Consider the following 115,343-nt stretch of genomic DNA (forward strand, 5'->3'; position numbering starts at 1 on the left):
AATCACTCAACTCTTGATTAGTAAAGCGAGTATCACTTAGATCAAGTTCAGATAAGGACGAGATTCCGTGATTTCTCGAATCTCGCAAAGCATTTAAAAATAATTGAATATCCTGAGATGTTTTTAAGACAAGTTTTACCTGATGCTGTTTTATATTTTCCTTTCCAATATCTTTTAAAAATTTTTTTAACGAAGTAAGGGGCATATTGTCTCCAAATATAAACAAAAAATTCCTGTTTGGTAATATATTTAACTCAAAGATCATCGATTATACATTTCAACGCTTAAGAAAACCATAAGAATTGATTAAAAAACTTGCTAATCTCCTCTGGTCAGTGTTATGTTGAATGAAAGGGATTTGGAAGTGGAGGTTAAAATGGAATCAATGATTGATTTGGTTGGATATGTAGCTTCTTCTTTAGTCTTTGCAACATTTTATGTCAAAAAGATTCTGACATTAAGACTCATAGCAGTTTGTAGTAATGTTGCGTTCATTACATATGGTTTGGGTTATCATTTACATCCTATATTTATTTTGCATTCGGTTTTATTGCCTTTAAATTTATACAGAATATTTGAATTATTAAAAAATGATCCAGAGCTCACAATACTTGCAAGGATTAATTTGAAGGCAACCAGATAATCATTTTCATCATTTAATGATATGATAACTGTTTACTCAATAAGGGGTCTTCCGTGTGCAATTGGAACAGGATAATTGGCTTGGCATTAATGGGATTTTCTGCTTTTTTACAAGCAAAAACCTATATCCCTCAATGCCCTAAAGAAATTAATACGCTTGAACGTATACAGACATCTCCGGATGGATGGGAAACCCTGAGCGGGATTAAAAACAATTATCTGGGTAATGTTTCCTTTTATTCCGGCCACCCCAAAGGTCAAGCCAGCTTAAAACCAAACCGTATCAATAAGAAAAAAGCCGAATGGAAGTTTTCTCCTCATGATACCATTTACATTGTGTGTCATTACAATCAAACAGGAATTGAACTGACACAACAATTGCCTCAAAAAACAAAAGGATGTACTGTGATTTTTAATCCAAACGCAAAAGGCCCATATGGTTTTCTGCCTCAAAAAATAACCTGCAATCAATAATGGGGAGGTTTACTCTACCTCCTCCTTTGTTCGACAATATGTTTCATCAATCAATAACAAGGTCAATAAGGCTAAAATTAAAGACAGAGGCAACAATAAAAGAGAAAAATAGTACCCGTGTAAAGTAAATTGATGAATACCATCCACCATGGTCCCCTCCCATGTCCAATCCAGCAAAGCACCAACCAGTGGCTCAAACAAAGCCTCAAACACCGAATTAAACGTATTCATAATACCAAGTACTGTCGCTACAAGTACCAAAGGAAATAATTCCCTGATCATTGCAAAGCTGGTAAAAAATCCACTCGCTCCAAAACCAAAGAGAAATAAAAGAATAATTAAAGTAAGCAAATTTTGGTTTGAGCTATAAATAACTACCAATAAACACAATAGAGCAGAACACGTTCCTGTAAACAAAACAGGCTTTCTCCGCCTGATAAAATCAGAAAACCATCCCCAAAATGGCGCGCCTGCCGCAAAACCGACAAAAATAAATGAAATCGCAAGGGCTGCATCAGTACGAGATAAGAGATAGGCCTTTTCCAAAAAAGGAACTCCCCATAATCCACCAAAAACCGAAACAGGAGCAAATGCTAATCCACTATATAAAGACAAAGCCCAGGCCTGCTTATTAACGATAATACGTCTTAACAATTGAATAACAGGTTCCTTGCTATTTGGCATAGGCTGCGTTTGTGCAGGCTTATCTCTTAAAATGAGAAAATACACGACCCCCAGGATAATCCCCATCACGCTTACTAATTCAAGCGCCTTGCGCCAACCTTCATGTTGAACCAAAAATGCCAAAGGCATCTGCCCTCCCACAGCACCCAGCATAGCTGCTGTCATAAACATCCCTGATACTAGAGCAAATCGTTTTGGAGAAAACCAGACAGCGGCTAGCTTAAAACAAGACACGGCAGCAAAAGCAGCTCCCGCCCCCATCAATGCTCGACTTAAACAGGCCAACCATAAAGTATTGGTTTGAGAAAAAATATAAGTACTGATACTGCAGACAAAAATAGCAAGAGTTGTTAGCAATCTTGGGCTGTACCTGTCTAACATAACGCCCACAGGAATCTGCATAAATAAATAGGAATAAAAATAAAAAGCTGACAAATTCCCAAGGCCAGCAGCATTAACCTGAAATGCCTTCATCAAGTCAGCTGTCATGACACTGGGAGAAACCTGAATCAAATATTTATAAAAGAAAAAACATGCCGCGATGGTCCAGATAATCCAAAGATAAGTTTTAGCCAGCAATGGATGCTTGAATGACAATGTGTTCACAATAACTCCTAACTTATTTGCTTCAGGTTAGAGATAAAATTTCAAAAACCGCCAGGTCTTATCTGCTGCTGTTATCGCCCTGAGGCGGGGCAGATAAGTCAGGAGAGAAGCCGTCTCAGAGCAGAAGAAAGGGTAAAGCTGACCACCACCACGACGACAATTGAGATGAGAGAGTTTAAAACAACAGGCGACAATCCAACAGGCTGTCTGTTGCAGCTTTGGGAGCAAGACTTTCTGCTTATTAATTGTCGTCTTATATTCATAAAAAACTGGAAATTAAAAGAATGTTTAATGTTAACTTTTTAGGCAATGTGCTGTCAAGATCGCAAACAGACAATGGATACTTTTTTAAATTTTGTTATTACGGGTACATTTATTAATCTGTTTCACTTGCAAAAAAATCTGCATACAGAAATAATAAAATTCTTACCCCTATAAGCAAATTGATGACAAGTTACCTTAAAGGAATCCAGGGAATGGAGTTAACCACAACCGAGAACCAAGTATTTAAAAGTTCCAAAGTAAGTCTTGCTCTGGTTACTGTTCTGGTGGGAATCGGTTCAGGTTTTCTAGGCATGTGCCTGGCCATGTTATTGCATTATCTTCAACATATTGCCTATGGTTACAGCCCCCTTCACATCATCAGTAATGAAACTTTTCTGGAGGGAGTTAGAGCCTCTTCATCTGAGCGGAGAATAAGCATACTATTCCTTTGTGGCTTAATCGCAGGCATGGGATGGTGGGCACTTTATCGTTTTGGTAAACCATTAGTCAGTATTGCGGCGGCAATAAAATCGGGTAAACCCATGCCAGCTCTCAGTACATTCATTCATGCTTTTTTACAAATCATAACAATTGCATTGGGCTCACCTCTGGGACGAGAGGTGGCTCCTCGTGAGGTAAGCTCTGTCTTTGCTTACTGGCTATCTAGCAAAGCGGGATTAACTCCTGAGGAAAGCAAGATGATGTTGGCATGTGGAGCAGGCGCGGGGCTTGCTGCGGTTTATAATGTGCCTTTAGGCGGTGCCGTTTTTGTTTTGGAAGTGTTGTTATGCACTTCCAACTGGACTGTCTTGCTTCCTGCATTATCTTCTTCTGCTATAGCAGTTCTAGTGTCTTGGTGGGGTTTGGGAAATGAATCAATTTATCAACTCCCTGAATTTTCATTAAGTGCACCTATAATTCTTTGGTCTATTCTTGCCAGCCCGGTGTTAGGTTTTTTTGCTTTTTGGTTTATTCAAATTGCTACAATACAACGCAGCAAAGCAATGCATAACTGGCAAATGATATTGGCTTGTTTAATTAATTTTTTAATCATTGGCTTATTCGCAATTTATTTTCCTTCTTTACTAGGTAACGGCAAAAGTCCGGCAGAAATGGAGTTTGATCAATCAGTAGGAATTGGTTTAAGTATTGTATTATTTATGTTGAGGAATGTATTCGTATGGTCAAGCTTGCGTGTAGGAGCACAAGGTGGCTTACTAACCCCCTCACTGGCTAACGGCGCCTTATTAGGAGCTATTCTAGGTGGAATTTGGAATTTGTATTTACCACCCGCTCCCATCCATGCCTTCGCGCTTATTGGTGCCACGGCTTTTCTTGCTGCGGCACAAAAAATGCCTTTGACTGCCATTATCCTCATTTTCGAATTCACCCGGATTAATTTTATCTTTCTTATCCCTATCATGCTTGCTGTTTCCGGCTCTATGGGTATGTGCCAGTTAACCAAGAACTATTATATTAAATATAAAGTATGATCGTTTGTAATTAGCCAGAATTTGCCCAATATATAACCATATTGATCAATATAAATTCTTTGGATGCTATACTTATAATGTAGACCTGATGAAAAGGAAGTTCACTATGCCTAAGAAATTTACTCGAAAAATACCACTTATCTCCAGGGAAGAGTGTTTCGCTTTATTACCTGGGTACAGCATCAATGCAATGAATCTTCTGAAACGAGGAAATCACACACCCTATTATGAAGAAATTGAATACTTATCAAAAATTTTTGTTGCCCTGGTCACTCATTATGCAGAACCAATAGAATCAATCATCAATTGCATGGAAAAAGCAATGTATGGTGCTTATAAAGAGGAATTAGATAAAATTGAGCACGAAATTCAACGCCTGTTTAAGATAAGAAAAAATACTCCAATTCATTCTCTATTTGGCGAAAGAGAAATCGAAAAATTGACTATACAGATTTCAGAATTGGAAAAACGCAAATCAGTACCTGTAAAGGAAATTATCCAGGGAGTTATCTACGATACCTTAGATAAGGCAAGCCAAACTCTGGTGGACAGGATACCGGCAAACTATAAACTGCAAGAATATGAGAGCCGAGACAATCCTTTTCAATAAGATTCAGGTACATTGTTAAATGAAATACAACCAATCACTTATAACCTAATTTACTCCGATAGCACTTGGTCATTTTTTTATTACCCATTTTAAAATCGCTGTGTGGATTAATAATGAATCACACTTTGTCCCTGTTTTTATAAAAATCCAATGCAACAAAACTGTTTAGAAATAATGGAATGCCATATAGAATATAATCCGGGATTCGTTAATATAACGGATTGTAAATTTACCCATAAACCAGTTTTTACAGGTAACTAAATGACTCTTTGCCCCTGTGGTTCACAAAATAAATATGAGCAATGTTGCGGGATTTATCTGGAAAGCAAGAAAACTCCTGAAACACCAGAACAATTAATGCGTTCGAGATATACTGCGTATTCTCTTGCAAAAATCGATTATATTAAACAGACCATGCAAGGCAAACCACTAATTGCTTTCAACGAATCAGAAGCAAAGCAATGGGCTCAAAATGTTTCCTGGCTGGGTTTGAAAATCATTCAAAGCTACATGGAGAGGCCAGATAAAGGATTTGTTGAATTTATAGCAACCTTTCTTGATGGAAATCAATTGAAAAGTATTCATGAATTAAGTGAGTTTCAAAAGGATAATTCCGTTTGGTTTTATGTGGATGGGGAGGCTAAACAGTTACCAAACAAACAAGACAAGCAAAAGATAGGCCGCAATAGCCCATGTCCCTGTGGAAGCGGTAAAAAATTTAAAAACTGTCATGATAAATGAATTAAACTCAAGGTAGCAGATGAACGGTCACTTACTCCTCAATGTTTTCATTTTCCTTGCTGCTGCAAGCATCATGGTTCCACTGGCAAGCCGATTTAGACTTGGTTCTGTGATTGGTTATCTTACCGTTGGGATGCTCATTGGACCTTTTGGACTTAAGCTAATAGGCAATGCCGAACAAATTATGCATTTTGCAGAATTTGGAGTAGTCATGATGTTATTCTTGATTGGTTTGGAATTAGAACCAATCATGCTCTGGAAGCTGAGAAAATTAATAGTTGGCTTAGGGGGCTTGCAAGTGTTGTTAACAACAATCGCTCTGTCTTCGGCAGCTGTTATGATGGGATACAATTTGCGAGCCAGTGTCGCGGTCAGTATGGCACTTGCCCTATCTTCAACTGCTTTAGTCTTGCAAATGCTCCAGGAGAAAAATCTTTTGAAAACCGCGGAGGGTGAAACTTCTTTTGCTGTTCTCTTATTCCAGGATATTGCGGTCATTCCAATCTTGGTGATTTTGCCTTTATTAGGCAATCATCATGGAATTAATGTGGCTATTAACCCTCATACGGCTGCCTCTATTGCTCAATTACCCAAGTGGCTTCACGCTATTGTCGTTGCCGGCATTATCGGTAGCATTGTTTTGGCGGGACACTACTTATCCAGATACTTGTTCCTAATCATTGCAAAAACCAATATCCGTGAAGTATTTACAGCATTTTCCTTATCCCTGGTCGTTGGAATTACCTTGTTAATGGAAACAATTGGGGTGTCTCCGGCTTTGGGAGCTTTTATCGCAGGTATGGTTTTAGCTAACTCTCAATATAAACGGACTGTAGAAGCTGATATCCAACCTTTCAAAGGACTGCTTCTTGGATTATTTTTCATCTCAGTCGGAATGGGTATCAACTTCAATCTACTCTTCAGTCAAATGGCTGTAATCATCCCTATTGTACTCGGTTTGATTACCATTAAGGCATTGATTCTCTTTACGCTCGGCAAGATATTTCAACTCACTAAAATACAGGCGCTCGGATTCGCCCTTGGTTTATCACAGGGTGGAGAATTTGCCTTTGTTCTTTTTCAATACTCCAGCACATTAAAAGTAATCAGCCCGGAAATAAACAGTTTTTTTACTCTGGTAGTCGCCCTGTCCATGTTGGCCACACCCTTTTTAATGCTTTTGTACCATCGTTTTATGATACCGAAATTAATAAGCAAATTACCAGAACGTGAATACGACTCTATTCATGAAAAAAATAACATTATTATAGCTGGTTACGGTCGATTTGGTCAGATAATTGGTCGATTTCTTAGTGGTGAAAACATCAAGGTAACCGTTTTGGAAAAAAATCCGGAGCAAGTCGAATTATTAAGAAAATTTGGCTACACCGGATATTTTGGTGATGCGAATCGTCTGGACCTGCTAAAAAGCGCAGGAGCAGCGCATGCTCAATTGCTCATAGTCACAGTCGGGAATCCCGACACCAATTTGGAAATTGTGAAATTAGCTAAAGAAGAGTTTCCTCAATTGAAAATTTTTGCCCGAGCAAGAAATAGACGACACGCCTATGAGTTACATAAAGCAGGAGTTCATTATTTCAAAAGAGAGTTATTTGACTCTTCGTTAACCATGACCAAGGAAATTTTAAAATTTCTTGGTTATAAACCTGAAGAAATTGAGAAAAAAGCCAATGCTTTCCAAAAACACGATGAAGAAACATTAATTAAATCTTTTGATTTTTTTGAGGAAGAAGCCAATCTCATCAATTTCTCACGTCAGGCAAAAGGAGAATTAGAGCGTATTTTGCAAAATAATAATCCATAATCAAATCATAAAGGTCTATACTTCCATATAATCATCTTGAAATGGCTTTCATTATGATAAAACAATTACAACAGGCATTAAGTGATATTCTTTTAGGAAAAGAAGAAGTCATCAGATTGGGTATTACCTGTTTATTAGCCAATGGGCACCTGCTTCTTGAAGACAACCCAGGTATGGGGAAAACAACATTTAGTCATGCGCTGGCTCAACTGACTGGTATGCAATACAGGCGAATACAATTTACCAGCGACCTTTTGCCAAGTGATCTTTTGGGAGTATCTATTTATGATCATCAACGCAATGTCTTTCAATTTCATAAGGGTCCTATATTCTCTCAATTAATTCTCGCTGACGAAATAAACAGGGCCACACCTAAGACTCAAAGCGCCTTATTAGAGGCAATGGAAGAGAGGCAAGTTACTACTGATATAGGAACAGAAGCTCTCCCTCAACCATTTTTTGTTATTGCTACTCAAAATCCGTCTTGCCATACGGGAACTTATCCTTTGCCTGAATCGCAATTGGATCGATTTCTGATGCGCCTGGTCATTGGCTACCCACCGCCAGATGCGGAACGTATGCTTTTAAAATCATCAAACTTGAATGCTCAATTAAAGGAACTAATCCCTATCATTAATCCTCAGCAATTACAAATTTTACAAAGAGAGAGTCAAAAAGTTCTAGTCTCTGAATTGGTTCTTGATTATGTTCAATCTCTACTGGACGCCAGTAGAAACCAGGGATGGTTTAATCATGGATTAAGCCCAAGAGCAGGAATGGGATTAGTGCACGCCGCTCAAGCCTTTGCCAGAACTGATGATAGAGATTTTGTTCGACCTGATGATATTCAGGCAGTCATGCCAGCTGTTGTGAATCACCGCTTAATCATAAAAAAATCACAAACTCAACTCTCTGCTGCCGAATTATTAATGAGTGAAATTGAGGTTCCCGTGTGATAAGGCAAATCAAAACAAAAGTTATGGCTTATTGGGAAGAATGGATTGCCAAACGAATCTCTAAAACCAATCCCCAAATTCTTGGTTCACAAAATATTTATATTATACCCTCTGGATTTGGATGGGCCTATGGTGTGGTTGTACTGTCCCTGTTTTCTGGCGCAATCAACTACCAAGTTAGCACTGTTTTTTTAATGAGTTTCATTTTAGCAATTGTAGGTTTTATAAGTGCTTGGGAAGCTCATGCCAATCTTAAAGGATTATCTATTAAATTGGTATCGGTTGAGGATACCTATGAAGGAACGCCAGCCCAGGTTAGCTTATTGATTCAATCAAATAATAGAATGCATTTTGGACTAGATTTTCGCCTTAATAATCAATCAGTCACTCGATTAGAAAAAATTCCTCCGCAAGGTTTGCGATTTATTTTTCCTCTGGCAACAACTCGAAGAGGATGTTATACCCTACCCAAAATCACCATTTCCAGTTTTTTTCCTTTTGGCTTGTTTCAGGTATGGGGATACGCCAATTTTGATAGCAATTATTATGTCTATCCTCAACCTGTCAATCCTGGCTTTTGGCCCATACCCCTTTATCATCAGAATAAAAGGAAAACAGACTCTCATGGAGATAATGAATACTATGACTTAAAGCAGGTAGACAATCCCTGGATTCAACCTAATCTTATTGCATGGAAAATTGCAGCAAAAGGACAAGGTTGGTATTTGAAAACGATGGACCGCGCTGAAGAAATGTATTGGCTTTTTAGATTAAATGATTTACCTATTGAAACACTCGAAGAAAAATTAAAACACTTGAGCTATTGGTTGGTTACTGCCGAATCCCAAGGCCAGTTTTACAAGCTCGAGTTGGGAAACGATCCGGATCAATTTTCCCATGGGGAAGAACATCTTCGATATTGCTTACGTCAATTGGCGGTGTATTGATGGACTTTTTTTCCAAACAACATACTTTTCTGATAACAACCCGATACGCTCTTTTGGTCATGTTGATATGCTACTTTCCCCATTTTTTAACATGCCCTTTGTGGCTTACTGCCCTCATCTTGACAACGCTATGTTACAAGTTAATATCCGATTACTTTGCCTATCCACTTCTTGACGGCAAGATACGCTTTATTGTGGTTATCATCTGTCTTTTTCTATTAAAATTTCAATACGGCAGCATCATCTCCAGTGGTTTTTTTATCGGTTTTTTACTGGCATTTATTGGACTAAAAACTATTGAAATTCATAATGACAGAGATATAAGAATACTAATACTGTGCAATTTTTATCTTATCTTTGCCGCATTAATTGTGGTGCAGGAACTATGGATCATACCTTATTTATTAATAGCAATTCTGGCTAATTTCACTCTGATGTTAAAATTAACTGCTCCTCAAGCCTCACTAAGACAAATTAACGGCCATAGTATGAAACTATTACTTATTGCAACACCATTAACTGTCTTTCTTTTCTACTTTTTCCCCCGCATAGCCAATCCCCTTTGGCAAGTACCTTCCCTTGAGAAAAATCACACTGGATTTAGCGAATGGATGGAACCAGGGTCGGTTGCAAATCTTCTAAATGATGACAGGACTGCTTTACGAATTATATTTAAAAGAAAAGCCATTCTAAATGGCTATTGGCGAGGATTAACTTTAAGTAGATACAATGGGATAAGCTGGAATCCTGCCTGGCATGACTCATCAACCTTCTCTTCATTAAAGGAATTAACTACTTCTGATGACGGGGATTATGAGGTCATTATGGAGCCCCACCAAAAAAAGTGGTTGTTTTATCTTGGTTACCCCAATGCGGCTTACCCTCAACTCTTATTTTCTCCAAATTTTGGTTTGGTTAGTCATAATAAAGACATGATTGCCCAACGTTTTGCCTATGCTTTGCGAATTAGCTCTTCCCCTCACTCCTCATTGACGCAGAAAGATTGGAAACTCAATACTCAATTACCTAAATATTCAAATCCCAGAATTACGTTCTGGGCAAAAAAACAATTTGCCGAAGTAAATTATGACCCCCAAGCCTTTATTCAATTCATCCAGAATTACATAAAAAAGGAATCCTTCTGGTATACCCTAACTCCTCCAAAACTGGATAATGAAAATGACCAAATGGATTATTTCTGGTTTGATTCCAGAAAAGGATTTTGTGAACATTATGCAAGCGCAGTTACTGTTGTATTACGCGCTGTTGGTATCCCTGCCCGGGTTATTGTTGGCTATCAAGGAGGTGAATGGAATCCACTGGCAAAATATTTAACTATAAAACAATATGATGCACATGCCTGGGTAGAGTATTGGCAAAAAGATTTCGGCTGGAAGCAACTGGATCCCACTGCATTTATTTCCACCTCGCGTATCGATCCTTCTGTTCTTGCCATGCGAGCGGCACGCACCGATCAACAGTTAATAATTGATCCCTTAAACTTAAACTGGATTCAGAAAATCAAATTATATATGGAGTCAACCCGTTTTTTTATCGAGCGTTGGCTGTTATTTTACAATCAGGATGCTCAGTATAAATTATTAGAACAAATCGGATTAAAACATTGGAATGCCGCCATGCTATTGCAAATTGCCATATTGTCTCTGGTTTTATTTATCATTCTCTTGGGCGCCTGTTATCAATGGTGGCAAAAAAGGACATTAGATCCCTTATTGCGTGAATACCATCTTTTACAAAAAGAATTTTGCCGCTTCAATATTGCAACTCAACCACCCGCCACACTGAATAAACAGTGTAAAATTTTAATCAATAAAATTCCCAATCTGGAAGAAACCATCACTACCTTTCTTTCTCACTATGAAAAACTGCGTTTACGACACCGCATTACCAAAACTAAAGAAAATAAAAAACAAACGCTTTTGTTGTTTAAAAACCTGAGACGAATATTAAAACAAGTAAAAATCTAAATTTGACGGGATTTATCGGTTGCATTCTTGAGTCTCAAAGTGCTTAAATAGATAACATTTATCAAACTATGATTTTTAATAATGGTTCACTTTCAAAAAATGACTGTCCAAACCTTTTTAAAAGACTATTGGCAAAAAAAACCATTGATCATTCGTCAGGCTTTACCTGATTTTACTAATCCACTCACACCGGATGAATTGGCAGGACTTGCTCTTGAGGAAGAAATAGAAAGCCGCCTGGTCTATGAAACGCCCGATCAGTCCCCGCAGTGGAATTTAAAAAGAGGCCCGTTCAAGGAATCTGATTTGATAGGCTTGCCTAAAACTCACTGGACTCTATTAGTACAAGGAGTAGACCGTATTGTTCCAGATGTCTATGAGTTACTTGAGCATTTCAATTTTATCCCTCAATGGCGAGTTGATGACGTGATGATTAGCTATGCCACTCTACATGGAAGTGTGGGCCCACATTACGATAATTATGATGTTTTCTTGTATCAGGCTAAAGGTCGGCGACTATGGTCATTAACCTCAAAAAAATGCCACACCAACAATTTTATAAAAGGTCTTGAACTACGAATCATGAAAGAATTTGAGGTAGAAGAGCAATTTATCCTGGAAGAAGGCGACATGCTCTATTTACCCCCCCATATAGGACATTATGGCATCGCTCAATCTGAAGAATGTATGACTTACTCTTTTGGTTATAGAAGTTACCAGGGACAAGAGTTATGGGATAGTCTGGGTGATTATTTGTCTGAACATGGCTCGTTCAAATCCCTGTATCAGGATCCGGATTGGTCCACTCTTAAAAACACATCGGAAATAACGCCCAAAGCATGGGACAATGCAAGACAATTGCTAAGACAAGTCCTGGAAAATGATCAGCTCATGCAATCCTGGTTCGGTTGTTTTGCTACAAGCCTTGATCAATCAGCAGAACAATATTTACCCCCTCCTTTAGAAGAAGATGAATTACTCGGTTTGGACGAATTTATTAAAGAATTGGCTAATTATCAGGAAATAGTTAGAGATGCCTCATGTCGTTTTGCTTATATCATGTCTGACCAAGAATCCCAGTGCCATTTTTATGTCAATGGGAAAGAATGGGACAGCCGTGGGGTTTCAACAAACTTACTCAGTTTTGTTGCCAATAATCGATTCCTGTCTCTAAAAGAGTTAAAACCTTATTTAAACCATAAGGCTAATCAACTCTTCCTCTATGAATTATGGAAATTACAATGGTTACAAATTTCTCATGATCAATGATTTGGTTTATAAATATCTTGAATAAAATTCACTCTCAATAGGTGGACAAAATAAAATTTTCTAATTAGTTTATTAGATCATTATTATATGGATATGTAGGATAAAAAATGGCGCGCTTTTCCAGAATAAGTTTAAGTACTGTATTGTTATCTCTAATTTGTTTCAATATTTTTGCCTCTGACACTATTATGATTACAGTTAATACCAAAGAAAAAAATGCCATTGCTATAGGTTACTCAGTCAATGGAAACCAATATGGAGGTTTGGGCAGTTCCTATTCTGGACATGGACCTAAAAATAAGGAGTATCAATTTGGATATAAGAAAGATTCCATTTTTGGAAAAGATATCTCTTGTGGTTCTATGACCTTAAATCAAGACAGTAAGGTGACTTTGGTAAATAATAATAACCAATGCATCAGCGTTTTAGGTTAATTGGCTATTGCATGGAATGTAGATATTAATTTTGAAAAGACGGTAGTGCCTATCCAACAATATTCCACTCAAAATAATTGAATTCAACTCGTAGAAACTCAAATCTGTAATTAACAGTTTATCCCGGTTAAAGCAGTACAAACCTCTCTCCTAAACCAGACATTTAGCAACCAAAAATACCAAAAAACACAATCAATACAATCAATTGGATAATTTTAAATTCATATAGTATATTTAATATACATGGACCAAACAAGGATAGGCAATGAAAAAAATAATATTGGCCGTAGTTGTTATTTCTGCTGCTGTATTATTGAGTGGCTGTGGAAGTGGATGCTGCGGTGCCAGCAATTCATGTTGCAGCTATAATACTGGATGTTGTGGTGTACAAAATTATTCCGGTATTTGGTATTGATTTACAATTATAAAAGCCAATAGTCTGAAATATGAAAAAAAACAGCTTGCTTGCCATCTCGGAAGAAGGGTTTCACCATATTGCTTATACTGAATGGGGTATCTTTGAACCAGAGTTACCTACAGTTATTTGTGTGCATGGGTATACTCGCAATTCCAGGGATTTCGATGAATTAGCCAATTATCTTAGCTCCAAGGGACGTCATGTATTCTGCCCGGATATTGCGGGTCGAGGTGATAGTTCCTGGTTTAAAAATCCCCGCTATTATAATTTTACCCAGTATGTAAAAGATATGACAGTCCTTATGGCAAGAACAAATGCTCATCAAATCGATTGGATTGGGACATCAATGGGCGGCATCATTGGCATGATTTTAGCCGCAATGCCCAATTCCCCAATTAATAAACTTGTTCTCAATGATATAGGGCCTCAAATACCTATTCATGGGTTGAGAAGAATTGCTAAATATGCAGGTAAAGCCCCTGATTTTAAAAGCCTGGAGGAAGCCAAGCAACATTTCAAAGCCAGCTATGCTGATTTTGGAATTACAAATGAGAAGCAGTGGGACATTTTCACTAAAAACAGTGTAGAACAACGAGGCCCTAATCTTTATGTCACCAAAATGGATCCGGCAATAAAAAAATCAAAATCAATTTTACAAATCATTTCAGAATTTTTTCGTCATCCCCATAAAGCACTGGAAGGAATTTTTTATGACATTAATCTGTGGTCAATTTGGAAGCAGATTAAGTGTCCAGTTATAGTTATTCATGGTGTGAATTCTGATATCTTGACTTCGGAGATAATCACACAAATGAAAAAAACTCATGCTTTAACTGAAGTTTATGAAGTAGAAAATGCAGGACACGCACCAGCTCTATTGGATCTGACTGTTCACCAAAGAATTGAAGATTGGCTTGCCACTCATCAATAAATCACAAAAGAAATGCCGCATCTTTATTATCAGGACTTGTATATTGCGCCTAGCCATTGATTTAAATTAATTCTATGACTAAACAAGGTAATCAAAGCGCCTGCCAAAACCAAGACGATACCCAACGCATGCCAAGGCTTGAGTTCCTCACCGAGCAGCACTACGCCAAAGATCACCACAAAAACAGGTTCTAAAACGGATAAGATAGATGCCTTTTCCGAACTGATGTACTTCAAGCTGTGCAGCATTAACAAAATCGGTATAACCGTTGCAACAAGGCCTATGCCAAATAAATTCAGCCAAACAGGGAATGATGTAGGGACTTTAAAGGTATGGTCGAGGCAAGCTACAATCAAACTGGTTGTCATACAGCCTAAACATACCATCAGGGTTGAGACATTTGGAGAAATTTCATTGTTTTTACTTGAAACTATATAACACGCATAAAAAAAAGCTGAAGCTAAGCCCAGAAATATACCCCATAAATCAAATGCGATTTCATTTACATCAATTAACAACGCCATTCCTATCAGGATAACAGATATGGCCAAATAGTATATCTTTGGTATTGTTTGGCTATAGAAAAAATAATTGAACACCATAATAATCACTGGATAAGTAAAAAATATCACCATCGATAATCCAGAGCCTATATAGAGGGAAGCATAAAAGTACAGTAATGTCGATAAACCATAATAGAGGACACCACTTAAAAAAGCGGTAAACATGGATTTATAGGTATCATTGATATTTTTTAATTGAGGAATCAAAACAATCAAAATAAAAATACTGGAAATAAGAAATCGCCAAAACAACATATTGCTTGCTGATAAATCACCATGGATAGCACTAATCCCAAAATAACCAATAAATCCGTAAAGAAATCCGGATAAAATAGCATAAAAAGATCCACGTTGTTCTTGGGAGTTCATGATTGAGTTACTCGAAATAAGAGGAATGATCTAGCAAATAAAAAGTATTATTTTACTACTTTTATTCTATTTTGAAAATTAATAATTCAAATTTAAATCAAATTGTTAATTGTTAACCCGTTAATCAAAGGCTATTCATCACTCGACAAACCGATATCTCACAATGTTTTGTCCAGTTTATTTAAACACACTCTATTGACAACAAAATATACACAATGTACCATTCGAAAACTTCAATTTTGGCTCTATATCAACTAATGTTTCGAGTTTTAATTTTTCTTTCTTGCCTAGTAATTTTGACGCCAAACACTATTGCTGACACTAACCCCTGTGAAAAACACTCTTGTATAGCTGTCATTGATGCCGGAAGTACTGGTTCCAGGCTACATATCTACTCCTATGATACGGATGACACCAATACTCCAATTCATATTGAGGAAATTTGGAATAAAAAAATCAAACCTGGATTCGCAAGCATACAGCCTAATTCCGTAACAATTGATGCCTACCTGACAATGCTATTGGCTGATGCACCAATTCATAATATACCTGTTTACTTTTACGCAACAGCAGGTATGCGACTACTACCCCAATCACAACAAAAAAAATACTATGATGAATTGGAGTACTGGTTTAGACAACAATCGCAATGGCAGTTGGCCGAGGCAAAAACTATCACTGGGAACGACGAAGCATTGTTTGACTGGCTTGCTGTAAATTATAAACTTGATACATTAAAATCAGTCCAAAATAAATCAGTTGGCGTCATGGATATGGGCGGCGCTTCCGTTCAAATTGTCTTTCCAATGCCTAAAAATGCGGAGATTAGCAAACATAACCAGGTAGAGCTCAATATCTATGGACAGAATATCAATCTGTATGTTCACAGTTTCCTGGGGTTAGGCCAAACAGAAATGTCACATCAATTCCTTAACTCCCCCTCTTGCTTTGCAAACGACTATCCTTTGCCGGACGGGGAGTCAGGACAGGGCAATGCTCCATCGTGCAAGGAAGAAGTAACCTCATTAATGAATAGTGTCCATAAGGTAAATCAACAAATACAACCTTTGCTTGCTTTAAATCCCGTGAATGAATGGTACAGTATTGGTGGTATTTCCAATCTTGCCAGCAGCCAATTATTTCATTTTGAAAACAGCGAACTCACTAATCAAAGTTTGCTGCAACAAGGGGACAACCAAATTTGCCATCAGCAATGGGATATACTTAATGGCCAGTATCCTGACGATGAGTACCTCTACCAATATTGTCTTTTATCCTCTTATTACTACGCATTAATGGTGGATGGTTATGGCATTAACCCCAATCAAACCATCCATTATATTCCGCCAGAACAAAATCTCGATTGGACAATTGGAGTCGTGCTTCACCGCGCTTGAAGCATTACAATTCATCAATTGAAAAATCATCAATTCTCAGGGGAGAAGGTTGACGGTAAAAAGCACATAAAGCATTACGAAAATGCAGTGCACGCTGTGGTAACCCCTGGGTACAATAATGAAACACCTGATTATAGATTGACTGTTTAAAGGCCTCAGTGTCTACTTCAGTCCCATTTAAATTATCAATACTTACCCTAAATTTATGTCCCGCGGCCATAGAAAGAATCCACTCTAAAGCCTGTGGCTTCACTTCCACCCTCTGAAACAGAGTTTGTTGTTCCTCATTGCGTCCATCAGGAGCATACCAATAGCCAAAATCGACCAGCTTTCTTCTTTCTTCTCCAGCAATAAGCCAATGAGCGCATTCATGCAAAGCACTGCTAAAAAATCCATGTGCGAAAAATAGCGCATGATAAGGCCTCTTATCATCTGCAGGAAGATAAATAGGCTCATCTCTCCCTCTAACCAGACGGGTATTGTAGTCCTTCTCAAAGCAAGAATTAAAAATACTAATTAGATCTTCTACGTGATGCACGAATCGTTACCTAGCAAAGCCTTTGATGCTTACCTATCTGATACTGATTATACTCTTTTTTCAAAGCAGATTTTAATTCTATTTCATTTTCCATACCTATTTTGGCTGCCAAAGTTAAAGAATGCTTGATATGCACAGCCTTTGCCTTGGGTATCTGAAGAGAAATGACTTCGTCATGCGAGGCAGAATTCATGCTTGCTAATAAGGCTTCTTTTTTAGATAACCCTCCAAAACGTTTCTCGGGTTTATCTTTAAGAGGAAGAAACTCTTTTTGTTTCAGAAGACAACGAGTTACCTGATAATAGGTATTAATTTGCTTATAAGTTAAATCGATCGCAGTTTCGTTCTTATAGATGTCCATTTCAGGATTTCTGGGTGTAGATGGATGATGAAGTTTGGCCAGTTTTAGCTCATTCTCATCCGGTACCTTTTCTTTACCTTTTAAAATGAAATCAAACATCCCTGCCCAAGTGTTTTTGTCTTCTTCATTATTACTTAAGCCAAAAGACAAATAAAAAATTCCACTGGATATTGCAAAAACAGCAAGAGTACCTATTGAAACAATAGCGGGAATAATTCCTGCGGTACTTAACCCTATAAGAGTACCAATAGTCAGTAAAGGAATAATACCGAATACGATTAACGGCCATTTCTCTGCAATATAGTGTATTACTGGTCTGATTAAGTAGGTATAAGGAGCCAGGCCAAAATAATAAAGAACTCCTCTCCCTAAAGAGTAAAGCCAGAAATTCCTTGCTTTCCTTTTGGCATTTTGTTGCTCAGCAGAAACATAAGTAAATTCTGTTTCAGCAAATCCGGCATAATTCAGAAAATGATCACAAAAAAGATTGGGGCCTTGTTTATCTTTTGGAGGCTTGACATGTAAAATGTTCCACTCTTTTTTCCAAACCCCAAAAAAAGACACCGGATCGTTACCTTGCTGTTGGACAACAACCAAAGGTTTCTTTTTGATTTTATACCATTTATCGTACTTCACTTTATTATCAGTATCATGAAGTCCTGCGGGGTTTAAGGCATCCACTCTGGAAAGGTATTTTCCCATATCAATAGCCAAAAGCAGACTTAAAGAGCCTCCAAGACTTATACCACATACATGAATTTTACTGTTTTGTTTTAAAATCCAGTCCTTAATTCTATCCCTTCCATTTTTATATAAAGAATAGCCAACCGTTTCAAATCCTTTCAAATCAGTATTTAATTGGGAAATAAAGCCTTGACCTGCAGGATAAGTGGTTCCCATAAAAATTAAATGAGACTGGGCATTTGGATTATCTATTGGCTCAAGTCCATAAGCAAAAACCCTATCATCATCTCGCAAAATCAGATCATTTTTTCCACGATGATTTGTAAGTTCTATGGGCTTGATGTAATAGTCAACCATAACCCATTGATCATTGATTCTCTGGGGAACTTTAATCGACTCGTAAGGATTTAAATCAAATAAAGGCAAATAACCAAGACAGTTACTAAGGTAAAGTTGTATTTGTTCATTTTGTTGCGAATTAAATTGCCTGCCACTTAATTGGGTAAATAGTGCATCAAAACCTTTCTGAAAGGCTAATCGAAACTCTTTCAGCAACAGAGGATCTCTTTGAAGGTAAATAGCCTTAAAGGTTTCCCAGGAAAATAATTCTGTCCATGAGGTATTCCAACCCATCATTAACAATCGCAAAGTATTACGAATAAGAACAGCCCTTTGCTCTTCAGGAGGTATGTTTTTTCTAGATTCGAACTCAGCATTCTCAATAAAATTTAAATTCAAACCGCCTTTAAAACTTGTACACTCCCTAACCATAAAAAACCTCTGAATAGCTTGTTTCTAACCATGAGTTCAAGATAATTACAATCACTGGCTCGCAGACTGCTAAGCGAGTCATTTAAAAACCAAGTAACTATATATTACTATCAATTAAAAGTTGAAATTTTAGCACAATAACAAAGATTATTGCTAATAACTTAAACCTAAAGGGTTTATTTTGCCCAAAAGGATGGGCTATCTAACAAGAAAGTTAAACCCCCATACTTCAAGGCATTGGATATAATGAATCTTACTCCCAGTACTATATAGAAGAAGCAAATTGGGTTGTAATGAATTAATAACGCAACTCGCGCTATAGTTTTTCTTGCTGCAGTGACTTGGCAACTGAAGAGCGAGCCAGCATAAGATCCATAAATTTTGTCAAATGCTCAAACTGAGACAAATCCAATTTGAAATATTTTGCCCAGCTTACCATAACAAACAGGTAGGCATCAGGTAAACTAAATTCATTTCCCATCAAGTAAGATCCTTTTTCCAAACGGGTATTGGTATAAGCAAAACGGGTCATGACCAAAGGTGTCAAAATTTTGGATTTTATTTCCTCTGAAACAGTAGGATTAAAAAACATACCAAGCGACTTATGAAGCTCTGTAGAAATATAATTTAACCATTCCAGAGTATGATATCTTTTACTCTCTCCAACAGCAGCCAACAATTTTTGTCCCGGAGTAGTATCTGCTAGATACTGTAGAATAACCTGATTTTCAGTCAGGATATCGCCGTTATCAAGAACAAGGGTTGGGACCGCTCCTTTAGGATTAATTTTAAAGAAATCATCGCCACCTGCTGTTTTTTTGACTTTTAAATCGACCTCTTCATCCTGGAAGTTTAACCCTAAATCATTGAGTATAATACGAACTACTAATGAACAAGCACCTCTGCAATAATATAATTTCATGTTCACTCCTTTGATGATGTTTAAATAATAATAGCTAAGTTAGCATAAAATGCAGCAAAAAACTTGAAATGTAAAAAACCATACAGTGAAAAGGATGAGCTTGCATATGGTTTATTTAATCAGACCACGTTTAATCAGGCTCTATAAGAAGCAAAGATTCGATATGCTCTAACCCTGATATTATCATAACAATATTTAATATGGGCACTTGGCGCATTTGAGATCTTTCTCAATTTCATTGATTAATTTCATAGTAGCTGATTCCCTGACAATGAAAGAATCCCAAAAATAAGTTCTTCTTAATGTTTGCAAATCAACTCGATTTTTTTCCTTCCATTGCTGTATACCAAACAGCAATTCATCAATAGATTGGTTTTTCTGTGAACCAATGATTTGCAAATATAAATTTTTTAAGCTATTAAATTTTCGTTTTGTCATTGGTGAATTAGGCTCGAGCACAGGCAACTGCTCTATTCTATGATAGAGTTTCTTGGCTATTAAGCGTTTTTCTTTATTAAATCCTGGATGGATAGAAGGTGGAGGTGGGGGTAAAACATAAAAGGGAATATTTTGACTCGGTTTGCCATAGTCCAATTGAGTTTTATACGGCAGATTTATAAAGAAACAAGAGGATATCGATGAGGGGACAGATGTTTTTGTAACCGCCTCAATTAATTTTATTGCTGAATGTCGACAAGTATTCCCTGTATTGATTTCATGAATTTCCTCATTAAGCTCCTTCCAATGGGAACCAGTTGCGAAAACACGAGAACTGGTTTGCGAAAAATAGACTGCATTTCCATTTTGAACAAGCGGTTTAAAACACTCAAATTGATTGCTCTCAGTTTGAATAGACTCAAGATAATGAACAAATTCACAATACTGCTCATAACTAATATCATAGGCTTGATAAGAAATAGGTGCAGATCCTTTTCGTTTTCTTGTAATTCCTTCATCCTCTATCTTTGCTTTGCTACTCGCAAAAATTGCCCCACTTAAAGCACTATAAATGCTAAGACACCTTTTAATACCCTTGGTTTGATTAGGCAGATCAAAGATTTTCCCTACTCTGCACAGTAGATGAGATACCTGAAAGTCATCATACACACCTAGCATAATAAATGAGTGCTGATTGATTTTACCTATCGAAATAAAAAAGTGATCTGTTTCTTTATTAATACAGATTGCCATGTGATTCAGTCCTTAACAACCAATAATGATAAATAATAAATTAGCTTGCACATTGTAGGTGTGGATGGTTTTTAACGATAACTTTATGTATATTCAAACAAAGCTCATGGATATGGTTGCCGATTTTTGATTTCTCATTGCCTGAGCCACCTTTCCCATTCAAAGCCACAACAACCGTTACATTATTACAAGGATTCCACAAATACATCACCCTGTAACCTAAAGTACTGCCCTGGTAAGTCCAAAAGCGCTGCCTGGAATTTTTATCATAATAAAAACCAACTCCCAATCCAAAACCGTAGGGCTCATCTTCTGTGACTGAAGGGATAGGTAACCCTGTTTTTATTGAAACCACTGACTCCAATTCGGATAAAGCCTCGTCTCTAAAAGCAGGTTCTATCAGTAACCCATGGTATAGCAGCTGCACCCAACGACCGACGTCTTCAGTATTTGCGATAACAGCACCTGCTGTGCCAGCCCAGGATAAATCATTGCTTATAGTATCAATTAGTTTTTTGTTGTTCTCATCATAAAAGTAACCATGGACTCGTCTATCCCGGATTGATTTTTCGACTTCTGGGCCATGTGGCCCTGCAGGATAAAATGAATTGTTTAATCCATTGTTTGTATTAATAATCCTTTGTTTTAACTGATTTTCAAAAGTATCTTGAGTCACTTTTTCAATAACCATTCCAGCAAGAATATAGTTAGAATTGGAATACTCATACCTGTTTGCTCTGTCGGTTTCTATTGGCTTTTCTGGATGAGCATAACCTAACAACTCCTCATCGCCCCAGATTGCCGCAAAATTATCCTCCATCTTTTTTGCAAATTCAGGATCTTCGGAATAATTGGGGATGCCACTGGTCATATTCAATAATTGTCTTAATTTTACATCTTTCCACTCTTTGTATTGAGGCAGCCATTTACCCAAAGGATCATCTAGTGACAATTTGCCCTCAGTCTGCAATTGAAGCAAAATCAATGAAGTGAATGATTTGGTAATGCTTCCAATATCAAACAAATTCAATGGGGTAATTTCCTGGGACAGTGGAGGATATCCCATAGTTCCTTTGACAAAAGTCGCAACATCTAATGCATCCTTATTTTTCTCTTGAGGAATAAATACTGAGACAGCAATGGCTGTAAATTTTTCTTTGTTATGATAAACCTTGAAGTACTTGCTCATTTCCTTTTGAATTTTAGGATGAGATACAACAGGAGATTCAGCTGCACTGATATTATAAGATAAAGAAGTCAGGCAGAAGGCAAGCAGAAAACCAACTAAGTTATTTATTTTCATGGCGAAAAATACATCAAGTTAAGTAGAAAATTGGCCATTTTAACCTGATAGACTCAAATAGATCCATAAAATAAAAAAAACAAGAGATGTTCTGTTGAATATACGGACACGCCTATTCGCATTCTCTTCGGCCAGGAGCAATGAAATCCAGCGAAATTGTAGTTTTCATTGCCCACTTGAAATATGAATACTTCTCCAAATCCAGATTTTTTTGCATTCAGCTTAAAATCAATAAATATTTAGATTCTAAACAACACTGGCTCTGGCTCGTATTTTCTCCAAAGCGTCTTCAAGACGTTTGATTGATTTGTTTTTACCTAACAAAGCCAATGTCATGTCAATGGAAGGAGATGTTCCGGATCCGGTCACGGCGACACGCAACGGTTGAGCGATTTTACCTAAATTCAAATCAAATTGCAGGCTCACATCATTAATGCATTCTTGAATTTTATCATTTTTCCATTCGTCAAGCGCTTTTAGGCGCTCATGCAATACCATTAAAGGCTCCAGAACAACTGGCCGCAAGTGTTTTTTAACAGCATCTTCATTATATTCAATGATATCTGTATAAAAATACTGACTAATTTGACACATTTCTGCTAATGACTTACATCTCTCTGCCTGAACTGCGACCAAATCCTTCAAATCGGGACCTTGATTCAAATCAATTCCTGCCTGCTCAAAATGCCATTGCAACGCATTAGCAACTGATTCTGGAGAGTCACTTTTTTGATAATGCTGATTCAACCAATACAACTTATCATAATTGAAACTTGAGACACCTCGGCTGACATTTTTCAAGTCAAAGCTGGTTATCATTTCTTGTACACTAAAAATTTCCTGATCGCCATGAGACCATCCTAAACGAACTAAATAATTCAATAAAGCATGAGGCAATACACCCAGCTCCTTGAACTGCAAGACACTTACTGCACCATGTCGTTTTGACAGCCGTTTGCCATCTTCACCCAAAATCATGGGTAAATGGGCAAAAACAGGTACCGGTGCATCCAATGCCTTGAATAAATTAATTTGTCTCGGAGTATTATTGATATGATCATCCCCGCGAATAACATGAGTTATTTTCATATCCCAATCATCGATAACTACAGCAAAATTATAGGTGGGATGCCCATCAGAACGAACCAAAATCAAATCATCCAGTTCGCTATTATCCACATGAATGTCACCATAAACCTCATCGTGGAAAGACACTATACCCGCATCAGGATTTCTAAAGCGAATAACATAAGGAATTCCACTATCAGGAAGACTTTGGTTTCTGCAATGTCCGTCATAGCGTGGCTTTTCCTTGGCGGCTAATTGAGCCTCTCTTAAAGCTTCCAGTCTTTCCTTACTGCATTGACAGCGATAAGCCTTTCCTTCTTCCAAAAGTTGCTGCGCTACTTGTTGATAACGAGCATATCGCTCAGTCTGATAATAAGGACCTTCATCGAAGTTAAGCCCTAACCAGGCCATTCCGTCTAAAATAGCCTGTACAGATTCTTGAGTTGAACGCTCTCTGTCCGTATCTTCTATACGCAGTATAAATTGCCCATTGTGATGTTTTGCATATAGCCATGAAAATAATGCAGTCCTTACCCCACCAACGTGTAAAAAACCAGTAGGGCTTGGGGCAAATCGGGTTCTAACAGTCATAATATCTTCCATTGTAAGGAATAAAATAATCAAGTTATAATAGCCGAGTTTACCATGAACGCAAAGATTCAACTGCTGAATTAAGACTAAAAGGAGCTATGTTGAAAAGTATTGGTATTAAATATCAGCTAAGAATCACTACTCTTATTCCTGCCTTTTTAGTCGCCTTGCTTTTTGCTTTTTTTTATAACGGCCTATTTGGTAAAGATCTAAAGCAGCATATGTCCAGACTGGGTGAAGCCTATATTAGGCAATTACTTCCAGCAGCCCAGTATGCCATGCTTCGCAATGATTACCGTACATTGCAGGGTTTAATCAATGCCTCAACCATTAACCCTGAGGTAAAAGCTTTGGCATTTTATAATGCTGATGGTCGATTAATCGCTTATCGTGGTGGCAAGCACTCTATTCATAAACCATTCAATCCACCTGACTATACAGGTGACTACATTGAAAGTAAGCAAATTAATCCATTCACCATTAATTTTATAGCGCCGATTACTATCCCAAAGTTCAATTTGTACTCCAGCACAGAATTCAAAGAGCTTTCTACGCCTAAAATATTCCAGGCTGACGATATATTAGGCTGGTTATCCATTGACATTGATACACAATCACTACTTATAAAACGCTATCAAATGCTCATCGTTACCATTTTTATTACCCTATTCGGTTTACTGATGGGTTTAACAATTCATTACTTCTTGTCTAAACGAATTTACATGCCTATTGCTCGATTGCGTCGAAGTATGAAGCAAATTTTAAGCAATGAATTTGAAACTGAAATTCGTGTTTCAAGTCCAGGAGAATTAGGAATAATTGAAAAAGGTTGCGCTCATTTACAACGACAATATTTAAATACAGTTCGTGATTTGAATCACCACATTGAAATCGCCACAGCAGATCTGCAACAAAGTCTCGAACTTCTGGAAGAAAAAAACATTGAGCTATCGCTGGAAAAGAAAAAAACTGAAGAAAAAAGTCGACAAAAATCAGAATTTATTGCCAACATGAGTCATGAAATTCGTACCCCAATGAATGGCGTGATTGGTTTTACAAATGTTTTATTGGAAAGCAAGCTGGACCCTTTACAACTGGACTACGTTAAAACGATCAAATCATCAGCGCAGGATTTGTTAAGTATCATCAATGATATTCTGGATTTTTCTAAAATTGATGCGGGCAAATTAAATCTTGATTGCATCCCGCTAGACATAAGAGGTTGCATTGATGAGGTTTTATCCCTGGCAAGCCCCAATGCGCACAAAAAAGGAATCGATTTAATCCCGATTACAGACATCAATGTGCCCAAAATGGTATTGGGTGACCCTTTAAGAATCAAACAAATCATCAGTAATCTGGTGACCAATGCAGTAAAATTTACAGATCATGGATACGTTCTTATACGCACTAAAATCGAGCAAGAAACAGATAAAGATTATACCTTGCTATTTGCCATTACGGATACGGGAATAGGTATTTCACCAGAGGATCAAACGAAACTGTTTACTGCCTTCAATCAGGCAGACACCAGCATCACACGCCGTTACGGTGGCTCAGGATTAGGCTTGGTTATATGTAAAAAACTATGTGAAGAAATGCATGGGCGTATTAGTCTAACCAGTGAAATCAACAAAGGTTCTACTTTTAGCGCACGCATTAAAGTTGAAAAACTTGTTGCTTATGAGATTGAAAAAAATCAAACTCATCGTTTCGCCCATTTAAAAATCATTTGCTTTGATGACAATCCCCTCCATTTGGAAGCAATAGGTAATGGCTTGGGATTTTGGGGTATAGAGGCTATACGCGTTGACTCATTTAATAAACTTTCCCGAACATTGACAAAACATAAAGATTGCAAAATTGCCTTTATTAACGTCAATCAAGGATGTGAGCGACAAGCTGCTGAACTCATTGCCAAACACAAGCAAATTCCTTTCGTGTTAATTTCCAAATGGCCTATTAATGATTTTGCGGCGCTTGGTGCTCGGGGTTTTCTTTACAAACCTATCAGCATCCAAAAGCTTCAGGATCTGATTGAATCGATAGCCAATGAAAACCAAACTGAGAAAAATACGAACCAGGAACTGGATACTTTACGCGAACAGCTTCGTTTTCTTCATCCAGAGATACTGATTGCAGAAGACAACCCTGTCAATAAAATGCTATTAACATCCCTATTAAACAATAATGCCAATATAACCACGGTTGACGATGGCGAAATGGCCGTTACTGCTTGTGAGGATAAAAAATTTGACATGATTTTACTGGATCTGCATATGCCAAAACTTAATGGTTTGGAAGCAGCCAAAATGATACGTCAAAAATCCCTAATGAATAAACACTCTCCTATCGTTCTCATTACCGCCAGTAGCAGTGATCTGAGCTCCATCGATATGAAAAAATATGGAGTTGATTTTTGTTTTCAAAAACCTATAGATGAAAAGCAATTGTTAATCCAAATTCTTCGCATCGTTGATAAAACCAAACATGCTGCCATTGATTGGCAATTATGCGTTCAGAAAGTTTCAGGTAATCAAGCGCTTGCTGAAGAGTTCCTCGCCAAATTTATAGAAGAATTATATAAGAATCGTGAAGAGTTTATTGGGTTAATGCATCAAAAAAACGTAAAGGGCCTGGCTGATTTGGCTCATAAATTACATGGCGCCTGTTGTTTTTGTGGCGTGCCTATTTTACAAAAGAGAGTAGCTCAATTAGAGAGGCTTGCAAGACGAACCGCTAATGCTGATAATTTAACCGAAGCCTTTACCGATTTAATACAAAGTATTGATGCAGTGATTAGTGAATATGAAAATCAGTACTCACAATAATATTTAATGAAATAAGGCCATAAAAACTCTCTTGTATGAAAACCAAAGTAAAAGTCTGTATCAACCTAATAAAATCATTCTAGTTATGGAGACAAAATGTCAGTTAAAAATGCAATCTACGCCCAGTCTGGTGGTGTGACCGCTGTAATTAATGCATCCGCTTGTGGTGTCATCCAAACCGCCAAACTATTTCCAGAGCAAATTGGTAAAGTTTATGCTGCAAAAAATGGCATTATCGGTGCCTTAAACGAGGAATTAATCGATACTTCATTGGAAAGTGAAGAAGACATTGCCAAATTGATGCAAACTCCTTCCGGAGCTTTTGGCTCCTGCCGCTACAAATTAAAAGACAATGGTGAAGAGTATCAACGCTTAATCGCTGTCTTCAAGGCCCACAACATAGGCTATTTCTTTTACAATGGCGGCGGGGACTCACAAGATACTGCCCATAAAGTATCCCAGTTAGGTAAAACCATGGGCTATCCTATTACCTGCATAGGTATCCCTAAAACAGTAGATAACGATCTGCCTTTTACAGACAATTGCCCGGGGTTTGGATCAGTCGCGAAATACATTGCCATTTCAACGAAGGAAGCTGGTTTTGATGTCGCGTCCATGGCGGCTTCATCGACGAAAGTGTTTATTCTTGAGGTGATGGGAAGGCATGCAGGCTGGATAGCTGCGGCTAGTGGGCTGGCCGAGCAAAATCCAGGCGAACCGCCACACATTATTCTATTACCTGAGGTTCCTTTTGAGCCAACTCGTTTTCTAAAAAAAGTGAAGGACTGTGTCAATTCATATGGTTATTGTGTGATTGTTGTTTCAGAAGGTATCCGCAATAAGGAAGGAAAATTTCTCAGTGAAGCAGGATTACGTGATGCATTCGGACATGCTCAATTAGGTGGTGTTGCACCTGTCATCGCTCAATTAATTAAATCTGAACTGGGTTTTAAATATCATTGGGCAGTTGCAGATTATCTTCAACGGGCAGCCAGGCACATAGCCTCGCAAACTGATTTGGATCAAGCTTACGCTTTAGGTAAAGCTGCTGTGGAATATGCCGTTAAAGGATATAACGCGATTATGCCTGTTGTCATTCGTGAGCAGGACGAACCCTATCAATGGTCTATAGGCCAAGTCCCTCTGGCTGAGGTAGCTAACCAGGAAAAGGCTATGCCGCCAGAGTATATAGCTGAAGATGGCATGGGAATTACGGACGCATGCAAACGTTACTTGTCCCCTTTGATTCAAGGTGAAGCTTATCCAAATTACAAAAATGGATTGCCAGATTATGTCCGACTAAAAAACCAGTTAGTGGCTAAAAAAATCAACCAAGATTAAGGGCGGCAGTAGGCTGGACGATATTTACTAATCAGGGTACCACCAGTGCAATCCCAAGTGAGTATTCTGTTAGTGGCATCTATTGTGGGAACCATTGTAATGGTACCATTACCTGCGTTTGCAGTGTAGGTAATGGTAATAATGCCTTGATTACCAATGGCTATAGAGGCTACATTAATTGTTGGGGCAGGACTGGTATAGCCCGTATCTGCCTGATTTGCTGGCAAAGTGTTATCAATTAAACTCGTTTCAACAACAGCTAATTTAGCGGCCGAAGCCATTTCCAATCCTTCGACCACCCGTGCTCTGATGGTATAGTCCTGATAGGCTGGAATTGCGATGGCAACCAGAATCCCAAGGATAGCGGCAACGATCATCAGCTCGATTAAAGTAAATCCTTTCATTCTCATAACGTCACCTGGCATTGCATCTAACTGATATCACGCAAATTCAATGCCAACTCTATGATTTAAAAATCCTTCTGCTGACTAAATAGCTTGACAAGCTTCTTTCAAAACATTTCTGTTAGGTAAATAAGTCATTGGTAAAACATGGGCAAATAAAAAACCGCCATTGAAAGGCGGTTTTTATAGTGGCTTTATCCTATTATGGTCTGCAACTGGCAGGTCGGTATTTGGCCAATAATGTACCACCCGTACAAGTCCAGGTTACATCACCGTTAGCTTGTAAGGTTGGGGTCATAACTATGGTACCACCACCTGCTGAAGCGGTATATGTTATGGTAATCACACCGTTGGCACCAATAGCAATTGATTGTACATTGGGCGTAGCTGCGGGAGACACGTAGCCCGTTGCAGCCTGAGTAGGTGGTAACGCGTTGTTGGTAATAGCCGTTTCAGATACGGCAAGTTTTGCAGAATCTGCCAAGGTCAGACCTTCCGTAACACGAGCTCGTATTGTGTAATCTTGATAGGCTGGTATAGCGATTGCTGCCAAAATACCGATAATCGCTACGACTATCATCAATTCAATTAAAGTAAAACCCTTTTGTCTCATGACCATCTCCATAGTTAACTATCCATTAGTATAATGCAAGCATAATGCCAACTACCAGCCAATATTCTAAACCTGTATTATTTTACATGTTAAATAATCATTTCATGTAAAAAACACCTGTTTTTGTGCTAAAAATTCAGTGAAATGAATAGATAAAATATTTCATAAAATAAACTATTTGTTATTATATAATAATAAAATGACAATTTTTGTCACATTCTGACAATTGTGTTTAATTAATGTGACAACTATGCTTCAAATGTATATACTCCTTATTTTGCAAAAACAGAGTCGAGCAAATCATGACGCGTAAACTCCGCATAGAAGAAAAACTAATCTCCGCATTATCCCCCCTCTTTTTAAGTGTTGAAGACGAGTCCATGAACCATCACGTTCCTCAAGGCGCTGAAACACATTTTAAAATAATCGCCGTTTCAAATCATTTTAATGATCTGACTCGTATTAATCGTCATAAATTCGTTAATCAGCTTCTTAAAGAAGAATTTACTCTGGGGCTGCATGCATTAAGCATGCATTTATATACTTCTGATGAATGGATGACTCAACAGCAATCGGTACTCAAATCACCTGCTTGCAGAGATGGCTATAAAAACAAATAATTTTAATGAAAAAAGTTCACCTCCAAGCTTGATTTATTTTATAATGTCTATCTTTTTATCAAATAGAAAAATCAATGAAATCATGGTCCTCTGAAAAAATATCCGTTCTTGCTTTAGTGCTGCTCATTACCGGAGCAATTGACAGCATTAGAAATTTGCCAGGCACAGCACTTTTTGGATCTACTTTGATTTTTTTCTTTATTTTTTCAGCAATTATCTTTTTGATCCCGGTTGCTTTAGTCGCTGCTGAACTTTCCTCAACCTGGTCAGACGAGGAAGGTGGCATTTACAGTTGGGTCAAGCATGCCTTTGGTGAAAACATCGCCTTTTTCGCCATTTGGCTGCAATGGATAAATACTCTGGTATGGTATCCGACTATTTTGTCTTTTATAGCAGGCACAATCTCTTATTTAATTAATCCAGAACTTGCACAAAACAAATACTATCTTATCAGCGTTATTCTGATTATTTTCTGGTCATTAACTTTGATAGGCTTATCAGGACTGCGTGCTTCTGCCACCTTTGCTGGCTTCTGTGCAATAGTTGGAATGATAGTGCCTATGGGATTTATCATCCTTCTGGCTTTTATTTGGTTAATTCATGGCCACCCTATTGCCATTGATCTGAGCCTCTCCAATTTGCTACCGCAATGGAAAAACACACAATCCTGGGTTTCTCTAACAGCGATTATGACTTCTTTTCTCGGGATGGAGCTTGCTGCAGTTCACGTGCGTAATGTCAATAACCCGCAGAAGAATTTTCCCAAAGCGATGTTTTTTTCGGTCATTCTCATCCTGTTCACCATGATTTTAGGCTCACTGGCCATTGCTTTCATTCTGCCTAAAGACAAAATCAGTTTGGTAGATGGGGTTATGAGGGCATTTAGTAATTTCTTGCAAGTTTATGATTTGAATTGGCTAATGCCTGTATTAATACTCTTGTTATTGCTGGGTACCTTAGGCAGCATGATCAACTGGATTATTTCTCCAGCCAAGGGCCTGCTGATGGCAGCCAAACATGATTTTCTGCCTGCTTCGCTATGTCATGTGAATAAACATGGCATGCCAGCAAAAATTTTGATACTGCAAGCCATTCTGGTGACAGTATTATGTAGCGGCTTTCTCTTATTCCCTACAGTGAATGCTATTTATTGGTTGTTTACTGCTCTTAGTACAGAGCTGTATATGATGATGTATGTGATGATGTTTATTGCAGCCTGGCATTTGAAGAGTAAATTCTCAGACATGGAAAGACCTTTTGCTATTCCAGGAGGCAAACCCGGTTATTACCTGACATGCCTGTTAGGATTAATAGGTTGTACTGTCACTTTATGGGTAGGTTTTATTCCTCCAACGGAAAGCATTAATATCGGAGGAACAGCCCATTACCGTATGGTCTTTTCATTAGGCATCGTCTTAATGCTGCTACCTGCTGCCTTGATCTATTTGCGTAAACGCCACATTACCAAATCCAAAGCGCTTAATGCACCTGTTTAAATCATCGATAGGATGGTTGTAACCCGTGGCTTGTCCACAGGGTCAGTGTTTTAGCGGAGAGCTCCTGGATCCCGTGGACAAGCCACGGGACGTCGAAGATCAGTACAGTACTGGGTTATCAGAGATGGATTTAATTAAAATAGGGCTTCAATGTTTGTTGTACATCGAGATTTAATTCGCCAGTATTCGGATTGATAGCACTAACCGTATCACCTAAATACCCTATCGCCCAGAAATATAAATTATTGGACCCGATGCCACTTTGGGTAAGATAAGGCATCAATGCCTGGGTAAAAAAGTTTTTTCCTTCAAAAGATTTCCAGGAGGCTTCCCCTAAAACAATAGGATACCCAGCTTTGTACAGGAAACCCCAACTCCAATCGAAACGCAGATTACTTGCATCACCAGGGGCTGTTTCCCAACCAGCCACTTCCTTTGGGTAAACATGAGGTGAGAAAACCAGATGGCCATTATTTCCCATATTATCATCACCCAACAGCCAACCGAGTGTTTCTGTGTCAATACCCGGAACAGCCTGTTGCAATTCATTACTAAATTTTTGTACATCAAATTGCGCTATGTTTTGTTTAGCCAAATTCTTATCCAGAAGGGGTTTAAAATCTTCCCCCCAGTTCCCTTTGAATGCTACAACCTCCTGTTCATTGCCGCACTGCCCTGGATCGCGCCAGTGTGCATAGCCCGAATCCTCTTTAATATTGGCTTTTGGCACACAAATTGTTGGATTATCCATATCATCATTTCCGCCTCCAGGTCCTTCAACAAACAGTAACAAATCAGGATTGACCTGATGCACTGCCTTGGCAGCAGTAGCTATCACTGTAATCCACGAAACCTGACCATTTCTGGCTTTAAACCAGCTCAATTGATAGGGTTCATTAAAAACATCAATGCCAATGACATTATCCAAACCACGTTGTTTGATTTCCTGAGCAAGCAGAACTAAATCCTTCTCATATTGAACCATGCTATAAACAGTGCCATCCCTCATTCCATCGCCATAACCATAACGATGGTGAAAATCAATCATCACATTGATATTATGTTTTTTCATTTCAGCAAGTACCGTCCAGAAAGCCTGCTTCGGACTCACTGCTTTTTCACACGATTGGCCATTGGACTGCCAGGTCTTGCAAAAAAGACCATTACCGGCTTCAGGTTGTGTTTTGTCAGAAAGCCATTTGTTGAGATCGACTTCCCCACTGTCATCATAAAGAACACCTGGCTGCATAGGCAAACGTACGGTCTTGAACTCTACCGCTGTGCTGCTGTTTACACCAGAGTCTGCCATAGACCAGGGGTGAACCAATAAATCCATTAATCCATTCCGAGGTTTGGATTGAGGCATGGTGATATTATAGAAAGGATTGCTCTGCAATCCCTGAAAAACATTGGTATCCTGAAATCCTGACCAGGATACTCCATTGATGGTCACCCTATTCCCACTTTTGTCATAGATACTGCCTTGACTAGTATAATAGGCATTCGCATCCAGGGTGAATACGAACAGCAAAAGCCAACTGCTAAACTTAAATATTTTCATGCGCTTTTCCTCATTAAAATAACCATAAAGTTATTGTTAAGTTGGTTAAAAGCTCATTATTTAACCATAAAACTACAATATTTGAACAGTATAATCATTAATTTTTCAAAAATATTACAAAAAGATGTCATTTCGATGTGCTAAAAAATAGTCAAGATCGTCACTCCATTATGATGAAAATTGAGTGGCGACCATACGGAGTGAATAAAATCATTCTCATAGAAAAAACAATAAATTACAACGAGTTATACATTGAAAGTATCAAGAAAATATTGCTGAGCCAAAATCAAATCTTCTTTTGTATTAATATCCTGTAAAGGTTCTTCGCAGGCCTCATCAACCCGGATAGAAAAACCTGACCATAGGATGCGCAATTGCTCCAAACACTCTATTTGTTCCAAGGTGCAGGGCGGCCAGCTAACAAATTCCAGTAAAAAGGCAGCACGATAAGCATATAAACCGATATGCCTGAAGGTATTGGAATAAGCGTTTTTATCATCTCTGTGAAAAGGTATCGCGCTTCTTGAAAAATAAAGAGCGTGATTATCTCGAGTGCATACCACTTTAACCACATTAGGGTTATTTAATATTTCAAGGCTGCTAATAGGCCAGCATAAAGTAGACACAGGCGCCTTTGTCTTTGTTAAAGAGCAAGCAACTTGTTGAATTAATTTGGGTCGGATAAATGGCTCATCACCTTGCACATTGACAATGACGTCATCAGGAGCAAAGCTACCTTTGGCGATAACCTCCGCAATTCGATCAGTTCCAGTTTGGTGCGTATGTGAAGTGATTACAACCTCCGCTCCAAATTGGATTGCGCGGTCAGCTATCTCATCATGATCAGTGGCAATAATCACCGACTTTGGTTCTGCCAGAAGTGCTTGCCTGTAAACTCGTTCAATCACGGTAATACCGTTAATTTCCTGAAGTAATTTACCTGGAAAACGACTGGAATGATATCTGGCTGGTATAATCACATGAAAATTATGGCTCATAATTTATCTTTCTCTTCCAGAGGAATCAAACGCGCTTCTTGTTCCAGCATTACAGGAATATCATCACGAACAGGAAATGCCAGCCTATCAAATTTGCAGATCAGTTCCTGTTTTTTGAACAGCAATTTTCCTTTACATAAAGGACAAACCAATATTTCCAATAATTTTTTATCCACGCGAATCTCCTTGAGTAACCTGATTGCGCACATACACTGGTTGTGCCTGCGCCACAGAAACTGCCTTGATATTTGCTTTCTGTGCCAAACGTATCATAGCAGACGCTGTCGGAAAAACAGCTAATACTTCACTAATTTGTGATTTGATCTGTTCTGGGAAATCCTTCCAGTACAAATCAATCCCAACTCCGGCCAAAATAAAGGATTGATTGGCTGGCAGCTGAATATCTTTTACCGCGTTAATTCTGTCCTGGGCTAAGAATTGATGCTCCAAAAAGCAACTCCAATACATTTCATGCATACGAGCATCCAAAACAGACAATACAGGCTGATTAAAATCCTCTTTTATTTCCCGAGCTGTCCAGGCAATTGCGGCTAAACTGCTCACAGGAACAAGGGGCAAATCATTGGCATAAGCCAACCCTTTTGCAATGCTACACGCGATTCTCAATCCTGTAAAACTTCCAGGGCCACATCCAAAAATTATTCCATCCAATTGGTTAAGACCCAATCCGGTTTGCGCTATCAACTCATCAATCATAGGTAAAATCAATTGGGCATGGATTCTTTGACTATCCTGCTCCCTGCTTATGATTTCGTCACCTATAAGGATGGCAACACTGGCCAGTTCAGTTGAGGTATCAATCGCTAACAGTTTCATCATTTAAAGCCAACTCTTTAATAAAATGCAGTACTTTTTCTTCATCCCGAGTTTTCGGAAGACCAGGTAAACTTGCCAAAATGGTTCGACCATACTCTCTACCAGTCAAACGTGGATCCGCTATCATTAATATACCTTTATCGGTGATGTCACGAATCAATCGCCCTACTCCCTGTTTTAATGCAATGACAGCATTTGGCAAGGATAATTCATCAAAACCGGAAAGCCCTTTTTTCTTTAAATAAGACATTCTGCCACGAATTACAGGATCAACGGGGTTAGCAAAGGGTAATTTATCTATAATCACGCAAGAAAGCGCCTCCCCTTTTACATCAACACCTTCCCAAAAAGTAGAAGTGCCTAAAAGCACAGCATTGCCCAATTGCCTGAATCGAGACAGGAGAATGGGTTTTGCTTCATCACCTTGAATCAAAAGCGGATATTTTAAAGTATTGCTCATCATTTGAGCAACCAATTTTACTGCTTTATGACTGGTAAAAAGGAAAAAGCAACGGCCACCGCAAGCTTCTATAACTGGCAAAGCCTTTTCCAGCAAAGCTTCATAATAATGAGCATCTTTAGGATCGGGTATTCCTCGAGGCAAATAAAGCAGAGCCTGTTGCTGATAATCAAATGGACTGGATAATAACAAAGTTTGTACTTTATCTAATCCCAGAGGTTTACAAAAACTATCAAAAACCGATGCCATAGTCAGTGTAGCTGATGTAAAAATATAGGCACATGATTGGTCTTTTAATAATTGACTAAATGATTCAGCTACATCATACGGGGTGGCATGAAAAACAAGAGTATGTTTAAAACGTTCTATCCAGCGAATTTTATGATTATTTTCCTCAGTGAAAGAAAGCAAGACCGTTTCCAAATCCAAAAGGCGCTCTTTACATCTTTTTAACCCGGGAATATCAGCAGTATCCTTTGATTCCAGGCATTGTATCAACTCATCCTTTAAAGATAACCAGGTATTCCACGCCTCCATAAACTCCTTATTTCGTTTAACCAAATCCCAACTGATTCGTTCCTCACGAGTCGGCAAAGCATTGAGCAATTGATCCACCAGTTTGTCCGCTTTATGACTTATAGACTTTAGAGGTTGATTGGCTAAATCCAGGATTGGCCACTCATTAAGCATATCATCAACCAAGTCTTTGAATTGACGTGTTCCCAGGCGCTCCCCATTGAAATTAGAGGCGATGTCTGCAAGCTGATGAGCTTCGTCAAACACTACGACATCAACACCAGGTAATAGTTCGCTAAAACCATCTTTTTTTAACTGAGAATCAGCAAAAAAAAGATGGTGATTGATAACGACAATATCTGCCTCCATCGCTCGCTTACGTGCTTTCACTAAAAAACAGGTTTCATGATTCGGACATTCTGCACCAAGACAGTTATCGGTAGTGGATGTGACATAATGCCATACTGAGGAGTCTTCATTAATTTCAGGTAATTCCGAGCGAACGCCTTCTTGCATTTGAGACAATTTATCTCTGACATGGAGTATTTCGTGAGCGCATTGGGGGCTTTGAAATTGTCCTTCCTCAGCATGCTTCTCAACTCGATATTGACAAATATAATTGGAACGCCCCTTTAAATTCTGGATTCGTACCGATAAACCTAAAGCTCTAATCAAGGTTGGCAAATCTTTTTGAAAAAGTTGATCTTGGAGCGTTTTGGTTGCTGTTGAGATAAGCGCTTTTTTACCACTTAACAAACAAGGCAATAAATAAGCAAAGGTCTTACCTGTTCCTGTTCCTGCCTCAGCTACCAAAATCGATCGCTGAACAATAGCATTGGCTATAGCCACTGCCAAATCGGCTTGTGGTGCTCTTGCCACAAAGCCTGGAATAGCAGTGGATAGTCTTCCCTTCTCACTGAGAGTTCGCCGACAGGTTTCAGCGAAAGTGGTTATTTCTTCCACTCTTTTTGCAAATATTGAAGTTTGTCCTTTACTTCTTCCCAATCCTTGGCATCAGAGGGAGCGTCCTTTTTAGCAGTAATATTAGGCCAGGTTTTGGATAACTCGGCATTTAATTCTTTGAATTGCTGTTGTTCCTCTGTTAAATCGTCTTCTGAAACGATAGCATTAACTGGACATTCAGGTTCACAAAGGGCACAATCAATGCATTCATCGGGGTGAATCACCAGGAAATTAGGCCCCTCATAAAAACAATCTACAGGGCATACTTCTACACAATCGGTATACTTGCATCGTATACAACTTTCCGTTACTACAAAAGTCATAGCAAACCTTAAAAATTATCTTTAAGAAATGACTCATATTAAAGCATAAAATACCCTGCTGATGATAGAGGAGCCTGATATTTTTATACCCCTGGGTCCCATTCATTATTCAGAACCAAACTGAAATCATAAACTCAAAACCAACGGCATCATATACATTCTTACTGCTCATAAAATGCACTTGAAGTCTCGATATAAAGATGTTAAGTTTGCTCAATTTAAATCTATTTTGTTCAATGGTCTAATGCACTGTCTGTGTAATTAGATATCTCGGAGTACTTCATGCCTTTAAATTTACCGCCTAAATCATCTAAAAATACAATGCCTTTGGTCATTGCATACAATAATGCACCTGAAGATGACAAGATTCAAAAATTATTTTATTTACAAAAAATCAATTATTTACTGAATAAAACTCAACTAAATGATGATTTGTTCGATTGGATAAACGATGCTGAAGAAGGTGGCTGGTTAAATGAGCTGGCTAAATTTTCAATTAATCCCAATGCCTCCTTTTTTTTAAAAGGAATGCAGTTTGCCAAAGCCATTACTGAAGAAATAAAAAATAAGCCTGAAATTAACAGTTCTGAAGTAAACATCTACCATCTCATGCAAGAGCGTGACCAACTGTTAAAAGAAGTAGAATTTGAAAAATGCGCTACTCGCTATGCTGAAATTAATTTTCTCCTGAATGAGTTAGCCCTTAACGATAAAAAAACAAAAGAGATTGTAGAAAGACAAACAGAAATCCTTAGGCTTGTCGCTCCCAAAATAAAAGCCATTAAGGGAGAATCCATAGACAATTTACCAGTTATACCTTCTTATAAAACCAAAGAACTTGGCAATCATGTAAATAATTTTAACTTCAAATTCACAATGAGCGGATGGGAGGCTCCTTTTGTATTTCGTGTAGAAGACAGGCATGAGTTAGGAAAGGAACAAGAACTACACTCCTACGGAGTCTCAAAGTATTTTATTGAAGATTACTCTGTTTTTATGATGAGATTTAAAGCGGAAGATGGTTCTACTGTTTACAAACCAGTTATCTTAAGCCAATTCGCCAATCAAAATAATCTGGAAGAAATTGCCAAACAGTTAAAAGATGGCAGTCCAAAAAATATTGCACCGCGAATTGGGTATTACTTTGTCCAGTTAACCGATTTTTGTCTAAAGTTAATAGAGACTCATAACTATCATCCCGACATTAAGTTAAATAATTTTCTGGTTCACAATAACAGAGTACTGGTGAGCGATAGAAAAACATTCACCACGAATGACAATCCTTTAGCTAGTGAAATTCTCACCAGTCCTTTATTTGCTCCCGATGAATTTTTAAAATGTCTACTATTTAACAAAGAAGGCGACCCTGTAGGCTATAATCGCAATGCTCTGTGGAAACGCATGAACATGCCCCAATTCATGGCCTATCAACTGGGAATGGCTTTAAAACAATTCCTGATTTTAACTCAATTGGATGAATTACCAGATGATTTTAGAAATCCGGATCACAGCGCCGTATCACATTTCAAAACACCATCCAGACAAATCATCAATCTTTCCCTTCTGGTTCAGGAATTAACACGCCTCGATCCTGATAAGCGAATGACCATTAAACAATTCCAGACCTTGCTTAACTTCAAAAACTTACCGCCTGATGCCTTTTACCAGAAAGTGGAAGAAGTTTTCCCCTCCTCTCAATTAGGGATTGCAGAAGATATTGAGGCTCTTAATAAAGTATTGAACAGCGATTTAAAAGGCGAAGCGCTTCTGAAACAAGCTAATCCTGTTTTCACCAAACTATCAAAATATGATCCCAAAGAGACCCGATTAACCCGCCTAGCCGAAAAATTGGCAATTCGATGTTTTAACAACGTGTCAAAACCTTATTTTCAGAAACTGTCTGGTTTGATTGAATCAGCCTTAGAAAAAGATGTTAATGAAATCAGGCAGCTATTAAATCCTCAATCAAATAGCGAGAGGCTTTTACAGAAAGCCAGTCCCATTTTTATGAAACTTTTTGAAAGACAGCCTGAGGTACCCCAATTAACAGACTTGGCGAAACAATTAGCGGCTCAATGTTTTGATGAATCTTCAAAAAACTATTTTACTCGTCAACTGCCTTTATTGATTGAAGAGGAATTGTTAAACCAGGATTGGGAACAAGCCCCCTGGTATAGAAAAGCCCTGCATTGGTTAACCTTTGGATACTTCAGAGTCGATAACGTCACAGAAATATCGTCCTTGAAAATACCCGAGCATACAAAAGGTAAAGAATTTCAGATTTATTTTTGGCAACTCTTATTTTTACCCTCTGAAGAAATCAAAAATATGTTTACCTCCAAAGACAGCCAAATATCTGAATTTCTTCTGGGTTATATCGAAAAGGAAAGAGAAAAAAGAGAAACGGAAACTCCTTCAGTCCAAATTCCTGTTGATTTAAAAGGAGAAGAATTTCAGATACACTTCCCGCAGCTTGAATTTTTACCTTCCAAAGATTTTGAAAGCATTGGTGAAAAAGAGGGTGAGCATTTGGAGTGTTTTATCTTTGCCAATCTTCAAGAAATACTCTCGCATAATAACAGCGATTCATCAGAAAAAAATAGTACTAGCGAACCCTCTGATAGCGAAAGTGAAATCCATTTAAACGCGGGTAACGTTGATACAATTATAATTGCAAACGAACCAAATCCCACCGACGCGAAACCGCAGAAAAAAGACAATGATGGGGCAAAACAAAATAATCCGGCCAAGGCCAGTAGTCCTGAAGGAATAGTATCAACTCCAGAGGTTGAAGAGCATCCTAAAAAGAAGATAACCGATGATGCCCCCAAGCCAAAAACAAAACGTTCTGTACACTTCTTTGATGAGGCTAAAAAATCCAAACCCAAGGAGAAAGAAAATGCCTCTCCTGCTGTTGACGAAACGCCCCCCGCAAAGAGAAAAAATGTCTGCAGGATAGATAGCGTCAGGTCCACCCTTTTCAGAGGAGATGGCAGCCATAGGCAGAAAATCAAAGAACAAAGACCCAGGTTATCTGAAATAGCTTGGGAGCCGCCAAAACCTAATCTACAATAGCAAACAGAGGCTTGCTTCTTGAGGCTTTCTGCAGCCACCCTGATTATACAGGGTGGCTAACTTAACAAATGTCATGGTGGGCTTGAAACTTTATTTTCTCTTTTTGTTAAAAAATTGCACATGTTTTTTAACAACAGCATCAAACTATGTCTATATTTATAGAAAAGAATATACAAAAATCAGAGTCAAAATAATGACTTATTTTTTACTGTGAAGTAAGTAAGAATAACTATAAATTTGAAGGAAAACATTGAATAGGAAAAACATTTTTATAAATATGGAAATAAGTCTGATTGATACTATAAGGAAATAGGCAATGGACGTTGGCCAAAAGATAAGGATTTTAAAACGTTATTTAAAAGAAAAAAGTATCACGCCAGAGGACGTCAATCTCAATGATCAGGATCTAACGGCCTATGCCGGGCTGGATATGCTATTGGATTATATTTCTATACATCACAATGGATTGTTTGACTTCGCAACATTGGAATCTGATGAAAAGCAATGGAAACAATATGTGGATATACTTAACTATTCCGCAACCTACTCACCAGGCTCTCCCCCTGCTTTAATCGATACCAGTGAACGCAAAGCTCAATTTGGTTTGCAATATTGGCTAAATACGAGAACGATTGAAGCACTGCCAAGAGACAACTATTATACTCGTACAGTCACCTTATCCGATGAAGCAGATGAAGAATTTGATCAGCTGATTACAGAAAGCAGAGCCAAATTGTATGAGATAGCGCAAACTTTTCCAGAAATCAGCTCTTTTAATCCAGCAAATATTATCCAGGTAACCAACCAAATCTCTTCGATTAAAGAAAAACTGGATACTTTGACAGGCAATAATTCTCAAATAACCCTTTTACAAAAAAAACTCAACGTACTAACAGATTTAAACAAAATTAATCAACTCGAGAGGCTCAATATTCCCCAGGACAATGGTTCTAACTTGAGTTATTGTACGCTAGCAGAGACTATTGAAGGAGTTACTGAGAAAATACCTTTAATAACACTTGCCAAAGTGAAAGAGCAATTGAGACATCTTTGCGCTCAAAATGAGCTTGATTTGGATAGTTATAGTGAGTCCAGAGAACAATATTATAAACTTGGTATAGAAGGTATACTCAAATTACCCAAGCATGGCGACATAAAAGAAGTACAACGTGAAGCCATAGCCCTTAATATCTCAAGATTAATGGGTCTAGACACTACTTCTTCAACAACAGTAAGCTATAACGGTCATCCCGCCTTGTTTATTCCTTTTGACAACATCAATCTATTAAATGAATTTTCTTCAGGTAAAATTTTTAAAGTAGGCATGGGGTTAAGCGGGCAAAGTTATACCCATTACTCCACAATTAAACCATTAGGTGAAGGAATCCAGGCAGATCTTTATATCAAGGATTTTGGCCATGCTCTGGCATTACTTTATTTATGTTGTGATACGGATGCTATAGGTGGGTATTGTAAAAACAAAGCATTAAGAAACTACAGTAACCTCTATATTTTTGATCAGGTCATTACGGACACTGATAAATTTATCCTTGATTCACGAATTAGTCTTCAACCCGATCAGTTCATTATGAAACATACCCGTCATGGGCAAGGGAGAAACAGAACCTTAATCGAGGATTCTTCCCTGGTTACCAAATACGCAAGCCTTATGCGACTTAAAGAGTTAAAACGCATTATTACCCAATACTGCGATCATATTTCATGGCTGCATCATAATCGTACTCAAGCCATTAAAAAACAATTGAAAGAAGAACTTGCAAAAGACGAACGCGTACGATTAACAGAAGAGTTAAATGATGTTGAAATTTTGGAAAAAGATGCTGAGCAAATAAAAAACCAAATTCTAATTCGCATCAATAAAATAGCCGAAGTGCTACCTCAAACGACTGGGCCCGTTGGCTCCGATGTCATCCGGCAATGTTTAATTCTGGAGAAATTATTACACAATCCGGTTCTCTACTCTGATGATGGAAGACCTTATAAACATCCATGGACGACACGACAAGCGAATACAGTACAAACGATTAATGATTTACAAAATGGGAAGATACAAATTACTTTTAAATTCAATATTCCAGAAGAAATGGTCGACTTTATCAAACGCCATGGTGGTGGAGACTCCTTGACTATTAGCTCTCCTAAAGTGATAACGATTAGCAAAGCCCATCTGGATAGCCTTAGGGAAAATATGTTGCATCCTGAACATTCACCTGAATTGTCTCTTAATACTGATTATTTAGACGATAAAGACCTCTGTATTATAAAAATGGCCTATCGTATAGGTAATAGAACCAAAATTTTAAATGCTATTGCAGAATACCGCGTCCTTATGAATAATGAACAGGTAAGCTTCCATAACAAAATAGAATGTCTTGCCCAAACTGAAGCGAAAATCAAAGCGCTGATAGAATTGGCAAATGACAAAGGCTTGGGGATGCACATTCTTAAAAAATTCTATTTTGATGCGCAGCAACAACTCCAAAAGTTAATTAATCCAGAAGTGTTGCCCCATGACATTGGTCAAGCCTTTGCCGCAGCTCTTAGACTGGACAGAGTATCAGAATTCAACAAGGTTGTGAGAGAAGCTATTGTCCAAAATAAAGTGACCGACCCTCAATTTACAATTTTTTTGACAAGCTGTATCAAAAACGAATCTCTTGCCAAAAATTATAAAGACGCACAAAAAACAAGCAGAGCCTTATTAATCGAGTCTCAGCGAATTATAAATCATCTAAAATCGCCTATAATTCCTTTAATTGTTCAATTAGGAGGGCAATTGCATTCACAGGCTGAATTAGATACGGATGGGTTAGCCAATCTTGAAAATGACCTACAGCTTGATTTTGAGAAACCAGATACAGAATCAATGACCACTATGGATTTACATCAGGCTGTTACGAAAGAAGAAATGATTGAAAATGGAATGACAGTAAAAGTTTAATAGATTTCTTTTAAAACTATCTGTAATGCAGCAAATGAAAAGAGAGATGTTTAAACTTGGAATAATGGAGTGACTATGCCAGTACATGAAAGGCGCCAACATTTTCGTATTGATGATCATATCTATTTTGATTATCGAATTCTTGCACCGGGTGAATTTTGTTCCGATATAGAAATCACTAATCAGTTACTAGGTGAAAATGGGCAAAAGTATATGGAAGCAGCACAATATTTTCAGGGAATTGATTATGAGCTTGCCGAGCTAACTCAGGTAATGGCAGTGAAAGAACCTGCTTTGGCGCATTACCTTAATCTTTTGAATGCCAAAATTGATTATTTATCTCGACAAATGTTAATGTCAAGTAAAGTTCAACTACGTAAAGTCAACATCAGCCTGGGCGGCATGGCATTTAAAACAATGGAGCAGATTAGAGAAAAAACCAATCTAAAAATCATTCTGTACACAAAACCCAAAATGATACCCATTATTGTTGATGCTGTAGTGGTTTATAGTCAATATCAAAGTGAGACGCATTACCGAACAGCGGTGGCTTTCTGTAATTTGACCAGTGAGCAAGAGCAGTTGCTTTCACAACATATTTTACAAGCCCAGATAAAAAGCCGTGCTGACTAAGATGGAGATGCTGTAGATTGGAACTGTTTTTTCTAGGATAATGAGCCTTCAAATTAAAATAACGAGGTTATATCCATGAGCAGAACAGTATTTTGCTGCAAATTAAAGCAAGAAGCAGAAGGCTTGGAAAAACAACCCTTCCCTGGTGAATTGGGTAAGAAAGTTTTTAATGAAGTATCAAAGCAAGCATGGAATATGTGGCTTTCCCATCAAACCATGTTAATCAACGAATACCGCCTGAATTTGATTGAAGCCAGGGCTCGTGAGTTTTTGAAAGAAGAAATGCAAAAATATTTTTTTGGCGAAGGTTCAGAAAAACCCTCTGGCTATAAAGAAATAAAATAAAGGATTAATTTATGTTTCATGACTTGTTGGAATTTAACGAAGAAGTACTGGATGCTATCAATGATAAAAACCCAATTGTTGCTCTTGAGTCGACCATTATCTCTCATGGAATGCCCTACCCTGATAATTTAACTACGGCAATAGAGGTTGAAAATATTATTCGTAGACAAGGCGCCATTCCAGCTACTATAGCGATGCACCAAGGGAAAATCCGTGTTGGTTTAACTCAAGAAGTTATGGAACATCTCGCGCTTCAAAAAGAAGTAATAAAAGCCTCTCGCAGAGACATTTCTTTTGTATTATCTCGTAAAGTGACTGCCAGCACGACGGTAGCAGCAACCATGTTTTGTGCCCATATGGCTAAGCTCCCCCTATTTGTCACCGGAGGTATAGGTGGTGTTCATCAAGACGTGACGATGAGTTTTGATATTTCAGCTGATCTTATAGAGCTATCCAATACGCCAGTTACCGTAGTCTGTTCTGGCGCAAAATCGATTCTCGACTTACCAAAAACATTGGAAGTTCTTGAAACGTTTGGGGTGCCGGTCATAGGTTATGCCACAGACGAATTCCCTGCTTTTTATAGCAGATCGAGTGGAATACCAGTTCCACAACGCTTAAACTCGGCCGAGGAAGTAGCAAATCTCATGTCAATTCAACAGAAATTGAATATGAAAAATGGAATAGTCGTCGCAAACCCCATTCCAGTATCAGCCGAACTATCCGATGAGGAAATCAGTCCATACATAAAACAGGCTCATGATGAAGCCAAACACATGAGCGGAAAATCATTAACCCCCTTCCTGTTAAAACGTATTGCTGAATTAACTGCGGGCAAGAGCCTGGAAGCTAATATTGAGCTTATCAAAAACAACGCTTTTCTAGGAGCAGAAATTGCCATAGCCTACCAAAAAAAATTATTTTCAAAAAAAACTTAATCAACACTTGACTCAAAGTCGATCTCGGAGTTTAATAGCAAGCCTTGAGTGGCCAGATAGCTCAGTCGGTAGAGCAGAGGACTGAAAATCCTCGTGTCGGCAGTTCGATTCTGCCTCTGGCCACCATTAGAATTTCCGGGTCTTTCCCAATTACGGCGCACTCCCCATTTAACAACACAACACCCTAACACGAGTTCTATAATCATCAAAGTTACGAAAGCCATAAGCTAGTCTTTGAGTCAATTTGATTTGCAAATGCAAACAACATACAATATGATCAATTCTAATTCATAGACCAATTAAATTGTACCCATTCATCCTTAAACCCAAATCCTTGCGATTTTTTAACTTTGTTTTTATTGCTTTAGCCCTTTCTTTCTGTTTATTAGCTAATGCCCGAGCAGCAGGAATTGAACGCTATGACTTCGGAGATATGGCCTCAAAGGTGACTAAAGCTTGGGATCAAGATGTTGCGCTTTATGTTGCCAAGCGTTTTGCAGTAGAAAACAGTTTTGATGAAAAGGAGATAACTGTCAAAAAATTAAATGCAGGGGCGACCAACCATTTTATATATTTGATGTTTATCAATAACGAGTTGAAGTTTGTTATCAAAGGTCTGGGAACAGAAAAAGAGGCAGAGTCATTGTTTGCTTTACAAAATTACTCAAAAATTCCTGATATTCAAAATAATCCACAAGCCGCGACTGTTACATTAAGTAAAATCATTAATTCCTATAGAGTAAAGAATGATTCCAGGACTTATTTCTTCACAATTTTAGAAGCTGCTCAAGGAAAAGAGTTATTTAAGATAATGACTTATGAATTGCTACAGCATAAAGATATTAACACTTTAAAAGGTGTTTTTTATCGAATAGGGCAACAGATGGCTGAATTACATAAAACAATTATCGGGAGTGATCAACTTATCACTCCAAGAGATTTAGTGACCGTTATTCATGATGATTTTCACCCTGAAAATACGTTTTATAATCTTGAAACAAATATCTTCTCTTTAATTGATAATGAAAGCATGGGTGATAGTATTACAGAGCCTTTGCCCATTATCAGAGAATTATATGGGTTTTATGAAGTTCCTATCATTCGCTGGCCCTCAGAAAAAATAACTGTAGATCTCTTAAAGGATGCTGATCCTCATGATATAGCCAGTATCTATTACGACTTTGTTCTCGGTATGGCCTCGGTGTATCAAGACCCCCAAGATGCAAAACGAGAGTTAATTGAAGCTATTATTGATTTAAATAATATGGCTATTGCCTTTCTGAAGGATAGATATTCTGAGCCATGGATGCTTAACCCAAGCGATAAACATGAAGCACATATTGTGTGGGGCAAGTTAGCAAAAGTCGACACTAATCCGCAGCTAGCAGAACTCTATATCACTAAATTAACCATTATTAATAATGAATTGCAATCACTTTCAGGCTTTAAACGCTAGCAGAGGGTGAGTACTCAGGTTATTCCGCACCCTCGGATTTTAATTGCTGCTGCATAAACCTCTATACATCATCTATTTATGTATTTATTTAAAGTGTATTGCTGCTTTATATATCCTTTCTCATTGATGAAAGACACCTTGGTAAAGGATGAATCATCTGACTAACTTCTAAATTCCACAAGAAATTTGACAACCTATAAACAGACTTATCCACAGAAAATGTGGATAACTTAAATAAAATTACAGGTATTAAAAAATGATATCAACCAAGCCCAATAAGGATTGTTATAGTTTACTGATTAATCGGTTGTGATTTGGTAAAATAAGATATCCACAGACAACGGATAAGGGAAAATATTCTTGACCTACCTATCTTATACAAATAAAAAATAAAAAAACAGTCTTGACTCAAACTATTTCTACTATTTATTTTGACCCGCTGCTTGATTAAACTTTTTGCTTAAACAATAACTCTCCTGCCTTAGTGAGGTTTTTAAATTTGGAACTATAGCCATCTTGTCTGGAACAACTAGAATAGCGAACAAGCCTATGCCTGATAAATAGACAAACTAATATTATGTGGAGATGGTTTGTTCAGGTGTTTTAAAATCGGCAACGTATCCATTCTTCTTTGGATTTCAAATCTCTAATAATTTTGGCATGGTTGCTTAATGTTGGTGTCCGGCTTTTCGAGGAAGGATCAGTCTGAGATGTTATGACTTAACGCATCACACAGTTTAAAGATTGAAAAATTTGCGAGTTACCCAACTCAATTCAAGCTATTGTCGAAATTAGCATGATGCAATTACTAAAATATCAATATACTCAGACAGATCAATTTCTTCCAGATTATACGGGTTTGTTTTCCAAATTTCTTTTAATGAATTTTTATAGGTATCCGTATATTCAATAATGCGGGTTCCCTTTTTGTTTAGATCACTTTCAGTATAAAAAACATCTCTATCCGCTCTTTGTTCTATCCACATTCTGTAAGGCACTCCACCACTTTGTGATGCTGTGCATAAATCAGTATATGTTGTAATAGTTTGAAAATTCTTTAAATGGCGTTTTAATTCATGGCGATAACTTTCAACTCTTCCCATCATGCAAGAATCTATATCTAAATTTTTTAGTGATATTTCTTTTAACTCCAAATCATTTTCAAGAATATCTACCAACTCCTCAGCATCGCGCCCCGCAATTAATTGCTTATCAATATCACCCTGCCCGTTAATAAGTATGGAATCGCCATGACTTAATCGAGATAATAAGTATTTAATATTATCTGGTTCATAAAGATTGATTATTGGTTGGTTATAATTTCTTTTCCTGGCCTCGTTTAAAACCAGATTAAATTTTTCCGAATCAGGAGCATAGATAAATCTAACATCTTGGCCATATATTTTTGTTAAAAGTGGGCCAGAATCTGCACCTGAAGTTATCTCATGATTAACTTGTTGCGCATATTCATTACTATAACAATAAAGCTCAATTACATGCGTTCGATTTGATTTAAAAAATTTAGCCCTGGACATAATATCTTTTAATAATTGCTTAAAAATATGTCATTTTAGCATTTAAGAATTATGATTTTATTAACCTATCTATCAAAAAAATGAATTTACCTCGGTGTAGAACAAAATTTCATATGCCAACTGTTGTTTTTTTTTCAGTAGGCAAATTTTCCGATAATTTTTCTAAACTCAGCGACTTTTATTGCAAAGTTGCTGAGTTTATCTGAATAAATCAAGGTAGTATTTGAAGAAACTGCCTCATGGATCTTTGTGGTTTTTATAGTTATCCACTTAATTTGGCGTTTATTTGCCTACCCCTTCCCTATGTTATGAGTCCTGACAAAGCAATGATCATAAAAGCGAGCATTTTTCTAATCGTAGAGAAAGATTGTTCTCATGCACTTGAAATCTTGGTTAAATGGAGCGAGGATTATAACAATCTCTTTACTTAAGCTAAAAAATGAATTCATATGCTGCCAAAGTCACCCCGGTAGAAGAGCACATTGCCCAGACCACTTCTCCACAATTTATGTCTATATTTTTGTTAGTACAAATTTTAAGCATATTGATTGGTGTGGCCTGTCTTTTTGTTGCATTTTATATACTTCGTCCAAGAAAAAAAGACCAAATGCTCATCCAGGATCAGTTTTTACTTTATTTAATCCTGGGACTTTTTTTCATTTTTTCCCCTTTCCTGCTCGAATATCTTAGATAATTAGCAAAAGTTGTCGGGCCAAGGCCCGACCTACACTTGCTACTACGCAACAATAAATCAGAGAGGATTGCAATCATGAATACGTTTTTTTAATTCTTCGGGAATATAGGCCTTATCTATATTTATTCCTTGAGTTTTAACAAAAAAGGTACATTGGTTTAACAAAGAGGGAACCTCTGGGTTTCCACCTCCAAGCTCACTAATGAGATTAGCGATTTTTGCTGTATGCGAAGGACCAATTTCTTTGCCATTTTTATCGACCAAAATAATTGTTTGTATGTTGGGAATTACCGCTCGAAATGCCTGCCGTTGCTCTCTTGACATGTTATTGACCATATCATAGCTTAAATAAATAATTTGAATATGTGCTAACGAATCCTTAAGCCACTCTAAACCATCAATAGATATTTCATGTAAGGGATTAAAACACAAATTAAGTGAAGTCACGTGTTTGGGTGTAACTAAAGAGACTTGCGTTAATCTGAGCCCATTGCTACTCAAATCAAGCGAAGTCACACCCGCAGGTATACAGTCCGCTATATTTACTAATAAATCTACGCAACTTTTTGAGCCCAGTAGATTATTACTCAAATCAAGGGCGATTACATCTTGAGGGATAGATATAAAAGCTTGTGCCAAGCTAATGTCAGTTAATGTTATCTTATAAATCATAATTAAAACCTCATTATAAATGAAAAAATATTATTCTTATTGGTCATAATATGATATATTTGATTATAATTAAAATAGATTGTTTGTATATTAAATATACAAATCTCTTATGTGCTCCGTATTAAAGTAAGAAATAATGAGGAAAGGCGCTAGAGCTTTATTGAAGTAATTTGGTCGTTCTGCTTTAACAAGTGTTCACATCTCTTCATGACAATTTCCTGATATTTCTTAAAATAGTCTTCTTCGTTACCAACTAAATTAAATTGGGTTTCTTCTTGCAAAGCAGTTGTTAATTTGCCAATCAAATATTTTAAATGTTTAGCTACTAACGACCTTGGCAGCCTACATGTATCTGCAAAATCAGCCAACTGATAAGCATTAATATTATCACCATCAAATTCATCCCCTAATGCCATCGCCAGAGCATGCTCAAATTCAGGATACATTTTTATATTAACCAAATCATAAAATGGCGCCAGTGATATACCGTTAACTCCAACAAAAAAACTGATATTTTTACCGTGAGCGTCACAATTAAATATCAAAACATTAAATAAAACCCAGTCGAGTATTTGTTGCTTGGTTTTGGCAGGATTGATACATTGATTGGCAAAATCAAATAGCTTGGGCAAACTGACTCCATCTCTAATATGAGCCACATCCCTGTTATTTCCAAAATTTTGCTCATATTTAAATTCAGGGGGTAAATTCATTGCCTGACAACCATCTATTAAGTGCCGTCTTTTTACTATATTAGTGGTAATCAATTTCCTATCAAAACGCTCTACTAATAAAGCAGGGTTCTGACCAAAACGCTTCATCTGAACATTGGCTACATTCAATTCACAGCATTTAGCGAGCCACATACTGAGGAATTCATTTAAAACCAGATAAGATAGTTTTTGTGTTTCAAATTTAAGAATATGGGTAGAACACAAGCTACCTTCTCCAAAACCAAGTTGTCCTTCTTTATTTAACACCACATTAATTTTATCTTGTACTCCGGCAACTGAAAGACGTGGTTTTCCGTCCCAAACGATTAAATTGTAAGAATCACAATGATTTAAACGATCTTCTAATTCTTCATGAGTTACTAGTCGAAAATTAGCATGTTTAGGAATTGCTTGATTTGATGGCAATATAACTAATGACCCAGGTGTATCCAACCCTAAAGCTTGAATAAGTCCAAATGTATTGTATTTACTTAAATGAAAAACATTAACTAGTACTTCTAAAGGATTTCCTTCGGGTAATAAATTTCTTAGAAATCGTTGCACATTTAATGGTGGAATATCTTCATGCATAGGAAGGTGCGGGGAAATAGCATACCCTGTCTGTTGCCAACTTTCATGATAACTCCAATACAGTTGATCATCGATAAGTGTGATGTTGGCTATTTGACTTTCACCGAGATAAACATCCAAGACTGACTTATCTCCAATCATTTTCATCCTCACCATTATCCATCCAAGGTTTTATGTAAAGATTTATTCCTAAACCAGAACAAATTTGTAATACACTTGCCAATTGACAGTTCGATTGCCCATGCTCGATTTTCATAAAGGTTTCTTTGGCAACACCACATAAAGCAGCCGCATCTTCTAACCGCAAATTGCTTTGAGTTCGACGTGCTTTAATGACTTCCCCTAACAATTCCGCAGTTAATGGTTGTTGAAGGTCAGGCGTCTTTAATTTTTTTATTTGCTTAGCCATATAATCCTACTAAAGTAGACTTAATCTAAGATTTCGATTTAATTTGTTAATTAATCCTATTATAGTAGGATTAATTTCAAATATACAATAGTAAATCATTAAAATCCTATTAAAGTAGGATTTTAATATAATAGACTAACACAACACTTTAACCGCGTTTTATAATTTTCAAAATTACGAAAACCTTGAGCTCTTAGTTGTGTTACATGGGTCTATGACAATCGGTATGGCTGATGAAAACTATTTTTCTGCCAATACAACCGTCCCAGGCACTGGCTCGGAAGGAGAAATGGATTTGATTGGAATAGGAGTAAAACCTATTTGCTGCAGCATGATTTTGTACTCATCTGACGTTTTAAAAACTTCCGCATCAAATCCATCTGCAAAAATATAGCTGTATTCCCATGTCAGACAAAGATCATAGCAAAGTTCTTTAAAGCCTTCACAGATAGCAACATGACCTTTCCTTTTTAAAGCATGGTAAGCCATATTTAATAATTTCCTTTTTCTGGAATTATCCCAATCCCACAAAACACGCACGAATAAAATCAAATCAAATCCTGCAGGAAATTGTTCATCGTTAATAAAATCACCCGAAAATACACTAATTCGCTTCTGTAATCCCATTGCATCTATATTTTTTTGAGCTATTTTTGCTGATTCAGGTAAATTGTAAACGGTAATTTTTAAATGGGGGTAGGCCTGAGCCAGTGCACAGGCAATAGTGCCATCCCCGCCCCCAACATCCAATATGGATCGATATTGATTTAAATCAAGACAAGCCAATAAAGTTTGTATAAGTGGTGTTGCTGTTTTTGTCATCCATGTTTCAAGAAAATTAGCTTCCTCAGCAGTTTTCGGTGGCCAGGAAACATTGAACTTTGGATCAGTAAAACGCAATATATTACTTAATTTTTCGTTAGCCATCCTCTGCCAATAAAAATCATAATATTGTTTAAATCCCCAATACCCCTCCCCTAACATCAATTGACTTTTTGCCAATTGATACCCGACTTGCGAACCGACCATGATTTTTTTTAAAAAATCTTCACAACAAAGCAAATGTAGCCATTTCTTTGCTCGAACAGGTTTCAGTTCAAGTCTCTTGATAATGTCATTTTCCAATAAATAAGGTTTGCCCGTGAACAAACGAAACAAATCAAGATCAAACATAGATTCCAGTAGTTTAATTCTCACCCCACCAGCAAGGAGTCCATAAAAATACTGGCGTGCTTCAATATAATTCTCAGAATTATTTGCTTCTTCACTTAGTGTGATAATTGCCGGTTCAGGCAATTTGGCATAGATCATATGATGATTAAAACCCAGCTCTGCAAAAATTGGGTTTCTATCAACATAAGTAATATAACCTTGCTTTTGTAGATAGGAGACGAGCTTTTCAACCCGATTATCAATATCATGAACTTCAATACTTAGTTGTTTAATAAGCGAAAACTGCTCTGGCTTTATGCTGTTTATTACATCAAGCTCGGCACCTTCCACATCAATTTTTAGTAAATCGATACGAGTGATCTGATTATTTTCAATAAAACGCCCTAATGCAGTCAGGTGGCATCTCACTTTGGTTTCTAAAGTCTGATGTTTATAGTTTTTTTTAATGAGATAATTACGCAAAAAAGGCAAATATTTTAATTGATAATAAAGTGGCTTATTTTGGAAGGAAGAGAGCTTTAACAATGTTTCATAATTTAACAATGGTTGATAATTGGAGATGATTTTATCAGTTGGTTTGTAAGTGGCGGTAACGGAGCTTTCCCCAAAGAGGGTAAAATCGATACTACAATCTTTTGGAACATTTCCTATCCCAGCATTGTAAACATGCACATTATGCTTAAACCGCGCCAAATTCTTTTTTAAACACTTAAAAGTAGCAGGGACAGGCTCAAAACTATAAATTTCAGTATCATAATGACATTGCTTTAAAACAAATAAGGAAAAAATACCAATATTCGCCCCAACATCAAAAACAACCGCCCCTGGACTTAAAGTAAGAAAATCAGACAAATAACTCTTCTGATGGAAAATCTCATAAATTAAACCACTGACTTCCAATTCATTAGTACAATACAAATCTCCAATACTAAATTGTTTTCGTGAAATATCATCAGGCATTGATATGGGTCCCTTTAATCAAAATATTTTGTCAATCCAACCAGGATTAATCGATTTCCTGTATGGGGTGTTTTTCCATGTAAGCAGGAAAAATTATCAACTATCATAACATCCCCTGGTTGCCAGGCTGTGGATACCGTATTTTTTTGTATTGCAGAGTTAATGCAATCTGCTTCTTGCTTCGATAAAGGTTCACCGTCGCCATAAAAAGCAATATAAGGATGAAAATATTTATGTAACAAGATAAAACGAGAAAAAGTGTTATTAATCTTGCTTTTGATGTAATCACTGGTTCCATTATAATAATGATTAGCATGGTTACTTTGATTAAACCAGACTAGTTTTCCGCTGATCGGATGATTCCGGCAGGCAGGAAGCAATTGTTCTATGATTAGCCCATTGCCTTGAATCCATCGAAATTGCACTCCCATTTGCTGAAGCATCACTTCCACTTTATTTTGGTCATCCGTTTGGAATCGCTCCATCCAGGTCATGCACCCAGAGTTTTTGCCTATTGATCGAATTATTTTGTACTGTATTCCAGAACCATAATAATGCCTTCGATATAATATTCCTTTAGATTGCAATTTTTTTTGTAATAACTTTGGTAAAGAAAACCATATCTTGTTTCCATCAGCCAATGCAGTATCTCCGCCGGTTTGCGGGGCATGAATGCAATTGAAAAAAATGTGACTGGGAAAATCCTGGTCATATGATTTTTCATTATGTAAAGCAAGATTAAAACTCGGATGGATATTTATCGAAGTATAAATATTTTCTCTGATTTGTGTTCGCGGAATCGGGCAAAAATCATAAGAATAATTTGGCCCCAAATCGCTTGACCGGATCACTTCTAAAAATTGTTCAGCGGTATTAACATGAAACCCACGTAATATAATGGCGCCATAATTGAGAAGCTGCTCCTTAAACAAGGTATTTTCTTCTTTAAGGAATTGTTTTAAAACATCAATATTACCTTCCGCTTTAGCTTGAGGCTGAATAATTAAAGGTAATTTTTGGTGGTTCAAAAAAGTATAGCTGAGTTGATGATATGCCATAAAATTCCTCACTGACAATCCGGAGGTTTACTATCAGACTTTCAGAGTGTAGGTCCTTCCTGATTCTATAAGTGGCTCCCTCTTTTTCACCTATATTACAAAAATTACCGCATCATCTTTGACGAATACCTATATTAAATAGTATAGACACTGACCTTGCTATGCAATGAAAATCCACCAGATTTTGCCAAAGAAGCTCCTGCTGAATCACTCAAGCAGGACTTACGAAAAACCCCAAGGTCAAGGCAAAAAATGTTTTTAATTAAACTAAATGACCGAATTAAAAACATTTTTTAACATAGAGATTGGGGTTTTTCGTAAGTCCTGTCAAATTATCTGTGGATAGCATCGACTTTAACATCATCACCTTCTAACTTCGATGAGAACTCTTTGCAATTGCATAAATCATTAAACTGCACTGAAAATTACTGATAACGGCACTACCTTATATAATAGAATATCCTGCTTGGTTTTAAGCTATAATCTTCTTAGGTATTTTAATCTTATGGTGACTGCCAATCAAAAGTTAATCCAGGCCACCTATTGATTAAAATCCCGTTTAGGAATATCACCACTAATTATGGGTTCTCTCAAAGACCATGCCTTATAGTGTAAGGATAGCGCCCTGGGAAAAAGGGGAGTAACATGTCTTTTTTTGACCTCTTAATAAAAAAAGCTAATCACTTGGTTAGCCAAATCTATAAGAAGAATTATAACTCTATAACTCCAGATCAACTGATATGGCAGCATATTCAAGACTGCGAGAAACAGTTTCAAAAAAATCAGGAAGCTATCTATTATTCTAAAGACATACTGCAAGACCTAATCAATAAAAGACTGCAAACAATATTACTTCACGCGAAAACAAAATCTCCCTGGTATAAAAAAACACTGGCAAAAATCAACATAGAAAACTTTACCAGAGAGCGATTAGAGGAACTCCCTACTATAAATAAAACCATTTTAATGGAAAATTGGGATGCAATTGTCACTGATCCCAAACTTTCATTAAATCTAGTTGAAAAGCATCTGAGTAAAAAAAATGACAGCATTGATACCCTATATTTATTCTCCCGCTATCAGGTCGTGTCAACTGGAGGAAGCAGTGGGAAACGCGGCGTATTTATTTATGATTGGGATGAATGGATTACATTTCACACCGCATTTATCCGCTATCCACTTTACAATTATGAACGCACGCAAATTGTAACTACCAAGCTAAACACAAACCCAAGAATTGTCAGCCTGTTTGTAACAAATACAGCAATTGCAGCCTATTCTTTAGCAAAAACCTTTGGGCGAGGTAATCAAAATATGTATTTTCTGCCTATGGCTGTAACCCCATTAAACATAGTTATCACTCGTCTCAATCAAATCCAACCCGATATCTTAAGTGCTGGCCCTTCATATATTCACAAAGTATGTCAATTGGTTCAAAAAGGACAAATAAAAATTGAACCCAAAATTCTTTTTGTTGGAGGAGAACCACTTTTTGAGCAAACCTTGGCTTTAATCAAAGAAACCTGGCCTAAAGTGGACATTTTTAATGTATTTGGTTGTACTGAAGGGATGGTAGGGCTAAATTGCCGGGCGAATGTGGATGAGATGCATTTGAATGATGATCAATGCATTATTGAGCCTCTGGATGAGCAAAATCGGCCCGTTGACAAAGGAATTATGGTCTCCAAAATGTATATAACTAATTTATATAATTACACTTTACCATTAATCCGCTATGAAAATTCAGATGAAATTTTATTTTTAAATAAAACCTGTGATTGTGGCATCCACCATCAGCTTATACAAACCCCTAAAGGTCGGCCTGGATGTGATTTTAATTATCCTGGTAATATTTTTGTACATCATTCGCTTTTCTTGGGAGCACTCTTGCCAGAAAAAAATATTCAGGAATATCAGGTCGAACAAACAATTGATGGGGCTAATATCAGGGTTGTAACCACCGGTTTTATAAACAAGAGCCAATTGCAAAAGAATATACGCTTACGATTAAGCAAGGTGGGTTTGATGGATGCCCAAGTCAATATCACAGAGGTACCTGAAATTAAATATTTGTATTCGGGTAAACTGAATCGTTTTATACCATTGAATTCGACTGACAAATCTTAGTGACAGGAATTATTTCCTGTATGGTAAAATACCAGGATGAAAACACAGCTAACCGCCATTTCTTCATTTACTCTTGTTTGTCGATGAGGAAATCTCAAACAATTTAAATACCAAGATCTGTATACCCAATCCGCATCTGCACGTCTCAAGCCTGTCAGAGATGGCCTTCGAGACGTGGCTTTAGCCACTCCTCAGGCCGAACGTAACAAAATGTCATGTTCCTCGCTGCTTAAATTCTACATAGCTCTCTAACGAGCAATCCGCAGCAGGTAAACTTTTAACAGGAATAAAAAAAAAATATCAATAGAACCCTAGTTTTCATCATAGCTGCGCAAAACCAGATGTGTATTGCTGCCTCCTGCCCCATAGCTGGAAACACCAGCCAAATAGTGTTTTTTTACTGTAGGGAAATCTTGAAATTCAGTGGCGATGTATATAGGTGAGTCTTCCAACATAAAATCTGGATTAGGAGTTTCAAAATTAATTGAAGGAACAATAGCCTTATTTTTGAGCATAAGTACTGTTTTGATGATTGAAGCCATACCGGACACGATGCCTGTATGACCCAGGTTACTTATCACCGAACTTATTGGACATCTATATGTCTTTTTAACGTCTTTGAACGCTTTTTTCAGGGCGTATATTTCTGTTGCATCACCCAGTTTGGTTGAGGATCCATGAGCTGCAATATAATCCAAATCATCTGGCTCAACCTCTGCATTTCGCCAAGCAGACTGCAAGCAAGTATATTGGCCATGAACCCCTGGTGCCATAAATCCTTCTTTTGAAGAATTACCATCATTATTCATGGCGGATCCGATAATCACAGCATGGATTAGATCATGATCTGCAATGGCATCTTCAAGTCGCTTTAAAACAACTAACCCAGCACCATTTGAGTATAAAGTGCCGCATGCTGAAGCATCAAATGAATGGCAATGGCCGTCGGATGAAAATAAGCCATTCTCTTCATAAAGATACCCAACTTCCTGAGGTAAATCGATTAAACACGCACCTGCAATTGCCATATCACATTGATGACTGTTTAACTCTCTACAGCTTTGGATGACCGCAGTTAAAGAAGATGAGCAAGCTGTATATAAATCAATGGAGCTTCCTTGAAATCCAAATTGATAAGAAATATAAGGCGCGATGACTTTTGAATAATACCTTTCTATCGCTTTTTGAGTATCAATCGACTGGTAGTAGGCGGCTCCCAGGAAATGCGCGGCTGGTTGATTATTTGCGCCAATATAAACAGCTGTATTTTTTATGTAGTTATTTGAATGATGTTCCTGACTTCTCATCGTACTCAAAGCACGATGAGTTAAATGCGACATCACTTTGCCTTGCACACCCAACAATTCAAAATTTTTGGTGGTATTCTCAAACGGAGCAGTATCGAATGACTCCAGGTCATCTAATATCCCTCTGTAGGGTTTGTAATTGGGATTAGCGATTAATTGCTCTGAAATACCTGACCGATGTAATTGTTCTTCGGAAAATTTAGTTACTGCTTCTTTACCAAACTTCAATAAATCCCAATATTCATCAAGATCATTGGCTCCGGGAAATTTTACAGCCATACCAACAATAGCAATTTTGTTTGAGTAGTTATTGTCACTCATAATTTATGGCTCCATTTCTTTGGCCGCACTCAACATGTAATAAACACTAACCAGACGACATTGGAAGGGTTCATAGCATGAAACATAGTCTACGTTATTCCTGCAACCAGCTTTTAATTAAGTATAAGTCATTTTCCTCAATTATTTTTATTACTCAGATGTTGCCCAAGCTAAATGAAAGTCATTAATTTCTCTTTGTCTATTTTTCCATTTTCTTTTATTGGGAATGCGCTTAGCCATAGATAATGCTCTGGTACCATATAGTCTGGAAGCCTGGTTTTTAAAAACGATTTAAGTTCAGCGCTGCCAATCTTTGTTTGATTATTAGCAATTAGGAACACGACCATTCTATAATCAAGACCCTCTACTTTCTCACAGACAACGACGGCATCCTGGATGTTGGGATGATCTAATAAATGATGTTGTATTTCTCCTAATTCAATACGTATACCATGTAATTTGACCTGATCATCCCTGCGACCTAAAAACAATAATTCATGATTTTCATTCCAACGGACTATATCTCCAGTACGATACATTTTTTCTCCAGGCAAGTAGGGATTGTCTATAAACGATGTCCGAGTAAGCGCTGGATTATTTAAATAACCCTGAGCCAATCCAACTCCGGAAATATATAGCTCTCCAGGTTCGAAACCGGTTGAGTTTAACTGCTCATCTAACACAAAAAATTGAGTATTTTGGATAGGCTTACCAATTGGCACAGTGCGATAATCTTTATGTTTTTCACAAATAAAACAGGAAACATCTATTGTAGCCTCTGTGGGTCCGTATAAATTGACTAATATTGTTTTTTGATCTTGAAGTAACTTATTAAATAGATTAACACTTTTGGCATCCAGTGCCTCTCCACTTGAAAAGACATACTTTAAAGAGCTTAAGCGATTTATCGAAAAATCCTGTTCGATGTAACTTAAAAATATTCGTAATACGGAGGGTACAAAATGAATAACGTTTATTTGATATTGCTCAATCATTTGAATAAATAGCTTGATATCATGTTCTTTTCCTGGCGGTAATAGTACTACTCCGGCCCCCGCAATAGACCACCAACAGGTTTCCCAAACTGAGATGTCAAAGCAAATGTGTGTTTTATGAAACACTACATCATGAGTTTGCAATGGAAATGTGTTTTGCATCCATAGAATTCGATTTACCAGAGCCTGATGTGAAATCATGACCCCTTTCGGTTTGCCAGTAGTGCCTGAAGTATACATCACATAAGCTAAATCCTGTTTTTCTCGAGGCAGGTTTAAATTATGGCAATCTTCATCGCTCACATTGGCATGAATGCTTAATACTTGCAACCCAGCTTTTTGGGTCAATAATGAATTATCACTAACAATTAGAAATTTGATTTGGCTGTCTTCAAGGATGGTTTGATTTCTTATGACCGGAGCCATGGGATCTATCGGTAAATAAGCACCTCCTGCCTTTAATACCGCAAAAATTGCCACCAGCATTTCAAAAGAACGCGTGAGCTGAATGCCCACAATTCCATTTAATGGCAGTCCTTTTCTTTGCAGATACCGTGCGTATTGGTTGACTTGTTTATTAAAGGCATCATACGAAATTTGACGATCTTCCAGATAAACCGCTGTATTTTCTGGATATTGCTTTACCTTCTCCTCAAATAAGGAGCAAATTGTCGTGTCCTGATCAGGAGATCTCATTGTTTAATAATATCCTCTATTTATTGATGCAAAGTTTCGAAATGAGTATCTCGTGCATTTGCGAAGTTCCTTCAATGATCTCCATTACCTTAGCATCTCTGTAATATCTCTCAACAGGATAGGTTTCATCAAAACCAGCTGCGCCAAACAGCTGCAGTGCATGGTTAGATACAAAAACGACCATTTTTGAAGCCGCGTATTTTGCTATTAATGTTTCAGCTATGTATGCTGGATTTTTTTTTTGCCTAAGTTCTCCGGCATAAAAACACAATTCCCGGGCGGCTTTAACCTGCACCACCATTTCAGTTATCATTTTTTGAATGAGCTGATGTTCGTCTAACCTGCGATTGAATTGTTTTCTTTCTTGAGTATAGCCAAGAGCCGCATCCAGGCAAGCTTGCCCTAAACCAACACATCCATACGCTGTTGTATAACGTCCTTCATCTAAAGCAGTTTGGATAACATAGGTAAAACCGACACCAATACTACCCAGCAGATTTGTTTTAGGAATTCGGCAATTATCAAAAAAAATCTCTGCCAGCATATTAGAGCGTAAACCTAAAAAATTAGACATGGGTGAAATAATTAAACCTGGCGTGCCTTTTTCAACTAAAACCGCAGTAGGTTGACCCTGGCAATTTGCCAAAACCAAAAACAAATCCGCTATTTGCCCTAAGGTAATGTATTTTTTACTGCCATTTAGAATGAACTCATCACCTGCATCCAACAACTGAGTTTCAACATGTTCCAAATCGCTGCCTATATTAGGTTCTGTTAAAGCTAATGCAGCTAAAGTTTCTCCTGAGGCAATCCGGGGTAACCAGATTTGCTTCTGTGCTTTTGAACCAAACTGCAAAAGTGACTTACTCACCATGCCCAATACTGTTAGGATATTTGCCAAAGAACAAAGCTCTTTAGCAAAGGATTCATACATGATACCGATGGTCAATTCATCCCATTGTTGCCCGCCAAATTGTTTGGGAATGCAAGCGCCCAAAAAACCATTTTGAGCCAACGTATAAAAAAAATCGCGCGGAATGTTTTGTTCTTTATCAAATTTTTTTGCATGAGGGTGAAGACAATTTTCTATGAATTGATTAAAGAACTGTTGTTTTTTCACTTGTCGAGGCTGATAGTTGGGCAAAATTCCTCTCCTTAGTGGCTGTTTGCAATTCTACTCATATTGATAAAATCCTTTTTTTGTTTTTTGTCCAAGAAGCCCTGCATCGACCATATTTTTTAATAACCAGCATGGTCGATACTTTGGATCGTTCAGCTCTGAATAGATTGTTTCTAAAGAATAGAGAACCGTATCCAACCCAATTAAATCGGCAGTATGCAGCGGCCCCATCTTATGCCCAAAGCATTGTTTGAATAGAACATCGATGTCTTCGATTGATGCAATGTTTTCCTGTACCATAAAAATGGCTTCGTTAATAAAAATCATCATGGCACGATTACTCACAAAACCAACGGAGTCCTTAACAACGATCATTTTTTTATGGACTTGCTCAAGTAAGGTTCTGGTTTTTTTTATTGTCGATTCGTCAGTGTGATATCCCTTAATCACTTCTACCATAGGCATTATCGTCGCTGGGTTCATAAAATGAACCCCTATAACGCGTTGGGGATGTTCAACGAGCGATGCTATTTTAGTAATAGGTATAGAGGAGGTGTTTACCCCCAAAATACAGGTTGGGTTGCCTTGTTCATTTAATACCTGATACAGTGCTTTTTTTAGCTCCCAATTCTCAGTGATATTTTCTATAATATATTCCGATTCCTTAAGTTCATCTAATTGTGTTGTAAAAGCAATTGATGCCAGTATAGTTTCAATAGAATGGGTCAATGCTAAATTTTGAGTTAATGCCAGATAGTGTAAATTTTTAGCTATAGTGGTCTTTGCTTTATCCAGTTGAGATTGGATGTTATCGATTAAAGTGACATAAAATCCGCATTGCGCAAAAAGCTGTGCGATACCTGAACCCATTGTTCCTGCACCAAGAAGCGTTAGTTTTTTTTGTTTCATGCCGTTTGTCCACCAAAGCTTATTACAGTTATTCGTATTGGATTACAAGTAAAAGCTCAATTCTGGCCGTTTGTTCCAAATCCCGCATAAAGGTTCTTGGCCTATTACCATTATAGTTTACTGGAAATAAAGTAAGCGATATCATCAATGCTGGTTAACTGGTTCGGATTAAACTCACCAACCTCAAGATCAATTTTATATTTCTTCTCTATAAAAACTAATAATTGAATAAAAAATAAAGAGTGCATTGCACCTGTATCAAAAATATTATCCGAATAACCAATATCCTTAATTCGAAAAGAATTGAGTAAAAATAGTTTTACTTCATTTTTAATGCGTTCAACTTCCATCAAATCTTCCTGTTTCATAAGAATAGTCTTATTCAGATATGGGTAATGGAATTATTCATAATAATATTTTTTCCAGGAAAGTCAAAATGCTTAACAAATACTTAGACAGGAAGCGCAACAGTGGGAAATGACTTGACATCATTTTCATTATGGTTACCTGCTATACTTGCTGATACAGAGCGAATTGATAAGGACATCCATGAAGCAAATGGCAATTGTACTTCAGGGAGGCGGGGCACTGGGAGCTTATGAATTGGGCGTATTAAAATACCTCTATGCATCAGCCAATTTTTCGCCAAACATTATTTCAGGGGTTTCTATTGGTGCTATCAATGCAGCGGCACTGATTGGAGCGAAAGATGAGCCTATCCAGACTCTGGAAGCAATATGGGAAGAACTGACTGTTTTTTCTGCCCAGATATTCCCTGAAATGACGGAATCTTTTCTCGCACTCTTAGGCAATGCGGCTTTTTATCATTTGCGAACTGATTACTGGTCAATGCCTTATTGGACCAGTTTTTATACCACGAAGCCCCTTGAACAATTATTGTTAAAATACATTGATTTTGACAAACTGAATAACAGCCCAATCCATTTAATTCTTACAGCAACTAATGTTACAACCGGTAAAATCACCGTTTTCGAGAATCAAGGTAATAACCGTACAGAAATCACGCCTTTGCATGTATTGGCCAGCGGTAGTTTGCCTCCTGGCTTTCCCATGACACTCATTGGAGATATTTATTACTGGGATGGGGGTTTATTTTCCAATACGCCGCTATCTCCGGTTATGGAAAAACTTAATCCCGATCCAAACGTTGAAAAGCAAATTATTGTGATTAATCTTTTCCCCAGCCAGGGAAAAATACCGACTAATATGCCTGAAGTTTTTGATAGAGTATTTGAAATCATTTTTTCCAATAAAATCCGTTTTAATACCGAATTAACTGAAAAAATCAATGAGTATGTTGAAACAATACAGGAAATTGAAAAAATAGTTCCCGAAAATAGCTTTATAAGACAACTCCCAGGCTATAAACGACTGCTTAATTACAAATATATTCAGGATATAATTTATATAGAAAGCTCAGATGAAGAAAATGCAACCGCTTCTTTTGATTTTTCCCGCAAAGCGATACAAAGACGTATTGACTCAGGATACAAAGATGCCAAAAATAATTTTCAGTTGAATCAGTTAATTTAAACTCTGCTGCATCCACTATTACATTGCTGCTGTCATAGCATGCAAAGTCGCAGGAGTAGCAGCTTCTCTATGCTAAGGTTTTTTATTCTGGTTCGGACTTTTCGCAACAGCCCCTGATACACAAATACCATAAATGATTTATTAGGGTTGGTTCTGGCGGCTGTTGTGACTCTTCATCAATCATAAACTTAAGGTTATACCTTGTTCAGGTTTAATTAATTCGACACCAATATCATTTTCCTGGGATAATTCGTTTATGACCTGTTTTTCTGTATCTTCATTAGTATTTGAAAAGTCAGCTAATTTGGGTTTGATGTGTGTAACAACAACGGGTAAACCTCGTAATGAGTTTCTTGAGTCGAAAGGATCAACAATCGATGCCAAGTGCCGCAACTCTGACATAAACAAGTTTGGTTTTAAATGGCCAAATAATTTGTCATCTGGTTGTGAATTTAAAAATGAGCACTCCAGCATGATGGCATGAAGCTGCTTATTTCTTATCAGTGGGGCAATTTCTTTCCAAATATTCTCCATATTTGTCGACTTTTCAATGCGATCAGCACCAGTATCACCAAAATAGAGGGCATATTCGGTTTTATAACGTATTAAAAAAGCGCTTGATGCCATTCCGCTATGGCTCAAAGGAAACACTTTAACGTGCAAATCTGTATCAGGAATAGCAAGCCACTGGAGTAATGGCAGAGTTTGATAATGCTGAAAATTCAAATGAGGAATTGCTCCGCTATCTCCAAAATTCCCCCAGACAGACCAATTAAAAATATTGTCCTGCAATGCCTGCATTGTTTCTTCACGCGCCATAATGGTTTGCTTTTCTCGCAATTCGGGTTGCGCCATCACAAGCCCCATAACATGATCAAGATGGGCATGAGAAATAAGGTAAGCTGGAATATGTTTTTGCAGCAAATCATCAACCTTTTTACTAGGCAGGGATTGTCTATCGACTGCGACTTCAAGCCCACGCACCAAAGTGCCCCCATCAAGAGCCGTATAATTTTTGCTCTCGATGGCTTTTATTAAATAAGCTGATAAATTTCCATCTTTCAAACCACCATAGACTCCAAGAGGAATAATTTCAAAGACAGGCGCACAACATCCTGCATTAGATAATAAAAAAATAAGAATGGTAATCAATAAACGGCGCATGAGGATTTCCTTTCAAATGATTCAAGTAAGTTTGTAAAATAATACAGTATTCAGCCTTGCTTAAATTACCGTATTTATACGGTAGAAGTTCAGCATCATAATTATTAAAGTGACCTTATAATAGCCGCTTGCTGTAATCTTGCAGGGAAGTAATTGTGATAACCATTTAACACTGCTTTTACCAGTATCTCCGCTTTATTCCTGCAATCCATTTTATTCTTAATATTTTCTATGTACGACTCTATAGTCCGTTTGGATAGAGAAAGCAAAGCCCCAATTTCTTTTGCGGATTTTCCTCTTATTAATAAAAACACACATTCATGCTCACGGTCTGTTAATCCATAGATATTTTTATTGTCATTCAGTGTATAATAATGGGGACTTAAATGCCATTTATCATCAAACAGCCTTAAAACTCTGAATATTTCATTCTTGGGATAAGGATGGCAATAATAAATCAATCCCGTCACCTTCTGGTCCTGATCTGTTAAAGGGCGTTTTTCCAACAGGAAAACTTCACTAGTCTTTGAATCGAAATGTACTGTTGCTATTTTTTCGCCGTTTAATACGCGCAAATCTTGCTGCTGGAACATTTTATTCTCTTCAGTAGCCCAAGGCGACAACTCCTCATCTGTTTTACCAGCCAGCTCTTCTATATCACGAAATCCTTTCAATTCCAGCAGCGCTTTGTTTGCACCTAAATAATTGCGGTTTAAATCCTTCCAGCCAATATAGCCTGGAAGATGATCCAGCAAGGATATTTCAGGGGCCAACATTAGTCCTATCCTCCAATGAATGCTAATTTTGCGCGCGGATTATTAAGGGGTTAATGTCGTTATTTTAAATGGTAGCCTGCCCAAATCAACTGCCTGTATAACAAAAGAGAGTCTAATCAATATTTGGCTTTAAAGGCAGGCACTCTCAGGCAATGAGGAAGACCCTATTATGTCGCAAATTCGACATAAGCGTTAATTAACTCTCCAGATTAATTGATTAAAATAAGAATTATTAGAAAAAATATTAACCATAGGATCTTGAAATGTTTTTTAAACGTGAAAAAAATACACCTATATCTTTCATAGCAATTTTAGAAAAATACGACATTAACCCTGTCAACCTGAATATTGCTTCTTCGTATGATGAAGAGCTTCATACACCAGCTGTTCTAACAAAGTACCTAGGGCGGGATATCAAATTTCTTGTAGCAATTTTAGAAGCGAATAAAGGCCACTTGGCAAAAGACGGTGAATTGTATAAAAACATCACTGACGCTCTGCGATTTGCTGAATATGACCTGGAAAGAGCTAAAAATAATTTGAATAGCGTACATTCAAAACGAAAAAAAATTAAAAACAAGAACGATATGAATATTGAATCAGAATGGAATGCGGCAAATCATGCGTTAAAGAAATGTCAGACCCATTTTGACAGAATGGAATCATTCAAAAACTGGCTTGACGAAACAGAGGAAGAGTATTTGGACAAAGACACATGTAAACTTTTAAAGTCAAATATAAAAACTCTCCAAAATCTGGCTGATGAGATCACTCATTTAACAAAAAAGGCAAACTTGATATATCAAAAATATAAAGATTTTTGGGGAGAAAACCAAGAAAACATAGAAGAAAAATTAGACTCCAAAGATCAGAAAATTGATAAAAAAGAAATCGAGAAATTTGAAAAAATAACATCAAGCCTGGCCAAATTATATCAGATCTTACCCGAACAGCATCAATTTTTGGATGAATTTCTACAAAACGTCTGTTTAATTACTCATAGACTTTCTTAATAATAACTGATTCAAATTATTTGAATTGATGGCATCTTGGCAGAGATTAATGACATTACATCACGCCTTCCCCCCTCGTAATAAAAAAAGCTTTCTTTTTTCTCTGCCAGTTTTTTGCCTGTAAATAACAAAGCTACCAAGTGCTGCTTCTTAAGTCGATGAAACTCTTCTGATACCGCTTTGTCATATTCACTGCTTCCCAAAACATAATGATGACTGGTATCAAATAGCAGTCTAGCAAACTCCTTGGCACTGCAACCGCACTTTTCCAACTTATTTTTCGCAATTGTAATGGTTAATTTACCTTCGATTTGCCTAAATAACTCAGATAACTCTTTCCCGCTTTTCGTGCCAAGGAAATTATCGCTTAAATTAAGATGGGTAATTCCTGTATGATTCACTGCTTTCAACATAACAAACAGATCGGTTTTTGCCATTTTTCCAAAGTTATTCCAACTCAAATCAAGATGAGTGATCCCAGAGTCTTTAAGAGCACCCAACATAGTTGATAACTCAGGTCCCTTCCTTTCACCAAGTTTATTACCATACAAATCAAGATGAGTTACTCCAGAATCCTTAAGAGTACTCAATATATCGAATAACTCTGATTCTGTCTTTGTCCCAAGGTCATTCTCAGCCAAACTAAGTGATGTGATTCCAGAACCTTTGATTGCATTCAGAATTTCAACCAATTCAGCCCCAGATTTTTCTCCAAAGTCATTCCCGCTTAGATCAAGATGAGTGATTCCAGAACCTTTAAGAGCGCTCAGCATAACAACCAAATCTGTTGCTGGCATTTTATCGAAATTATTTAAACTTAAATCAAGATGAGTAACTCCAGAATTTTTGAGGGCACTCAATATTGCGGCCAATTCGATGCCTGTCCTTTTATCAAACTCATTCCCACTCAAATCAAGATGGGTAACTCCGGAGTCTTTTAGTTTTTGTAGTTCAGCGATTATTTCTTTTGTTTGTTTTTGCAAAAAGTTTAGTTCTAGTTTCATGGCTAGATTTCCCATAATTAAGTGGATGAACCATATTAATGGAATTTAATTCCAATTATGGTCTTATTTTGCCCAAATTTAACAATTAAAATCTTATGTGTCAAATGTTAATTCTATTCATTTACTTGTCATGCGCCGATGGAGACATATGAAAGAACGAGTCAGCCTAGATTCGCGCATAGCTCCATGGAATGATTATATGTGTCAATTTCGACTTAATCTGATACATATTTTTGTCTAACCAAGAACATCTCACTGAATATATTTCTACACCATATCAATACCTTAATCGGTTTTTAAGAATCAAAACACATAATCTGAAACTAATTTATTTTATGAGACTGGAGATTGGATTTTTCCCTGTCTACTGTCGTATAAATTTCTCTTGCACTCTCCATTTCTCCTTTTACCGCAAGAGGTAATTTTTGTTTTTGTAAATGTAACAATACTTCATCCGCACTTGTGTCATTAGATAATTGATTTACTATTTTCAAGGCCTTTTCCAGTTCATTAATTTCTGCTTTAATTTTCTTGATTTCAAAATGCTTATCAATTCCTCTAAAAAGAGTAAAAGAACTTTTTTTGATCACATCGTTTTCAATGTATTTTTTATGATCGAGCCTGTCTTTTATGCCTTTGCCTAGAATATTCCCGACAATTTCTTTAAAAGGCTTCTCTCTGATGTTACCCAATAAAAATTGGGTGCGTTCTGACTTAGACATTTCTAAAAACTCAGACCATTGTTTTTCAGAGTTATCAATAATATCTTCCAGATGCTTCTGCTCACTCTCGGCCAAAAATGCTAAAAGGTTTTTCTCCACCCTCTGTCTCTTGTAATCGATGGTTGTATTTTTTGATGATTTGGATTGTTTACCTGATGTATGTCCAAGCAAATCCCTATACTGCTCTGGATTCAAACCTTTCTTACTGACTAGTTGCTGCGCCTCTTTTGGTGAAGCAATCATAAGACTATCCAGAATAGAATCGATTTGAGTCATACGATACAGATCTGGAGATTGCCTGAATAGTGCGTCAGGATTAATCAGCTTCACCCCATTAACCACTTTGTAGTTGGCGAAATTTTCATTAAATAAAAATTTCTTTTTTGACAACAGCAAAATATGCTCAATAGTCATTCGTGAACAATTTTCTCGGTCTGTTTGAATCAAACGAAAATGTTTTGAATCCTTCGCCTTTGGATCTCTATCCGGCTCTAACCGGTAAGCATCGCAATCAGGAAATCGGCTCATAATTTCATCAAGCGCAGCATCTCCTGCACTATCATTAGCCGCATCTAAACAAAAAACATGAAGCTTTCCATCAACGATAAAAAAATCAAATGCTGTCCAGTGGTGGTTATCTGCAGTAAAAAGAGCGATTTGAAATCGGGTCGTTCCACTAAAATCGTTAATGTTATTTTTTAACTTATCCAGGAATTTTCGGTATTCATCTTCCTCAAACGCATTTTGTGGTCTGCTCAACACAAAACAGTTAAATGCCTCACCACGTTTGTTCCGATTTTCTTTTTTTCTTGCCATAGCTAACTTAACCACGGAAGGACCCCAGCGTGGGTTATTTAATAATTGCTCAAGCCACTTTTGATTAAGTTGTTCTTTTTCTTCTTTTAACCCTTTTTTGACTTTGGATTCGTCTTCCATAGCCATTTATCTTCAATCTGATTCTATATTAACTAGTATAGAACTTATACAGCACACTGCGACGTTTTTCTAATGAGTGGGATTTTCAGTGGGGCTGTTAAAACTGGTATTTGGCATCTTAATACATGCAGAATGAAATAGAAGGAAAATACACCTCAAAATTGCGGATTATCCTTTCTTGCAAGCAGGTAGTATTTTTTGATCATTAAGTTGTTTTTACTCAATTAGACTATAATAAGATCATTGTTGGCCGCTATTAAAAGGAATCCAGCGGTTCCTCAGACTAAAGGAGCAGATTATGCATCCAGAAATTGAAAAAGCCCAAAGAGAGATTATTGAGGCATTCAATGCCAAGCCAAAAAATGGGATAAATAAAATAAAAGAAATATGTGAACAATATAAAATTTCTCCCAATGAAGAGATAGCTGAGTTCTTTCATCAACAAAGAAAAAATTTGGATTTAGAAGCGGTTGGCGATTATTTAAGCAGCCCAGAGGCAGAAAACCAGCAAGTATTAAAAGCTTTTACCAGTCAAATGAATTTCAATGGGCAAAGTTTTGTTGAGGGTTTAAGGACCTTTTTGAAAACATTTAAATTACCAGGCGAAGCTCAAAAAATTGACCGGTTAGTGCAAAGCTTTAGTGGTGCCTATTTCCAGCAAAATCCTGATGTGGTTTCCAATGCGGATGCTGCCTATCTTTTAGCATTTCAAACCATTATGCTTAATACTGATTTACATAACCCAAGTATCCCTGAGAAAAATAAAATGACCGTGGATGGACTCAAAAGAAATCTCAGAGGAGGTAATAATGGTGGAGATTTTGATGCCAAATTTTTAGAGGAACTATACAGTGAGATTAAAGCCAAACCTTTTGAGTTGAATTTCGTTAAAACCAGCCCAGGATATGAACTTACTTCAACCACTCTTAATAAAGATTCTACCTTTAAAAAGCTGGATTCATTCTTGCATTCAACGGATGTAAACATCAATACAGTTTTTCCAGGAATAGGTGATAATGTTAAAACAACTGTAGATCAACCAAAATCATGGTTAAGTTTTTTTACCGGATATAAGGGAACAATAACGTTGACAGATAACAAAACATCCGCACAAGCTACTATCCAGGTTTATACTCCCAATATATTTTCAAAATGGCTATTTGGAGAACAACCGAGAGTAATAATACAACCTGGACAAACCAAAGAGTCAATCGATTTGGCAGCAAAAGCAGCAGCTGACTTTTCATCGCCAGTAAAAAATTTTAAAGCGACGTATGATTATGAGGTAGGTGATTTAATAAAAGCATATGATAACCAGAAAAAACTCATTACGATTGAGAGAAACCTGGCACTTAAGGAGGGCGTTCCCAAAGATCCAGACGCTGAAATGCAAAAAGAAAAAGGTAGACAATTAAAATTTTAATCCAATTAGACTAAGAATAAATCATTCGGTCTCATAGTGTTTGGACTCCACAAATCTGGGTGAAATGGCCTCGATAGTTTGAAGAATGAGATTGTTTTTTATAGGGCAAATTGATTTATTTAATTTATCAAAATTCACATTATTATCCTTAATTAACTTTAATGTCCCTATAAAATAATAGAAGTGTAGACTTTTTATTTAACTAATTGAACTCTCAAAAAAATCTGTCTTTCATGCCTACACAAGTTAATAAAATTAAAATGCCCGACGGCATCCCATGTTGTCTTACTATAATTTTTGAATGTAACCTAAACTTTAAGTAAGCAGGACATTGGGGAGCTTCATGACAGACATTGCGGTTATTATCAATAATCGAGCTAAAAATGCACACCGAATGGAAGATTATTTATCCGAACTCAGAGCGCATGACATTGATTATCAATTATACAAAGCAGACCCTCAACAATTGGAAAAGAATATTCAGCATTGTTGCTCAAAATACCCTTTACTATTAATCGGGGGTGGAGACGGCACTGTTCGGAGTGCTGCTCAATGGTGCAGCAATACGTCTGTTATTCTTGGTGTGCTTCCTTTAGGAACTATGAACCATTTTTCCAAAGAGTTAAATTTACCTTCAACTACTGAGGAATTAATAGCAGCAATCGTGGAAAAAACAACGACTACAATTGACGTAGCAGAAGTAAATGGCCATATATTTATTAACAACTCGTCTATCGGCTTCTACTCAAGACTGGCAAAAAACCGTGATTATTATACAAATTTTTATAATAAATGGCTTACTTACATTCCCAGTTTTATTCGGGCTTTGTCATACCACCCCTCTTATGCCTTATTAATAAAAAATAAGGAACTTGATATATCAATACGCACTTCCTTTTTTATGGTAAGCAACAATTGCTATACCTATGAATTTCCTCTCAAATTTACCCGGGAAAGTTTTCAAAATGAGCAGCTGGGCATTTATTATTACAAACGTAGTAAATTGCGTTTATTCAAATTTTTAATTGATTTCTTAACGGATAAGGAGCATTTTGAAATAATACAGACAAGATTACCTCTGGAGGTTGATGTTGTTCATAAAAATAAAATTACCATCTCTTTAGATGGGGATACGCTGGCTATAGCACCCCCTCTTTATTATAAAATTTTACCTAAATCACTGAAATTACTGACTAAAAAAATATGAAAATTATCCATATTTCCGATTTGCATTTTGGCATGCATCAACCTAAAGTTTTAAATGCGTTTCTTCAGGAAACCGCCCTCGATAAACCAGATATCATTCTTATATCAGGAGATTTAACTCAACGTGGACTCTCGTATCAGTACCGGGAGCTTTGCTCATTTATAAATCAACTGCCAGCTCAAACGCTTTCTGTTCCCGGTAATCATGATATTCCCTTTTATAATGTTCCAGCACGTTTTATATTCCCTTTTCGCCAGTACAAACGCTACATAAACCCGGATGTAACCACCACCTTTGAAAACGATTGTGTGCGTATTTTGGGGGTTAATAGTGTCAACCCCTTGCAATTAAAGGATGGAAAATTATCTCATGAAACATTAAATAGAATTAAACGATATTTTAAACCGGACGATGAAAAATTAAACTTGCTCTTCTTTCATCATAATTTTGATTATATGGAAGGATTACATAAGCCACTAGCGAATGCACAAACGCTTTTAAGCTTTTTAAAGCAAAGTACCATTCATTTGGTTTGCACAGGTCATCTACACTATGCTCATTTAAGTTTAATTGCTAAAAATAATGGCTACTCCTGTCTGGCGCTGCATGCCGGCTCATTACTGTGCCCACGCAGCAAAGATAATTTAAACAGCTATTATGTGATTGAAGCGAATCAGAAAAAGTGCCGCATTACCTGGCGTGTTTTTGATCAAGAACACTTTACTGCTCGCTCCATCTATTTTATTGATTTTAATAAAAAAAATGCGTCATTTGAGCACCTAAATCCAGTCACAGATGATGCTTGATGCACAGGACTACACTGTATTTCGCTTGTCAGAACACTAGTATGCCAATTATCTTATAGCTTAATATCAAAAGATTCTGATTCCGATGTTGAGCCCTCAAGGAATTGATTTAATACTCCAGCAAGCATGCCAAAAGAGCCCTCCAATTGATTCAAGCCATTCAATAAATCTTGAAGCTGACTAAAAGAATCTTGAAATTCATTGGCTTCTTTTATCATAGATTGAGGCGTATTTTGGCTTAAATCTGTGAGCAATTCGATAAGCTCAGCATGTCGCGCATTGAGTTTTTTCAGGTTTTTATTCTTTCTGCTCGCTCCCTGCGATATTTGCATGATTGTTCTTTGAACGTCTATTAATTCACTGCAATAGCTGAACATTAATCTTTCCTTGCTTAAGTTTTCCAGTATGGATTCCTTAAGCTCGCTAAAGCTAATGTCGATATTAAAGTCAATTTCTAATAATTCTTTCTTCAATTCCTGATTGGCTGAATTAATTAAGGATTGAAAAGCAAAGTTCTTTCCGGTTTTATGATAAAATGCCTTCACCTTACGAATCAATTCTTTATATTCTTTATCAGCGATTGCTTTTTCTCTTGATATTTCCTCATCATTCTCAATTGCTTCAGCCACAGCGTCAGGCAATAATTTTTTGGTAATATCGCTTATTTCATCAGCCAATGCCTGGTTTTGAGGACTCAAAAGTGAGGATGAGTTTTTTACATTAATCTTTAAGTGCTCGTATCGCACAATGGACTCTTCCAGGGCAATTTTCTGGTCACCTTCGATATCACCAGATAATAAACATGATTTTAGTGCATTAATTAAATGAGCATAAAATTGCTTGTTATTGAGAGTTAAATTTTTGTTTTGTTCTAACGCGGCGTGCAAAGGGTGCCTGGGGATTTCAGACAAAAGAAGATGGGCTAAAGGTAATTTATGTAAGCCAACAGGCTGCATCAAACTTGCGCCATTTTTTATTAACACGCTAAAGCAGTCTACCAACGATTCACTATGTTCTGAGAAGCAATACTCAACGGCATTGGAATACGTTTGCGCTTTTGTTTTAATTGGATAACTATTGATAGGCAAACCAACTTTAGTGACTAAAAAGCTTAAAAGATCAGCTTTTCTCTGAGTAAGCGCAAGAACCATTAGATCATTATTAATCAAAGGATAATAAGGCGACAGGGTTTGAGCGTATTCAAACTCTCCAGCAAACAAAGCTCTTTCCAGGAGTGACTTGGCTTCTTTATTTGCACGGCCTTCGATTTCATTTAGGGCTTGTGTTTGCTCTTTTGTCAGTAACTCTTCCGTTTCCAAATTTATTTCTTTGATTTTCCAATGTAAATCAATTAAAAGAACTGCTTTAATTTTTTTATCTTCCGTCTTTAATAGTTGAGCAAACAATTTTTTTATCTTGCTAATATCGCGCTCCATTTTCACATCCACAGGGCGTTTCGCTTTGGCTGATTTGGAAAATAAGGTCGATTGAGAAAGCCCGATATTGCCTCTGCTGATTTTGGGCTCCGTAGCCCCTTGCTTTGGAGACAAGGCAACAACCTCTGCTTTGTCATCTTTTTTATGCTCTTCATCACTTTTTTTAACAGGCTCAAGAATTGGTTCCGGCATAGAGGATACGTACTTGTGTGTTTTCCCCAGGTAAATTGCTTCTCTCAACCAATGATTACTTTCAGAAATTTGGCTTAATGATTTAGTCGTCTTAATTAATTCATCAAGCTTTTCCAAATAGACCGCTCTGTTTTTATCTAAATCCTTACTTAGTGAAGTCGTTTCCTCGTTTAATCTGTGGTAATCAGCAAGCAATTTAGCTTCTATTTCCTTTTGCTTTTTTCGCAACAATTGCAAACAAGGCAGGCCTAGCTGCCATACAGAATGAATGAAATATTCCAGATTTTCTGGTGGGGGAACTTTGACATATTGCTCATCATCATCCAATAACTCCCAGGTAGCTGGGCATGCCAGAGCGTCGAAACGATTCAAAAACAAATGCATTCGATAGGTTTGACCATTTTGATCATGGAAGATCGCAGTAAAATGCGAAAGTCCTAAATTTGGATTATGGGGATCTGTCTTCTCATAAAGACTAATATGCGCGTCATGCAGCCTGAATCCTTCTGCAGCAATATTAGCCAAGGGTAATTCTAAGCGATAATACTTCTTATCTTTTAAGGTAATATCATGGACCGGTGTAATCTCATCTAATAATTTAAGATTTGGGGATTCAGCTAAAATATGCGTCAATACAAAGTAAAACAAATTGGGTTTCATAATCTCAAACAGCTCATTGAAATGAATCAAGGATACATAATGAATCAAATTTGTTCAACTTGTTTTTTAAATCCAAGAGCTATTGTCCACAACATGGAATGACATCCTGAATAACAACAAGCAAATGCCGGTAAATGCTGTATCGATTCAATAAAAAGCCGACAGTATGCAGTTAGAAAGAATCAGGACTTACGAAAACCCCCAAGATCAAGGCAAAAAATATTTTTAATGAGGGGGTTTAGCTAAACTAAATGACCGAATTAAAAATTTTTTTTAACAAAGAGATTGGGATTTTTCGTAAGTCCTGAGAATGTAAAACCTGTGTTTATCGGATCCTTTCTTAACTCATTAAATATCCCAAAGTGACAGATTTTACAGAATTTTGGGGAAATTAAATAAGTGGTTTTTCGGGAAGAGAACTCATTTCATTACTGTAAATTATGCTTCGGTAGGAAAATCTTCAACCGGGGGAGCTATCCATAGACTGCAATTTGGAGCGGGGATAATATAAGTTGTTACAACGTGAGAGTTCATACTATTAAGAATAGCTTTTCTAGTCGTAAGCCCAGTATTTTTAACAGTGCAAACCATATTTTTTTGTGCCAGGAAAGCTGCGCAACCATTATTTTCCGGAGAATTGGTGTAATCAATATCTCGGGTTGTCATGAGATAAACCCGTGTTTTGTAGGGTAATGATTCAGAGAGGAGTTTAAAACTGAAAGGACCAGCTATATGGTGTTGTCCCCATGAAGTAATTTGCTCTAAAGCCATGGAAATCACTTGAGGAAGTCCTTGCACATTCACAGTAATTGTTTCAGAACTATTGGGCTCAACAGGTAAATTATTAATGGTCAGGGAGAAATCTTCAGCCAGTACTTTGGGAAATTCCACATTAAATATAGCAGCTTGAGCAGCTGGATCACCTAGGTAATCAGCCTTCACACTGTCAAAAATATGCCAAAGTTTATTATAAGCATTGGTACAAAGCTGAGCATCTTTTGAACTGGGAAGCACGCTTGCGAAAACTGGATTGATATCGGCAACAATTAAGCCTATAAAAAAAATATATATATTTCATGTAACTAACTCCTTGTTATCTAAGTTGAATTAAATTTGACTTGATCTGATACAGCCTATTGAAAAAAAAAGTTTTCATTTTAAAACATATTAAATACAAATTTGACTTGCTCAATTTAGCTTTGGCAGAAATTTTTAAACACTTTTCTTTACCAGCTTCTGCATCTATATAAGCCCTAAGCATAGCCCTGTGTGGTGCAAACTCATTGATTTAAAGGATTAAAGCGATCACAAACATCAGGGTATGAATAAACTATAAACAATTAAAAATGCAACCTGGACGCCAGTCACTACAAGGCCATTTTGTATCATGGCTTTGACATTCTCACTTCCAGCAAAACCCATTGCCGCGAACATATTGGCGCCAGGGTAAGCGTAATTTGTGACGCGAGTTGCAAAGAGCATGCACAAAGCAAAAGTGATAAGAGGCAATTGCATCTGGAGGACAGAAGGGCTAAAGAGCTGGTGAAGCATTTTGATGGTTGCTTCTGCAGCGCCTGGCATACCAAAAGCGCCGGTAAATCCTATTAAGATCGATAATACTGGTTTCCCTCCCAGGTTAATTAATGGTGTTAATAACTCAGTTAATGCATTAAATCCTCCAGCTTGATGGATTAGTGCCATAAAAGGATCAAATAAAATAAACAAAAAGAAGAGATGCAAGCTTTTTTGCATTCCTTCAAATAACAGGTTAAAAATTTGTTTCAAACCGAGTCGACAGGATAATCCGGTAATCAGCGCCAGAAATAACATGACAAAGATCACATAAGAGGTTTTCGCTTGAGTAAATAAGCCATAGACAACACAAAACAAAAAGGAAATCAGAAAAATTAATGTAACCCTTTTTTGTTGTCTATTGGGAGTAAAGGGCTCAGTGCTGTTCTCGTCTTCGCAGGGCTCATTGATGTATAATTTTTGTAATCGTGAAGCCATAAACCAGGTGGTAATTAAAGTCACTACAGCAATTGGGAGCGAAGCGTAAAGAAATACTGTCCCATAACTTAATCCAGTGACACCAAGCAAGGTTACAACCGGGGGAGCAAAAGGCCCCAGAATTAAAGCCTCTTCAGCTGAAGCTTGCATGAGTACCGCCAAACTGGGACGTGACAAGCCTACTGACCCTGCAATAGGACGCAAACTGGGGGCCAGGATAGCTAAACCTCCCGCTAATGTTCCCAGCAAACCAACAATAATAAAGGATGAGAGGACTATACCAATTTTAGCGCGTCGCTGAGTATTAACCCCGACTCCATAAACAATTTGGTGCACTAAAGTATGACTTACCTGGGTATGCGTTAAAACTTCGCCCAACCCTCGACCTAACATGATGATAAAACCAACCAAAGCCATAAATGAACCCAAGGCATCAGCCATGGCATTCCCTATGTCAATTGGGGTGCTTATATTCCACAAAAAACCTAGCCCAACGCAAACAGCTGTCGCTACTAATGGATCAACGTTACGAAATAACAGCAAAACATAAAGAATAATAATGGATAAACTGGCTAGCTGAATGTAGAAAGACATTAGCGGATCACTCCAATTAGATTCAGTCCCTGTGTGATGCCTTCAATCCCTAATCCCGGTTTGTCTGCCAGGATAATTTTATTGCTGAGACTTTGTGCCCCACCAAGAATATAATTCTCACGGATCAAAAAAATAGGATCGAGATCTGCATAAGAAATATCGGGCTTACTTAATGCAAAACTGGCTATTGCAGCAACTCCAATCGGCGACTCCAGCATACATCCAACCATTATTTGCATTTTGGCCGCTTGAGCAATATGGTAGATAGATTGAGCTTTCTCAATGCCTCCTGATTTCATCAACTTTATATTGACCCCATCACAAGCATTAATCTTTGCGATATTCAATGCATCTTCTGGTGAAAAACACGCTTCGTCAGCGATAATTGCACAACCAACCTGATCACTAATCGTCTTTAAGTCAGGCAGATTTCGAGCATTAACCGGTTGCTCCACCAGAGGAACATTCAAATTCTCTTTTTTGAACGCAGTAATGGCGATTAATGCCTCTTCATAAGACCATCCCTGATTTGCATCTGCTAGCAGAGTAATGTCATTGCCTACTGCCTGACGAATAGCTCGAATTCGATTGATGTCGTCCACTGGATTTAATCCCAATTTGATTTTCAGGGTTTTGTGCCCTCGCTGAATTAAATCAACCGCATCACTCACCATCTCATCAACCTCTTTGACACTTATCGTAATACACGAATCGATACAATTGGTATTTCCTCCCAACAATCTATAGAGAGGCAAACCACAATATTGGGCAAATAAATCATGCAAAGCGATATCAATAGCAGCCTTCGCTGACGAGTTACCTCCTATAGCCTCATCAGTCATTTGCAGTAATAAATTGAATTCGGCAATATTATGTCCGATAAGAGGAGGCCCCAAGGCACTTTTAATAGCAGCAATAATGGATTCCTTGCTGTCTCCAGTTATAGCAGGTGTTGATGCTGCTGAACCATAACCAATCTTTCCACAATCCGTTTTTATTAATACCACAACATCATCAACGCATTCTGTACGTCTCACCGCGGTAATAAACGGACGGCTTAATGGAATAGTTAGTTCTGCGATATGGATTTCTTTAATATTCAAACAAGCACCTGTTCATTTATTGTTTGCGGGGTAACCCTAATGAGATATTAAAATATTAAGAGTTAATTTGGCAAAACATGTTTTTAAATTATATCTCTCACCAAATAATATTAACTTGATACCCAGCTTCAATACATCTCTTTTCTATTCTTGAATCAACTCAATAAAATAAACCAACTATTTCTGACGAACACCAAAAACAGATACGGATTTCATGTATTCAAAAACAACTGTCTTTTGCTATCATCCAAATTTCTTATCATCCCCAAAATCAATCCATTTGTATTAACCTGGAGATACCCATGCTTTTTAAACTAAATAAATCCAGCTCTCACAAACCTGAACAAATTAGCAGGAGTTACCACCGTTTGATGCTTCAGTTGAAAACATGGGAAACAAATCACTACACACCAGACTTAAATGAAGAATATTTTAGGACTTTGGATATTGAAACAAGGAATGTTCAAATATTCTACAATGATTTTGTGAACAATGTATTAATCCCTCTTGAACAGCAACCTACAACTGATTTGCCGGAATTCATCACCAGGGAAGATATTTTCAAACTCTTAAGCTTTAAAATATTTATGCCATTGGCTCAGATATTTGCAGAGAGAGAGCAATGGATGAGACGTATTGCGGGTACCAATGGAAAAAATGCTCATACCAGCGAAAGCTACAATAAATTCAAAAAAATCTTTTTAAACTCCCATCATAAATTTGTTATTGAAGAAAGCTTATTCCATTTTGAACACGGCACATTAAAATATCACCATGAGTGGCAAACTGCGAAGCGACAAATTGCCAAGGAAGTAAAATCATTACGTGTATTACAAGAAAATTGGAAAGAGAAAAAAAACAAAATTGACAGAAAAAATGCTTCTATCCTGTTTGATTTTCTTGATAGTTTTGAAAGTATTCCCAACCGGTTACGCTCAAGGGAAGAGGAAAGATTTAAACAAACTGAAGTCTACAAAAAAGCACTTTCCACAGACAAGCTCAAAGCAATAGAACTCCTGAATCAGCATCTTTTTGATTACAGCAATCCTCAAGAAGAATTGGCAGAAAGGATGAAGCTTATCAAAGCTCTGTATGACAGCAATATTCTATTTGAACAGCACCATACTCCAATAGGGTGGCTGAAAAACCAATTGAACATTGAAACGGTACTTGATAAAAAGCTGGCTTCTCTGGAGCAATCCTTAAAAGCAGCGGAAAATGCTCTAAATTCTTATATGGAACATGCAATGCCTAAAACGGTCACGATTTCCACTGAACTAAGAAAAGAGCTGGAAAAGGATAGCATCGCGCTCCCTGAGGAAAATAAATCACCTGAAGCAGTTTCAGAAAATCAGAATACAAGTCATTCTAATCCTGTAGTTCAACCTCAGATTACTCCTGTTCAAAATAAAAAAAATACAGGAAAAGTTTACCTTAAGGTGCAAGAATACGAAGAAAACCTCCATAAACTTGGTTTATTTACACCCCCCAAAAAAACCTTCTCTCAACCATTACAAATACAAAAAAAGCCTCTTTCTGATGAAAATAAATTCTCGCTAAAAATAACAAATGGAGCAGATTTAAAGCTTTTCCCCACAAATTCATTACACCCCCAGAATTGATTTTATTTTTGTCAAAAAGTATTTTTAAATATCTATGTATATTTTTTATACATCATTGTGATATATTATTATCCCAGTGATTGTCTTCTCCGAATGGTATAACAGGAGAACTGGTTTTCCTAGTTTTAATGATTAAACGGGTTTTCGCTAAGATGAGGTTTGCAAAAGCAAACTTATGCTTATCTTAGTGATATCCATATGATTCGCCTTAATAACTCTCCTCATCTTTTTGAATTTTTTATTCATTTAATAGCCTTATTAGGCTGTTTCAAATAGGAGAGCACAATATGATACTAATTTATAAGCTTACTCTGACAAAACTTACAGAGGATGAATTAAAAAAAGATTTTGCCACAATTCCAAGCTGGGCAACTCACCTTGACTTATCAAACAATCGCCTCGGCGAAACAAGCAATGAAGAATTAATAAGAGTCTTTGCCAAAATTCCAGGCTGGATAAGCCATATTAAATTAAGATTTAACAACCTCGGCCAAAAAAACGGTAAGGACTTGGCAAAAGCTTTTGCCAAAATACCAATTTCGGTGACTACGCTTGATTTAGGTTCCAATCAACTTGGCAAAAAAAGTGGAGAGGAATTGGCAAATGCATTCGCAGGAATTCCAACATCGGTGACCAGGCTTATATTGAGCCAAAACGAACTTTACAAGAGAACTGGGGGGGAACTGGCAACTGCATTTGCCAAAATCCCGAGCTCAGTAACCCATCTTGTTTTAGTTAATAATGGATTGGGTGAAAAAAATGGCAAGGAATTGGCAACTGCTTTCGCTAACATTCCAAGCTCAGTGACCACCCTTGATTTAGCTCTTAATGATCTTTCCAAAATAAAAAGCACGGAATTGGCAGTAATCTTTACAAAAATTCCAACTTCTGTAACTCAACTTGATCTGAGCCACAATAACCTCAATAAAAAAAGTGGGAAGAACTTAGCAAAAATTTTTGCCAACATTCCTACCTCCGTAACTAACCTTAATTTAAGTTGCAATGAATTGGGCAAAAAAAGTGGCAAGGGGTTAGCAGCTGCCTTTGCCAAAATTCCAACCTCAGTGACAGACCTTAATATAGAAGATAATGACCTCGATAACAGAACTGGCAAGGAATTGGCAATGGCTTTTGCACACATTCCAGCTTTCGTGAATACTCTTCGATTAGGAGATAATAACCTCGGCAATAAAAGTGGAGAAGAATTAGCAGAGATCTTTGCCAAAATCCCACTATCGGTGACTTCACTTGATTTACGCTACAATGAACTTGGAAAAAGAAATGGTAAGGAGTTAGCAATTGCTTTCGCCAAGATTCCCAGCTCAGTGACTAATCTTAATTTAAAATTTAATCACCTTGGTAAAATAACTGGAGAAGAGCTGGCTATGGCCTTTGCCAACATCCCAACCAATGTCGATTCACTCGTTTTAGCGAATAACGAGCTTGGGGCTAAAAGTGGAGAGGAATTAGCCAAGATTTTTAGTAAAATTCCAGCTTCTATAACCAGCTTGAACATGGGCAACGATTGGTTTGCTGTCATAGAAAAATTAAGTCAGCAAAAAATGGTTCTATCTACAATAACCCATGTGGTTATAGATTACAGCTCAGCTCAAGAGCACTCAGCAAAACTCAAATTGCTTGCAACTGTTTTTCCTAATCTAAATAAAGTCACTTTTATGGATATTCATGGAAATAACGCCCTAGCTGGTCAAAATCCTATAGAGGAAGCTAAATGGCTGAAATTATGTGGCATTAAAAATTCCGTGCCCTCCCTACTCAGCCAAGCCTTGTTTTTTGTTGCAAAAAATAAAGAACATAGGTCCATTCAAGATTACCCAAGCCTGCTTCCTAAAGAGCTTACTGACTCAATTTCATCGCTATTGAAATGCTAAAACAAGATTTGTATTTCTTACACGGATCAGCTCAATAATTATCCATTTCACGTGGTGCCATTTTAATGATGGTACCATCTTTATGATGTAAATCTAACTTCATCCACCGATTGTATAGGTAGTGGTATTGCAGAAAATATCAGGTTACCTGAATTACTTTCCACAGAAAAACTTACCCACATTTGAAATATTTTTGCAAATTCTGAATATAAAATTGCTATAATACGGTGTTTTTTACTATTTTTTGAACTCATGTTAGTTTCCAATACAATTCTCAAGGCGGCATTAAGCCATTTCGAAGACAGAAGTGATTTAATCAAACAACTGGATTTGTCTTCTGATAACGATAAAAACTCGTTTTACAAATGGGTTTTGGCGTTTTGGTTGGGTTCAAACATCACTCGCGAAAAAATTATCAAACACCCTTTGTACATAAAATGTGAAGTTTTTATTGATTTGGGTTACTCGTGCATTTTGGTTTTGGATAAACAAATGAGCTTGTTAAAGCAAAATTCACTTGCTTATAAGATCCTGCAAAAAAACTTATTTGAAATAATTCAATATTATAATGTCAACTATCCGTTATTAACCCAGAATCCCCAAACGCTATTTTCTTTCTTTGCCAATATTCTTGCAAAAATTGACAGCAAGGTATGTGAAGATATTTCTCACCGAAAAATCCTTGAACTGACTCAGAATACGTGCCTAGCTGAATTATCACGTACTCAAAATGGCCCGCCAGATGGATTGGCAGCAACACAAGTGTCTAATGATGTTACCAGTTTAATGAAAGTTAATCCGTTCAATTTAGGTGTCGCTATCAATAAGCTGATTACGGAAAATTTTAGCAAGGAACTTTTTTTCCCACACTACATAAAGCCAACAACCGACAAGCATATTACTCATAAATTATTAATACCAGCCTGGGATGGTATTGTACTTGAGGGGCTTTCTGTTAAGGAAAGAAAAACAACAAACAATACCGTTGTTTTAGCGTTAATTGGACATTTCCAAACAGAACATCATTATCTTAATACCAGCTTTCATGAGTTCCAGGAACTTTTTGGCACAGAATTAGTGCTTATAAATCATAGAAATTATTCTAATCGGTCCAATAAATTTGCCAACAGTGCTGAAGAGATAGCCAGGGATGTGCTCGCTTTCGCAAAACATTTCAGACAAAAAAACAAAAAAATTGTACTGTATGGAATGTGTGGCGGGGCTGCGCATATGATTTTAGCGGCCCATATGCTATCCCATCAGAAAATCCCATTTAAGTTAATCGTTGACAGGTTCTCTCAAAAATACATCAATTTCGTAGACTTTAAAACACTCTCGAGAGCCAGAGATTTTTCACACTCAAACGGACAAGATTGCTCGAGATTGCTTCCAGGTTACAAATATTATCCTGGTTTAATGCCATACTTGCTCATTCTCCTTTTTTTATTGTTGTTTATTTTAGTTCAATTAGGTCTATTTTTAACAAAAACAAATATTGATTTCGCAAAACTTGTGCGGAGGATTCCTGAAGAAGACCTCCTGATTTTACAAGCCAAGGGAGAAAAAATAGCAGCCTTAAAAAAACCATTCTTTACAGACATCATTGTACACCCCGAAAATGACATGCGGGCAGCCGTAAAAGATAAAAGAAAACAGAGAAAAACCATCTTGAAAAATTTATGTGAGCATTGTTTGCATGCTGCTGGTCAAGCTGTTTTTTCAGCCGAGATGCAAAAGATTTTTCTTCAATTATTTAACTGCTTTGATCAATGCCTCCAGCTAATAAACAATGAGAAATTAATGGAAAATACCATCACTAATCGCCCTGTAGATTTACACAGTAAAAAACTTTACACGCTTACAACCAGAAATAAGTTACCTATCAGTCAGTTCATTAGAGGTTTTTTTAAACAATCACCAAAAATGCATGCCCATTTGCTTGATTCAATCAAACCATACTCTAGTCACCTTATAGTTGATGCTTTAAAACAAATTTATGGAAACCACCCATCAATGCATTCTAATTTATTGCAATTTTCTAATCATTTGGCTTTGCTTTTAAATGATATGAAAACCAATCAGTTTTTTATTTCTTATATGGCCGATCGTTTATCTGCTACTCAATTAGCTGATTTAAATGAACCTATCAATGCGCTGTTAAGAAGCGAACTACTTCAACTAATTTTCAAGAGTTCGTCTGAACAAAATAATCAAAATATCATAAATAATCATAGGGTATCCATTTAATGCATTCATTGACCCCACTAATTGGGTTATCGTTGATACTAAATGGCAAGATTAATGTAAATGCGCTTAAACCATGTGCTCATCAACACTCAAGTCAACCAATAAGTAAGCAATAACGAATATTTATAAACAATATTTATTAAAAATAATCTATACTTAAAAAAATTAGCGCGTTGGAGGTCATATGTTTTTCTCTAAAGATGAAAAAAATCCAATAAAAAGAGCTCTTCAAGGTGAATTATTACAAAATGAGCCCTTTATACAACTATGTACAAAAATAGAAAACTATTTGATGGATACCGAAGCTGTAAACGAGCAACTTATTGAATTAAACGAACAACTGACAATGAGGTTAAAGGAAAAAGGACTCAAACCCGGAGAAAAAGGAGCAACAAAGCAGTTAAGAACACTCATACAGGAAATACTAACCGAGGCTGGCTTTAGAGAGGGAATGTTACAAACAATAGGGAATAAGCCATTAAAAAAAGAAGACTTCATGTTTTTAGTATCATCAGGATTTATGTTAAAAGACAGCAGTCTAAGAGCATCATCCCATGGTGAGCTGACCCATGCAATTCAATGGTGTTTAATCATATTGAAACAAAAGAAAGACAGCAGTTTTCTTGAAAACATACCTACTAGTGAGATTTGTGACCGAATTTATAAAAAACTAGGGCACCAAGATTCTTCGAATCCTAATTATCCTTTTACTTGTTGGGATGTACTTATCGATAAATTAGGAGAAATAGACTCCAGATCCCCGGAATGGCTTTCCGATCATATTCAAAACGACGAGGATCAAATTTTTCCTGTGTTAAGAGAGGTAATAAAAAACAGAACTGAAAAAGGCAAAACAGAAGAAAACAAGGGAAAATTACAAAAAAAACTGGAAAATCCGCCAGAACATTATGAAAAACACGAGGAAATTGAAAATATTCTCATGCCAAAACCCAAATAAATTTGAACTACTACAGACCAACTAATCCATTTGAATTCAGTATGGTTTTTCCCCATACTCATCAGGCACAACATATTCTTTAAGTATCAAATCATCGTATCTTTCGACTAACTTACCCAGGCGAGAACTGGTAAGCGCTGCATAATCAATCGCATTAAGCAGTTCCGCCCCATCCTTTTCCTGCAGTAAACTAATAAGCTTCTCTACGGCAGCAATTTTCTGTTCAACAGAGAACCCTTTTGTTATCTCTATGTGACGTGTTTTAAAATGCTTACTTAGAATTTTTTCCTCAGAATCATGGCCTTCTTCATTCTCTTTCACTTCCAAAGCCTGCCTTGCTTCTTCTTTTTTTATGATAATATAATCTTTCAATTCATTGATAAATTGTTCCTTGCGCAAATTGCCATGGAATCCGGTTTCTTCTGTTAATTCATCACTATACTCTTCGTCATCATCAGAGTATGCCTCTCTATTACTTACTGGGTGCCCAGATTCCTTTGAAAGTGAGGGCTCTATAACAATCGAATCAGTATCAAAAGCTTTTTGCGCAGCTTTTCTTTTTTTAGTCAGCCAAGTTTTATCACACTTACTGACCACTTCGATTCCCATAATCGGTTTTTTATCCTTATCATTTGCTACATTCGAGTATTGATTACCAACTTTTAAGGTAACTAGCAAGCTGGAATCTTCTACTTCAACACCTTCCATGTAATCACGCAATGCCTCCTGTAATGCACCAGGACCAGCTGCAATAGTTTGATATTTTCTAAAATCCATAGGTTCCTTCAATTGATAAGGAGTGCGTTTAGCATCCATCAGATTGCCATATGGACCGAATTTTTTTTTAAGCGATTCCAGGGGCAATGGGGATGAATCATACTCTTCATGACGTTGCATAGCATTTAGAATTGCATCTTCCATAACCTCATGATCAGGAATAGCAGCAATAATATCGTTATTAACATCTCCTAAAGTATTGACATAATGGGTAGTAGAACCTCCACGTGGATCCGTGAATGATCCTGTATGCAAATCCACATGCGCTTTTATGCCAAAAGCAACCTCATCTGCTACAAATTGTGAGTTTTCATCCAAATAAAAAACGATATCGGTATCGAAGTAATAACCGCCCTCTTGCCTTAAAATTTCGAAGCGAAAAAAATCTGCGGCTGCCGCAAGATTTTTAAAACCGACTCGTTCTCTATTGACATATTCCCAAAATTTTTTGTACCTGTCTCCCTCCTCGTAAAAGGGGGCATTTCGCATCCCTTCTTCCAATTCATGAACATTCCTTATTCTTAAGTTAGGTATGTCTATTCCTTCTTGAGTTGATGTTTTAATGTAATTCATTTCATTATCAACCCATAAATTAACCTCAAAACCACTTTTTAGTGCTACTGCAGCAACATCCATAATAGTGCGTAAATATTGAGCTCGAATAGGTCCCCCAACCCAAACAAAATGTATTTTGGATGGTAGCGTACGGAGCTCATATTCAGATTTAGAATCGCTATCAGATTCAGAATCACTTTCATATTCAGAATCGCTCATGAAACTCTCGCATAACAATTCAATGTTCTTTAATTATAGTACACCCCCATCTAATTCAGCCGAAACTCTGAGTTTCATTTAAAAACCATTTTAATGCGATACAATACTGTTATACTGGTCTTAACCATTCTATTGAGAGTTTCATATGAAAAAAATTATTTGTTTACTCAGTAACTTAGTGTTAACAGTAGGTATCATGTCAGCACATGCAGAAACTGCAATTATTAAAACTTCAGAGGGCAACATAACGTGTGAATTATTTACAAAAGAAGCTCCCAATACCGTTGCAAATTTTGTAGGGCTGGCAACTGGAACAAAAGAATTTAAAGACATAAAAACTGGCAAAATGGTTAAACGCCCTTTTTACAATGGCTTAACCTTTCATCGTGTGATTGCCGGCTTTATGATTCAGGGCGGCGACCCCCTCGGAAATGGGACCGGTGGCCCAGGTTACACATTTGATAATGAAAATACTAATGCCAGTTTTAACAAACCTGGCGTACTTGCCATGGCCAATGCTGGACCAAACACGAATGGCAGTCAATTTTTTATTACCGTTGCACCAACACCTGAATTACAAGGTGGCTACAATGTTTTTGGTCAAGTCATTTCTGGACAAGAAGTTGTTGATAAGATTAGCAAGATGCCCACTGATCCACAAGATAAACCCATTACACCTGTAGTCATTGAAAATATTACCATTCAAAAGTAAATGTGATACCAACTCTTGTGATATTGTGTAAGCCAATTAAAATTCGAAATATGGGTATGTAAGGACTAGATATTCGTAATTCCTTTTCCGCGAATATCTTCCTTATTCTCACTTAAATGCTTTTCATCGGATAATTTAAATATATTTTTTTCATCAGTAATAACAGGTGGCTCTTTACTCCATAATAGGCTTGTTAAAGTCGCTGTTTTTCCATAATATCCATTGGTATAAGTGATATTATTTTTAGCTAATGCTCTTTTAAGAGCCTCGATTGATCGTGAACCCATACCAGAATATCCTATGTCTTCGGTAAATTTTTTAAAGAGCTCATTAAATAAATCATGTGGATTTTTATTCTTGATGTTTTGATAGTTGAATATGATATTGAGTTCTTCTGAACCACTTTTATCATTCATCACTATCTCTATTTGAAAATAATCTCTAAAATCTTTGAGTTTATTTTTAAGTTCTTCTATTGTTGCTCCTCCCTCTTTTACTTTTTTCCCTCCCTTATACCCGCAATACTCAAATACAAAATTTTTCATAATTTTTTGAACACGGTATAAATTCATTTTCTTATTTAAATCAATCTTTTTATCTTCTTCTTTTGGTTCTATTCTCTGTGGTGAATTCATTTTTTCTGGCTCAATAACCAACTCTTTTTCACTTCTCTTTTGAACCTGGTAAGATTCGACAAGTTCTCTAAGCTCAGAATTTATGTGTTTGGAGAAAATAGATTGTTCTTCATCTGATTTATAAAAACAAAGCTCTTCTTTCTGTTTTATTGCTAATATCTTTTTAAAATTTTTAATGCATTTTTCCGGTTCGGATAAATTGATTTCTTGTGGCTTTAATTTTGATTTTGCTGCATTTAAAGCATTTTCAGTACTTAAGATTACCATGACCAAATCTTCTCGTCTTAATGGCATATTATTTTTCAAGTCTTGCAGCAACTTTATTGATTTATTGATAATACTTGTTACCAATTCATGCGGCTCCTTTTGAAAAATTCTTTTCTTTTTTGTTTCTTCTAACTCCTTAATAGCCTTATCTATCAATTTAGAAAACTCTTTTTGGTCTTTTAAATTTTCCTTTTTAGTCGCAATAATAATGTCTTTCGACTTATCCAAACAGCGCTCAATTGTCTCAAAAAACTCCATTTCTCTCTGGCCGCTTTCTTGATGATATCTGTAATAAGCTTGTTTGTCATAAGTAACTAATACTGAATTTTTATCAGTTACTATAGGGATATCCCAGCCAATATAACCATACCATGTCTTTGGCACCTCATAAGTAATCTCAAATTTATCAAGCACTTGTTTTAAAGCTGTTTTAGAGCGAGATGATAAAGTGGTGTCTTTATAAAATTGCACAAATAATTCATTTAAAAATTCAATGGGGTTAACATCAAATAGCGCTGGATTACAATTAAAGTTTGTTTTATATACTAAATGCCCAAACTCTTCATAATGCGAGATTTCAATAGTAAAATATTTCTCAAATGGCTTAAGTTTTTTTATTGCATCTTCTGGACTTGCTCCTTGTGATATATATTGGTCTACGAAATTATTCATCAATTCCAACAATTTTTGTGCAGATTCTATTCTAGGAGTAGCAACCTCTCTGTAAAATTTGGTAGTTACCTCCTGAAAACTCTCGGAGGCTTCTGCAAATTGCGAATTTAAATTCAAATTAAATTGCAGTCTCTCCTTAGAAAGATGATCCGCGATCTTCAGCACAAACTGGATTGTACTACCCATCCTCTGATCTTTTTTATAGCAAGACTTGATTGCTTCGAGAAAAAACTCTGTTTTATTTATGGATAAATAAGTATAAATATCATTAACAGCATTGTATAAATTAGTAAGTTGTTGCTGAATCTCCTTTAGTTCTAATGTTTCGCTTCTTTCCCCTTTTAAGTTTTTTTTTAGAAAATTATTATATCTTTCTATTAGATTAGATAGTTCTTCTTTAATTTCTTGACCCGACATTTTTTTATCATTAACTGTAAACTGCACTCCATTCAATAAATCATTAATCTTAATATTCTCTTTTTCCCATTGGTTCGCCAAGTAGAGGAACTCTTCTGCTCGGGAAATATGTTTTTTAATGCCTTCATTAACCTTTTTAAGCCCTTTCCCTAAGTTGATAATTTTTTCTTGCATTACATAATTCCAGGTTCAATGTGACTTATTTTTTAATTATAGTTAATTTAATAAACAATTAAATTAATTTTTAATCATATTATTTTTCATAAACGCAATGGATTTATAAAAATCATTGCTTGGGAAAGATATTGTTCGGGATTAATAGAAGATTTTATTGATATGTTTAATTTGATAAGTTATTTTGGTAATTAAAGATAGCTAGAGGTAAAAAACTCAACAAAAATCGTAATTAACCATTTAAAATCAATATTTTAGATAATAGCTTACTTATGGTACTCTGCTAACTCATAATTTATTAAAATTCATCCGATAATAAAAATGAAAATTTACAGTATAGTTAATCTTGTTGTGCAGAAAGAAAAAATACTTATTAACTTGGACAAATTTCACACAAAAGAAGATGGAAGTTTTAGATTTGAACCAAAAAATATAGATACCTCATTACCCATTCTTTCTTTCCAGAAAGAAGACGCAACTAAATTCCCCCTATTTAATGATTTAAATATAAAAATTAATAAATCTGATTCTATCGATTTTAAAGCAGCCTATATATCTGAAACAATATCATCACTGATCCCTGAGTACACAAAAGAAAATACCTATCGACTAACATCGTTAACCTACGAATTACCCCTGAACCCATCATTAGCGCTACAAATCATTGCAGTATTTGATAATTATCTTACACAAACAAAAGAAGCTCGTTTTTCAAAAAAATCAATCAAACAGAGCATTGATGAACATGGAAACTTAAAAATATGCCTGATGGAATTTTTTGACGACTCACACTATATTGCTATGTGGGATGAAGAGATGGGCATTAATCCATTAGAAATAAGAAAAAGAAAATTTTCAGATAAGCATCCTTTTTTACAAGGATTCATCAATGCTTCTAATATTCCTGAAATCTACCTTCCTGTAATAGATAACCTAAAAAAATATTATGCGTTTTGTGAAATTGAACATTTAACTATTTCTGAGTGCCTAAACAATACAAAATTAAATCAATTAATTTCGACAAACAAAAACCCTTATCTATTACTCACTGATTTGAGTCCTTCTCAGCAATTAAGTATTGTTAACGAAATTAAAAGAGATTTACTTAAAGGAAACTCTTCAATTCCTTGGGAAAAAATAATTAATCGTATTTTTGAATATAAAATTGATAACTTATTTAGGCCTTCTATAGGACAGAAGGCGCATGATGGAGGTAAGTATAATTTAAATTATACTGAAATCGAATTTTTAAAACATATAGCAAATAATCTTACTCTTAAAGGAAATAAAATTTGCATTAGCAACTTGAATGAAAATCCTGCTTATCTTAAATATTATGCTTTTGGATGTAAAAACAATAATATTTTTGAAAAAGAGTTACGTTTTCTAGGAAAATATGTAGGATTAGAATTTGAAGATTGTGATTTTCATAAAGAAATTGTCTTGACACAAAAGTGTAGCGATTATCTAAAAGAAAAAGGATTTACTTATTTAATACAATTAAAAAACTTAATGAATAATTTACAACAACCATTAACAAAAAACATTAGGTTAATGCTATCCGATGTATATTTAAATAATGAGACGAATAATAATATAAATGAAAACGATTTATCCTATACTTTTACCTAACTCGGTAACTGATAGATAAATATTATTTTTTGCGAGGTTTCTGCAAACTTGCAGAAACCTCTGGATGGTAAATATCAATTATAAAAATTAGCTAATTAGAAGAATGGTTGTGTTTTTGATCATCTTAATGCTGCCATCAGATTATTCTGATAAGGCCCAATCAGCTTGATAGCAGTGTTTAAATAACTGTGTCAGATTAAGCCGAAACTAATTCAATTTAACAAATTGGCCGCATCTATACGACCAATTCCAACAAAACACTTTTATTTATTCTCTGGAGTGATGTGGTTATGAGTATTAGCATTTCCTCCATCAACTTTATTATCTGTAGCTCCAAATAAAGTAAAATTTGATTTTGCCAGAGAACATGTTTTAGTTAATTCCATTTTTTTATTTTCAAGTGTTTTTAATGTATTGATATCACACTGTTTCGAACTGATTAACTTGGACAATCTGGTGTTTTTGATTATTGTATCTTCAAGGGACAGGATTCGAATATCATCAAGTAATCGAATACACATATTTGAAATTAAGGGATAAAGTTCTTGTCTCAAATTAGTAATTTCCAGCTTTTGATCAATCGATTTTAATAACTCGATTCTCTTGGCTTTCTCAGTTTCTTTTTCATTTTTTGGCAGAAGCTTCAGAGATTTTAAAAGCTGATAAGCTTCATTGGCCTCCTTGAATTGTGAGCTCTCTGTAAAAGCTTTAGAAGCATGCTCGAGATTAATAGAACCTTTTCGTAATAATTGTTGAACCAAACCAAGATCGGCAAATTGCAACGATAATGGATCCGATTTATAGGCTGCGATGACTATTTTTTCTGCCTTAGGAAAAGCCCGACAAGCATCAGAGGGTACGATGGTATTCTTCCCTTGCAAAAGCGTTACAACCGGATCTATGTCCGCATATTGGAGTGAGTTTTTGTCCTTTTTATAGGTTGCCAAAACAATCGCTTGATTGTTAGAGAATAGTTTACAAGTTGTGTTTGGTTCAATCTGATCATTATTAATTAAAGCCACTATTTCTTTTTTAACTTGTTCATTCAACTTAAATTTTATTTTATTTGTAATATCAACGGTCAATAAATTGGTTGTCAAAAGATTTGCCAGGTAACTTATCTTACCTGAGCGAATGATACACTTAACCAGGTTACCGATACCAATTTTAGGCTCTTTAACAAGCTGTTCATATAGCTCTATTCTATCCTTAGATAGAGGTAACTTTTCTATTAAATCAAGTATCCTGCTTTCATCTGTGCCGATGGGGTGATATCTTATCAAAAAACTGATGCGATCTTTATCCCAGAAGTCTCTCTTACATGTTTTATCAAGACTTTTTTGTGCCAGAGAAGCAATACCCGGATTACCATTAATAAATTGTTGACATTCTTTACTCACCTCTCCTACTTTTTCAACCAGACATTCCTTAAAAGGAACATAAGATCCCTCTCCTTCAAGGATTTGTTTAAAGAATAGCTCCAGTTGAGTATCACTGCTGAATCCCATTGCACCGCCAAAAGCATAATCATATACCACATATTTATAAGGAGCAGGATTCTTCATTTTGATAAGGCCAATACCATGACCTACTAATTTTTCACGACCAGAAACTTGAGCTCCCGTCAAAGTGATCATGCACACATCACCAAAAGCGGTAGAGGTAACTTTTGATGTTAAGATATCTTTAATTCCATCCCATGTTACTTGTGCTTTTGTCTTCTCATCTGCCTCAAATATCCCTATTTTTTCTTTTTTGGTATTTTTAGCAATTGTCCTGGATTGATCAAGCTGATAATTAATTAATACTCTCTCAGGACAAATATTGTTAATTGAAGGAGATTTACTGTTTATTTGTTTGAGAAACATCTGTGTTTCGCCATAGCAATTTCCTAAGGTATCGGCGAAATCAGATTGGGCAGGATGATCCAGCACGTAATTATGCGGATTATACGGTATGTAAAAAATTTTCTCATCTAAGTTTTGTTCAAGGACTTTTTGAACAAATTTTACTGGACCCTTTTTATAAAACCGAATCCAAGCACCATTGATTTTGTCGTTATATTCTTCTTGTCTGTGAAGATCACCATCTATTCTTTTGACTTTTTCTAAAGCTTTTTCAATGGTATCCAATTCAGGCATCTGGCTGAAGGCTTTAGAAATGCATTCAGCTACCAGCATTCCTTGCTCAGACAGTTTCTTTTTATTTTTTTTAAGATATTCATTAATTTCGCACAAAACATTTCTGTACAGAAAAAGGCTTTCCCAATAAAAACCAGTTGTCTTATGCAAAAAAACATTTATTTCTCCGCCAGATGTAGCTAACTTTTGATAATCTCTGATGCTCATTTTCATAAGCCTTTTCAAATCATTGAGCATGTCTTTGAGAGTTTTATCTTCTTCCTCTGAATAACTAAATTGCAAAGCCAATTCAGCCTTTGTAAGTTCCTTTTTTAAACCTTCAAGTTTTATTTGCCCTGAAGAATCCAGTTTGTCTTTGCTTAACTTCCTAATTTGGGTCTTGGTGGAATTTATCTCGTCAAATAAAGACAATGCTCGTTTAACATCAAGCATTCCTTTTGGTAATTGCTTGCTAAGGTTGATATGTTTCTCGATGTATTTTTGACAATAATCTAAAACGGCTTTGATTTCCTCAGCTTGTGGAATGTTTTTTAACTTATTATTAAACAATTGAACTCTTTTAGAAAGCTCTGCCCTCCTAAGCTCTAATTTGGATCTTTTACCAAGATGCATTTTTTGATTATCCTCTTTCTCCTCATCTTTTTGTATCTGACGTTCAATTCTCTGAAGTTCTCTTTGATCCTCATCAAATTGGGTAATTTCATTGATAATTTTTTCGACATCCTTGCGTTCTAATAAATTTTTTAAATCGGTAATCTCATAAACAGGTTGAAGTTTTTTATTGTCTCTAATGTCTTTGCTTTGCTTAGAACAAATTAAAACAGCGAGTAATGCAGTTAAATAACTTTTGTATTTCTCAAGTAACTTTTGTTTGTCATTGATTTGTTGCACGACTTTTGGAGAATAATAATTAATATAGCCTTTTGACCCATCAAAACGACTTGCCAAGCTGTTTATATCTTCTTTAATGGAGAATAAAACTGTTTCAGATAATTTAAACTCTTTTGGGAGATTATTAATTAATTTTTCGACTTTAATTAACAATTTTTTAATCATTTTTGCACCTGAATCTGAGTAAAATTTCAGCAAGTCAGTGACATTTAACTGAAATTTGTAGTAATGAAGTTTTCAAAACCAAGGAATTACGGGATCGTCTATTTCCTTGGTTTATAAAAAACCAGAAAATCACGATATACCCGTTTAATGATAGTGATTAAACTAAACACCTGTAGAATCAAGTGATGTCAGTCCTCTGACTTACTCAGAGAAGATATTATCGGTAGTAATGATATCAAAAAATGAACATTTTGCAAGTAAATTGTTTAATTACATTAGTTATTGAATTAAACTTGAGCAAAAATATTCGATTTTATCTTTTGCCCAAATAATCAACGTAAATTAGAAAATAGATATTGACTCTGGAGCTAAGCATAGCTCTCTCTTTGTTTCATAGGTTTTTGGAGTTCCTTAAAAGCACACAGTAAGATTTTGGTTTAGTTTCTGCAAAACCCAAACACATCCGTTTGATTGACTTGATCAATTACATTCTCTTTATTAGTTTCCTTAGAAAGTTTAAAAAATGCATTATCAAAATAGGTATTTATAGAATCACTGGCTGTCGACTCTTTTTGTGGAATACCTGTCTGAGGCTTAATTTTATTTAAAAGATCATAGGTCTCAGTTGAAGCCTCACCATATTTAACCAATTTAATTTTTGAATAATTCATCCCTCTATAGAGTGGTAATATTTGTTCACTGATTAGGTATTCCAAAGATTCATCATCAGTTAATCCAAATGCACCAAAATCTTTTTCATATATAATGTATTTGTATGGATTCAAGTTAGTATCCAGCTTGGCAACTACTATCATATGCCCTGCTGTAAACTCTCTTTTTGCTTTCGTGTAATCATTCATTGAGAATATGACACCACAAAGACTGCCTGGTTTAAAGTAAGGATTATCCAAAAGCACAGGCCTCATATCTTCCCATTCTAATGAATCATGGGGACTGTTATCCGATACCAATGTTTCCCCTTCGCCTAAGGTTGCCTTTTTAAACTTTAAATTTCTTGTTTGATCTAACTGAAAATTAATTAACCCTGCTTCGGGACACAACCATCTGATGGCTCCCTTGGATAAGAAATGAATAAACATCATTGACTCACCAAAACAGTTACCCCCAGTCTCATTCAAATCTTCTTTAGGATCATAATCAAAATGATACATTTCTTCGCTACGAGGTATATAAAAAAATTTTTTCCCCCAACAAGTTAGTTGCATACAGGCTTCCCTACCATGAGGTGAAACAAAGCCTATTTTTTCAATCGCTTCTGTCTTGCTATTTGGCTTGTTCAATATTTTTAACGCATTAATGATATGTTTCTTTGGTGGCATTTTCTGAATCGCACTATTAAAACAGCGGAGCGCTAATTGCCCTTCTTTGGTAAGATGATGAGATTTTTGTAAAGTAATACGACACTGATTTAATAATGTTGAGTATTCGTGTAATTGGTTCCAATACAAAGTGGTGGTATCCAGTAAAACAGTGTTAAGTAATCCTCCCTTTTTAATTAAATCAAGATATTCCTTATTTGAATTACTCATAAATTTTTTAATGCGCTTAAATTTTGATCTCAGTTCTTTTTCCTCTGGTTCTGATTCGCTAAGAAAAGAATTTTCTACAATATACAATGCTCGCTTGATATCAAGCATGCCCTCTGGAATTTTTTCTCGTAACTGGGTTATTTTATTTTGTTTGTTTTTTAAGTTGGTTAAAATGTTTTTTATTTTATGAGTTAATTTTTCATTGGCTAAAGAAACTGAAGATTGATGATTTAATTCATCAAATATTCTGTTCATTTCAATGCAATAGCTCTCTATTAGTTTAAGCGCGTCTGTTATTTGTTTTCCCGCATCCAATGCATAAAAATTAATTGGTTTAAACGATACAAGATCGGCTTTAACTTTCTGTAAAAGTTGTTTTCCACGTTCACTTGCAAATACCACTACGTTTTCCTCAACGAGGCTGGCTATGGTATTGAGAATGTCCTTTATCATTTAATACTCTCTTACTCAATAGAATGGGCTTTGATTGAATAGAAATACCTGTACAGATTGAATAAAGCAAGTACTTTCTGGGTTAATTATTCATAAATTTCAATAATCTATTTTATTTCCAATCTCTTAAATAGACTCATGAACATCATTTAAAGTAAAGGTCTGGGGAAGCCTTCAGATACATTGATAGGGCAGGAAATAACATCCCTGTTTTCTTGGTACATAGAATGACACAGCGTACTCAAAATCCTGTCAACACGTAAATGACCATTCAGATTATGAGTGGATTATGCCATTAATCAAAATGACTGCCCTTTTATACCTCAAAAAGATTAGCTACTTAAGGCAATTAGTGTTTTGTTGATCGTCTAATGCTGCCATCAGATTATTCTGATATGCTCCAATCAAGCTTGATAGACGCTGCATCTCCTCTTGCCCTGTTTTTTGTGATATAGAGCCCTCTTTCAATTGACGCTCTGTTAATTCACGTTGCGCATTTAAATTTTGAATCACTTTTTGTAAATCTTGTGGTGTTACGTGAGGGTTTGATCTTTTAAAAAACATAATGACCTCTATTATGAACTGATGTACATATATTACCTCCCGTTTTTTTCGAGATCAATAAAGACATAAAGTCTTTAAGGCCAATTGACATAGCGATGCATAAAGATATTGATCCAATAGATCAGAATCAATTAATGAATGAGCAGTCCACCACCTACTTCTATTTAGATAAACAAGTGTTATTTTAATTTGATATAGAAAACTATAAAAAGCTTGACAATCTATCTATGAATAGGTAGAATTTATGCCTATGAATATAAGTAATACGAAAGAACGGATATTAGCAGTTGCGGAAGCATTGATCCAAAAAGACGGATATAACGCCTTTAGTTTCAAAGATATTGCAACAGCCATCAATATTAAAACTGCCAGCATCCATTATCATTTTCCTTCAAAAGAAGATCTTGGTGTTGCCGTTATATCCTGGCATACCGATAAAATTGCTGCTGTGCTATCTGACATAAGCAATAATTCGTCGTTATCAGCCAAGGAAAAAATTCAAAAATTCTTTGATGCCATTTTAACACTCACCTACAACTCTGAAAACAAAATGTGCCTCGGCGGTATGTTCGCCTCTGATTTTCAATCATTACCCGTTTCAATTCAAAATCAGGCAAAAAAATTTTTTGAGCTTATCATCGAATGGCTTAAAGGAGTTCTTGAAACAAATGGATATGATAACGAATCCTCATTATCTCTTGCAAAACAAATTATTTCATTGGTTGAAGGCGGATTATTATTAGCAAGATTATATGGAGATGAAACGTTCCTGGAAGGAGTTCGGCATTTTATTGATCAAACAATAAAGTGATTTTTTTTAACACCACAAACTATCTATCAGTAGGTAGATTTTATGGGGAAATTTTATATGAGTAAAGTCAAGGCAAAAATTATAGCTTTTTCAACAGTAATGTTGTTTTTAACATCGATAAATAACTATGCAAAAGGAGAAACACCTATGAATCAATATCATCAGACAAATGAAGCGACTATGATAAAAATGAAAAGCAAATTATCAAACTCCTCAGAATTTGAAAAATTTTTGGAATCTGGCGGTAGGCTTGTGAAACAAACTGAGCCTAATACAAAAGTATGGTTTGCACTTAAGGGAAATGATAATTCCTTGATTATCTTTGATGCGTTTTATGACTCGAAAGGAAGAGAAGCCCATTTTGCTGGTCAAGTTGCTACTGCTCTTAAAAACAATTCTGAAAAATTAGTTCTTGGAAGCTGGGAAAATGGCGTATTAAAAAATATTGTAAACAGTAAAGTGCTCGCCTCTAAATTACCTGAAAAATCAGTTCCAGTCACTGTTGCCAATTACATTGAATTCACTGCCAACGATGGAAAATCAGAGCAACTTGCCGCTTTATTAATTAATGCCGCTGAGATTGTTGATAAAACTGAGCCGCAAACAGCCTACTGGTTTACTTTGCAGATTAATGACAATACCTTTGCAATTTTTGATGCTTTCTCTGATGAGTCTGGTCAAAAAGCTCATTTTTCAGGAAAAGTTGCACTGTCTTTAAAAAATCACTCAGGACTCTTGATTAAAAATGGATGGGAACAAGGTGTTTTACCTAACATTCAAAACCTGAAAGTGATAACCAACATATGATCAATCAGGTATTTATTGCTAGTTACACATATTGACCCACCTGGTAACTCCTGTGACTGGATCAGTAACCTTTGATACAGGACATGCTGTAAACATAGGTGCCATACCAGGTGCTGCCGACGCACAAACTGAAGGGCAAGGATGCTCCATATCATTCTGACTGGCACACATCTTATTGTCTGTCGGGTCACAGTTGCATTTGCATGCCGCCTGTATTTGAAAAGAACATAAAAAAATAATAAATATTAGGACTGTTTTCATATGGAAATCCTTTTCAATAAGAGAATGTAATTTAGCATTCAAGCAATGATATCAGGTTACCCATGTGTACAATTTTAGCACATTAATGAGGCTACAATAAAAATACTGCCTTTAAATCAGCCCCAGCCCTCATAAACCAAACAGCATTAACTAAAAAATACTTCATTTTAAATCCTGTATGAGCAAAATATTTTTACAAAGCAGATTGTAAAGAGCAATTCAGAATTTGAATAATCATAGATACTGGCCTTCAAATTGAAACCAAATTAAAGACCAGTCATTTTAGCTTATTAGTAGCCGTAATTTACTCTTTCACCTTCAATCTCTGGATACAGTGGAGAGTCCTCATGCAGAGGGGCAGAAGGTAAATAGAACACATTACCAGTCGTGTTACCAAAGAAATTGCTGCTTCCTCCATAATTGCTGGTAACATTTTGCGCTTTATTCAACAGCAGGCTCATTGCGTGCTGCTGATCCTGTAATTTTTGCTCAAGCGCATACAGCTCTTTCTCTGATTGTTCTATTTTAGCGTTCAGGCTTGGAATTGTAGATAAACTTAATTCATTAGCCTTTTTCCATTGCTTCATTAGTATTAATTCATTTTTCTCAATCTTTTGATTGTTTTGTTCCATTTGCATATCACTAAAGTATTTCTGGCAATAAGAGACTACCGCAATAACAAGGGAAACCACACCAAGCGCAGCAAGAGCACCGGGAATCGCAAAAAATACAGGACTAATGATGAATGTATTCAATATTCCGGTACTTATTAAACTACCCCCAACACTGAAAAGAGACGCATAGAATGCTTTCGTTCTCCAATTGTCTGCTGATTCACTATATTGCTTTAACTGTGTATTTTCTTCGGTAAGAGCCTTGTTTTGCTTAACCAAATGGGGATCTGACGTCAGATACCGTTCCAGTTGCCTGGTGTATCCTACAAGGCTTTTTTGCAATGAATGGAGATTATGTCGCTCTTTATCGATTGAGCTAGAAATGTCTTTCTCTTTTTCCGCCATTTCCTCCATGTTTTTCATCATGGCTAAAATCATCTTTAATGCATTATTCTCATTGAACGTAATTTGAGGCCCTTTTTCCGATTCTTGAAGAACCTGCTCCAATTGAGTTAAATAGATTTTATAACTTATGTCTGTCGCTTCGCCCATTAACTGATTTCGTCTCTCATCCAGCTCCCGAATCTGAGTTTCAATCTGAGATTTCAGTGCTTCAAGATTCTTATGAGAAAGTTGCAATAAATGTGGATCATAGCTTGCTCTGGCATTTTCTCGAGCGAGACGTTCTTGATTTCTGATTTGACGCTGTTGTTCACTATTTGGCAAAACAACATCGATTTGATGTTTTACTTCACTATAACGTCCTTCAGCTTCTTTTTTCTCCTTATGAAGCCTATTTAAATTTTGCTCTTCTTTATTTTTTTCGGTTTCTTTTGAATTAATGAGATGCATTAGCTTTTGACGCTCCTCAATTAATCTGTTTTCTTCTTGCAACAGTCTATCACGAGTATGCCGATCCTGAGGTGGTGAAAGATCAGGATAAATACCTGTGTGAGTAGGAGGATTAGTATAAACATTACCATCAGAGTAAGGGTGGTTTAGCTGCTGGTCAAGCAATTGACGTTCATAACGAACTCTATCAATGCTTTGATTAATGTGGGTCATATTGACTTTAAGTTCATTAAATTGCCTGCTCACCTGATTATATTGACGTTGTTGTTGATAGCATTTTGTATCCAGTTCCTTCAATGTATTTTCCAAAGTAAGCAGCTCGCTCCTGTAATTAATCATCAAAGAATTTTCATTGATTCCCTCTTGTTCATCACTTCTTGCTTCTTGTAAGTCATGATTTCTTTGAGACTCACAAGCCAGTTGAGTTAAGTGATTTATTATTGCTTGCTTATCTTGATTGCAATGCTCAGAAAGCAGAGAATTAATTGGATTGAGTACTCTTGATAAAGGCTTTCTCTCCAGGAGATATTGGCGAAGAATATGGTAATTTGATTCGCTAATGACTGCATTAGTTTGAGATTGAACTATATCATTGATAATGATTTCTGATAACGCCATGACTCGTGACTCCTCAGTAATTGTATTATTAACGAACTCGTATGTTGAAATATTCATATGAATCGATACATGATGCAGAAGAAATTTACTTTCCCCTGAAAATACAGACTCCATTTCCTAGTTCTATTCAAAACAGTGTGATACCCCCTGTGTTTTTTATGTTTAAATCGAGGGCATTATGGCAGACAAATGTTAAGGAATTGTTAAGAGATTGTTAAGGAATTGTTAAGACTGAACAAAATTACAGATATAGAGAGTAAACTAAATTTTAAATAGGATATAAAGACAATAGAGATTACTTGATTGGCAGCTGCACAACCTCAATTTTTCAGATGAGACAATCTATTGAAAGAATAACCAGGTAAAACACCCCACTTGACACCATTACCTCAATTGGGAGCCATTAATTATCAGATAAGTTCAACTTTGCTCGCTTACTTCTAATGGAGATTCGTGATCATAATCGACCATATGCCGTTAGAGTTGCTCTAACAGCCTGCCTTTCACTAATTCGTTGATACCATGACATTAAACTGGGAAACTGTTTTGCATCAATAGTCTGTCCATATATGAATTGAAAACACCAAATCCAGGGCCAGATAGCCATATCAGCAATAGTATAATTTGATCCACCAATGAATGGCGCTTTGACCAGTTGTTTTTCCATAACACCTAGAAGACGCATTGATTCATCAGCATATCGCGTCATGGCATAGGGTACTCGCTCTTGAGCATAACGATGAAAATGACCAAACTGCCCGAACATAGGGCCTATGTGTGCTGCTTGGAAATAACACCATTGGATAATAGTATATTTCTCCTTTGTCGTTTCAGGCAAAAACTGTCTATGTTTTTCAGCTAAATATTGCAAAATAGCAACACTTTCCATTAGGTAAAAATCATTGGTTTGATCATGTAAAACGGGTATCTTATTGTTTGGTGAAATTTTTAAAAAATCAGGATTAAATTGTTCACCCTGAGTAATATCAATCAGTTCTATGGTGTAAGGCTGCGTTAACTCTTCCAACATAATAGTGGGTTTAAATCCATTGGGCGTCCCAAATGAATAAAGCGTATACATAAGATATCCTTATTGATTGATGGAAGTTATTTATTACTTGACACTAACACTCAATTTCACATCAACATTACCACGTATTGCATTGGAATAAGGACAAACCTCATGCGCTTTGGCAACTAATGCTTCGGCCTCATTCTGATTTAAGCCTGTTATGTGGGCGTGTAACGCAACTCCAAGTTTAAAACCCTTCTCTGGAGTAGCATACAAAGAGACCTCGGAAGTCATGGAAACATCCTCTAAAGAAATTTTTTGCACATTGGCAACATGACGAATAGCACTCTCAAAACAAGCAGCATATCCCGCGGCAAATAATTGCTCTGGATTAGTGGCACCACCCTCCCCTCCTAGCTCTCTCGGCATTGCCAAATCAAGTTTTAATAGCCCATCTGTAGTTTCTACATGGCCGTTTCGTCCACCATGGGCCTTGGCAATTGTTGTATACAATGCTTTCATAATTTTATATTCCTTAAAATGGTAAGGAATTAAAATTATTTAGTATTTTGCTGTTTGTCAAACGGAAAGGAAGAAATTTCATGCCGCACTTTAATTCGCGCCTGGAAAGAAAACAGTCTTGATAAGCAAGGAAAAGACAATACAAACTTAAATTAGTTACAAACTAAGAAAATTAGTCTCAATAATCAGAAAATATAGAGCCATCCTTGGCCTGGATAGCTTATCAAATTTTGTTTATTAAGTTATATGCTTCCTCAGGTTCTCTCTTAAATGAACCGTCGTTTTCAAAATTAAACATGCTGCCTGACGTGATTTTTCCCGAAACAAATGAGTTAAGTATTTTATGCATATCCGTAGTTTGAGATTCTTCTGCCCGAGTAAGAAGTGTTATAAGATGCGCTGCTCTTGCCTGAGAAGAGGTTAGCTCCGAAGGAATGATATAATATCCTCTAGCAACTCCAGACAATTCTAATGTGAGCTCATTGTCGGATTCTTTTGTAAGACTGAAAATGGGTGTATATTTCTCAACTATACCACCAGAAGAAATCGCTTGTGTACATACTGTTAATTTATTGCCATTACAGATAATTAGTCTTTTCATTAGTTAGCTCACATTTTAGAAAAATAAAGGGCTTTGATTATATAAAAATAAAACTAAACAGTAAATATTTGATCTTTTGTATTTAAATTAAAACTATTAGAATTGGCAAAAATCAATAAGACTAAAAGATGGCACGATGAATTGAATTAATTTTGATAGAATAGGCGTCTCGTATAATCTTATTACGTTGTTTTAGGGCAAGACACAAACGTTTCAGGAATTGATAACTTGCTTGAAAATAGATAACAACCAGACTCAGTGTTTGGCCTGCAATATAATAGAGCCTGTTTTATCTACTCAAGTTGATATCCCTTTCAAATAACCAAATCGTTCACCGTCAGATTTTTTCTATTTTTAGAGACCGGGATCATGCTTTCAATTAATTATCTGATAAAAATTAATTTGTTAATCAATCCTTAAGCTTTAGTGTTTTACACTGATATAAAACGAGAAGGAGAATACCATGACTAACAAAATCTTAACTGAACGCTTGAACAATGAGCTGGATGAACTTGGTGTTCCATGTCTAATGACCGAGCGCGTGCAAGTGTGTTCCAAACTATTTAATTTGCCTAAATTCAAAATGGAAGCCTTGTTGAATGGAGTCATTGCTATTGATGCCAACTCGATACAAAAAATTGCCGATGAACTTGAGGTGAATAAGGATTGGCTACTGGGCGGCATTAAGAAAAAAACAAAACACTAGAGGCTGTTGACATTTTCTCCGACCGCTGACGTACTGCGGCTTTGTCCGCAGCACCCAGTAGGTTTGGCTCAAAATATCGGTATTTATAAAGACACCAATCCATACCCATGTTGCCAATTTTAGAATTGCATTTTCCTGGAATAACAGGAGTCGATGATTTTTTTCGAATAGCATCTTGAATCTCTCCACTGTACAGGCTTTTTTCTACCCTTACATACCCCAAAAAAACAGTCTTACGATAAATTTTGGCGCAAATTAATAGTCATGCACTCCCCCTCATTACTACAAAATTAAAGGAAAAAGCAGACTACTTGCTGGCGTATAAATCAATAACAGCAGATACTGATCAAATCTTACATTTAATGTTTAAATCAATGAGTTAAATAACTTTAATTTAATAAAATTACCCTTATTATTTGATGAAGAATCAAATAGATTCTGTTAGAATTCGCTAATCCTAGATGTTTAAAGGAATAACAATAATAAATCAGTGGAGAACGGGATATGTTTAGTTTGAAAAAAACAACTGCGGCTGTATTTGCTCTGGGAAGCAGTGCTTTGTTTGCAGGTACGATGGGTCCAGTATGTACGCCAGGCAATGTGACTGTTCCTTGCGAAAGAACCGCATGGGATATTGGTATTACCGCACTTTATCTGCAGCCAACTTATGATGCTGATTGGGGCTATAATGGTTTTACTGATGTTGGTGGCTGGAGAAATTGGCATGATGTTGATTTAGAGTGGGATTGGGGCTTTAAATTAGAAGGTTCTTATCACTTCAACACAGGCAATGACATCAACGTCAATTGGTACCATTTGGATGCCAACACCGATCATTGGGCGTTTGTTGATCAATTGCACGCCTACGATATTACCTGGGATGCAGTGAATGCTGAACTGGGGCAATTTGTTGATTTTAGCGCGAACAAAAAAATGCGCTTCCATGGCGGCGTTCAGTATGCCTACATCAAAACAGACGTTAATCGTCACTTAAACGGCTTCTTTCTAGATAACTTCAATTCCAAATTCAATGGATTTGGTCCCCGTACCGGCCTTGATATGAATTATGTATTCGGTAATGGGTTTGGTATTTATGCAAAATCAGCTGTAGCAATCCTGGTCGGTACAAGCAAATTCGTGGATAACTGTACTGTCTGTGGTTTTTCTTATGGCTCCAAAAATGCAATAGTGCCAGAAGTTGAAATGAAGTTAGGAGCAGATTATACCTATGCAATGGCTCAAGGTGATTTGACTCTGGATGTGGGTTACATGTGGTTCAATTACTTCAATGCCTTACATAATACTGCTGCCGTGAATGTTGGCTTAGGCACTTCTCTGGAAACCGACTTCTCTGCATCTGGCCCCTACATAGGCTTAAAATATGTTGGCAATGTCTAAATAACCCCAAATTATGCTGCTAATCTAGTCATGATCAAGCAGCAGTATGCAAAAAACCCGTATTGACATAGGCTGCTAATACGGGTTTTTTTTATTTCTCTCTGTTTAATTAAGTTAGTTATCCTATCTAAGCTAACTTGTAATTATATGATAATTTCCCAATCAAATTGAGATAACTTTATGCGAAAACAATAATTGGTCGCCCTGTTGGGCAACATCACCAATGAAAAATCACATCCGTGATCTGCTGCGAAAACTATAGTAAACGCAATAATCTGCTGGTTCTGCCTGATGCATAATTCTTTTCCATTCCAAAGATCGTGGGTTATAATGAAACCATCTATCACAAACCGTTTATAAAAATAAACATGCCTGATGTTCTCGGCAAACCTGATGCAACCCAGATTCCAGATGACGTCTGGCTTGACATTCTTATCAATTATCTTCAACCACAAGATATTGTAAACCTGTCTGAAATCAACAATCGCTTGAGCAGACTTTTCAAAACTCAACACACTCAATCTGAGCAATTGAACCAAAAAAAAACATTGGGAATTCTGAAAGTATTTGCAGGATACAGTTCCACTTTCCTGTTCGCACGCCTCAATGGTAAACAAAGATTATTTAAAACCAGAAACTGGAGTGCAGCAGATAGCGATAACATAAACCCAATATTAATGCCTATCTCTCTGCCAGAAAATATATCTGTTATTGAATCCATTCAATCAACCTACAAACACACTGTGGTTGTTGGTCGAGATAAACATGATCAGATTATAGTAGCAACAAATAAAATTAATCAGGATTATGCAAAGCAAGAAACCAGCCACAATCAACTGATTCCCCTTCCATTACGCGACATTAACATTTCTTTGGTGTCTGCCGGGAATGAAGAGGACTATATTTTAAACCCTATTTTCTCTTTTCCCGCAACACAGCAGGGCAATTGCATCTTGAATTGCATCAAATAAATGGCAATGACCCATTGGGAACCATAATTGGGGAAAGGAACTACCAGTTACCGATTCCATTGCCTTACACTATGAAAACAGTAAAACAAATACATTCAGGAATATGGCATACTGTGATTAGAGGCTATGATCAATATAATCGGCCGCAAATCGCTACTTTTGGAAAAAATTATGATGGTCAATTAGGCACAGGCGATTGTGAAAACCGGGATACACCTACCCCGATAAAGCTTCCTCCTGAAATGCTGACGTTCCATGCCATCCAAACCGGTTTTTTTCACACCATTGCCACTGGACTTGATAAAAATGGATTCCCTATCGTTGCAAGCTGCGGTTATAACTCTGATGGCCAATTGGGATGCGGGGATAAAGATAATAAAAACACATTGATTCCCATCAAACTTCCAGAAAATATGAAATCAGTAGAAATGGTCGCCACTGGAGTAAAACACACCGTTATTGTGGGAAAGGACATAAATAACAAGCCTGTGGTTGCAACCTGTGGGCATAACGGCTATGGGCAGCTGGGTACAGGCGATGAAGAGAACCGGCTCTGCTTAACTCCCATCGGGATTCCCGAGGATATTACAAGTGTCGATTATGTTGGAGCAGGCGCCTATCATACAGTCATTTGTGGGCGGAATATAAAAAATCAGCCAATTATAACCTTATGTGGGTGTAATTCAGACGGTGAATTGGGGTTTGCACCACAAAAAATCGCCAAAAAATCATCCCTGATGACCAACCCAGCCATGTTCTTCCCACCGCGGCAAGACAAGAGCGCAATCAACAATTTGATGAAAATTAGTAAATTCTCGCCATGCAATTTGTTATGAGGTTTAATTGGTCTCCATAGAGAAAAATGAAGTTCTAGAATCTCATTATTTCTCCTGTGCTTTCTTCTTCTGTTATTTTCAACCAGCCCCCTCCCACTTATACCTATTTTAATAAACATGTGTTTCTGGACAAGGTGAATTAATCGCTGCCATACTTAATGAATTGAATTTGTAAAAATGGAATGCATCATGCCGACTTCAAAAAAAATTCTTATGATTGTAGGAGACTTTAACGAAGATTTGGAAGTTTACTTTCCCTATCAAGCAATGCTCATGAACAATTACCTCATTGATACTGTTTCCCCCGGCAAAAATAAAGGAGATTTTATTCAGACCGCTGTACATGATTTGGATAAACCGCATCTTCAATCTTACACCGAAAAATTAGGGCACCTATTCCCCATTACAGCGGATTTCTCCAAAATCACTTTAAAGGATTATGACGCTTTAATCATCCCGGGTGGAAGAGCTGCTGAATATCAACGTTTGAACAAAGATATTTTAGCTATTATCAGGCATTTTCATGACGCCGATAAACCCATTGCCTGCATTTGTCATGGCATACAAATTCTCGCTGAGGCCGGAATACTTGAAGATAAAAAATGTACGACTGTCGGTTTTTGTGAACCGGATGTTCGAAAAGCAGGAGGACATTTTATCGATACAGGGATGGATGGTGTTGTGGTTGATGGTAAATTGGTTACCGGAGCAACATGGCTAGGAAATGCCCCCTGGATGAGAGCATTTCTTCATATCTTGCAAAATGAGGGTTAATCATCTTTACAGAGTCTTTGACCAGTGGCAATCAGATTAAGTCAACACCAATTCATTGTATATATAAAAATTATATTCTTAAACCATGATTGTTATCGTATTCCGCTGCAATGGTTGTTTGTAAATCAATTGCAGCCACTTTTTTATAGAATTGCCCGGTTTCTGGTTGCCTTTGATTAAAAAAGGTATGCCGATTAAGTTGATTAGACAGTTTTGCGATTTTTATCATAGATTCTAACGCACTTTCTGCCGTTAACTCTCCTTGCTTATATTTTTTATAATCATCAAATATCATAGCAGCGCCATTAGGTATATTAATAACTCTACCATCTTCCAGCTGGCGAGTATTTCCACCCAATAAACCTAATTTTCCATCCAGCTGAATCACATCCTGAATAATTTCATCAATTAAATCATGAGCAGTTTTTATCTTCTCGTCAGATGAGTTTTCTGACGCTAATTGGACAGAATTCTTTTCTTTAGTACCTTCTTCTCCAACAGTGTTCTGCGAGATAATTTCTTGTTCTTTAACAGTAGACTCATGCGCTTCAACTTCTGTTCCCGCTCCAGAGGCTCTTGTTAAACCTAACTCAGCTACCCTTGGTTTTAATGATTCAAATTGAGTGAAACATTGTTTAATTTGTGCTCTTAACGTTTCATTTGAAGTAATTCTTTGCCAAAGCTCCTGTGCGATTTCCTCAGCACCAGACCATTTGTTTTTGCAGTGCCATTCATCTTGCCTGGGTTTAAGTTCTATTAAGGCTCTGCCAATCTGCTTTAATTCATGAGCTGTTGGATTTACAGGATCAGAAACCTGGCTTAATAAGGTATGAAATTTTCTGAGGGGATCTGAGACTTCTGAAAGTTTAATAGCCCCTTTAATGACTGGTAATGTCACAGGATTTAATTTTTTATCCTCATCAACATAATATAGAGTCCATTCCCCAGTTTTGTCCCTGGGTCTAATCAACAAATAGGAATCCGGTTTTAGCTCAGGGGATGTTTCTGCAGCAATACACCAGCTGTTTTGTTTTACTTTTAATTCATTGGCATAATGATCCAAATTAAATAAACCAGTCTTTTGAATATCAAAAGCTATCAATTGAACTGCATTTTCAAGTCTTTCTTGAAAACTCATGTTTTCTATCCCCGGCCTTTTGATACTGGGAACCCAACTGGCGTCATTTGTATTGTTCTGTGGTACATAAAAATAGTCTGGCTCCTTCACACTACCATCGATTAAATACCTTTGATCTTGTAATTCCCAATGAATCGCTTCCATTTCACTTTTGTCATTCAGGATTCCCATTTTTTTTAACTGATGAAATAAAAACCCTGGACCAGTCACACCTAATGTTTTAGCAATTCTCTCCCCTTTTGTTTCCTTCATTGATGCATATTCATGAGTGAACTCAAAAGAATCTCTCGCAATATAGGATTGCTCGATCGCATCTGCTAATTGCTGGATTATTTGATTTCCTTTGCTACATAAAATGATATCATTGCAAAGAGTATTATTAGCTCCCTGAGACCAGGGAGACAATAGAAACCCAAAAGGCGCATAAATTTCATCAGGGAAAGGAGCAGAGCATAAGATATCTGAATCCAAATAAATTCCTCCCTCTGCAGCCAAGATATTTAATCGCAACATATCACTCACCATCCCATAATTAGGAGATTCCTGATCGAGTTCATGACGTATGCTATCCCGGCACACACCTTCTTCATTAATATCTTTTACCGTGATGCCTTTGGATTTCATGTCTAGAATAAAAAGATCGAGTTCTTTGGCAGGCGCTATTTTTTTATCTACCCAGATAATCGTTTCATAGCCAGGGTTCTTTTCAGCCCATTCGGAGACAACCTGGATGTTTTTTTGAGGCATAATATGACCAACCCATATAAAATGGATTTTTTTGTCAATTTGAGCCTCTTGACCAGCCTGTGGTAAATTTTCTGTCTTCATATCAATTCTCCAACCTAGATATGAATATATTTTATACAGATTGATATTAAGCCCGGATGAGCATCATAAGAATAAAACTCATAGTACATGCCAGTTAAGAATAGCCAGAACCTAACGAGAGCGATTAAGAAATAAAGAATAACTACAAGCTGATTTCCCAGGTCCTAACCCATGAGTGTCGATGGATTTCCGTAACGATTATCAATATAATTTTCCGGTAAATTTGTGGCTTTAATTTGCTAGGAACACAGCCCAAACCACCAAGGATTGAATCATGAAAACCTTAACGACCCGCATTTTCTCCCTCATCATGTTATTGGCGTTGCATTTTAATCCAATCGTTTTTGCTCATACCAATAATACCAATAATAAAGGTTTATCGGCTTCCATTAATAATGGTGTGGGCAGTAGCTCTTCTAATAACACGTATGTCACACCTCAAGCTTTTTGGAATTTATATTTTGATTTCACCGGAGATGAAACTCCAGGATATCCCAAAGGTAAAATCAATATTTCACAAACCTTATTTCAGTCAGAAATGAAAAAAAACAGCAGCTTGGCGCAGCAAAATGAAGGCCAATTAATCCTGTTCATCAACTCCACACTTTATATTTATAATAGTGACCGTCAGCTTAAGCTAAAGCAATTGATGCGCACTGCGCCAAATTCAGGATTCACTGAGATGACTGCGATATCACACATTGGTCCAGCTCTGATGTATCTCGCAAAAATTAAAGAAAATGGCGATGCAAGCTGGAAATCACAAATGGAAAATTTACTTAAGGATATCCAGGCAGTAAAAGTAATCAATGCACAAACACCCAATAATTGGCTGGAGCAAGTCAATGCTCCAGCCTGGAAGCCTCATCTCACTACAATCCATAATATGATTGATTATGCCTGTTCTATGGCAGGCAATTACATGAGTGATGTATTGAACGAAAAACTATCGTTTGATATGGCCTCTTTACAAAACGACTTTCTTAACGGCAATAAAACGTATCCTATTCCTTATAATAACGTCATGATCGGCACTTTTATGTTAACCGCCTTGCAAAGCATGGATCAACTTCATAGTAAAATAAGCCAATTAAAAATAGATTGGCCTCATGCGAAGGTAATTATTCGTTTTGTCGCAGGATCTAATGTTTCAGCTGGCGTAAGCAAAGGCAGCAATTGGTTGGTCCCATTTGTTCAAGCACTATCCAATAATAAATTAGCTACAGATAGAATTTATATCACGCCTTATGCCGCAGTGAAACCATCGTTAGGCGCACAAGAGTTAACACAAGCAGATTACAACTATTATAATAATACGGTATGGGGCGCAAGACATAACCGTAGAATCATCGCCAACGAAGTCTTTACTAACATCACGAGCATCTTCTTACCAGATCGACCTGCTATACCCGGTGATTATACTTATTCCAAACCACCTAAAATCGAAGATTTTCTAATGCGCTTAAAGTTTTCATTGGCAGAACCGACTGAAATGTTATCCAATACTGTTGGGTTTTGGATGGCTGGTGAACTTGCCGAAAAAAACTGGAATTACAATAAAATCAGCATCCCGGGTATTACTACTGGTTTCCCAGAAGGCATATCCACCTATCCGAACAATAATCCTGTAATCCAGCGATGATAAAAAAAATTACTCGCAAGTACTATTTTATTGCTTATATTTCCTATTTTAGGACAATCCAAAACGGTACTTGTCCCCTATCAATATTTAAAAACATCGGGAGCAAGAGATATAACACCTTTTCACTCGATAGTGCTCAATACCTTGCTATACCTCAGTTGTCAAAAGATGAGCCGGGTATTCCTGCCAATATCAACGGCGGCAATGCCAAAGTTGATGTCCTCATTTTTAAGTGGATTAATGGGAAGTTCCATTTATATCAAAAAATCCCGGGGCATGGTAATGAAGGCATAGAATAAAGGATCTAACGTATCTCGCTACCTCCTCAATCTATTCAAAACCAAAAACTGCAAATAAAAAGCATAGTTATACCAAATTCAAACAGACAGCAGCATTTATAAAATAAAATAGAATAGCCCAAAGCAATGCTTACAAAGCAATCAAATCGATAAGCTCTCGATTCTCAATTAGTATGCCGTCCGGCAAAGGGATCCCGAGTGAGGCCATGTATATCAGGGATTTTGAAAAATCACTATACGAATATTGCGAAAGCAGGGGTGTACAATTTAAAAAAGGGACATTCTCCGGCCTAAGCGACAATTTGGTTTCGTATAAAGATACCAAGGAAAACATCCGTACAGTCAAATGTGACATGGTAGTTGATTGTTCTGGTTCTAATCGTATGGTTCTCAAAGAAACTACTCATCCCAGACGAAATAGATCCCTTGCTCCAGGCGAAACAACTATGCAAATTACGACAAAAATATGATTGGCCAAATTTTTGATTTCCAGTGGTCGACATACGCTCTGCAAAAAATGAAGAAGGTGGCGTTAATTATTTTATTTATTATGAAGTACCCGATAATTTGAAAGAGAAAGACAAGAGTGTACAAATTGAATTTCTTAAAGATTTACTCAAATTGAAATACGGTTTTGAAGACATTGATTTTACAATTCATTCGTTTGGACATTTCCCTGTTTTTCCCAAGTATGTCGATAAGCCATTTTATCTTGGTGAAGACTTACCTGTTGTTCTGGCAGGCGGTGATTGTCAAATTGAACCCGATTATCGTAAAGGAATTGGCATAGAAAGTGGAATTGAACGTGCCAATTTTCTATTTGATACTGTACATGGTACAAGTAAAGGACTGGGGTTCTTATTTGATAATTACTATCAACAAGTAGCTAGATATGTAGGCTATCATGGCAACCTGATTGAACAGTTTTATCTGCAAAGAGTGGATAACATTAAAGGCTCTTCGCTTGAGCAAGCAAAGAAAATTCTTTGCTCTGCTTGCGGGTCAGTTAAAGAAATCGAAGATGTTGCCGCCATTGCTAGCGAATTAAAGCTTTTAGGCAATGAACTTTTCAAGAAACCTAATTATGAAAGTGCTTTGGAATGCTATCTTAATGCTATCCATTTGTATCAATCCTTTGAAAAAGCCTTGCCACTGACAATGGATTTTGTGACATTGCATTCCAATGCCTGCCAAACCTGCCTGAAGTTAAAAAAATATGAACAATGCATAAATCTGGCAAATGAAGGCATCAAGGCTTATGCGGAAATAAAAGCAGAGGATAAAGAGATGCTTTTCAAATTATTATTCCGAAAAGCCTCAGCCCTCGTTGAACTAGGTAATGCTTTTGATGTCAAGACACAAAGAAAAGAGTTCGATGAGGCATTGAAAGATCTGAAAGAAACATATGAGCTAATGCAGGAAAACTCAGGTGTGAATAATACCGCTTTTGTTAAGCAGATTCAGACCAAAATTGTAACTATCGAGAAAAAACTTCCTCCTCCACAAGAGGAAATAAATAAAATCGAATTTATTTAGCTTTAAATTGGTAACATTATAAAAATGCCTGGCTTGCTCATTAATGGATAGAAATCTATCTGACAATGAACAAGCCTAATCATTATGACTCTCTTCCCCAATAAATGTTCAATAAAGCTCAATGCTGCTATTCTTAATTGAAATAGGGTTGATAAGGGAGTGAAAATGCTAAACAAGGGATATATTAAAACAACACCCTATGGATTGGGATTTTCAGAACTTTTTTTCGAAGACAACTTAAAAAAATATTTTTCTGATCCTTCACTAGAAGTATTGTCAGCAGAATACTCTCCTTCTGCCAGTGATAAAATGGCATGGTCTGCCAAACACCCCAAACAGGGGGATCACCCCATAGGAGTACAACGTTATAAAATAAGCTTTAAAAAAAACGGTAAAATACAAACCCGCCATGTCATCGTCAAATCTAAAATTAGCGATAAGCATTATCTCCAGGTTATATCCAATGCCTTTACAAAATGCGGTATTCAAACGGAAATGCCTATCCTTGACTATTTATCACAACTGGAATTTTCAAATTTAAACAGGAAAGAAATCACTATTTACAATATGCAACATTCATTTGAAGCCTTTCAATATGCTATGCCATTATGCTATGGAACTTATTTAGACGAGCAAGAAGAAGCTTGTGTATTAATTTTAGAGTGCCTTGATGAAGAATGGCTATCCCTCGATCCTTTTAATACCTCGAAATGGGATCAAACAGCCATTGAAGCGTTGATTGATGCGATTGCTCCGATGCACGCTGTCTGGTATAAAAAAGAAAAAACGATTGCTGAGATCAAAGGCTTCAAAAATCCGTTAAATACCGACCAAATGCAACGCTTCATACCTTATTGGAATGCCCTGGAAAAAGCCGTGAAAACATCAAATTTGCCTTTTCTTACAAAGGAAGATTATTTATTCCATACTCATCTTATTGAAACTATGCCGCAATGGCATATCAAAATTGATGCTATGGCTAAAACATTGGTACAAAATGACTGTGTACCGAAAAATATTGCATTATGTAATCAAAACGGGACAAAAAAAGTTTTGGTTTATGATTGGGAAATTGCAACTATTCATATACCACAACGCGATATTGTTGAGTTTTTGTCTTATGTCTTACCTGAAAATTTCGATAGTACGTTATTAGGAAATTATATAGAGAGACATCGAATAAAACTTGGCGAAACAACAAAACAGGCGATTGATGCAACAGAGTGGCGACTCGGATTTCAATATGCTTTATACGATTATTTAATACAACGTGTTTTTCCACAAATACCTTTTGAAAAGCTTGAAGCTCGTAACATAGCAAAAGTGTACAACAATGCCCGTCGCATGATGGCGTTACTAGACTAATTTTCTGGAGTGATTAAGGATGACTCATATACGCGTAATACTGCCTGGGTACAATACTAAAGTTTTAAACAAGGACATGTTAAAACCGTTTGAAAACCCTGGCCTGGAATTAAGTGTTGATTATGCTGACCTTGCGGTTGATGCGGTACGACACGAATTTGATATTGCTTTGATGGCGCCTTATCTCATAAAAAAAGTAATAAAAGCCGAGCAAGAAAAGGTTCATGCCATAGTGATTGATATGATGGCAGATGTGGCAATGCGCGCACTTCGCGAGGCAGTGACAATTCCTGTCGTCAGTCTTGCTGAAACAGCAACACATGTTGCAGCCATGATGGGCAATAATTTTGCGATTATCAATACAACAGATGAACTGACGCCCATTCAGGAAAGTTTGGTCCGTAGTTATGGGCTATATGATCGGTTGGCATGTATCCAAGGCATACAATTGGATCCGCATGACGATTATCGCTCAGAAAAAATAATCCATGGCTTAGTTGAGCAATGTGCGGATGCCGTGATAAAGAAGCGTGCTGATACACTTATTTTCGGGTCAGGGCGTTTGATTGGCTATCGTGAAGTTATTCAAAAAGGTTTAGAGGAAAAAGGGTTACACATCACCATTATTGAGCCCCTGCCTACCGGAATTTATTTTGCAAAATTTCTGGTAGACTCCAAAATTTCCCAAAGCAAATATGTTTATCGGTCACCCGATGCTTCCACGTTAAAAACGTATTCAAAAATTTTGGGGAATTAATCCTCTTGATTTTATCTCGAATCTCATTAGGCCTAGTGGTTACTGATAAACTTTCTTTCCATCAATATAAACAGCAACTAACTTGTTTTCGCAGGATCTGGCAATCACTCTTGCCAGACGATATTGAAGTTCATCAAGGGCTAACTCTTGTGACAAAGAA

Annotated in this window: 96 protein-coding genes, 1 tRNA gene and 1 pseudogene (2 of these 98 only partly in view); 49 read left to right on the forward strand and 49 right to left on the reverse strand. The window is 36.7% G+C overall.

The window, feature by feature from the left end; all coding sequences use genetic code 11:
• A protein-coding gene (legLC8, locus tag LPG_RS09480) for a Dot/Icm T4SS effector LegLC8 (protein WP_010947607.1) crosses the window boundary here: on the reverse strand, positions 1–265 show its beginning. The gene continues 1,457 nt to the left of window position 1, outside the view; only the first 265 of its 1,722 coding nucleotides appear in the window; its start codon is at positions 263–265; its stop codon lies off the left edge, out of view.
• Between the two features lie 75 nt (positions 266–340).
• Here legLC8 and LPG_RS09485 point away from each other — a divergent pair, with 75 nt between their 5' ends.
• The gene (locus LPG_RS09485; RefSeq protein WP_010947608.1) at positions 341–643 is read left to right on the forward strand and encodes a hypothetical protein; all 303 of its coding nucleotides are present in this window, start codon (positions 341–343) and stop codon (positions 641–643) included.
• Positions 644–696: 53 nt separating this feature from the next.
• Complete coding sequence (locus tag LPG_RS09490; RefSeq protein WP_016356940.1) at positions 697–1,116, forward strand: STY0301 family protein; 420 nt, start codon at positions 697–699, stop codon at positions 1,114–1,116.
• Positions 1,117–1,125: 9 nt separating this feature from the next.
• Here the strand turns inward: LPG_RS09490 and LPG_RS09495 are convergent, their stop codons facing one another.
• Positions 1,126–2,406 (reverse strand): MFS transporter, encoded by a 1,281-nt coding sequence (locus tag LPG_RS09495; protein WP_010947610.1) that lies wholly within the window; start codon positions 2,404–2,406, stop codon positions 1,126–1,128.
• Between the two features lie 476 nt (positions 2,407–2,882).
• On the opposite strand from LPG_RS09495, the gene LPG_RS09500 reads away from it, so the two are divergent.
• The 11 genes from LPG_RS09500 (at position 2,883) to LPG_RS09545 (ending at position 14,282) form a co-directional block, all read left to right on the forward strand.
• Positions 2,883–4,163: a chloride channel protein gene (locus LPG_RS09500; protein WP_015444392.1), complete on the forward strand. Its 1,281-nt coding sequence runs from the start codon at positions 2,883–2,885 to the stop codon at positions 4,161–4,163.
• Positions 4,164–4,269: 106 nt separating this feature from the next.
• Positions 4,270–4,773 (forward strand): hypothetical protein, encoded by a 504-nt coding sequence (locus tag LPG_RS09505; RefSeq protein ID WP_015444391.1) that lies wholly within the window; start codon positions 4,270–4,272, stop codon positions 4,771–4,773.
• 261 nt (positions 4,774–5,034) lie between these two features.
• Positions 5,035–5,514 carry a YchJ family protein gene (locus tag LPG_RS09510; RefSeq protein WP_010947613.1) on the forward strand — a complete coding sequence of 160 codons (480 nt, stop codon included), beginning with the start codon at positions 5,035–5,037 and terminating at the stop codon, positions 5,512–5,514.
• Between the two features lie 19 nt (positions 5,515–5,533).
• On the forward strand, positions 5,534–7,339 hold the full coding sequence (locus LPG_RS09515) for a monovalent cation:proton antiporter-2 (CPA2) family protein (RefSeq protein WP_010947614.1): 1,806 nt from the start codon (positions 5,534–5,536) through the stop codon (positions 7,337–7,339).
• 53 nt (positions 7,340–7,392) lie between these two features.
• Entirely contained in the window at positions 7,393–8,295 is a 903-nt protein-coding gene (locus tag LPG_RS09520; protein WP_015444390.1) for an AAA family ATPase, read from the forward strand.
• Positions 8,292–9,242 carry a hypothetical protein gene (locus LPG_RS09525; RefSeq protein WP_015444389.1) on the forward strand — a complete coding sequence of 317 codons (951 nt, stop codon included), beginning with the start codon at positions 8,292–8,294 and terminating at the stop codon, positions 9,240–9,242. The genes LPG_RS09520 and LPG_RS09525 overlap by 4 nt, the downstream gene beginning before the upstream one ends.
• On the forward strand, positions 9,242–11,230 hold the full coding sequence (locus tag LPG_RS09530) for a transglutaminaseTgpA domain-containing protein (RefSeq protein WP_010947617.1): 1,989 nt from the start codon (positions 9,242–9,244) through the stop codon (positions 11,228–11,230). Before LPG_RS09525 ends, LPG_RS09530 begins: the two co-directional genes overlap by 1 nt.
• Before the next feature lie 81 nt (positions 11,231–11,311).
• On the forward strand, positions 11,312–12,499 hold the full coding sequence (locus tag LPG_RS09535) for a cupin domain-containing protein (RefSeq protein ID WP_010947618.1): 1,188 nt from the start codon (positions 11,312–11,314) through the stop codon (positions 12,497–12,499).
• Positions 12,500–12,606: 107 nt separating this feature from the next.
• Positions 12,607–12,933 carry a hypothetical protein gene (locus LPG_RS09540; protein ID WP_010947619.1) on the forward strand — a complete coding sequence of 109 codons (327 nt, stop codon included), beginning with the start codon at positions 12,607–12,609 and terminating at the stop codon, positions 12,931–12,933.
• Positions 12,934–13,198: 265 nt separating this feature from the next.
• Positions 13,199–13,348: a hypothetical protein gene (locus LPG_RS15260; protein ID WP_015444387.1), complete on the forward strand. Its 150-nt coding sequence runs from the start codon at positions 13,199–13,201 to the stop codon at positions 13,346–13,348.
• A gap of 31 nt (positions 13,349–13,379) precedes the next feature.
• Positions 13,380–14,282 (forward strand): alpha/beta fold hydrolase, encoded by a 903-nt coding sequence (locus LPG_RS09545; RefSeq protein WP_010947620.1) that lies wholly within the window; start codon positions 13,380–13,382, stop codon positions 14,280–14,282.
• Positions 14,283–14,311: 29 nt separating this feature from the next.
• Here the strand turns inward: LPG_RS09545 and LPG_RS09550 are convergent, their stop codons facing one another.
• Positions 14,312–15,214 (reverse strand): DMT family transporter, encoded by a 903-nt coding sequence (locus LPG_RS09550; RefSeq protein ID WP_010947621.1) that lies wholly within the window; start codon positions 15,212–15,214, stop codon positions 14,312–14,314.
• 257 nt (positions 15,215–15,471) lie between these two features.
• Between LPG_RS09550 and LPG_RS09555 the strand changes: the two genes are divergently transcribed.
• On the forward strand, positions 15,472–16,611 hold the full coding sequence (locus LPG_RS09555) for a multidrug DMT transporter permease (protein ID WP_025862386.1): 1,140 nt from the start codon (positions 15,472–15,474) through the stop codon (positions 16,609–16,611).
• 4 nt (positions 16,612–16,615) lie between these two features.
• Here LPG_RS09555 and LPG_RS09560 read toward each other — a convergent pair whose 3' ends face one another.
• From LPG_RS09560 to gltX, 6 genes are all read right to left on the reverse strand, one after another.
• Positions 16,616–17,149 (reverse strand): elongation factor P hydroxylase, encoded by a 534-nt coding sequence (locus tag LPG_RS09560; RefSeq protein WP_010947623.1) that lies wholly within the window; start codon positions 17,147–17,149, stop codon positions 16,616–16,618.
• Positions 17,150–17,159: 10 nt separating this feature from the next.
• Positions 17,160–18,965, reverse strand: a complete 1,806-nt coding sequence (locus tag LPG_RS09565) for a lpg1907 family Dot/Icm T4SS effector (RefSeq protein WP_010947624.1) — start codon at positions 18,963–18,965, stop codon at positions 17,160–17,162.
• 316 nt (positions 18,966–19,281) lie between these two features.
• Entirely contained in the window at positions 19,282–19,887 is a 606-nt protein-coding gene (gstA, locus tag LPG_RS09570) for a glutathione transferase GstA (RefSeq protein WP_015444385.1), read from the reverse strand.
• Between the two features lie 195 nt (positions 19,888–20,082).
• Positions 20,083–21,078, reverse strand: coding sequence for a hypothetical protein (locus LPG_RS09575; protein ID WP_015444384.1), 996 nt, complete (start codon positions 21,076–21,078; stop codon positions 20,083–20,085).
• Positions 21,079–21,118: 40 nt separating this feature from the next.
• Positions 21,119–22,381 (reverse strand): serine hydrolase domain-containing protein, encoded by a 1,263-nt coding sequence (locus LPG_RS09580; protein ID WP_010947627.1) that lies wholly within the window; start codon positions 22,379–22,381, stop codon positions 21,119–21,121.
• Positions 22,382–22,627: 246 nt separating this feature from the next.
• Complete coding sequence (gene gltX / locus LPG_RS09585; RefSeq protein ID WP_015444383.1) at positions 22,628–24,040, reverse strand: glutamate--tRNA ligase; 1,413 nt, start codon at positions 24,038–24,040, stop codon at positions 22,628–22,630.
• A 98-nt stretch (positions 24,041–24,138) separates the two neighbouring features.
• Between gltX and letS the strand changes: the two genes are divergently transcribed.
• A complete protein-coding gene (gene letS, locus LPG_RS09590; protein ID WP_010947629.1) occupies positions 24,139–26,871 on the forward strand; it encodes a two-component system sensor histidine kinase LetS in 2,733 nt (910 codons plus the stop codon).
• A 96-nt stretch (positions 26,872–26,967) separates the two neighbouring features.
• Positions 26,968–28,212 (forward strand): 6-phosphofructokinase, encoded by a 1,245-nt coding sequence (locus LPG_RS09595; protein ID WP_010947630.1) that lies wholly within the window; start codon positions 26,968–26,970, stop codon positions 28,210–28,212.
• Here LPG_RS09595 and LPG_RS09600 read toward each other — a convergent pair.
• Positions 28,209–28,622 carry a pilin gene (locus tag LPG_RS09600; RefSeq protein WP_015444381.1) on the reverse strand — a complete coding sequence of 138 codons (414 nt, stop codon included), beginning with the start codon at positions 28,620–28,622 and terminating at the stop codon, positions 28,209–28,211. The genes LPG_RS09595 and LPG_RS09600 overlap by 4 nt on opposite strands.
• A 196-nt stretch (positions 28,623–28,818) precedes the next feature.
• Positions 28,819–29,229: a pilin gene (locus LPG_RS09605; RefSeq protein ID WP_016356941.1), complete on the reverse strand. Its 411-nt coding sequence runs from the start codon at positions 29,227–29,229 to the stop codon at positions 28,819–28,821.
• A 302-nt stretch (positions 29,230–29,531) separates the two neighbouring features.
• Here LPG_RS09605 and LPG_RS09610 point away from each other — a divergent pair, with 302 nt between their 5' ends.
• Both LPG_RS09610 and LPG_RS09615 read left to right on the forward strand, forming a co-directional pair.
• Entirely contained in the window at positions 29,532–29,849 is a 318-nt protein-coding gene (locus tag LPG_RS09610; protein WP_010947633.1) for a BolA family protein, read from the forward strand.
• Positions 29,850–29,923: 74 nt separating this feature from the next.
• Entirely contained in the window at positions 29,924–31,345 is a 1,422-nt protein-coding gene (locus LPG_RS09615; protein WP_010947634.1) for an APC family permease, read from the forward strand.
• Between the two features lie 130 nt (positions 31,346–31,475).
• On the opposite strand, the gene LPG_RS09620 is transcribed toward LPG_RS09615, so the two are convergent.
• The 6 genes from LPG_RS09620 to fdxA form a co-directional block, all read right to left on the reverse strand.
• Positions 31,476–32,906: a cellulase family glycosylhydrolase gene (locus tag LPG_RS09620; protein WP_010947635.1), complete on the reverse strand. Its 1,431-nt coding sequence runs from the start codon at positions 32,904–32,906 to the stop codon at positions 31,476–31,478.
• Positions 32,907–33,151: 245 nt separating this feature from the next.
• Positions 33,152–33,904, reverse strand: a complete 753-nt coding sequence (kdsB, locus tag LPG_RS09625; RefSeq protein ID WP_010947636.1) for a 3-deoxy-manno-octulosonate cytidylyltransferase — start codon at positions 33,902–33,904, stop codon at positions 33,152–33,154.
• On the reverse strand, positions 33,901–34,080 hold the full coding sequence (locus LPG_RS09630; protein WP_010947637.1) for a Trm112 family protein: 180 nt from the start codon (positions 34,078–34,080) through the stop codon (positions 33,901–33,903). Before LPG_RS09630 ends, kdsB begins: the two co-directional genes overlap by 4 nt.
• Positions 34,073–34,744 carry a tRNA (adenosine(37)-N6)-threonylcarbamoyltransferase complex dimerization subunit type 1 TsaB gene (gene tsaB / locus LPG_RS09635; protein WP_010947638.1) on the reverse strand — a complete coding sequence of 224 codons (672 nt, stop codon included), beginning with the start codon at positions 34,742–34,744 and terminating at the stop codon, positions 34,073–34,075. The genes LPG_RS09630 and tsaB overlap by 8 nt, the downstream gene beginning before the upstream one ends.
• Complete coding sequence (locus LPG_RS09640; RefSeq protein WP_025862385.1) at positions 34,722–36,680, reverse strand: ATP-dependent DNA helicase; 1,959 nt, start codon at positions 36,678–36,680, stop codon at positions 34,722–34,724. The genes tsaB and LPG_RS09640 overlap by 23 nt, the downstream gene beginning before the upstream one ends.
• Positions 36,668–37,003: a ferredoxin FdxA gene (gene fdxA, locus LPG_RS09645; RefSeq protein WP_010947640.1), complete on the reverse strand. Its 336-nt coding sequence runs from the start codon at positions 37,001–37,003 to the stop codon at positions 36,668–36,670. The genes LPG_RS09640 and fdxA overlap by 13 nt, the downstream gene beginning before the upstream one ends.
• 282 nt (positions 37,004–37,285) lie before the next feature.
• Here fdxA and legK7 point away from each other — a divergent pair, with 282 nt between their 5' ends.
• From legK7 to LPG_RS09680, 7 genes are all read left to right on the forward strand, one after another.
• Positions 37,286–40,078, forward strand: a complete 2,793-nt coding sequence (legK7, locus tag LPG_RS09650; protein ID WP_010947641.1) for a Dot/Icm T4SS effector kinase LegK7 — start codon at positions 37,286–37,288, stop codon at positions 40,076–40,078.
• 316 nt (positions 40,079–40,394) lie between these two features.
• Entirely contained in the window at positions 40,395–43,040 is a 2,646-nt protein-coding gene (locus LPG_RS09655; RefSeq protein WP_010947642.1) for a hypothetical protein, read from the forward strand.
• Positions 43,041–43,115: 75 nt separating this feature from the next.
• Positions 43,116–43,673, forward strand: a complete 558-nt coding sequence (locus LPG_RS09660; RefSeq protein ID WP_015444378.1) for a PilZ domain-containing protein — start codon at positions 43,116–43,118, stop codon at positions 43,671–43,673.
• 75 nt (positions 43,674–43,748) lie between these two features.
• Entirely contained in the window at positions 43,749–44,018 is a 270-nt protein-coding gene (locus LPG_RS09665) for an oxidative damage protection protein (protein WP_010947644.1), read from the forward strand.
• 11 nt (positions 44,019–44,029) lie between these two features.
• Entirely contained in the window at positions 44,030–44,956 is a 927-nt protein-coding gene (locus LPG_RS09670) for a pseudouridine-5'-phosphate glycosidase (protein WP_010947645.1), read from the forward strand.
• 50 nt (positions 44,957–45,006) lie between these two features.
• Positions 45,007–45,082, forward strand: a tRNA-Phe gene (locus tag LPG_RS09675).
• 178 nt (positions 45,083–45,260) lie between these two features.
• Positions 45,261–46,412: a hypothetical protein gene (locus LPG_RS09680; RefSeq protein WP_010947646.1), complete on the forward strand. Its 1,152-nt coding sequence runs from the start codon at positions 45,261–45,263 to the stop codon at positions 46,410–46,412.
• A 791-nt stretch (positions 46,413–47,203) separates the two neighbouring features.
• Here LPG_RS09680 and LPG_RS09685 read toward each other — a convergent pair.
• From LPG_RS09685 to LPG_RS09715, 6 genes are all read right to left on the reverse strand, one after another.
• Positions 47,204–47,947: a hypothetical protein gene (locus LPG_RS09685; protein WP_010947647.1), complete on the reverse strand. Its 744-nt coding sequence runs from the start codon at positions 47,945–47,947 to the stop codon at positions 47,204–47,206.
• A 751-nt stretch (positions 47,948–48,698) separates the two neighbouring features.
• Positions 48,699–49,313 (reverse strand): Dot/Icm T4SS effector Lem15, encoded by a 615-nt coding sequence (gene lem15 / locus LPG_RS09695; RefSeq protein WP_010947649.1) that lies wholly within the window; start codon positions 49,311–49,313, stop codon positions 48,699–48,701.
• Between the two features lie 149 nt (positions 49,314–49,462).
• Positions 49,463–50,758: a HipA domain-containing protein gene (locus tag LPG_RS09700; protein WP_015444375.1), complete on the reverse strand. Its 1,296-nt coding sequence runs from the start codon at positions 50,756–50,758 to the stop codon at positions 49,463–49,465.
• Positions 50,745–51,026 (reverse strand): helix-turn-helix domain-containing protein, encoded by a 282-nt coding sequence (locus LPG_RS09705; RefSeq protein WP_010947651.1) that lies wholly within the window; start codon positions 51,024–51,026, stop codon positions 50,745–50,747. The genes LPG_RS09700 and LPG_RS09705 overlap by 14 nt, the downstream gene beginning before the upstream one ends.
• 240 nt (positions 51,027–51,266) lie before the next feature.
• A complete protein-coding gene (locus LPG_RS09710; protein WP_010947652.1) occupies positions 51,267–53,159 on the reverse strand; it encodes an FkbM family methyltransferase in 1,893 nt (630 codons plus the stop codon).
• A gap of 14 nt (positions 53,160–53,173) precedes the next feature.
• Positions 53,174–54,217 (reverse strand): TauD/TfdA family dioxygenase, encoded by a 1,044-nt coding sequence (locus LPG_RS09715; protein WP_015444374.1) that lies wholly within the window; start codon positions 54,215–54,217, stop codon positions 53,174–53,176.
• 645 nt (positions 54,218–54,862) lie between these two features.
• Here LPG_RS09715 and LPG_RS09720 point away from each other — a divergent pair.
• Positions 54,863–56,344 (forward strand): phenylacetate--CoA ligase family protein, encoded by a 1,482-nt coding sequence (locus tag LPG_RS09720; protein WP_010947654.1) that lies wholly within the window; start codon positions 54,863–54,865, stop codon positions 56,342–56,344.
• A 311-nt stretch (positions 56,345–56,655) separates the two neighbouring features.
• On the opposite strand, the gene LPG_RS09725 is transcribed toward LPG_RS09720, so the two are convergent.
• The 5 genes from LPG_RS09725 to LPG_RS09745 all read right to left on the reverse strand — a co-directional run bounded on the left by LPG_RS09725 (position 56,656) and on the right by LPG_RS09745 (position 62,060).
• Positions 56,656–57,972: a beta-ketoacyl synthase N-terminal-like domain-containing protein gene (locus LPG_RS09725; RefSeq protein ID WP_010947655.1), complete on the reverse strand. Its 1,317-nt coding sequence runs from the start codon at positions 57,970–57,972 to the stop codon at positions 56,656–56,658.
• A 170-nt stretch (positions 57,973–58,142) separates the two neighbouring features.
• Positions 58,143–59,663, reverse strand: a complete 1,521-nt coding sequence (locus tag LPG_RS09730; RefSeq protein WP_010947656.1) for an amino acid adenylation domain-containing protein — start codon at positions 59,661–59,663, stop codon at positions 58,143–58,145.
• Between the two features lie 16 nt (positions 59,664–59,679).
• Positions 59,680–60,807: an acyl-CoA dehydrogenase family protein gene (locus LPG_RS09735; RefSeq protein ID WP_010947657.1), complete on the reverse strand. Its 1,128-nt coding sequence runs from the start codon at positions 60,805–60,807 to the stop codon at positions 59,680–59,682.
• A 30-nt stretch (positions 60,808–60,837) separates the two neighbouring features.
• Positions 60,838–61,692 carry a 3-hydroxyacyl-CoA dehydrogenase family protein gene (locus tag LPG_RS09740; RefSeq protein WP_010947658.1) on the reverse strand — a complete coding sequence of 285 codons (855 nt, stop codon included), beginning with the start codon at positions 61,690–61,692 and terminating at the stop codon, positions 60,838–60,840.
• Between the two features lie 110 nt (positions 61,693–61,802).
• Complete coding sequence (locus LPG_RS09745) at positions 61,803–62,060, reverse strand: phosphopantetheine-binding protein (RefSeq protein ID WP_010947659.1); 258 nt, start codon at positions 62,058–62,060, stop codon at positions 61,803–61,805.
• Between the two features lie 181 nt (positions 62,061–62,241).
• Here LPG_RS09745 and LPG_RS09750 point away from each other — a divergent pair, with 181 nt between their 5' ends.
• Entirely contained in the window at positions 62,242–63,246 is a 1,005-nt protein-coding gene (locus LPG_RS09750) for a patatin-like phospholipase family protein (RefSeq protein ID WP_015444370.1), read from the forward strand.
• Between the two features lie 180 nt (positions 63,247–63,426).
• Here the strand turns inward: LPG_RS09750 and LPG_RS09755 are convergent, their stop codons facing one another.
• Both LPG_RS09755 and LPG_RS09760 read right to left on the reverse strand, forming a co-directional pair.
• A complete protein-coding gene (locus LPG_RS09755) occupies positions 63,427–64,410 on the reverse strand; it encodes an MBL fold metallo-hydrolase (RefSeq protein WP_010947661.1) in 984 nt (327 codons plus the stop codon).
• A 104-nt stretch (positions 64,411–64,514) separates the two neighbouring features.
• Entirely contained in the window at positions 64,515–65,186 is a 672-nt protein-coding gene (locus LPG_RS09760; protein WP_010947662.1) for a helix-turn-helix transcriptional regulator, read from the reverse strand.
• A gap of 263 nt (positions 65,187–65,449) precedes the next feature.
• Between LPG_RS09760 and lem16 the strand changes: the two genes are divergently transcribed.
• Positions 65,450–66,199 (forward strand): Dot/Icm T4SS effector Lem16, encoded by a 750-nt coding sequence (gene lem16 / locus LPG_RS09765; protein ID WP_010947663.1) that lies wholly within the window; start codon positions 65,450–65,452, stop codon positions 66,197–66,199.
• A gap of 11 nt (positions 66,200–66,210) precedes the next feature.
• On the opposite strand, the gene legLC4 is transcribed toward lem16, so the two are convergent.
• Positions 66,211–67,218 carry a Dot/Icm T4SS effector LegLC4 gene (gene legLC4, locus LPG_RS09770; RefSeq protein ID WP_010947664.1) on the reverse strand — a complete coding sequence of 336 codons (1,008 nt, stop codon included), beginning with the start codon at positions 67,216–67,218 and terminating at the stop codon, positions 66,211–66,213.
• 308 nt (positions 67,219–67,526) lie between these two features.
• Entirely contained in the window at positions 67,527–68,867 is a 1,341-nt protein-coding gene (gene lem17, locus LPG_RS09775; RefSeq protein WP_010947665.1) for a Dot/Icm T4SS effector Lem17, read from the reverse strand.
• Between the two features lie 292 nt (positions 68,868–69,159).
• On the opposite strand from lem17, the gene ralF reads away from it, so the two are divergent.
• The 3 genes from ralF to LPG_RS09790 all read left to right on the forward strand — a co-directional run bounded on the left by ralF (position 69,160) and on the right by LPG_RS09790 (position 72,297).
• Entirely contained in the window at positions 69,160–70,284 is a 1,125-nt protein-coding gene (ralF, locus tag LPG_RS09780; RefSeq protein ID WP_010947666.1) for a T4SS guanine nucleotide exchange effector RalF, read from the forward strand.
• A 343-nt stretch (positions 70,285–70,627) separates the two neighbouring features.
• Entirely contained in the window at positions 70,628–71,491 is an 864-nt protein-coding gene (locus LPG_RS09785) for a diacylglycerol/lipid kinase family protein (RefSeq protein ID WP_015444367.1), read from the forward strand.
• The gene (locus LPG_RS09790; RefSeq protein ID WP_010947668.1) at positions 71,488–72,297 is read left to right on the forward strand and encodes a metallophosphoesterase family protein; all 810 of its coding nucleotides are present in this window, start codon (positions 71,488–71,490) and stop codon (positions 72,295–72,297) included. The genes LPG_RS09785 and LPG_RS09790 overlap by 4 nt, the downstream gene beginning before the upstream one ends.
• A 53-nt stretch (positions 72,298–72,350) precedes the next feature.
• Here the strand turns inward: LPG_RS09790 and legC4 are convergent, their stop codons facing one another.
• The 4 genes from legC4 to LPG_RS09810 form a co-directional block, all read right to left on the reverse strand.
• Entirely contained in the window at positions 72,351–74,633 is a 2,283-nt protein-coding gene (legC4, locus tag LPG_RS09795) for a Dot/Icm T4SS effector LegC4 (protein WP_010947669.1), read from the reverse strand.
• A 390-nt stretch (positions 74,634–75,023) separates the two neighbouring features.
• Positions 75,024–75,599, reverse strand: coding sequence for a hypothetical protein (locus LPG_RS09800; RefSeq protein WP_010947670.1), 576 nt, complete (start codon positions 75,597–75,599; stop codon positions 75,024–75,026).
• Positions 75,600–75,899: 300 nt separating this feature from the next.
• Positions 75,900–77,189, reverse strand: a complete 1,290-nt coding sequence (locus LPG_RS09805; protein WP_010947671.1) for a TRAP transporter large permease subunit — start codon at positions 77,187–77,189, stop codon at positions 75,900–75,902.
• Positions 77,189–78,292, reverse strand: coding sequence for a dipeptide epimerase (locus LPG_RS09810; protein WP_010947672.1), 1,104 nt, complete (start codon positions 78,290–78,292; stop codon positions 77,189–77,191). Before LPG_RS09810 ends, LPG_RS09805 begins: the two co-directional genes overlap by 1 nt.
• A 302-nt stretch (positions 78,293–78,594) precedes the next feature.
• Between LPG_RS09810 and LPG_RS09815 the strand changes: the two genes are divergently transcribed.
• The 4 genes from LPG_RS09815 to lirA all read left to right on the forward strand — a co-directional run bounded on the left by LPG_RS09815 (position 78,595) and on the right by lirA (position 85,011).
• Entirely contained in the window at positions 78,595–79,914 is a 1,320-nt protein-coding gene (locus LPG_RS09815; RefSeq protein ID WP_015444363.1) for a hypothetical protein, read from the forward strand.
• A gap of 263 nt (positions 79,915–80,177) precedes the next feature.
• Entirely contained in the window at positions 80,178–81,806 is a 1,629-nt protein-coding gene (gene legL5, locus LPG_RS09820; RefSeq protein ID WP_010947674.1) for a Dot/Icm T4SS effector LegL5, read from the forward strand.
• A gap of 252 nt (positions 81,807–82,058) precedes the next feature.
• A complete protein-coding gene (locus LPG_RS09825; RefSeq protein WP_010947675.1) occupies positions 82,059–84,053 on the forward strand; it encodes a lpg1959 family Dot/Icm T4SS effector in 1,995 nt (664 codons plus the stop codon).
• Positions 84,054–84,237: 184 nt separating this feature from the next.
• The gene (gene lirA, locus LPG_RS09830) at positions 84,238–85,011 is read left to right on the forward strand and encodes a Dot/Icm T4SS effector LirA (RefSeq protein WP_010947676.1); all 774 of its coding nucleotides are present in this window, start codon (positions 84,238–84,240) and stop codon (positions 85,009–85,011) included.
• 36 nt (positions 85,012–85,047) lie between these two features.
• Here lirA and LPG_RS09835 read toward each other — a convergent pair whose 3' ends face one another.
• Positions 85,048–86,562: a TcdA/TcdB catalytic glycosyltransferase domain-containing protein gene (locus tag LPG_RS09835; RefSeq protein ID WP_015444360.1), complete on the reverse strand. Its 1,515-nt coding sequence runs from the start codon at positions 86,560–86,562 to the stop codon at positions 85,048–85,050.
• Between the two features lie 145 nt (positions 86,563–86,707).
• Here LPG_RS09835 and lirB point away from each other — a divergent pair, with 145 nt between their 5' ends.
• The gene (gene lirB, locus LPG_RS09840; protein WP_010947678.1) at positions 86,708–87,274 is read left to right on the forward strand and encodes a type IV secretion system effector LirB; all 567 of its coding nucleotides are present in this window, start codon (positions 86,708–86,710) and stop codon (positions 87,272–87,274) included.
• Between the two features lie 65 nt (positions 87,275–87,339).
• Here the strand turns inward: lirB and pieA are convergent, their stop codons facing one another.
• Positions 87,340–89,439 (reverse strand): Dot/Icm T4SS effector PieA/LirC, encoded by a 2,100-nt coding sequence (pieA, locus tag LPG_RS09845; protein ID WP_010947679.1) that lies wholly within the window; start codon positions 89,437–89,439, stop codon positions 87,340–87,342.
• Between the two features lie 321 nt (positions 89,440–89,760).
• On the opposite strand from pieA, the gene pieB reads away from it, so the two are divergent.
• Positions 89,761–91,071, forward strand: a complete 1,311-nt coding sequence (gene pieB, locus LPG_RS09850) for a Dot/Icm T4SS effector PieB/LirD (RefSeq protein WP_010947680.1) — start codon at positions 89,761–89,763, stop codon at positions 91,069–91,071.
• A 263-nt stretch (positions 91,072–91,334) separates the two neighbouring features.
• On the opposite strand, the gene pieC is transcribed toward pieB, so the two are convergent.
• The 3 genes from pieC to LPG_RS09865 all read right to left on the reverse strand — a co-directional run bounded on the left by pieC (position 91,335) and on the right by LPG_RS09865 (position 96,835).
• On the reverse strand, positions 91,335–94,301 hold the full coding sequence (gene pieC / locus LPG_RS09855; protein WP_010947681.1) for a Dot/Icm T4SS effector PieC/LirE: 2,967 nt from the start codon (positions 94,299–94,301) through the stop codon (positions 91,335–91,337).
• 404 nt (positions 94,302–94,705) lie between these two features.
• Positions 94,706–96,271, reverse strand: coding sequence for a Dot/Icm T4SS effector PieD/LirF (pieD, locus tag LPG_RS09860; protein WP_010947682.1), 1,566 nt, complete (start codon positions 96,269–96,271; stop codon positions 94,706–94,708).
• Between the two features lie 336 nt (positions 96,272–96,607).
• Entirely contained in the window at positions 96,608–96,835 is a 228-nt protein-coding gene (locus tag LPG_RS09865; RefSeq protein WP_014326931.1) for a hypothetical protein, read from the reverse strand.
• A gap of 250 nt (positions 96,836–97,085) precedes the next feature.
• Between LPG_RS09865 and psrA the strand changes: the two genes are divergently transcribed.
• The gene (gene psrA / locus LPG_RS09870) at positions 97,086–97,646 is read left to right on the forward strand and encodes an autorepressor PsrA (RefSeq protein WP_032802659.1); all 561 of its coding nucleotides are present in this window, start codon (positions 97,086–97,088) and stop codon (positions 97,644–97,646) included.
• A 57-nt stretch (positions 97,647–97,703) separates the two neighbouring features.
• On the forward strand, positions 97,704–98,453 hold the full coding sequence (locus LPG_RS09875; RefSeq protein WP_015444358.1) for a hypothetical protein: 750 nt from the start codon (positions 97,704–97,706) through the stop codon (positions 98,451–98,453).
• Between the two features lie 18 nt (positions 98,454–98,471).
• Here the strand turns inward: LPG_RS09875 and LPG_RS09880 are convergent, their stop codons facing one another.
• From LPG_RS09880 to pieF, 5 genes are all read right to left on the reverse strand, one after another.
• Entirely contained in the window at positions 98,472–98,714 is a 243-nt protein-coding gene (locus tag LPG_RS09880) for a hypothetical protein (RefSeq protein ID WP_016356946.1), read from the reverse strand.
• A 290-nt stretch (positions 98,715–99,004) separates the two neighbouring features.
• The gene (pieE, locus tag LPG_RS09885) at positions 99,005–100,912 is read right to left on the reverse strand and encodes a Dot/Icm T4SS effector PieE (RefSeq protein ID WP_010947685.1); all 1,908 of its coding nucleotides are present in this window, start codon (positions 100,910–100,912) and stop codon (positions 99,005–99,007) included.
• 343 nt (positions 100,913–101,255) lie between these two features.
• Positions 101,256–101,879, reverse strand: a complete 624-nt coding sequence (locus LPG_RS09890; protein ID WP_010947686.1) for a glutathione S-transferase family protein — start codon at positions 101,877–101,879, stop codon at positions 101,256–101,258.
• A gap of 33 nt (positions 101,880–101,912) precedes the next feature.
• Positions 101,913–102,332 (reverse strand): organic hydroperoxide resistance protein, encoded by a 420-nt coding sequence (locus LPG_RS09895; RefSeq protein ID WP_010947687.1) that lies wholly within the window; start codon positions 102,330–102,332, stop codon positions 101,913–101,915.
• A gap of 223 nt (positions 102,333–102,555) precedes the next feature.
• Positions 102,556–102,933: a Dot/Icm T4SS effector PieF gene (gene pieF / locus LPG_RS09900; RefSeq protein WP_010947688.1), complete on the reverse strand. Its 378-nt coding sequence runs from the start codon at positions 102,931–102,933 to the stop codon at positions 102,556–102,558.
• Between the two features lie 463 nt (positions 102,934–103,396).
• Here pieF and LPG_RS09905 point away from each other — a divergent pair, with 463 nt between their 5' ends.
• Positions 103,397–103,639: a hypothetical protein gene (locus LPG_RS09905; RefSeq protein ID WP_010947689.1), complete on the forward strand. Its 243-nt coding sequence runs from the start codon at positions 103,397–103,399 to the stop codon at positions 103,637–103,639.
• A 58-nt stretch (positions 103,640–103,697) separates the two neighbouring features.
• On the opposite strand, the pseudogene LPG_RS15485 reads toward LPG_RS09905, so the two are convergent.
• Positions 103,698–103,823: pseudogene (locus LPG_RS15485) on the reverse strand (IS5/IS1182 family transposase); the annotation flags it as partial.
• 320 nt (positions 103,824–104,143) lie between these two features.
• On the opposite strand from LPG_RS15485, the gene LPG_RS09910 reads away from it, so the two are divergent.
• From LPG_RS09910 to LPG_RS09925, 4 genes are all read left to right on the forward strand, one after another.
• On the forward strand, positions 104,144–105,037 hold the full coding sequence (locus tag LPG_RS09910) for an Lpg1974 family pore-forming outer membrane protein (protein WP_010947690.1): 894 nt from the start codon (positions 104,144–104,146) through the stop codon (positions 105,035–105,037).
• A 320-nt stretch (positions 105,038–105,357) separates the two neighbouring features.
• Positions 105,358–106,008, forward strand: coding sequence for a lpg1975 family Dot/Icm T4SS effector (locus LPG_RS09915; protein ID WP_010947691.1), 651 nt, complete (start codon positions 105,358–105,360; stop codon positions 106,006–106,008).
• Positions 105,984–106,844: a Dot/Icm T4SS effector PieG/LegG1 gene (gene pieG, locus LPG_RS09920; RefSeq protein WP_010947692.1), complete on the forward strand. Its 861-nt coding sequence runs from the start codon at positions 105,984–105,986 to the stop codon at positions 106,842–106,844. Before LPG_RS09915 ends, pieG begins: the two co-directional genes overlap by 25 nt.
• 189 nt (positions 106,845–107,033) lie before the next feature.
• Positions 107,034–107,618, forward strand: a complete 585-nt coding sequence (locus LPG_RS09925; protein WP_015444353.1) for a DJ-1/PfpI family protein — start codon at positions 107,034–107,036, stop codon at positions 107,616–107,618.
• A gap of 70 nt (positions 107,619–107,688) precedes the next feature.
• On the opposite strand, the gene setA is transcribed toward LPG_RS09925, so the two are convergent.
• Positions 107,689–109,623, reverse strand: a complete 1,935-nt coding sequence (setA, locus tag LPG_RS09930) for a Dot/Icm T4SS effector SetA (protein WP_010947694.1) — start codon at positions 109,621–109,623, stop codon at positions 107,689–107,691.
• Between the two features lie 235 nt (positions 109,624–109,858).
• Between setA and LPG_RS09935 the strand changes: the two genes are divergently transcribed.
• From LPG_RS09935 to LPG_RS09955, 5 genes are all read left to right on the forward strand, one after another.
• Positions 109,859–111,226: a DUF5624 domain-containing protein gene (locus tag LPG_RS09935; protein ID WP_010947695.1), complete on the forward strand. Its 1,368-nt coding sequence runs from the start codon at positions 109,859–109,861 to the stop codon at positions 111,224–111,226.
• Positions 111,223–111,525 carry a hypothetical protein gene (locus LPG_RS09940; RefSeq protein WP_010947696.1) on the forward strand — a complete coding sequence of 101 codons (303 nt, stop codon included), beginning with the start codon at positions 111,223–111,225 and terminating at the stop codon, positions 111,523–111,525. The genes LPG_RS09935 and LPG_RS09940 overlap by 4 nt, the downstream gene beginning before the upstream one ends.
• 492 nt (positions 111,526–112,017) lie before the next feature.
• On the forward strand, positions 112,018–113,061 hold the full coding sequence (locus LPG_RS09945; RefSeq protein ID WP_010947698.1) for a hypothetical protein: 1,044 nt from the start codon (positions 112,018–112,020) through the stop codon (positions 113,059–113,061).
• Positions 113,062–113,226: 165 nt separating this feature from the next.
• Positions 113,227–114,426, forward strand: a complete 1,200-nt coding sequence (locus LPG_RS09950; RefSeq protein WP_015444350.1) for a hydroxymethylglutaryl-CoA reductase — start codon at positions 113,227–113,229, stop codon at positions 114,424–114,426.
• Between the two features lie 19 nt (positions 114,427–114,445).
• The gene (locus LPG_RS09955; RefSeq protein ID WP_010947700.1) at positions 114,446–115,183 is read left to right on the forward strand and encodes an aspartate/glutamate racemase family protein; all 738 of its coding nucleotides are present in this window, start codon (positions 114,446–114,448) and stop codon (positions 115,181–115,183) included.
• A gap of 39 nt (positions 115,184–115,222) precedes the next feature.
• Here the strand turns inward: LPG_RS09955 and LPG_RS09960 are convergent, their stop codons facing one another.
• Positions 115,223–115,343: the 3' end of an amidohydrolase family protein gene (locus tag LPG_RS09960; RefSeq protein ID WP_010947701.1), read on the reverse strand. 1,193 nt of this gene lie beyond the right edge of the window; only the last 121 of its 1,314 coding nucleotides appear in the window; its start codon lies beyond the right edge, outside the window; the stop codon is at positions 115,223–115,225.

The sequence above is a fragment of the Legionella pneumophila subsp. pneumophila str. Philadelphia 1 genome (genome assembly GCF_000008485.1).
Lineage (GTDB): Bacteria > Pseudomonadota > Gammaproteobacteria > Legionellales > Legionellaceae > Legionella > Legionella pneumophila.

What these genes read in the sequence shown, in the direction of transcription:
- LPG_RS09485 (WP_010947608.1), top strand. Translation starts at nt 341, where the DNA reads ATGTTGAATGAAAGGGATTTGGAAGTGGAGGTTAAAATGGAATCAATG.
- LPG_RS09500 (WP_015444392.1), top strand. Translation starts at nt 2,883, where the DNA reads ATGGAGTTAACCACAACCGAGAACCAAGTATTTAAAAGTTCCAAAGTA.
- LPG_RS09505 (WP_015444391.1), top strand. Translation starts at nt 4,270, where the DNA reads ATGCCTAAGAAATTTACTCGAAAAATACCACTTATCTCCAGGGAAGAG.
- LPG_RS09510 (WP_010947613.1), top strand. Translation starts at nt 5,035, where the DNA reads ATGACTCTTTGCCCCTGTGGTTCACAAAATAAATATGAGCAATGTTGC.
- LPG_RS09515 (WP_010947614.1), top strand. Translation starts at nt 5,534, where the DNA reads ATGAACGGTCACTTACTCCTCAATGTTTTCATTTTCCTTGCTGCTGCA.
- LPG_RS09520 (WP_015444390.1), top strand. Translation starts at nt 7,393, where the DNA reads ATGATAAAACAATTACAACAGGCATTAAGTGATATTCTTTTAGGAAAA.
- LPG_RS09530 (WP_010947617.1), top strand. Translation starts at nt 9,242, where the DNA reads ATGGACTTTTTTTCCAAACAACATACTTTTCTGATAACAACCCGATAC.
- LPG_RS09535 (WP_010947618.1), top strand. Translation starts at nt 11,312, where the DNA reads ATGGTTCACTTTCAAAAAATGACTGTCCAAACCTTTTTAAAAGACTAT.
- LPG_RS09540 (WP_010947619.1), top strand. Translation starts at nt 12,607, where the DNA reads ATGGCGCGCTTTTCCAGAATAAGTTTAAGTACTGTATTGTTATCTCTA.
- LPG_RS15260 (WP_015444387.1), top strand. Translation starts at nt 13,199, where the DNA reads ATGAAAAAAATAATATTGGCCGTAGTTGTTATTTCTGCTGCTGTATTA.
- LPG_RS09545 (WP_010947620.1), top strand. Translation starts at nt 13,380, where the DNA reads ATGAAAAAAAACAGCTTGCTTGCCATCTCGGAAGAAGGGTTTCACCAT.
- LPG_RS09550 (WP_010947621.1), bottom strand. Translation starts at nt 15,214, where the DNA reads ATGAACTCCCAAGAACAACGTGGATCTTTTTATGCTATTTTATCCGGA.
- LPG_RS09555 (WP_025862386.1), top strand. Translation starts at nt 15,472, where the DNA reads ATGTTTCGAGTTTTAATTTTTCTTTCTTGCCTAGTAATTTTGACGCCA.
- LPG_RS09565 (WP_010947624.1), bottom strand. Translation starts at nt 18,965, where the DNA reads ATGGTTAGGGAGTGTACAAGTTTTAAAGGCGGTTTGAATTTAAATTTT.
- gstA (WP_015444385.1), bottom strand. Translation starts at nt 19,887, where the DNA reads ATGAAATTATATTATTGCAGAGGTGCTTGTTCATTAGTAGTTCGTATT.
- LPG_RS09575 (WP_015444384.1), bottom strand. Translation starts at nt 21,078, where the DNA reads ATGGCAATCTGTATTAATAAAGAAACAGATCACTTTTTTATTTCGATA.
- LPG_RS09580 (WP_010947627.1), bottom strand. Translation starts at nt 22,381, where the DNA reads ATGAAAATAAATAACTTAGTTGGTTTTCTGCTTGCCTTCTGCCTGACT.
- gltX (WP_015444383.1), bottom strand. Translation starts at nt 24,040, where the DNA reads ATGACTGTTAGAACCCGATTTGCCCCAAGCCCTACTGGTTTTTTACAC.
- letS (WP_010947629.1), top strand. Translation starts at nt 24,139, where the DNA reads ATGTTGAAAAGTATTGGTATTAAATATCAGCTAAGAATCACTACTCTT.
- LPG_RS09595 (WP_010947630.1), top strand. Translation starts at nt 26,968, where the DNA reads ATGTCAGTTAAAAATGCAATCTACGCCCAGTCTGGTGGTGTGACCGCT.
- LPG_RS09600 (WP_015444381.1), bottom strand. Translation starts at nt 28,622, where the DNA reads ATGAGAATGAAAGGATTTACTTTAATCGAGCTGATGATCGTTGCCGCT.
- LPG_RS09605 (WP_016356941.1), bottom strand. Translation starts at nt 29,229, where the DNA reads ATGAGACAAAAGGGTTTTACTTTAATTGAATTGATGATAGTCGTAGCG.
- LPG_RS09610 (WP_010947633.1), top strand. Translation starts at nt 29,532, where the DNA reads ATGACGCGTAAACTCCGCATAGAAGAAAAACTAATCTCCGCATTATCC.
- LPG_RS09615 (WP_010947634.1), top strand. Translation starts at nt 29,924, where the DNA reads ATGAAATCATGGTCCTCTGAAAAAATATCCGTTCTTGCTTTAGTGCTG.
- LPG_RS09620 (WP_010947635.1), bottom strand. Translation starts at nt 32,906, where the DNA reads ATGAAAATATTTAAGTTTAGCAGTTGGCTTTTGCTGTTCGTATTCACC.
- kdsB (WP_010947636.1), bottom strand. Translation starts at nt 33,904, where the DNA reads ATGAGCCATAATTTTCATGTGATTATACCAGCCAGATATCATTCCAGT.
- tsaB (WP_010947638.1), bottom strand. Translation starts at nt 34,744, where the DNA reads ATGATGAAACTGTTAGCGATTGATACCTCAACTGAACTGGCCAGTGTT.
- fdxA (WP_010947640.1), bottom strand. Translation starts at nt 37,003, where the DNA reads ATGACTTTTGTAGTAACGGAAAGTTGTATACGATGCAAGTATACCGAT.
- legK7 (WP_010947641.1), top strand. Translation starts at nt 37,286, where the DNA reads ATGCCTTTAAATTTACCGCCTAAATCATCTAAAAATACAATGCCTTTG.
- LPG_RS09655 (WP_010947642.1), top strand. Translation starts at nt 40,395, where the DNA reads ATGGACGTTGGCCAAAAGATAAGGATTTTAAAACGTTATTTAAAAGAA.
- LPG_RS09660 (WP_015444378.1), top strand. Translation starts at nt 43,116, where the DNA reads ATGCCAGTACATGAAAGGCGCCAACATTTTCGTATTGATGATCATATC.
- LPG_RS09665 (WP_010947644.1), top strand. Translation starts at nt 43,749, where the DNA reads ATGAGCAGAACAGTATTTTGCTGCAAATTAAAGCAAGAAGCAGAAGGC.
- LPG_RS09670 (WP_010947645.1), top strand. Translation starts at nt 44,030, where the DNA reads ATGTTTCATGACTTGTTGGAATTTAACGAAGAAGTACTGGATGCTATC.
- LPG_RS09685 (WP_010947647.1), bottom strand. Translation starts at nt 47,947, where the DNA reads ATGTCCAGGGCTAAATTTTTTAAATCAAATCGAACGCATGTAATTGAG.
- lem15 (WP_010947649.1), bottom strand. Translation starts at nt 49,313, where the DNA reads ATGATTTATAAGATAACATTAACTGACATTAGCTTGGCACAAGCTTTT.
- LPG_RS09700 (WP_015444375.1), bottom strand. Translation starts at nt 50,758, where the DNA reads ATGATTGGAGATAAGTCAGTCTTGGATGTTTATCTCGGTGAAAGTCAA.
- LPG_RS09705 (WP_010947651.1), bottom strand. Translation starts at nt 51,026, where the DNA reads ATGGCTAAGCAAATAAAAAAATTAAAGACGCCTGACCTTCAACAACCA.
- LPG_RS09710 (WP_010947652.1), bottom strand. Translation starts at nt 53,159, where the DNA reads ATGCCTGATGATATTTCACGAAAACAATTTAGTATTGGAGATTTGTAT.
- LPG_RS09715 (WP_015444374.1), bottom strand. Translation starts at nt 54,217, where the DNA reads ATGGCATATCATCAACTCAGCTATACTTTTTTGAACCACCAAAAATTA.
- LPG_RS09720 (WP_010947654.1), top strand. Translation starts at nt 54,863, where the DNA reads ATGTCTTTTTTTGACCTCTTAATAAAAAAAGCTAATCACTTGGTTAGC.
- LPG_RS09725 (WP_010947655.1), bottom strand. Translation starts at nt 57,972, where the DNA reads ATGAGTGACAATAACTACTCAAACAAAATTGCTATTGTTGGTATGGCT.
- LPG_RS09730 (WP_010947656.1), bottom strand. Translation starts at nt 59,663, where the DNA reads ATGAGATCTCCTGATCAGGACACGACAATTTGCTCCTTATTTGAGGAG.
- LPG_RS09740 (WP_010947658.1), bottom strand. Translation starts at nt 61,692, where the DNA reads ATGAAACAAAAAAAACTAACGCTTCTTGGTGCAGGAACAATGGGTTCA.
- LPG_RS09745 (WP_010947659.1), bottom strand. Translation starts at nt 62,060, where the DNA reads ATGAAACAGGAAGATTTGATGGAAGTTGAACGCATTAAAAATGAAGTA.
- LPG_RS09750 (WP_015444370.1), top strand. Translation starts at nt 62,242, where the DNA reads ATGAAGCAAATGGCAATTGTACTTCAGGGAGGCGGGGCACTGGGAGCT.
- LPG_RS09755 (WP_010947661.1), bottom strand. Translation starts at nt 64,410, where the DNA reads ATGCGCCGTTTATTGATTACCATTCTTATTTTTTTATTATCTAATGCA.
- LPG_RS09760 (WP_010947662.1), bottom strand. Translation starts at nt 65,186, where the DNA reads ATGTTGGCCCCTGAAATATCCTTGCTGGATCATCTTCCAGGCTATATT.
- lem16 (WP_010947663.1), top strand. Translation starts at nt 65,450, where the DNA reads ATGTTTTTTAAACGTGAAAAAAATACACCTATATCTTTCATAGCAATT.
- legLC4 (WP_010947664.1), bottom strand. Translation starts at nt 67,218, where the DNA reads ATGGGAAATCTAGCCATGAAACTAGAACTAAACTTTTTGCAAAAACAA.
- lem17 (WP_010947665.1), bottom strand. Translation starts at nt 68,867, where the DNA reads ATGGCTATGGAAGACGAATCCAAAGTCAAAAAAGGGTTAAAAGAAGAA.
- ralF (WP_010947666.1), top strand. Translation starts at nt 69,160, where the DNA reads ATGCATCCAGAAATTGAAAAAGCCCAAAGAGAGATTATTGAGGCATTC.
- LPG_RS09785 (WP_015444367.1), top strand. Translation starts at nt 70,628, where the DNA reads ATGACAGACATTGCGGTTATTATCAATAATCGAGCTAAAAATGCACAC.
- LPG_RS09790 (WP_010947668.1), top strand. Translation starts at nt 71,488, where the DNA reads ATGAAAATTATCCATATTTCCGATTTGCATTTTGGCATGCATCAACCT.
- LPG_RS09805 (WP_010947671.1), bottom strand. Translation starts at nt 77,189, where the DNA reads ATGTCTTTCTACATTCAGCTAGCCAGTTTATCCATTATTATTCTTTAT.
- LPG_RS09815 (WP_015444363.1), top strand. Translation starts at nt 78,595, where the DNA reads ATGCTTTTTAAACTAAATAAATCCAGCTCTCACAAACCTGAACAAATT.
- LPG_RS09825 (WP_010947675.1), top strand. Translation starts at nt 82,059, where the DNA reads ATGTTAGTTTCCAATACAATTCTCAAGGCGGCATTAAGCCATTTCGAA.
- lirA (WP_010947676.1), top strand. Translation starts at nt 84,238, where the DNA reads ATGTTTTTCTCTAAAGATGAAAAAAATCCAATAAAAAGAGCTCTTCAA.
- LPG_RS09835 (WP_015444360.1), bottom strand. Translation starts at nt 86,562, where the DNA reads ATGAGCGATTCTGAATATGAAAGTGATTCTGAATCTGATAGCGATTCT.
- lirB (WP_010947678.1), top strand. Translation starts at nt 86,708, where the DNA reads ATGAAAAAAATTATTTGTTTACTCAGTAACTTAGTGTTAACAGTAGGT.
- pieA (WP_010947679.1), bottom strand. Translation starts at nt 89,439, where the DNA reads ATGCAAGAAAAAATTATCAACTTAGGGAAAGGGCTTAAAAAGGTTAAT.
- pieB (WP_010947680.1), top strand. Translation starts at nt 89,761, where the DNA reads ATGAAAATTTACAGTATAGTTAATCTTGTTGTGCAGAAAGAAAAAATA.
- pieD (WP_010947682.1), bottom strand. Translation starts at nt 96,271, where the DNA reads ATGATAAAGGACATTCTCAATACCATAGCCAGCCTCGTTGAGGAAAAC.
- LPG_RS09865 (WP_014326931.1), bottom strand. Translation starts at nt 96,835, where the DNA reads ATGTTTTTTAAAAGATCAAACCCTCACGTAACACCACAAGATTTACAA.
- psrA (WP_032802659.1), top strand. Translation starts at nt 97,086, where the DNA reads ATGAATATAAGTAATACGAAAGAACGGATATTAGCAGTTGCGGAAGCA.
- LPG_RS09875 (WP_015444358.1), top strand. Translation starts at nt 97,704, where the DNA reads ATGAGTAAAGTCAAGGCAAAAATTATAGCTTTTTCAACAGTAATGTTG.
- LPG_RS09880 (WP_016356946.1), bottom strand. Translation starts at nt 98,714, where the DNA reads ATGAAAACAGTCCTAATATTTATTATTTTTTTATGTTCTTTTCAAATA.
- pieE (WP_010947685.1), bottom strand. Translation starts at nt 100,912, where the DNA reads ATGGAGTCTGTATTTTCAGGGGAAAGTAAATTTCTTCTGCATCATGTA.
- LPG_RS09890 (WP_010947686.1), bottom strand. Translation starts at nt 101,879, where the DNA reads ATGTATACGCTTTATTCATTTGGGACGCCCAATGGATTTAAACCCACT.
- LPG_RS09895 (WP_010947687.1), bottom strand. Translation starts at nt 102,332, where the DNA reads ATGAAAGCATTGTATACAACAATTGCCAAGGCCCATGGTGGACGAAAC.
- pieF (WP_010947688.1), bottom strand. Translation starts at nt 102,933, where the DNA reads ATGAAAAGACTAATTATCTGTAATGGCAATAAATTAACAGTATGTACA.
- LPG_RS09905 (WP_010947689.1), top strand. Translation starts at nt 103,397, where the DNA reads ATGACTAACAAAATCTTAACTGAACGCTTGAACAATGAGCTGGATGAA.
- LPG_RS09910 (WP_010947690.1), top strand. Translation starts at nt 104,144, where the DNA reads ATGTTTAGTTTGAAAAAAACAACTGCGGCTGTATTTGCTCTGGGAAGC.
- LPG_RS09925 (WP_015444353.1), top strand. Translation starts at nt 107,034, where the DNA reads ATGCCGACTTCAAAAAAAATTCTTATGATTGTAGGAGACTTTAACGAA.
- LPG_RS09935 (WP_010947695.1), top strand. Translation starts at nt 109,859, where the DNA reads ATGAAAACCTTAACGACCCGCATTTTCTCCCTCATCATGTTATTGGCG.
- LPG_RS09940 (WP_010947696.1), top strand. Translation starts at nt 111,223, where the DNA reads ATGATAAAAAAAATTACTCGCAAGTACTATTTTATTGCTTATATTTCC.
- LPG_RS09950 (WP_015444350.1), top strand. Translation starts at nt 113,227, where the DNA reads ATGCTAAACAAGGGATATATTAAAACAACACCCTATGGATTGGGATTT.
- LPG_RS09955 (WP_010947700.1), top strand. Translation starts at nt 114,446, where the DNA reads ATGACTCATATACGCGTAATACTGCCTGGGTACAATACTAAAGTTTTA.